Genomic DNA, 115,343 nt, shown 5'->3' on the forward strand with positions numbered 1-115,343 from the left:
ATTTTTTGCATTTATTTTTTATCTTCAGAATAAACACATTTAACTCACGGCTTACCCCCAAAGTTATCCACATTTAGCTGTTTTTTTCGTAGATTGACTTGTACTTTCATCTCATAAATTAGCTTTTGAGTACCTATGTATTACATGCCAAATACGAAAAAGGCGTATCGAATCGATACGCCTTTCTTTATTTAATGCTTTAAATCGCTATTTAGCTGATTTTACCATGGCATTGTTTGTACTTTTTACCTGATCCGCATGGGCAAGGATCATTACGACCCACTTTTTCACCTTCACGAACTGTTGGAGTATGTCCAGCTAGAGCTTCAACAGCTTCGTCACCACCTACTACTGATTCAGCTTCTGCATGTTGAAACTCACGATGAATACGTGCTTCATCTTCACGTCTACGCTGTTCCATTTCATCTACGTCAGATTGTGCTTGGACCTGAACTTTAGAAAGAATACTAATGACATCATATTTCAAGCTATCCAGCATTTGTTGAAACAGCTCAAAAGATTCACGCTTATATTCTTGCTTAGGATTCTTTTGTGCGTAACCACGCAAATGAATACCTTGACGCAAATGGTCCATAGCAGAAAGGTGTTCTTTCCATAGCTGATCTAGAGTTTGCAGCATTACTGATTTTTCAAATTGGCGTAAGACTTCTGCACCAACCATCTCTTCTTTAGCTACATATGCTTCACCCCATGTATTAACAATACGCTCACGTAATGTCTCTTCATGAAGATCTTCTTCTTTATCTAGCCATTCTTGTATCGGCAGTGGCATTGCAAATTCTTGTAGAAGACGAGTCTCAAGGCCTTCTATATCCCACATTTCTTCGATAGATTGTGGTGGAATGTACTGATCAATTAATCCGTTAAGCACGTCTTCTTTAATCATTGCGATGGTATCTTGAATGCTTTCTGCATCCATAAGATCATTACGTTGTGAGTACACTACCTGACGTTGGTCATTGGCTACGTCATCAAACTCGAGTAATTGCTTACGAATATCGAAGTTACGTGCTTCAACTTTTCTCTGGGCATTTTCAATCGCACGTGATACCCATGGATGCTCAATCGCTTCGCCTTCCTCCATGCCAAGCTTTTTCATCATGTTAGAAACACGATCTGATGCGAAGATACGCATTAAGCTATCTTCCATAGATAAGTAGAAACGTGACGAACCAGCATCACCTTGACGTCCTGAACGTCCACGTAACTGATTATCGATACGACGAGATTCGTGTCGCTCAGTACCTAAAATGTGTAAACCGCCTGCGGCAACGACTTCATCATGACGTACTTGCCAGTCGGCCTTAATTTTTGCAATTTGCTCGTCCGTTGGATTCTCAAGTGCTGCAATTTCTGCTGCCCAACTACCACCCAATACAATATCAGTACCACGGCCTGCCATGTTAGTAGCAACCGTCACTACGCCTGCATGACCTGCATCGGCAACAATGTCAGCTTCTTTTTCATGGAATTTTGCATTCAATACTGAATGTGGGATCTTTTCTTTCTTCATCATTTGCGAAAGAAGTTCAGATTGTTCAATCGAAACTGTACCCACCAATACTGGCTGTCCGCGTTCACGACAATCTCGAATATCATCAAGAATGGCGTTGTACTTTTCCATTGCTGTTAGGTAAACCAAATCAGCACGGTCGTCTCTGACCATTGGCTTATTGGTTGGTACAACAACAGTATCAAGTCCATAAATTTGCTGGAATTCGAATGCTTCAGTATCTGCAGTACCCGTCATACCCGCCAGTTTTTCATAGATACGGAAATAATTCTGGAAGGTAATCGACGCTAACGTTTGGTTTTCATTTTGTATGTTAGCACCTTCTTTCGCTTCTACAGCTTGGTGTAAACCTTCAGACCAACGGCGACCAGGCATAGTACGACCTGTATGCTCATCAACAATAATGACTTCGTCATCTTGTACGATATAATCAACGTCTTTTTCGAATAAAGTATGTGCACGAAGTGCTGCATTTACATGATGCAATAAAGAAATGTTTGCCGCTGAGTATAGTGAATCACCTTCAGGCAATAATCCTACTTGAATCAGTAGCTGTTCAATTTTCTCTTGACCGCGTTCGGTCATATGAACTTGTTTTGCTTTTTCGTCGATAGTGTAATCACCATCGCCAGTATATTCTTCAGTATCTTCTTTATCTTGCTTAACAAGATTAGGGATAAGCTTATCAACTTTGGTGTACATCTCAGAACTGTCTTCTGCTGCACCAGAAATGATCAGTGGCGTACGCGCTTCATCGATTAGAATTGAATCGACTTCATCGATAAGTGCGTAGTGAAGTGGTCGTTGTACACGTTCAGCTGGCGAGAATGCCATGTTGTCACGTAAGTAATCAAAACCAAATTCGTTGTTGGTTCCGTAAGTGATATCGCTTCCATAAGCTTCTTTCTTATCTTCTGGAGAAAGATTGGCAACGTTGACACCTACGCTTAATCCTAAGAACTCAAATAACGGACGGTTAAATTCTGCATCACGACTGGCAAGATAATCATTCACGGTAATGATATGAACGCCTTTACCAGTTAAACCGTTCAAATATGCAGGAAGTGTTGCTGTTAAGGTTTTACCTTCACCTGTTCTCATCTCTGCAATACGATTACTGTCGAGTACCATACCGCCTAACATTTGCACATCAAAATGACGCATATCGAAAACACGCTTTGACGCTTCACGAACTACAGCAAATGCTTCCGCCATGATATCTTGCAGTGTCTCACCTGCTTCTAAGCGTTTTCTAAACTCTTCTGTTTTTGCTGCTAATTCTTCATCCGAGAACTTTTCGTACTCAGCTTCCAACGCATTTATTTGATTAACGACTTTCCCTAAACCTTTAAGGGTGCGCTCGTTACGACTACCAAAAACTTTTGTCAGTAATTTTCCAAACATCTGAATCACTTATATTTAAAAGGCTAAAATTCAATTCTAATAAAGCCGAGGTTGCTCTTAGCCTGCCTTACGGTAGACGTATTTTTGCGGATCAATTTGCTTTCCATTTCGCAACACTTCGTAGTGAACATGAGGACCGGTCGAACGCCCAGTACTGCCCATATTCGCTATTCGTTGTCCTTTTGTCACAACATCACCAACATTGACCGTTAACGATTCATTGTGACCATAACGAGTTTTTAAGCCGTTACCATGGTCAATTTCCACTAAATTACCATAGCCAAACATACTGCCAGACCACGTCACGACACCTGCTGCGGTAGCGACCACTGCTTCGCCTTCACTGCCAGCAAAATCAATGCCTTTATGCATTGCTCTACGACCAGTAAATGGGTCATTACGCAAACCGTAAGGTGAAGAGAGCCAACCTTTTTTAATTGGTCGACCAGAAATGTAGCGTTCTTTATCTATATGGAGATTAGAAACGACAGTTTCAAGTACTGAAAGTTGAGTTTGATTATAATCAAGATGGTTGGCCAGCTTATCCATATCTGAAATCAATGAATCTAGCTCAATATTATCGCCCAATTCACTGACGCCACCAACTCCAACTTCTGATGAAAAATCAAATTGGTCATCAAGTTTGTTTTGCTTAGCTACTTGCTGACCAAGAGCTTCTAGACGGGTCATTTTTGCTTGTAAGCGTGCAACATGAGTAACAAGTAAAGATAGTTGTGACTCTGTAGCATGCTTTAATTCTAATACTTGCTGCTTTTGCACATTGCGTAATGCTTTAACTGAGTCCATGTTGGCTTGCTGATCTGCAAAGCGTTCATTACTATAATGGTAAAAGCTTGTGATGCCGACTAACATCAGCGCAGGCAGAAATAACCAGCGTTTGCCTAAATGCAAACGTTGAACGCCTTTCTTGCCTTGAATAAATACAGTTACACTCATTAACGATAAGCCAATATTTAAATTATGAAAAAGCTTCCTCAAGATCTCAGTCAACTTCTAAACCATTCAGGTCGTTTACCTGAGCTAAAAGAGAAAGCTGAATTATTACTACGTTTGGACCAAGTTGTTAAACAACAGTTAACGGGTCCTGTCGTCGAGCAAATAAAAGTCGCCAATTTCCGTCAAAATACGTTAATTGTAGAAGTTGCATCTTCTACATGGGCGGCTCGACTCAATTTTCAAAAAAGTAATTTATTACTTAAACTTCAAAGTGAAGCGTTACCAATGCTCACCGCAATTGACGTTAAAGTCAACCCAAGGATGCGATCTAGTGCTCCAAAGAGTGAGCCAAGTTACGCAAAGCTCAGTGTCACAGCTGCTTCACATATTGAGGCTTTGGCTGAACATACTGAGGGAAGTTTAGGGCTAAAACTAAAACGGCTGGCTGCTAGAGCCAGCCGTCAAAGGCATTCTGATTCAGATTAAGCGAAAACGCTTGAATTATCTGGAGCCATGAAGCTCACTGGAACATCCGACTCTTGTTCGTAACTTACGAGTTCCCATGATTCTTGCTGGGCTAACAACGCTCGAACAAGTTTATTATTCAGTGCGTGTCCTGTTTTATAAGCTGAAAACTCACCAACAATGGCGTGTCCTGCAACATAAAGATCGCCAAATGCATCTAAGATCTTATGCTTTAAAAATTCATCATCGTATCTTAAACCATCAGGGTTAAGTACTTTAAACTCATCAAGTACAACTGCATTTTCCATGCTGCCACCTAAAGCAAGATTGTTTGCTCTTAGGTATTCAATATCACGCATAAAACCAAAAGTACGTGCACGGCTAATGTCTTTAACAAAGCCGTCTGTTGAGAAATCCATTACCATGTGTTGCTGACTGCGTGCAATTTCAGGATGATCAAAGTCTATTTTGAAATCAACTCTGAAGCCTTGATGCGGAGTAAGCATCGCCCACTTATCGCCGTCTTCAACTTTAATTGGCTTCTTAACACGCAAATATTTCTTAGGCGCTGCTTGTTGAGCTATACCTGCTGATTGCAATAAGTACACGAATGGGCTTGCGCTACCATCCATAATTGGGATTTCAGGTGCGTCAACATCGATGATAGCATTATCGATACCTAGCCCCGCAAGTGCTGCGAATAGGTGCTCAATGGTTTGCACTTTTACACCTTTGTCGTTCATTAACACTGTACACAACATGGTTTCACGAACTTGTTCTGCCTTTGCAGGAAGAGCAACTGCAGGTTCAAGATCAGTTCGCATAAATACGATACCAGTGTTTACTGGAGCTGGGCGAATGGCAAGTGTTACCTTATTACCAGAGTGCAATCCTACTCCAGTTGTTTTTACCATTTTTTTAACTGTTCTTTGAAAAATCATTCAGTTACCCGTTTATCGTTGTACCGTTAATTGCGACAAAAATATCGACATCCCATCAACAGCCAAACCGCAGGCAGGTTTGGCTGGTCGGATATCCTAACACACTTTTGCAATGACACAAAAAATCACCACTTAAAATACAAATTTAAGTGATCTGCGTCACTGTCTAACACTGACTTTCGAGCTAGTGCTTATTTTTATTTAGTCTGCTTGTTTGCGTAAGAATGCTGGAATATCCAGATAGTCCAATTCACTCTTTTGAGCTTGAGCAGGTGCAGCTTGAGCTTGACTTACTCCCACTTGCACTACATTTCCTGTAGCCGTTGCAACACTTGATTCATCAACAGCAATTTTTTCAGCTGTCGCAACTGTGACTGGTTCAGCTGATGTCACAGGAATATCTCTCGGTGCGGGCTTGCTCACTAATGTGATATCTGGCTTCTTTTCAGCCCCAATACCTGTAGCCACTACCGTTACACGGAGTTCATCGCTCATTTCTGGGTCGATAACCGCACCAACAACCACGGTCGCATTATCAGAAGCATAAGCTTTCACGTGGTTACCCACAGTTTCAAACTCTTCGATGCTCATATCCATGCCTGCGGTGATGTTAACTAACACGCCACGAGCGCCAGCTAGATCGATATCTTCAAGCAATGGACTTGCAACTGCGGCTTCTGCGGCTTCTTCAGCACGGTCTTCACCACTTGCGATTCCTGTGCCCATCATGGCATTACCCATTTCAGACATCACGGTTTTTACGTCTGCAAAATCGACGTTAATTAAACCAGGGCGAGTGATCAGCTCAGCGATACCTTGTACGGCACCAAGTAATACATTGTTTGCAGCTGCAAAGGCATCTAATAAAGACGTCCCACGACCTAAAACCTTTAATAGTTTTTCGTTCGGGATCGTAATTAATGAATCCACTTGCTTACCAAGCTGTTCAATTCCCTGTTCAGCAAACGTCATGCGCTTTTTGCCTTCAAATGGGAATGGCTTAGTGACAACAGCAACAGTAAGAATGCCTTCTTCTTTTGCTATCTCTGCCACCACTGGCGCAGCACCGGTACCTGTGCCGCCGCCCATACCAGCTGCAATGAAAATCATGTCACAACCTTTAATTGCGGCACGAATGTTTTCTTTATCTTCTTCAGCCGCCATACGGCCGATCTCTGGATTCGCTCCTGCCCCTAATCCTTTAGTGACATCACGACCAAGCTGGATAGTTGAACCAGCAGAAGATTTACGTAATGCTTGCGCATCGGTATTGGTTGCTACAAACTCAACACCTTCGATGTTGTGTCTAACCATGTGTTCAACGGCGTTACCACCGCCACCACCGACGCCGATGACTTTAATCACCGCTTCGTCTGAGTGTGTGTCCATTATCTCAAACATATTATGAACTCCATATTTGCCTGCTTGTAAACTTAAAACTCACCTTTAAACCAGCTTTTTGCCCGGTTTAAAAAACTTGTTACGCCATTACGTTCTGGGCGCTCTAATTCTTTATCGATTAAACGTCTTGCACCATAGTGCAGTAAACCAATACCCGTTGCGTATATCGGCTGACTTACATATTCATATAGCCCTTTGACTTTCAAAGGTGCTGCAACTCTCACTGGCATACCAAATGTTGCTTCAGCAACATCGACTGAGCCATCAATCGATGAGGTACCACCAGTGATCACTATTCCCGCTGCGATCTGGTCTTCATAACCACTATCTCGAAGCTCTTGTAAAATCAGTTCAAACATCTCTTGATATCTTGGCTCTACAACTTCAGCCAATGTATGACGAGACATAGAACGAGATGGTCGTCCGCCTACAGACGGTACTTCAATATTTTCTTCCCGACTCACTGTCGAGCTTCTTGCATTCGCAAACTGCACTTTAATTTGTTCAGCATGTGATAACGGCGTTCTAAAAATCTTAGCAATATCACTGGTCACTTGATTACCAGCCACTGGTACAACGGCACAGTGACGCAGTGCGCCATTGGTATACACCGCAATGTCTGTGGTGCCACCGCCAATATCTACTAAACACACACCAAGATCTTTTTCATCGTTGGTTAAAGTAGAATCTGCTGATGCTATTCCAGAAAACACCAGATCATCCACTTTTAAGCCGCAACGCTCAACACTTTTCGTTATATTTTTTGCCATGTCGTTAGCACAAGTTACGATATGCACTTTGGCTTCCATTCTCATGCCCGACATGCCAATTGGGCTTTTGATGCTATCTTGCACATCAATGGCGTATTCTTGTGGTAAAACATGCAAAATTCGACGTTCAGTGGGGATCTTCACCGATCGCGCTGTATGTATCACATTATCAACGTCTTCTTGTGTCACTTCTTCATCATTGATGGACACCATGCCGTTTTCATTTTGGCAAGCAATGTGTTTACCTGAAATACTTAAGTAAACCGAAGTTACCTGACAATCTGCCATTAACTCCGCTTGATCCAACGCTCGTTGAACGCTGCGCACAATAGAATCTAAGTCGTTAACACCACCTTTATCCATACCTCTGGACGGATGGTTACCAACGCCAACAATCGTAATTTCACCATCAGGCATCACTTCACCAATAATGACGGCGACCTTAGCGGTTCCTATATCCAACCCAACGATTAGGTTTCTTTCTTGGTTCTTGGTCATTCGTTGTCGACTCTCGCTTTCCTATCTGCCCAGCCTACGGCTAAACCTGTGTCATAACGTAAATCTACGTTTTTTATTGGTTTACCTTGCTTTAAAATTTCAGGGTAAACATCAATAAAACGTTGAACTCGGCTCATTTTATCTTCACGCCCCAAGTTCAACTCAATGCCATCGTCTAACTGGATATGCCATGCATGTCTCGGCGTTAAACTCAGCTCTCTCATTTCAAAACCATTGATGGTCAGCAGTGCATTCATTTGCTTATAGCCCTGCAATACCTCTTTGGCCGAATCGTCCGGTCCGAACAATTGCGGCAATTTATTCGTTTGTGCATCAACCTGCGGCGCTTTAAACACATCACCATATTGATTGAGCCAGTCTTTACTATTCCAATGCGCAGCAGCATCTTGCTCTTTAATCAGCACTTTCAATTTAGCTGGCCATTCACGCTTTACTGAAGCACGGTATACCCATGGTAATGCTTCTAGCCGTTTTTGAACCCGCTCAACATCGGCATTAAAAAAGCTTGAACTGAGCAAACTCCTCAATGCCACTTGTATTTCATGTGCATTGGTATATTTCAGTTCCCCTTGAATCACCACAGCTTCAATCGGTAATTCATTAGCATCATTAACCATATGCTTAAGCTGGAGTGACACGGCGACGATCCCTGCAATCACGACGCCAAGAAAAGTGATGCCAAACACTAAATACCAATTTACTTGGTGTAATTTTTCACGCAAATTTTGGTATTTTGTTTTCCAACTCACCTTGTCTGCCTGCTCCACTTTTTCTTCTAATCAAGCACTGGCACTGTTTCCTATTAATAGAATGCCATATCTTATTTATAAAAACTTGCTTTAGTGTCGTTTTATCAACAATTAAAGCCTAATTCTGTCGTAACCAGCTCACGAGAGATCATACCGATATTTCCGGCGCCTTGTGTCAGCAATAAATCATTATCTTGTAATAATTCAGGCAACATCGTTTTTAACTGTGATTTTTCAGCAACAAAAATTGGCTCTACTCTACTTCTTTGCCTGATGGCACGACACAATGCACGACCATCCGCACCAGGAATAACATCTTCACCGGCGGCGTAAACTTCCAGCAATAATAAACAATCCACTTGCGACAATACTTCTGCAAAATCTTCAAACAAATCACGAGTACGAGAATAACGATGAGGCTGAAAAGCCATCACTAAACGCTTATCGGGATAAGCTTCTCGTGCCGCTTTTATGGTTACGGCAACTTCGCTAGGGTGATGGCCATAGTCATCCACTAATAACACATCGCCCTTTGGTGTGTTGAAATCACCCAGCTTTTGAAAACGACGGCCAATACCTTGAAACTCGAACAGTGATCGCTTAATAGGCGCGATATCAATTTCATCTTCAGTGGCGACAGCAATAGCGGCTAATGCGTTTAAAACATTGTGTTCACCTGGCATATTAAGTTCGATAGCCATTGGCTCGCCATTAACTTGCTCAACAGTAAACTGACTCACTGCGCCATTTTGCTTAAAGTTTATGGCTCGAACATCAGCATCTTCATTGAAACCATAAGTCACAACTTTACGGCCAATGCGAGGCAATAACTCTCTGATCACAGGATCATCAATACACACAACCGCTAAGCCATAAAAAGGTAAGTTATGGATAAAATCAATAAATGCCGTTTTTAATGTTTCAAAGTCACCGCCATATGTATCCATATGATCGGCTTCAATATTGGTAACTACTGCTACCATCGGTTGTAAATGTAAAAAACTCGCATCGCTTTCATCAGCTTCAGCTATTAAGTAACGACTTGTACCTAAGCGAGCATTAGTACCTGCGCTGTTTAACAGACCACCAATCACAAATGTCGGATCACGCTCTGCTTCAGCATATACTGATGCAATTAAACTGGTTGTTGTCGTTTTACCGTGTGTACCTGCTACAGCGACACCATGACGATAACGCATTAATTCTGCTAACATTTCAGCGCGTCGAACCACAGGAATACGTTGCTCTTTAGCCGCAATTATTTCTGGGTTAGTCTCTGAAATAGCCGTTGAGACTACGATAACATTTGCACCACTTACATTGCTTTCATGGTGACCAACAGTGACATTTGCCCCCAAAGCCACCAGACGGTCACTGACTCTATTATGAGTAATGTCAGAGCCGCTGATCTCATAACCTTCATTAAGTAGCACTTCAGCAATACCGCCCATACCAGCGCCACCAATTCCCACGAAATGAATTCGTCTGATTCGACGCATTTCTGGAATTTGCTCTCTAAGTTTTGCTTGCTTCTCTTTATTCGTCATTTTATTTTTTCACCGCTACACTGGAGCAGACATCGGCTACTTTTTCAGCCGCATCAAGGATCGCAACTTTTCGTGCCTGTTGCCCCATACGTGTTAATTCTTTTCTGTCCTGAGCTAACGTTGTTAGTTTCTCTACTAACAAATCTACTGTCGCAATAGGTTGCGGCAACAGTAATGCAGCTCCGGCTTCTACAAGTACTTGTGCATTCAGAGTTTGATGGTCGTCCACTGCATGTGGGTACGGTACTAACAAACTCGGTTTCCCCATCGCTGCAAGCTCTGACACCGTTAATGCTCCTGAACGACATAAAACCACGTCAGCCCAACGGTAGGCCGCTTGCATATCATCTATAAATTCGGCCACCTGAACGACATCTTGTTGGTTTTGTTTTGCATACGCTTGGTTTACGGTATCCAAATTATTACGTCCAACTTGATGCCAAACTGTTATCGCTTGATTCGCACTTAAATTTGCCACCACTATCGGCATCAAATCATTAAACACTTTTGCACCTAAACTGCCACCCACCACTAATACTTTGAGTGCATTGTTATCAGAACTTTGTTCATATTCTTCAATCAGTTCTTGGCGTATCGGATTGCCCACCACTTGTGCTTTAATTTGCTTGTTGAAGGTGCTTTCGAATGCGCACAATACTTTTGTTGCAATACGAGACAATAATTTATTAGTCATCCCTGGTATTGCGTTTTGTTCATGTAGCACTAATGGAATACCCGAAAGTTTTGCTGCTACGCCACCTGGGCCACTAGCAAAACCTCCCATGCCCAGCACTGCATCAGGCTTAAAACTGTCGATGATTGTTTTTGCCTGACTGATGGAGCGCATGATTTTGATCGGCGCCATCAATTTGCGAACAATACCGTTGCCACGAACACCTTGGATATCAATAAATTCAATTTTAAAGCCGTGCTTAGGCACGACTTGAGCTTCCATACGTTCTCGAGTACCGAGCCACAGAATCTCCCAACCTTTGCTGGATAATATTTTTGCGACGGCAAGCGCTGGGAATACATGACCACCAGTGCCACCAGCCATTACCAATAATCTTTTATTCTTAGAGCTTATTTCGCTCATGCGTTACCTCTTCGTTGGACAGCCTGTATCTGCTCCAACCGTCTTTCATAATCTATCCGTATCAGCAACATTGCAGCCGTCATCATGATCCATAAACTACTGCCACCATAACTGACAAAGGGTAGAGTCAAACCTTTGGTTGGTAACATACCAATACTGGCCCCAACATTTACAATGGTTTGAAAGCAAATCCAAATGCCAATGGCATACGCTAAGTATCCATCAAACGGCTTATTCTCTTGCAAGCAACGATTACCAAGCTGAATAGCACGCAATACCACAAACAAAATTATGCTGAGAATGATCACAATGCCCACAAAACCAAGCTCTTCGCCTATGACCGCAAAGATAAAGTCGGTATGTGCTTCTGGTAAATATTCCAACTTTTGAATGCTATTACCTAATCCCTGCCCAGCCCAATCACCACGACCATATGCCATGAGTGATTGAGTTAATTGATAACCGCTACCAAAAGGATCTTCCCACGGATTCAAAAATGACGTTACACGACGCATTCGGTATTCCGCTGTGACCACCAAAAAAACAAACAAAATAGTGCCAAACAGCAACATTAATGAGAAATCAATCAGCCTTGCACCTGCAAGCCACAACAAGCCAATAGTAATAACGAACAATACAACAACTGAACCTAAGTCCGGCTGCATCAATATCAGGCCTGCACATCCAATTAAAACCAAAATGGGTTTCAAGAAACCAAACATGCGTTCACGCACTTCTTGGTGTCGACGCACCAAATAGCCTGCTAAATAAACACAAAACGTAAACTTTGCAACCTCGGCAACCTGAATACGAATCGGGCCTAAGTTGAGCCAGCGAGTTGCACCATTAACGGTGTGTCCCACCAGCAATACGGCAATTAATCCCAAAAACACAGCGATAAGCATCCAAGGGCTCATCCTCTGCCACCAGCTAACCTCAATTCTTAGCGTGATTGCAGCAATAACGACACAACCACATAAATAAAAAATTTGGCGATTTACAAAATAAAATGGATTGCCTTTTAAATCTTCAGCCTCAGGCATTGAAGCCGACATCACCATTACAAATCCAATTGCTAATAAAGCAATAATGGCCAAAAGCAGTTTTCTGTCATAAAGCTGATTACCCGGCCTACGGTCTTCCGTTAACCAATTCGGTAACCGCCATTTAAATTCGGTACCAAAAAGGTTCAGCTGTTTGTCATTCGTTGCCATGCAGCCTCCCTACTTCTTGCCTAAAATCATTGCCACGCTCGGCAAAGTTTTTATACATATCTAGGGATGCACAAGCAGGTGATAGCAATACAATATCACCGGCATCAGCACACTCTGCGGCCTTGGTTACCGCTTCATTCATATTATTCACAATAAGCGTGTTATTGTTGAGCTTCGCTATGCTAGGGGCATCTTTACCAAATACAATTAACTGACTGACGAACGCGAGCCCTTGAGTCAATGACTGAAGATCAGCACCTTTAGCATCTCCGCCAGCAATTAAAATAATGTCGCCAAGCTCGTCTTTCAGACCATGCAACGCTGCGAGTGTCGCACCAACATTTGTAGCTTTTGAGTCATTGATGTATGTAATCCCATCAACCTCATCCACTTTTTCACAACGATGTGCTAGACCTTTAAAGTGATGTACTACTTCAATCATCGCCGCCCGTGAAATGTCTGCGGCTTCAGCAAGTGCCATAGCAGCAAGAATATTAGCTTGATTGTGACTGCCAACGGCAGCAGCATCTGTTATTGGCATGATTTCACTAATACCACGAACAAACTGACCATTAGCAATACCCCAGTCATCTGACTCTGGTACATCTAAACCAAAACTAATTACATTGGATGCTTCAATTGGCTTAGTCATTGAGTCTTGACGGTTTATGACACACAGCTTTGATTGTCGATACAATCGGTGTTTCGCATCTCGATAGGTATTAATCGAATCATATCTGTCCATATGATCCGCTGAAATATTCAAACATGTCGCCGCAATACAGTTTAACGTTGATGTGGTTTCCAATTGAAAACTGCTTAGCTCTAGGACGTACAAGTCAGCTTCTGACTTCAACAAATCCAACGCTGGCGTACCAATATTCCCACCAACAGCAACTGTTAATCCAGCTGCCTTTGCCATTTCACCAACCATCGTTGTAACGGTTGATTTCCCGTTCGAACCCGTAATCCCAATCACTTTGGGAGGCTGCTTTTTTAAAGCTCGAGCAAACAGTTCAATATCACCGATGACTTCAATGCCAACATCAATGGCAGCTTTCACCTCAGGAGTATCTATCGCAATTCCGGGACTGATGATGATTTGATTTGCTTGAATCAACAGGCGTACATCAAAGTTTCCTGTTTTCAGCGGTACGGTAGGAAATTCATCACGAAGTTTTGCAGCACCCGATGGATGTTCACGAGTATCCATCACCAAAGGTATGATACCTTGGCTACACAAATAGCGTACGACCGAAAGTCCAGTGACTCCCAGTCCAAGTACGATATGTGTATGAGTGCTTTTCATTTTTTTATCTCAACTTCAATGTAGCTAAACCTAGCATGACTAGGAACAAAGATATGATCCAAAAGCGCACGATCACCCGTGGTTCCGGCCAGCCTTTTAACTCGTAATGGTGGTGAATCGGCGCCATTCTAAAAATACGTTGGCCGCGTAACTTATATGAACCAACTTGGAGAATTACTGAAACCGTTTCCATTACAAACACGCCACCCATGATCACAAGTAGGATCTCTTGGCGAACCAATACTGCAATCACTCCTAAAGCTGCACCCAATGATAATGATCCCACATCGCCCATAAACACTTGAGCCGGATAGGTGTTAAACCATAAAAAGCCTAAACCGGCACCAATAATAGCGGTACAGACAATCACTAACTCTCCAGAACCTGGTAAATAGGGAATATGTAAATACTCAGCAAACTGAGCATGACCGGACAAGTAAGAAATTAATGCGAATGCACCAGCGACCATTACCGTCGGCATTATCGCTAAACCATCAAGCCCATCGGTTAAGTTAACAGCATTGCTTGAACCAACAATCGTGAAATACGCTAAAATCACAAAAAAGATACCCAGTTGTGGCATTACATCTTTAAAAAACGGTATCACTAATTGTGTCTCATCCGGACGTATTGAACTCGAATATAAGTAAAATGCTACCACGAGTGCAGCAAGACTTTGGAATATGTACTTCCATCTCGCAATCAATCCTTTAGGGTCTTTTCTGACCACCTTACGATAGTCGTCAATAAAGCCTATCAATCCAAAGCTGAATAGAGTAAACAGGACTACCCACACATAGCGGCTGGATAAATCTCCCCACAACAATACACTGGCAAAAATACCAAATAAAATCAGCAAGCCACCCATCGTAGGTGTGCCACGCTTACTAAAGTGAGATTCAGGTCCGTCATTACGAACCACTTGACCAATTTGCATCAGTTGCAAGCGTTCGATCAATTTTGGCCCTAACCATAAACTGAATAAAAGAGCGGTTAGCAGGCCTAAAATGGCTCTGAACGTCAAGTAAGAAAAAACGTTAAACCCTGAATAAAACTGGGTTAAATACTCCGCTAGGTATACCAGCATTAAATCAACTCCCCGCTGTTGTGTGCGATTAATACAGCTTCTACGACACGTTCCATTGCGGCGCTTCGCGATCCTTTTACTAACAAGTTAATTGCCCCTTGTTGGGTAAAAATATTTGTCATCAAGAACTTCTTTAACTCATTAATATTGTCAAAATGTTTTCCGTCACATCCATTTGAATGGCTTTCTTTTGAAAGTGCAGCTATCTCATTCCCTAACGTCAAAACATGAGTGAGCGAGGTTTTCTGTATATATTGTCCTAGCTCTTTCAGCATATGCTGTGCATCATTACCTACTTCAGCTAAATCTCCCAATATCAAAACCTTCACTCCATCACGCTCACCAAGCCAGTCAATAGCGGCCTTAACAGATGAAGGGTTGGCATTATAACTATCATCAACAAGGAGTAAACGCCCCAGTTGATGTGGTTGCATACGGCCTTTTACCACCTCTACTTTTTCAAGCCCCTCTTTAATCGTCGCTAAGTCGACGTTCAACGCTAATGCGATTGCCGTCGCAGCCAGCGCATTAAGCACTTGGTGATGGCCTGAGAGTTTGAGTTGAATACCTTGGTGTTCTTTGGCTGTTTTGAGCGTAAACCCAAATCGGCCATCGGCCGTACTTTGTACGTTTATAGCAGTAACATCGGCTTCATCGCTTAAACCAAACGTTTTTATCTTGTGCGCTCTAGCAACGCCTTTTAAATACGGTGCGAACTTATCATCTTGATTTATGACAGCCGTACCACCTGATTTCAGGTGGTAATAAATTTCAGATTTCGCTTCTGAGATACCCTCAATACTGCCAAAACCTTCAAGGTGAGCTGCACCAATATTATTCACTAAGGCAACATCTGGCTTAACGAGGTTCGAGGTGTAATCAATTTCACCTTTATGGTTGGCACCTAGTTCAAAAACACCTATTTGATGTTGTTGCTCTAATCGTAATAACGTCAGTGGTGCACCAATGTCATTGTTGAAATTGCCAGCAGTGTAGAGCACCGAGTATTGTTCAGAGAAAATACTTGCCACCATCTCTTTTACTGAGGTTTTGCCATTAGAGCCCGTAATTGCAATCGCTTTAATATCCAGTTGCTGGCGAACATATGCGCCGAGTAGCCCTAAAGCAACTCTAGTATCAGCAACCACCAAATGGGGAATGCCTACATCTAAACGTTTTGAAACTAATAATGCGGTTGCTTGTTGGCATAATCCATCGTTTATAAAATCATGGGCATCAAAACGATCGCCTTTGAGTGCAATAAACATTCCGCCTTCAGGAATTGAGCGACTGTCTGTACTGACGGCTTTAATTTGGCAATCTTCACCGACTAAATCGGCATTTAATGCTTTCGCTAACTCAGCAAGAGATAACAGAATCATCCACATGTCTCCATCAACCGTGCAATCAATGCCCGTTCATCGTAGTCATGCTTAACACCGTCAATTTCTTGATAAGTTTCATGGCCCTTACCGGCTACTAGAATAATATCGCCCTGCTTGGCTTGTTGAACGCTGCTCTTAATTGCTTCGACTCGATCAACACACACTGTAATACGCTCTGGCTCATTGAAACCTGTCAATACATCTTCAATGATCGACTCCGGTTTTTCACGGCGTGGGTTATCACTGGTGAGTACCACATTATCAGCATAGCTTTCAGCAGCAGCGGCCATGATTGGACGTTTACCTTTATCGCGATCGCCGCCACAGCCAAACACACACCATAAATCACCTTGGCAATGCTGCCTCAGTGTTTGAAGTGCTTTTTCAAGTGCATCTGGTGTATGAGCATAATCAACCACAACAGCAACATCGTCTTTTTGATATTGCTCCATCCGTCCCATAGCAGGCTTTAGATTTTTTGCGTGTTCTAACAACACGTTCATATCTGCGCCTTCCAAATACAAGGCTGCAATAGCTGCAACGAGATTGGACAGATTAAACATACCCAGTAACGGTGATTCAAGTTGTGCTCGGCCCTCTGGCCACACTAACTGCGCTTTGACGCCTGTATTGCTAAACTGTGCATCTTCAATGTAAAACTCAGCATTGATATCATCTTTTAAGCTAAAGCTTCTGGCAATTTGAGGTTTAAGATCGAAACGCCATGATTGCGCCGTTTCATCATCGAAATTCAATAAGCCATTATTGAGGCTGATAAATTTAAAGAGTGTCTGCTTAGCTTTAGAATACGACCGCATATCACCATGAAAATCAAGATGATCACGGCTTAAATTGGTCATAATTGCTGTTGAAAACGGTACCGCATCAACACGGTGCTGTACTAAACCGTGACTGGAAACTTCCATAGCACAGGTGCGAGCACCTAAACTTTGATATCGGTGTAATTCACGCATTACGGTAATGGCATCAGAAGTGGTATTGACCGTTTCTTCCAACTGCCCCCACAATCCGTTACCCGTCGTTCCCATAACTGCAGCAGTCTTGCCAATGCTTTCACTTAATTGGGCAATAAGTTGCGTCACTGTCGTTTTACCATTGGTGCCAGTTACACCAATCACCGTCATTTTAGTTGGGTCAACAGGGTATCGCTGCATCGCTAACGCTGATAACTGTGCGTTTAAACGGAAAAAATATATTAATAGACCTTGTTCCGAACGAGTCACCTTCCCGTGTTCTTCCGGCTCATCGGTATGAACTAATGCCGCATTTGCGCCCTTTTCGAAGGCTGATGAAATGAATTTTCGACCATCAACTTCGTAACCCGGTACAGCGACAAATACATCACCTAAAGTGATGCTTCGACTGTCCAGCTGTAATTCTTTTACGCTCTCTTCACCACTGTAATGAAACCATGGCGCAAGGAGATCCTTAATCAGCATTATTTTATCCCCCGAGAATAAGCCGCCATTCTAGACTGTTCAGTTGAGCTAATAGGCTCAACATTGAGCATTTGTAATGCGCCAGACATCACTTTTGCAAATACAGGTCCTGCAACATCACCACCGTAATAATGATCGCCCTTAGGCTCGTTGATCACTACGGTAATTGCGAGTCTTGGGTTATTGATTGGCGCTACACCAGCAAATAAACCCACATAATCATCACCATAACCACCTGCAACGGCTTTACGACTGGTTCCGGTTTTACCAGCAATTGGGTAACCTGCAATGTGTGCTTTAGTCGCCGTGCCGCCCTTTTCTGTCACACCAACCAACATTTTCATCACACTCTCAGCGACATGCGGTTCAAGTACTCTTTGTCCTTCAGGTTGTTTGGTTAATTTCAAAATGGATGTCGGATACAAAATCCCACCACTGCCTAACGTGGCGTACATACGAGCCAATTGCAGTGGTGTTGCAGTAAGTCCATAACCAAACGACAATGTTGCACGTTCAAAATCAGACCAACGCGGTCTATCGTGAATGATGCCGGCGCTCTCACCAATCAAATCAATGCCTGAATAATTTCCAAGTCCCATTGATTGATACGTTCCCAGTAGTTGTTCAACAGGCATAGATAACGCCACTTTACTGATCCCCACATTACTGGATTTAATCAGCACTTGAGATAAAGACATATCACCATGGTTACTGGAATCTCTTACTCTACGGCCACCGATACGCATCCATCCAGGAGACGTTGGAATAAGCTCATGTTCTTTGATTGTTCCGGCTTCTAAACCCGCAGCAACCACAAAGGGCTTAATTGTTGAACCAGGCTCATAAGAATCCGTTAAAGCTCGGTTTCTCATTCGATAACTTTGCAAACCTTCTCTCGAATTCGGGTTATATGAAGGCGTATTCGCCATCGCCAACACTTCGCCAGTGTGCACATCCAATACGACGATGCTGCCTGACGTTGCTTGAGTATATTCTGTTGCTCGCTTCAATTCCCTATAAGCTAGAGCTTGGATTCGCTGATCAAGGCTCAATACTAAATCATTGGAGTTTTCACCTTGCTGAACCACATCCAGTCTTTCAACGACTTTACCATCACGAGACTTACGTACTTGTTGCTTAGACGGTGTACCGGTTAGCCATTGATCATATGCACGCTCAATACCTTCGATGCCTTTATCATCAATGTTAGTAATACCGATAAGCTGTGCATCAATTTCACTAGTAGGGTAATAACGTCGTGATTCAGCTTTAAGATACACGCCCGGCAATTTCAACTGGCGAATATAATCTGCCACAGCAGGTGTGACTTGCCGTTTAAGATAGGTGAAACGTTTTTTGGGGTTGACCGTCACCCGTTGTAAGACTTTTTCAACAGGAAGCTGCAATACATCGGCTAATGCTTGCCAACGGCGACGTTCTCTTAAGCCGTTACGTTCATGTACCACTTTGGGATCCACCCATACAGCTCTTACGGGTACGCTCACAGCTAACATTTCGCCGTTACGATCCGTAATCAAACCACGATGCACTTCTGTACTCGTTGTCCTTAACGTACGCATGTCACTTTCTTTACGTAATCGCTCTGGTTCAACGAGCTGAATATAAGCCGCACGCACAACCAAGCTAACAAACATCAGGCACACAAAGCCCACTAGCACGTATAAACGAACTGGGATCAATTGAGGTTGTTGTTTCTTCTTTGCTTGTTTGCTCATGGTAATTTCACCACAATCTCTTCTTTTGGCAACGGCCGCTTCATATGAAGGTCTTTCGTTGCAATTCGAATAATTCTACTGTGCTCGGTTTGTGCTTGTTCTTCGAGCAACAAATTACGCCACTCAATATCTAAACTGTCTCGCTCTTGTAATTGGCGATCCCATTCGTTCGTTAACTCACGAGTTTCGTGACTGTAATACACGACGGCTAATGCACTGAAAATAACGAAAGACGACAAAAAAAGCAGGAGCTTATGATTCATTAAGTCCTGAAAGATGATCCTCGGTAGGCTCAACTGTCCTTTTGTCATCATGCTTCCTTAATATTCCCGTCGTTCTGCAACTCGCAAAACCGAACTTCTTGCTCTCGGATTCAATTCAAGTTCAGCGTCCGATGGTTTTTGCGCTTTGCCAATGGGTTTGAGCTTACGTTGCTTGTCGAGCTCTTCATTGCTGATTGGCATTCCAAACGGTACTTCAGGCGCTTGGCTATTACGGCGAATAAAGCGTTTTACCATTCTGTCTTCCAATGAATGGAAACTGATCACCGACAAGCGTCCCTTAGGTGCTAACACGTTTAATGCACCTTCTAGCGCTTGGTCAATCTGCTCTAATTCACTGTTGATATAAATACGAATAGCTTGAAACACTCGAGTTGCAGGGTGCTTATTTTTTTCTTTTTTCTTGGTAATACGAAAAATCAGATCCGCCAACTCTTTGGTTCTTAAAAATGGCGTTTTTTCTCTGTCTGCTGCAATGCAACGTGCAATATGGCGTGAATTTTTTTCTTCACCGTAGGTTTTGAATACCCAAGCCATATCTTCAATCTCTGCACGAGCAATCCACTCCGCAGCGGTTTGCCCTTGGCTATTATCCATGCGCATATCTAAAGGGCCATCACGCAAAAAACTGAACCCTCGCTCTGCATCATCAAGCTGAGGTGAAGACACGCCTAAATCCAACAATACGCCATCGACTTTCCCTGAAAGCCCTAGCTCATTGATATAACGTTCTAATTGCCCAAAACCACCATGAACGATCTGAAAACGCTCATCATCGGCAAAGCGTTTTGAGGCTTCAATCGCCTGTGGGTCACGATCAATCGCAATTAATCTACCGTTTGCGCCAAGTTGAGACAAAACGAGGTTTGAATGCCCCCCACGTCCAAAGGTTCCATCAATATAGATGCCATCTGGTTTAATGTTTAGTCCGTCTACCGTTTCTTGAAGCAGTACAGACACGTGGGCGAATTTTTCACTCATAAAGCTCTTCTTTTCAGTTTCACTACAACGAAAAATCAGCGAGACGTTCATTACTCGCTAAGTCTTCAGTGGCAATTTTTTGTTTACTTTCTTCTATGAGCTGCTGCCATAAATCAGCATCCCACAATTCAAATTTGTTCAGTTGACCCACCAGCATGGTATGCTTCTTTAAATTGGCATACTGCCTCAGTGGTAATGGCAAAAGGATGCGACCATTATTATCTAATTCGCATTCGTGGGCGTGACCAAGTAACAATCGCTTCAAAGCCCTTTCTGTGGGCTGAGTGTCAGATAATTGCATCAGCTTTGCTTCAATTTGGTGCCATTCGTATAGGGGGTAAAGCAATAAACAAGAAGATTGGATATCAACCGTGATTACCAGCTTGCCTTCAGATTCAACTCGCAATAGATCTCGGTATCGCACCGGAATGGCGAACCGACCTTTTGCATCTAAGTTGATACTGCTAGCACCTGAAAACACGTTATATCATCCTTGTTTAACAACTAAATAGCATGGTTTTTACTATGCACATCTAGAAAGTTTATCTATGCTTTTAGAATTAAGATCCACAAATACCCACAATTTCCCACCAAAGCTAAGTTTAGAGATAGTTGGCAAGAAAAGTCAAGATTTGTTCACTTGCTGAAATCCAGATGTAATGCGCTTTGGCGGCTATTTTTATGCCACAGCCCTTGTTGAATATAGGTTTCAATTTTTAGGTTAAAGTTGATCTAAATTATTTATTAATTCGTTAAAGGTTTAATTTGATCACAAACTTCCTTAAGCTTGATCTCAATTAGTTCATCCAATACAACAAAAATAACATTAGGGCATGTAATTTCTTATGTGGAAACGCTTCAGAAAATGGCATTGGATACTGTCGCTGATTGCCTTATTACAGTTTTGTGTTTGGGGATTATCAGGTAGTTACATGGTACTGACTGACATTAATTTCATTCGAGGCAATAACTTAATTAAAACGCCTGTGAACGTTCACTCCATATCAGCGTCTATTACTCAAGATTTTAATAAGATATACAATGCATATCCGACGGCACAACGTATTAAACTAGTCTTATCGACGCCCACTCCAGAAGTTCAATTCTACATAGACGATAAGTTATATCGTATCGATATGATAACAAAGCAGCCTGCATCAATGATCGATCGTGATTATATCAAACATCAAGTCCATCAATGGTACGCACACTCGTCCGCAATTAAAGACATTACGTTGTTGGCAGCACCGCCAACCGAAATTAGCTCACGCCATAAGTCAGTTTGGAAAGTTACATTTGAAAACTTGGCTAATGACACATTGTATTTCAGTTCTGATAGTGGCCATTTAGTAGGAAAGCGCCATAACTATTGGCGTGCTTTTGATTGGTTTTGGCGATTTCACATTATGGATTATTGGGAAGGTGAGGATATTCATAATCCTTTATTATCCTTTTTTAGCCTAATAACACTCTTAACCGCTTTGATCGGTTTTTCCCTTCTCACGCCATGGATTAAACACCATGTGAGAAAGAGGGAGCAATAATGTGGCGTAAATATCATCGTTATCTAACTTTAGTGCTTTCACTTCCATTATGCGCTTGGATTTTAAGTGGCGTAGCACTGAACTTGCTCCCCAGTGACTGGTTATCAAATCGCACGTATTTTAAAACGATCGAAACAAAGCCAACTCTTGCATATGAAGCGGTAGATCTTGCAAGATTAGAGAAACAATTCAATCAGATTCATGACGAAGTAATTTTAGAGCTTGAATTCATTTATCGACTTAATGAGCCTGTAATTAAAATTATTACAGGCGATAGCAGCTATTATTATTGGGCGAATCGGCTAGAGCCGATTCACTTATCAAGCGCTCAAATTTTAGCGCTTGCAAAACAAAGTTATTCTGGCACCGCCAACTTCTCTGAGCCTAAACTGCTTGATAATACCATCACACGCTTTCAACCAAACACATTGAGCCATCAGCAATACGTCATAAATGTCGATGATGACAAGCAAACCAACATAATTATTGATGCCAGTACGGCAACGGTGATCACACATCAGAATTCGTCCAGCAGACTGAAAGATTTATTAATGCAATTGCACTTCTTAGATGTAAATATTGATGACGGTTTGCAGTTCAATCATTGGTTGATAAGAATAGCTGCGTTATTTGTAATATTATTTTGTGTTTCTGGAATTATGTTGCAGATCCCAAAAATTAAAAAGTGGCTTCGTTAACGCCTACTTTTTTCACAGCTTCTAACCAACCAGAAAATAGCTCTTGCCTATGCTCATTTAACATATTAGGTTCAAAGCGTTTTTCTATACTGATGGACGCTTCAAGTTCTTCGACATCATTCCAATATCCTACGGCTAAACCGGCTAAAAAGGCGGCTCCTAAAGCTGTGGTTTCATTAGTGTGAGGACGCTCTACCACCACATCACCAATATCGGCTTGAAACTGCATTAAGAAATTGTTGATCACAGCGCCACCATCAACTTTTAAATTTGAAACTTCAAGATTTCCATCTTGCTCCATGGCACGTAGTAGCTCTTTACTCTGATACGCAATGGATTCTAATGCGGCTCTTATAATATGATTTTTGTTCGCACCGCGTGTTAACCCTATAATCGCACCTCGAGCATCTGGATCCCAATAAGGTGCTCCCAATCCTACAAATGCTGGCACCAAGTAAACACCGTTATTATCATCAACCTGTGCGGCATAATATTCTGTTTCACTCGCATGACGAATTAAACACATTTCATCTCTGAGCCATTGAACCGTTGCTCCTCCCATGAACACTGAGCCTTCTAATGCATAACACGGTCGTCCCTGATGATCGACAGCAACGGTCGTCAATAAACCATGTTTAGATTGAATGGCTTTCTGCCCCGTATTCATCAACAGAAAACAACCTGTACCATAAGTATTCTTCGCCGTCCCAGGGTGAACACATAATTGACCAAATAATGCCGCTTGTTGATCCCCTGCAATTCCTGCAATAGGTATATTTCCATCACGGGTCTGACCATAGATTTCGCTCGATGCTTCTACTTTCGGCAACATTTTTCTTGGAATACCAAACAAATTGAGTAACTCATCATCCCAGCTGTGGTTATGTATGTTGTACAACATGGTTCTTGAAGCGTTGGTGGGATCCGTTACATGTACTTTTCCATTGGTTAGCTTCCAGACTAACCATGTATCAACCGTACCAAAAAGTAATTCACCTGCTTCCGCTTGCGTTTGAGCGCCATCAACATTATCCAGTATCCACCGAACTTTACTCGCAGAGAAGTAAGGGTCGAGTACTAAGCCGGTCTTCTGCTTTATAAGGGGTTCAAGATCGTTTGCTTTGAGCTTTTCACAATATTCAGTGCTTCTTCGACATTGCCAAACAATGGCGTTGTATATTGGTTTACCTGTCTTTTTATTCCAGACAATGGTTGTTTCTCTTTGGTTTGTTATACCAATACCAGCAATACAGTCTTCTGATATCCCTACACGAGTTAATGCCTCTGTAAGTGCCGAGCTTTGTGATGACCATATTTCCATGGGATCATGTTCTACCCAACCAGCTTTTGGGTAGATCTGTTTAAATTCACGTTGAGCTTGGGCCACTATTTTTGCTTGTTGATCAAACACAATGGCACGTGAGCTTGTAGTGCCTTGATCTAGGGCAACGATATATTTTTTCACAACGCTTTCCTTACAAATGACATAAAAACTAGGTTACCAAAAAATTGCACTCATAAAAAAGCCCCGCTAATGCGAGGCTTACTAATTAATAACTCTGGTTTAGGCATGTGCAAGAAATTCAGCTCTTGAAGCATGGTCTGATTTAAAAATGCCGCCCAAGGCTGTAGTACTGGTTTTACTCGTAGCATCCATGACGCCACGAGCTTTTACGCAATAGTGTGTTGCATCCATTTTAACTGCAACATCATTCGTCTCAAGAATCGCTTGCAACGCAACCAAAACTTGTTGAGTCAAGCGTTCTTGTACTTGAGGACGTTGGGCAAAAAAGCGAACAATACGATTAATTTTAGATAAACCAATGATTTTTTTGCGTGGAATGTAAGCCACAGAGGCTACACCATCAATGGTCACCAGATGATGCTCACAAGTACTAGTAAGACTAATGTCTTGCACTTTAATCATCTCGTCCATGTTCATCTTATTTTCGATATTTGTGATTTTCGGAAAATTAGAATAATCCAACCCTGAAAAAATTTCATCGATGTACATTTTCGCAATACGCTTCGGTGTATCAGCTAAACTATCATCGGTTAAATCTAATGAAAGCAGATTTAAAATCTCTCTCATGTGCTGCTCAATTTGCTGTTTGCGCTGCCCTTTCGATAAATGGCACTCTACCATCGGCGTCTCAAGTCCGCTTTCAATTAAAGCATCACGAACTTTAATGGCTGCATCACTAAGCACAGGTGTTTCTATTTTTACGGCTAATTCAGTCATAGAGTTCTCACAAAAGCATTCAAATCAATTTCTCTCTCAAGTATAGAGGCTAATGGTTAATGCCAGATTAACAAAATCAAATAACCAACCAAAATACTCAGAAAAGCTGGCAAGGATACCTCAGAATATATACTCCGACAATCCAGTTTTGGTTTATTTGTGAGATTAAAAAAACATCAAAAAGACAAATGCACTGTACTCTATGAGAACAGTGCATTCTTTAGTGAGAAAGGGAGAGTTACAGTTTTAGGTTTTCTTTGACAAAGGAAAGCATTTTTTTGTAATACTTAGCTTGATTCTCTGGGTTGTAAAAACCATGTCCCTCTTTATCGAAAATCATTTTATCGTATGGGTAACCCGCTTTATCTAACGCTTCAGTCATCGATTCATACTGCTCAATAGGCGTTCTCTCATCTCTTTCACCATGAACCAAGAGAATACGAGCTTTCAATTTTTTAGCATTATATGCTGGTGACATTTGTTTCATCGTATTTATGTCACCTCCTAACACTTCAGCGAGGTAGGCTTCACCAAAATTAAATGAAGGAATATCCCCTTCCTCTTTCATCAGAGGTAAATCATAAACGCCCGCAACACCAATTGCACACTTAAACATATCAGGTTCAATCACTGCACTTTGCAATGCTGAATATGCGCCAAAGCTACCACCCTCAATGCAAACTTTGTCTTTATTTACCCAGCCCTGATCAATGACATACTTCACACCATCAATAATGTCATATTGGGTTTTTGTTCCCCAATTTAAATAACCAGCTTCCTTAAAGGCTAAACCATAGCCTGCTGAGCCTCTAAAGTTAACTTGCAGTGTAGCAATACCATTGGCAGCTAAAAGTTGTGCTTGTGGGTTATACTGCCAATAGTCACGAGCTATGGGGCCGCCATGTGGATTAACAACTAAAGGTAGATTTTTTTGTTCAACCCCATAAGGCATGGTAATATAACCATGAATCGTTAACCCATCTCGGCTTTTGAATTTGACAGGCTTAACATCCGCTAAGTCATTCGGATCTAGCCACGAACGATGTGATGCAATCTTAGCGATATTATTCTTTTTTGAGTCAAACAAATAATAATCGCCATCATTCCTATCATTGAAAGCTAAAATGATTTGTTTTGAATTATCTAATGTTTTGCTTACCAATCGTAATTGATGACCCGGTAAAGCCTCTAATAAAGCTTTCAGCGCCTTAGTATTAGGGTTTGCTTTATTAACAAAAACATATTCTGGATAACCATCTTCGAACTCTACAGCAAACAGTTCATTCGTTTCCGAATCTTGCCAATACTTCAAAGGATCAACATTTTCGTTAGAGGTTATTTTTTTACGTTCACCCGTTTTGATATTTACCTTGTAAAGTGCTTGGGTTTTCCCGTCTGCCAAACCTTCAGCATAAATATAATCCTTACTTTCAGCATAACCTAAGACCCTAAAATCATTCAGTGTCCCTTGAATGTGATCAATGCTGACCCATTCGTCATCACGATGCTGATAAATCTCTATTTTATTTTGTTCATTGGTGCCAACTACAAAAGCTGGCATTTTATCTTTATCTAAAATAAAACCTGCTGCAGGTATAGGTGAACCAACAACTTTCTTTCTTCGGCCATTGTATACATTAACTTTGTACAACAGAGGCTTATTTCTTGTCATAAACCCTGCAGAGCCATTACCAATTGGTGTCGCATGCACTAATACATGTTTATCGTCACCAGGTAAACCATGCTGAATCTGGCCTATCGCCCTGATTGCAGTATTTTTTTTAATTTGGCTCCCCGTCTGTTGGGTATTATTTAATTGCCCGAACAAATATAAAGGCCTTTTACCATTGGCATTGATGGTAAAAATTTCTCCATAGGAAACAGGTTCTTCTTGCCACCCTCTGTTATACACTTTTTCAATCGCTACACGTTTATCGTTAACCCACGTATAACTACCAATTTCTTCATCACCAGAAAAACGCACAACATACGTCGGTTTCATGGTTTTCGTATCTAAAAACAACAGACGCCTGATGTTATTCTCATTCATCACGATACTTAAATAAGTACCATTTGGAGAAATTTTTACATCAGAAAATTCGTAAGGTTTAGTGAAGAGTTCTATCTGCTTATCGATGTTCTTAGGGAGTTCAGCAAAGGTAAAAGAACTGAATAATGCTGAAGCGCACAGTGTGGTAATGAGTTTTTTCATCTCACATCCTTGTTATTAATATGTATATTTCAACCCACATCATTATACATATTATTAACAAGAATAAAAAATGGCTCACTAACTGTGAGCCAAATTGTTCGCTAAATTTAGCTATTAACTCTGCAACAATTGCTGTTGCACAAATTGCCATTGTTCTGTGAAGTGTTTTGTTGGCTTTTGTTTGAACTCACTGCGAACAAACTGAGCAATTCGACCTTCAGCTATCGCTAATAATAAATTGGCCAACGTTGCTTCATCAAGGTTAAACCCTTTGCCTTCACGCAAGGTTTTTTCACGCAAAATTTGCTTAAGCAAGGTTTCAATCTTAGAAAATAAGTTGTTAATACGACCGCGTAGGCGTTCATTTTCACCTAATAAGGCATCACCGCTTAATACCCGAGAAATACCAGGGTTTCGCTCAGCAAACATCAATAATAATTGCAACGCTAACTGGCAACGACGCATGGTATCTTTTTCTTCGTCCATGATTAAATTAATCCGAGTCAAAATCGACTCCTCAATAAATTCAATCAAACCTTCAAACATACGAGCTTTGCTGGGAAAGTGACGATAAAGTGCAGCTTCAGAAACGCCCACTTCAGCAGCTAACTTTGCTGTGGTAATACGCTGACCAGGATTGGTTTCTAGCATATGAGCTAAACATTGTAGAATGTGCTCTTTACGGCTTTTTTTCTTAGTGGCCGTCATAAGAAATTCCTTTATTTTTTTATTGTTCTTCTATTTCCGAGTTACTTGGTCCCTGAATGACCAAAACCACCTTCGCCTCGATCTGAACTATTAAATTCATCAACCAATTTAAATTCAGCTTGAACAACGGGAACAAACACCAATTGTGCTAAACGTTCACCAATGGTCATTGAAAATGGCTCTGCGCTACGGTTCCAACAAGACACCATTAACTGGCCTTGGTAATCAGAGTCAATTAATCCAACCAAATTACCCAGCACAATGCCTTTCTTATGCCCTAAACCTGAACGAGGCAAAATCACAGCAGCCAAACTTGGATCGGCAACATGTATGGCGATACCCGTTGGAATGAGACGAGTTTCGCCAGGTTCTATGGTGACATCAGTATCAAGCATGGCTCTTAAATCCATCCCCGCACTGCCAACAGTCGCGTATTCAGGCAAAGGAAATTCACTGCCAATTCGTGAATCTAATATTTTTAATTCGATAGGTGTTTTCATTATTGGTTCATTCTCTCGGCAATGAGCAGTAATAATTGTTTTGCCAATGTTTTCTTATTTGTTGTTGGTAAATGTTGAGAACCTTCAGACCAAAAAACGTGCAGCGCATTATCATCAGCATTAAATCCCTGACCTACAACAGAAACATCGTTTGCTGCAATCATATCAAGGTTCTTACGTTCTAATTTACTTCTGGCATACTCAACGAGATTATTGGTTTCCGCAGCAAACCCAACTGTAAAAGGTTTGTTATTGCGTTTGGCAACGGTGGCTAAGATATCAGGATTTCGAGTGAGCGCAAGCTGCATATTCTCATCGTTCTTCTTGATTTTTTCTTTAGCCATTTGCGCAATTTTGTAATCAGCAACGGCCGCACACCCAATAAATATATCTTGTGATTCAATCAAACCAAGAACACTGCTCAGCATTTCTTCTGCAGAAACGACATCAACTCGTTTCACACTTGTAGGCGTTGATAGGTTAACCGGGCCGCTAACCAATGTGACTTCTGCCCCCAGTTCTACTGCAGTTTCAGCTAAAGCAAAACCCATTTTCCCTGAACTATGATTAGTGATATATCTCACAGGGTCAATGGCTTCTCGTGTTGGTCCAGCCGTGAGCATTAGTTTTTTGCCTTTTAATGGCTTTTGCTCATCACCAGCAAGAAAATTTTGGGCTCTGGCCACAATGTCTAATGGTTCTAGCATTCTTCCTAGACCGACTTCGCCACAGGCTTGTGAACCAGAATCAGGCCCCCACATTTGATGACCTCGTTGTGCAAGAGCGGTAATGTTTTCTTGTGTTGCCGGATACTGATACATCTGCTGGTTCATCGCAGGACAAATAGCAATCGGTGATTCAGTCGCCACACAAAGGGTAGTGATCAATTCATCAGCCATTCCAGCACGTAGTCGAGCAATAAAATTGGCCGTCGCTGGTGCAATGATCACTAAATCTGCCCATCTCGCTAACTCAATATGCCCCATGGCGGCTTCAGCCGTTGGATCGAGCAAACTATCAGCAACGGGATAACCAGACAATGCTTGTAAGGTTAAAGGGGTAATAAACTCCTTTGCACTTTGGCTCATTACCACACGAACATCAGCACCTTGCTCTTTCAGTTTCCTCACTAAATCAGCACTTTTATAAGCTGCGATGCCACCACAAATGCCAAGTAAAATCTTCTTATTTGCCAGCGTCACTTTGTGTTTCACTCTTAATAATTAAAAATCTATTGTCTTAACCATACCATAAAGCCAGTTTAGAGGTTATTGCCTACCATCAAAATTTTGTTACAGTGGCCTTACTTATTTTGTTATTTCAAGGATGAAAATGGCAATCAGTGAATGGCCTGACGGAGAGGGCCCAAGAGAAAAACTCATTCAATACGGCGCAGAGCGGTTATCTGATGCCGAAGTTCTCGCCGTTTTACTCAGAAATGGCAGTAAGCAGCTCAATGCTGTCGACCTTGCAAGAGAGTTAATTAACACTTTTGGCAGTTTAAGAGCATTATTATCAGCATCTTCGAAACAGATCTGTCGACTTCCTGGGATTGGACCTGTAAAATATGCGCAGTTGCAAGCTGCAGCCGAACTTTCAAGACGGTTAGCCAAAGAAAACTTGCATCGAGGTCCTGTGCTGACCAATCCCGATATTACTCGTGATTATTTAACTCAGCAGTTAGCGGATCGGAATTACGAAGTGTTTGCGGTTTTGATGCTGGATTCTCAGCATCGAGTGATTCAATTTATTGAGTTATTCCGTGGCACAATAAATAGCGCATCGGTTTATCCAAGAGAGTTGGTTGAACTGGTGCTCAATAAAAACGCAGCAGCAGTGATTTTATGTCACAACCATCCCTCTGGCGTGGCAGAACCCAGTCAGGCGGATAAAAGCATTACATCGAGAATACAAAAAGCCTTAGAAACCATAGAGGTAAATGTACTTGACCACTTGGTTGTAGGCGATAGGGACATCGTATCTTTCGCAGAAAGAGGATGGATTAATTAAAGATTTTGCTTGATCTCACCCTATGAATCGTGTATAAAATGCGCCCTCTTTGTGCCTCGGGCGACGGCCATACGAGGTACATTAATGCTCGAGCGTTAAAAATTGTTTTGGAGAAGATTGACATGTCAAGAGTATGCCAAGTAACTGGCAAGCGTCCAATGGTTGGTAACAACCGTTCGCACGCAAAGAACGCGACCCGTCGTCGCTTTTTACCTAACCTACAAAGCCACCGCTTTTGGTTAGAATCAGAAAAGCGTTTTGTTAAGCTACGTGTTTCTACTAAAGGTATGCGTATCATCGATAAGAAGGGCATCGAAGTAGTTGTTACTGAAATGCGTGCCCGTGGTGAGAAGGTATAATAGAAAATGGCTAAATCTAAAGGTAATCGCGAAAAGATCAAGCTAGTATCTAGTGCTAAGACTGGTCACTTCTATACTACTGAGAAGAACAAGCGTAACATGCCAGAGAAAATGGAAATCAAGAAATTTGATCCTGTTGTTCGTAAGCATGTTATCTACAAAGAAGCTAAAATTAAGTAATTTTACTTTTTGTAGAATAAAAAGCTCCGCATGTCGGGGCTTTTTTTTTGCGCTAAATTAATTTGACATATTATGTCTCGAAAGCTAGGTTAGAGGAAAGCTTTCACAAAGGACTGTGAATATGGACGCCTTTCGTATCCCACTCTCAGACTTGCACACCACAGGTTTGTGGTGGTTCATTGCCATTCTTGCTCTATTGTTAATTGTACTTTCTAAGGGCCGTAATGCATTGGGTTGGTTTAAATATTTATGGTTAACCCTTCTTGCCGTGATCTTTGGTAGCTTGTGCTATGTTTTTATTCACAGCTTCAAAGCCGATATTGAAATCAGTGAAAGTAGCCTTGCATTCGATGTACCACTTTACAGCAAATCAATACCACTAAGAGCGTTAGATATTGGCAATGCTCAAATCGTCGACTTAACTCAAAACGACGATTTTAAGATTAAATTTCGCCAGAACGGAATTGGTTTACCGGGTTATCAACTTGGATACTTTCAATTAGAACAACCATACCACGGCACAACGAAGGCATTGCTTTCTGTTACCGATTCCACCAAGGTGATTGTATTGCCTACAAAGGAAAACCTCGTACTGATATTCAGCGTTGATCATCCGCAACAAGCATTATCCAAATTAAAGCAGATACCTTGAATGGATTGATATGACAAAAAAACTCATCAAGAAGATGAGTTTTTTATTGTTAAACGCCCGCGTCGTTGAATCCACATATCTGCCGTAAATACGATTAAGGCTGCCCAAATAAAGCCAAATGTAACGGCCTTCTCTAAGCCAAACGGTTCATTGAACATCATGGTCGCCAAAATAAACATCAAGCTTGGACCAATATATTGAAAGAAACCTAACATTGAAAGCGGAATACGAATAGCTGCACCAGCAAAGCATAATAAAGGTATTGAAGTGACAACCCCTGCCAGCAAAAGCAATAAGTTAATGTCTAATTCATAGGACATTAAATCATTCTGACCTGACTGCACCAAATACACCACATACAAAATGGCGACAGGAATAAGCAGTGCTGTTTCGACCAATAAGCCCGTTTGAGCATCTACTTTTGCTTTTTTACGCAATAAACCATAAATGCTAAACGAACCGGCTAGGGCTAAAGATACAATTGGGATAGAACCAAAAGAAATGAGCTGAACCACAACGCCACTGAACGCCAATGCAACAGCAAACCATTGCAATCGACTTAATCGTTCACTCAAAAAAACTAAGCCAAGTACGACATTAAATAGCGGATTAATGAAGTAGCCTAAACTGGCATCAAGCATATGTTCATTATTTACAGCCCAAATAAATAATAACCAATTAAAGGCAATTAATACTGAGGTGACACCCAATACGGCCAATTGTTTCTTTTTTTCAATTAATGCTTTTACCGAGCTAAAGCCACGAGTAAGGCCCAGTAAACCAATCATAAATACGAATGACCAAATAACTCGATGCAATAAAATTTCTGGCGCTGGTACTGGCTCAAGTAATTTAAAATAAAGCGGTGCTATGCCCCACATGGTATAGGCACAAATAGCAAGCATCACGCCCTTTTGGTGTTCGTTTTCTGGCATATTTTTGGTCTTTAAATGGTAAAGTGCGCAATTGTATTGATAAGCCGTATTTTGCACAATCATAATCACAAAAATACTGAATTAGATTTTTAAATATCAGATCATCGCTTTTCTAACATTTGTTGATGTACACCTTTAGCACTTCGTAGCGTTGTAATTAAGGTTAACACTCCGGTACTGCGACCTACAATGCGCCTCATATCGCATTTAATCTAAACACCTTAATTTTCAAGAAACTTATCACCAACACCTTACAATAGATTGCTTATCGTTAAGGCACAACATAAAATGATCGGCTTTCACTTCTGGCTACAAGGCAGTCGCTAATGCAGGCTTTCGATAACCAAACTCCACAAGATTCATTGCTCCAGTGCTTAGCTCAAGTTTTTGGTTATCGAGATTTTCGTCATGGTCAACGCGAGGTGATTGAACAATGCTTACAGGGTAGCGATACGCTATCTATTATGCCAACTGGGGGTGGTAAGAGTATTTGCTATCAACTTCCAGCCATGTTGTTGCCTGGTGTTACGATTGTTGTGTCTCCACTTATCTCGTTGATGAAAGACCAAGTAGATAGCTTAATCCAACAAGGTGTTGCTGCCGCTTATCTAAATTCATCACAATCAAGAGAGCAAAGCTCATCAATACTTCGTCAGTTATTTTTTGGTGAATTAAAGCTTCTTTATGTTTCACCAGAGCGCTTACTCTATGGTGATTTCATTGAGCGTCTGAAGGACACCAATATCAGCCTATTTGCTATTGATGAGGCTCACTGCATCAGTCAATGGGGACATGATTTTAGACCCGAATATGCACAACTAGGAAAACTCAAACAGCACTTTCCGAATATTCCAATGATGGCGCTGACAGCGACTGCAGACTACGCCACAAGAGAAAGTATTTGTGAGCGTCTAAACATCACACCGTTTAAATGGCTATCCAGCTTCGACAGACCAAACATTCGTTATACCGTTGTTGAAAAGCTTAATGCGGCTCAGCAGCTCAGAAAGTTTGTCAATGAGCAGCAAGGTCAAAGTGGCATCGTTTATTGCACAAGTCGTAAACGAGTTGATGAAGTCGCCGAGCGCTTAGTCATGCAAGGCATTAATGCCAAAGCTTATCATGCAGGGAAAACACAAGAAGAGCGCGCAAATGTTCAAGATGAGTTTTTAAAAGATCACATTGATGTTGTGGTTGCTACTGTGGCTTTTGGTATGGGTATCAATAAATCAAACGTTCGGTTCGTCGTGCATTATGATATTCCAAAAAGTGTCGAGTCTTATTATCAAGAAACTGGCCGAGCTGGACGTGATGGGTTAGAGGCAGAAGCACTGCTGTTATATGATCCAGCGGATATTGGCCGAGTAAGACATTTAATCGAACAGTCAGAATCAAATGAACAACAACGAGTTGAGTTACACAAACTTAATTCTATGGCGGCCTTCGCGGAAGCACAAACTTGTCGCCGTCAAGTATTACTCCACTACTTTGATGAACCAGCTAACGAACCTTGTGGTAACTGTGATATTTGTCTTGACCCACCTAAGCAGTATGATGGTCTAGAAGACGCACAGAAGGTCTTATCTTGCATATATCGCATAAAACAGAGTTATGGACTCAATTATTTAATCGACGTACTGAGAGGCTCTCAGAATAATTTGGTCGTAGAGCGTGGACATAATAAGTTATCAACGTGGGGCATTGGTAAAGATAAGTCCCATGAGCATTGGCTGAGTGTTTGTCGTCAATTAATACACCTGGGGCTTGCGACACAAGATGTCACTCGTGGTTCGTCAGTACGCCTAAACCCACAAGCTCGAACTGTGTTAATGGGTGAGCACCCATTGCAACTTGCAGTACCAAGAATGCAGTTAACGGTACCGACTCGTAAATCCAAAGGTAACTCACGAACCCCGCAACATTATGACCGACAATTATTTGCAAAATTGAAGTCATTAAGACGTAAGCTCGCAGATGAATTAGAAATACCGCCTTACTTAGTCTTCAGCGATGCAACGTTAGCTGAAATGGCTGCGCAAACCCCGACAGATAAACATGAATTCTTAGCCATTAACGGTGTTGGAGAGCGTAAGTTAGAACGCTTTGGTAATGAATTTATTGAAACGATTAATCAATACTTAATTGAAAACTGATGAATCATTTATTGGCTGCTTGAACGTCATCAAATTTTGACGTTCTGATCTCACGGTTTTTCAGTTGAGTTAAACGATCGAAGTTAGCCCTTTTTATCAATTGTTCAATTTGATCAAACTGCTGCATCGACGCCATACCAAAGATGTGATCTCGATGTGTCACCTGCTTAATGTGACGATACAAGTTAGCAACGACTTTTTGGGCGCCAGCATTGGTTGTATTAGGTAATATGACAACTAACTCAGAAGATGAATACTGGGTTACGATATCGGACTCTCTAACAACATCATCAATACCTTGTTGAAGTGTCTCAAACTGAGTTAAATCCAACTTCTCAATATTAACCAAGAGCAAAGATAATGGAGATGACTGTTTTTTTGCCGAAATTAACAGTTGATTAAGCTCTTGGTTAATCGGCAATTCCTGTTGCGCTAACGCTTTCTCACGTTTAGCTTGACGTTTCGTTTGAAAAATCACAAAAAAGATACAAATGCCCAGCATTCCAAACACAAAGAAAACTAATTTGAATGCTCGGTACATTTCTGGTTGAGGTTGTGCTTTAGTTGAAATAAGTTGTTTTTGTTGGCTATTGATTGAAGCCTGTCTATCTAAACGGGCTTTATATTGAATAAAACGAGCGCTATTGAGTTCTTTATTCGCTTGGTTACCCGCTTCATAAGCGAGTTTAAGGTTTTCGTACGCTTTTTGAGGATTGTCTTGAGATATATAGTATTTTTCTAAGTTCCCATACAGTATTTGTAAGTCTGATGGTTGTTTTAAATTTATTGCTTGTTCAATCGCTAATCTAGAGAGACTTATTGCCTCAGAATCTTTGCCCAATTTAAACTTAATGTTAGCTAAAACTTTATTAGCCCTCATTTCATGAGTAACTTTATAAAGTTTTGAGAAAATTCGAATAGAGTCTGAAATTAATGATTCAGCTTCTCTGATGTTTCCATTATCAAACTCTAAAGAACCTATAATTGCCTGACTTACAGCAAACATCTCTTCGGATTCAATATCAACTAAAGCTGTTTTCGCTTCCTCTAGAAAAGCTTTGCTTTGCTTCTTATTACCAGCATTAAAATTTAATCTTGCAGCACTCAACAAAGTAAAGTGCCTGACAATCCCTATAGCATCGTCCGCATCTAAAGCGGTATTTATATGTTTTATACTTAAATCAAGTTCGTTTGACGCAAAAAACATATTTGCCATTGTTGCGTAAATATAAGCTTGCGGCGCCCAAAACCAATTATGTTCTTGAGTAAATTGCTTTGGATAAATATCAACAGCTAGACGTAAATCTTCGATTGCCGAACTGAAGTCTTCAAACTCAGTGTCGTATTGAGCTCGAATTCTTAATGCATTGACCAATGCTTGTAACTGATTGAATTCCTTTGAATGAGAAATTGCATCATCAAGAAGAGTAAAAGTATGATTATATTGACCGACCAAAGAATAAGCGTCCGCCATACAAATGTAGAAATAAGAAAGTGCTTCTTCTAAATTATTTGATTTAGCCTGAGCGATCGCTAACTGGGCTAAATTCAGAGCGGCTTGACCATCCCCATTTTGATTGAGCAGCTCACAACGGATTAACTGCAAACGTAAAGTTTCACGAAAGGTATATTTAGATGTATTCAGCAACTCTATTTTTTTTGCTGCTTGAGCTGGGTATTGATAAACCAAAGGAACAAGCTCATCCATATCCTTCATGGGCGAAGCAAAAACATGGGGAATAAACAGCGAGAGTGCTAACAATAACCACCTAAAATCCATTTCTATTTTTACTCCATCTTTATTCAACTTGTTAGCAACTAAATCTATCGACGAAAATGTAAAAAAACACCTGACATCACGTTCAATCGGTCAACATTGTAACAATCACACCTGCCTAAGTGAATACTGAGATACGTCTTAACATCAAATAAAACCAACAATCAGAATGACATACGAATTACCTGGGTATTTTTAGAATAATAAACTTGAACAAAGTCACATTAACTATTGCAATGCGCATTTGGGTAAGTAAACTCCGCACTGCTAATTGAATGTTTACTCTATCTTGTCGTTGTAATTTCAGCTTTTGTTGAAATGTATTACACAGCAAGTAGTAGCAAAATAGAGAATAAAAAATGAAAAAACGTATTTTAAGCGCTGCTATTGCAGCTCTTTGTGCTTCAACAGCTCAAGTTCATGCAGCAGGTTTCCAACTTGCTGAATATTCTGCAACAGGAATGGGCCGCGCCTTCGCTGGTGAAGCTGCAATTGCAGACAATGCCTCAGCTCAAGGCCGTAACGCTGCACTTTTAACTGAATTAAAAGGTCGTCAAATTTCGACTGGTGTTATTTATGTAATGCCAAATGTTGACGTTCCTGGTAGCGTAACAATTGACTCAGCACTTCTTCCAGTTCCGATTACGCTTCCAGCGGGTGCGACTGACGTTGCTGATAACGCTGCGGTGCCTAACTTCTATTACTCAAATCAATTAAATGACCAATTGACTTGGGGTATTGCAGTTAACTCGAACTATGGTTTAGCAACTGAAGTTAGTGCTACTCATGCTGCAGCTCTATTCGGTCAACATACATCTGTTAAGACTGTAGAATTCAACCCGAATATCGCTTACAAAGTGAACGAAAGATTCTCTATTGGTGGCGGTGTACGCATTGTTTATGGTGAAGGCGAACTGAATGCTTCAATGCCAGGCTGGATTGAGCCAATTAAAGCTGGTCTGCCACAAGAAATTGCAGCACGCTTACCATCAGCAGGTACAAGCCTTAAAGCACTAGAAGGCGATGATGTAGCCTTCGGCTGGCAAATTGGTACAACTTATAAACTCAATGAAAGTACTCGTTTTGGTTTAGCTTATCACTCAGGTGTTAAGTTTGATCTTGAGGGTAAAGCTTCTGGTGCGTTGTATCGCAATGCTGAAGGTAAGCAAGCGTCATTCGACGGTGAACTACCATTAGAACTACCAGCATTTGCTGAATTTTCAACTTACCACCAATTAACAGACAAATTTGCACTGCACACTAGCATTAACTGGACAGAGTGGAGCAAATTTAAAGAGTTACGCGCTTTCTTCCCAAATGAAAAGCCTGTTGAACTTGTTGATGGTGTTCCAACACCAGTCAATAACCAGTTATTGAAAGAAGAAAACTTCAAAGATAACTGGCGTTACGCCATTGGTGGTACTTACCAAATTAATAACCAGTGGGTTGCTCGCGCAGGTGTTGCGTTAGATAAAACTGCAGTAAGCGATGAATATCGTACTACGACAATTCCAGACTCTGATCGTTTATGGTATTCAGTGGGTGCAGGTTATCAGGCAAGCTCAGATCTAACCTTAGATTTCAGTGCGACTTATATTAAGTCACACGGTGATGCGCCAATCAATGAAGAGCAAGATATTGCTGGTTTAGCTACCGTCCACTTCAACGGTGGAGCAAGCGGTGATGTATTGCTGTTAGGCGTACAAGCAAGCTACAAGTTCTAAAATCAAACGCAATGAAATCCGCTCTAATATCATTTAGAGCGGATTTTTAATTAATCAGATCCCATATTGTTCACGATAAGCTGACACGGCCGCAAGCTCGGTCTCCATCCCAGGCTTCTGTTCAAGATAAGCCAACAAATCACCTAAAGTGACAATAGAAATTACTCCACAACCAAAATCACGCTCTACTTCTTGAATTGCTGATAACTCGCCTTTCCCTTTTTCTTGGCGATCAAGAGCAATTAATACACCGGATAATTCGGCACCATTGGCTTTAATGATTTCCATCGATTCTCGAATCGCTGTACCAGCAGTAATGACATCATCCACCAGCATAACTTTGCCTTGTAGCTCACTGCCAACTAATGAACCACCCTCACCATGATCTTTCTTTTCTTTGCGATTAAAACAATATGGCGTATCAATATCATGATGTTCAGCCAGTGCTACCGTAGTTGTAGTAGCGATAGGAATACCTTTATAAGCTGGGCCGAAAACTAGATCATAATCAATCCCCGAATCCACGAGTGCCGCTGCATAAAATCGACCTAATTTAGCTAAATCACCGCCAGTATTAAACAAGCCAGCATTAAAGAAATAAGGGCTAGTTCGTCCAGACTTTAAGGTAAACTCACCAAAACGTAGCACATTACGTTCAAGCGCAAATTCAATAAATTCTTTTTGATAAGCTTTCATTTGTTATCCGTTTTTATTTTTTGGGTACAGAAAAAACGCCCACATTCTTTACAAAAATACCGCCTAAAGTAGACGGTATTTTAGGCTCAAGGATGCGAGCATTTTGATAATTAATTTAATGCTGCTTTCTGAGTATCGACAATTTCACGAATGCTGTTTTTCGCTAAGCTGAGCATTTCAAGCAACTCTTCATGGCTGAATGGCTCACCTTCTGCAGTACCTTGAACCTCGATCATCTTGCCAGTTTCTGTCATCACCACATTCATATCGGTTTCAGCTTCACTGTCTTCTAGATACTCAAGATCACTGATTGGCTCACCTTTATAAATACCCACACTTACAGCAGCAATTAAAAACTTAAGTGGATTAGTTTTGATGATCCCTTTGCTGCGAGCATGATTTAATGCGTCAACCAGTGCAACACAAGCACCTGTGATCGACGCTGTACGTGTACCGCCGTCTGCTTGAATCACATCGCAATCGATTACAATTGTATTCTCACCCAACGACTTCATATCCACACAGGCACGCAAGCTACGACCAATTAAGCGTTGAATTTCTTGGGTACGTCCTGACTGCTTACCGCGAGCAGCTTCACGATCCATTCTCGAATGAGTAGAACGAGGAAGCATGCCATATTCAGCAGTTACCCAACCTTGGCCTTGTCCTTTAAGAAAACGAGGGACACCTTCAGTAAAACTTGCAGTACACAGCACTTTTGTCTCACCAAATTCCACTAAAACGGAACCTTCAGCATGAGCCGTAAAGTTACGAGTGATTGTAATTGGACGGGTTTGAGCTGGAGTTCGATCGCTAGGACGCATAGCATCTTCCTTTTGAAAAGGCTTAAAAAATTGCGGCTATTATAATCTCAATACATAGCCGATGCTATGCCCGTCCATCTAAAAATCTTAGATACGCTTTTTTAGTTGGTCTAACTCACCATAGTGCCATCTTCATAAGCTAACACCCACTCTTCTTCACCCTCTTCATTCGTCACTTTTTTAGCATGAGTTCGGTAAGCTAATTCAAGCAAATGCGGAGATGTTGGCTTATTCACACCACGTACTATATTGTTGATGATCGAACTAACATAAGCATCCTTTCCATGAAAAGTCACTTCATATCCGGCCATATACTTATCTAAATAACTTTTACTTATCCCTTTCAGTTTCTCAATGTGTTGTTCACCCTTTGCAAACTCAGCTGGAGAGGTAACACCTTCATCAGACAACAGCTGTAAAAAACGGTATGGATGCGCTGCAACACCGGAATTTATTACCAGTGCGGCGAGTATAGGTGCAGGGATCACAGCCTTCCTAAACCATTGTGAGAAACGTTTATGATCAAAAATCATCGAGACCGACGACTCACGAATTGCCCAGTCTGCTGCTGCTTCCTTCAACGCTTTATTCACAAAATACTTTTGAGCTAATTTTTCGATAAAGTTCCAAATCGCAAAAAACACACTATTTAAAATACTGACGATTGTGCCAGCCATGCCGACAGCGTCCGCCGCCGCTTTTAATCCAACAACCGTCCCTTGAATGAGTGCGTCACGCGCACCGCTTGTGGCCGCTGCTAACGAATGGCGAGCAAGTGCATTTGCAATGACAGAAGGATGCCCATTGAGTAAATCAACATCATAGCCACTCCAAAGTTGAGAAATTAGGTTAAATGTCTCAACCACGGCTCTTCTGCCTGCCTCATAGATCATGCAGGCTGATTTCACATAGTGCCAACCCGGGATTTGACCAATTAACTGGCTGATAGATTGAGTGACAACTTGAGTGAGCACCGTAGGCGACAACGCTTTTAGTTTGTCGGCGACAGCGGAACTAAAACGACTAAAATACGACACTAACTTTTCAAGAACTTGAACACAAAAGTCGGATATCATGCGATCGATTTTATGCGCATATTCCATGGCATCAGCACAACCAGCAGTAAGTACCTGCCCTGCAGTCGTTGTGTTGACTACTTTGCCTGATACAGCGGCTAAATCTTCCAGCGCAGCCGTTTTACCAAACATACCTTGTAACGCAGAATTAATTACTGATGGAGGTTTTGGTGAATCCGCCATTTCCAAATTCGCCAAAAAATACAGTACGCCTTGTCTGGCATCAGCCATTTCGACTAGTTGCACTCGTCTCGCATCAGGGCTTATATCGCCAAAAAGCGCATTTTGAGTTTTATCAAACACATTTCCACGCATAACAACTCCCGTAATTCAAGTTATCTTAACTCGCCTCATTAAAGTTAATATCATTTTGAGGCTCAATACTTAAGACCAATAAAGCGACAATTTCAGTTCAATTTAGAACATCAAAAAACAAAATAATATTTGCTATACTGGCGCCATCGAAATGAACAAAAGGCTTTAACATGATCCAAAGTATGACGGCTTACGCTCGTATCGAGCATAAAGCAGATTGGGGCAACGCCTCATGGGAAATCCGCTCAGTCAACCAACGCTACCTTGAAACATACCTTCGTTTACCTGAGCAATTCCGTAGCTTAGAGCCAGTACTGAGAGATCGTCTTCGTAAACGTCTAAACCGAGGTAAGGTTGAGGTAAATTTACGTTATGATTTATCTGACTCATCGTCAAATGAATTGACCATTAATAATGAACTGGCCACTCAACTTATTGATACCGCTAACCAGCTCAAGCAACAAGCCGGTCAAGGTGAGTTGGATTTAGTTGAATTGATGAAATGGCCTGGACTACTAGCGACGAATGAACAAGATATGGATCTTGTCGGCAAAGAGTTACTTACAGCTTTTGATAGTGCCATTGAACAATTCATTGAAGCTCGTTCTCGCGAAGGTGAAGCCATTAAAGGCATGCTTGAAACTCGTTTAGTGGCCATAGAAGAGCAAGTCGCTATCGTCCGTGAGCACATGCCCCATGTTATGCAATGGCAACGTGAAAAATTACAAAATCGTTTAGATGAAATTCAAGGCGAACTTGACCCTGCACGCATAGAGCAAGAAATGGTGTTACTTGCCCAAAAACAAGATGTGGCCGAAGAAATGGACAGACTTGATGCCCACGTTGCTGAAACTCGCCGCATTCTGAAAAAAGGTGGTGCTCAAGGCCGTCGTTTAGACTTTATGATGCAGGAGTTTAATCGTGAATCGAATACGCTAGCGTCTAAATCTATCAGCTCAGAAGTTACGGCAGCTGCAGTAGAATTGAAAGTACTTATAGAGCAGATGCGTGAGCAGATCCAAAATGTGGAGTAGGTAACATATACCTCCATATTTAATAAAAAACCGCTGAATTTAAGCGGTTTTTTATTTTTTCAAATTTGTTGGATTCCAGTTAAATCTGCCAATTACCCACCACGAATGATGATGGCCTGACACAATCAAGAGCTATTTCTAAACGAATGAGCAGGCTTATGTGCATACAAGAACCTACCTCAATTAACCTCTTTCATTACCTTTCAAGATTCTGTAGCATTAAGTATGAATTTTGATAAGAGTCGATGAATCTGTTGCGAGTAATAACCTCAACATTGATTACAATAATCATGCTATTGCAATTGGCTATGGCAAATGTTGGCGCACACCAAATTCATGAAACAGAACATCAAATAGAAGGTGATACCCACGCACACTTGCAGCTACAGATCACTGAAACCGTTTTAGATGATCAATGCGGTATAGACGATTGGAAATCCCATTCTCTTCAAGAACAACATCAACATAGTAAACTTGTTGATTTGTGTTTAGATTGCCAATGTCATGCAACATATTTCACCTTATTTTCTCCTTTGCAAACAAACAGTCAAATGGCTAGAACTCAAAAGATTGCTCTAGCCAATATTAACTATTTCCCGCCTGATATAGCTCCTGCGTATCGCCCTCCAATTTTGCCTCACTTGGTTTAATTTACTGAGTTGATAACAGCTTTTCTTTACAAAGAAAATAATATTCGCTTCCCGACCTTTATCGAGCTGTTATTACAAAAAAACTAGACAGATCACATTTATTACTGTGCTCTATCGCTATTGTCATCGGCTATGCCGTGACGTGAGGCTATACCATGTTAAGACATTCAATTTATAAAAAATCGATTCTCACGCTTAGTATTTTGCTTAGTTTAGGAATGGGAAAAATCAGTTATGCTGGTGACGGCCATGCTCATGATACAAAGGAAGTACAAGCGCAACCCCATGAAGGGGAGGAAAGTCATGAAGACGCTATCAAGTTATCTGATGAACAAATATTGCTTGCAGATATTAAGTTAACTCCCATTACCAGTTCAATCCTCAGCTTAGATAACCTTGATGTACAACACGTTGCAACGGCAACATTATCGGTCAATCGAAACCTAACTGCTGTAATTGATCCACAGCTGGATGTGCTTGTACTAAAAAGACATATTGTTCCTGGACAAGAAGTAAAAAAAGGTCAAATACTGCTTGAATTAGGTGGTAAGGATGTGGCTCAAGCTCAAGCTGAATACATCAATGCTGCCAAAGAGTGGGACCGTGTAAAACGTTTAAGTAAAAGTGCAGTTAGTGATAGTCAACGTCAACAAACGCTTATTGATGCGCAGCTTAAAAAAGCGATTTTACGTTCAATCAGTATGACCGAATCCCAAATCACAACTCTAAAGCGTTCACCTGAAATGGTGGGCAGTTTTGAGTTACTTTCTCCACTTAATGGACGAGTTCAACAAGACACCAGTCGAGTTGGACAAATTAACCCAGCTGGCACGCCATTAATGCAGCTTACCGATGAATCGAGTTTATGGGTAGAAGCTGAATTAACGCCCCAACAAGCGAAAGATTTAACGACTGAACGGAAAGCCGTCGTAAAAATAGGTAATACGCTGCTAGCAGCTAAGTTGATTGGCCGTTCTCATGAATTAGATAACGAAACGCGTACCGAAAAAGTACTCTTTAGCATCAATAACCCATCCCATAAACTGCATGCGGGTGAATTTGTAGAACTGTTTTTCTCGGCTGGAGATAAAGTTGAACAAGGCATTGTTGTGCCTGATTCAGCACTGACACGAAGCACTGATGGTGACTGGCAATTATTTTTTAAAGACTCAGACGGGTTTAAATCAGTTGAAGTTGATGTTGTTGAGCGACAAGGTGGTCTTAACCGAGTCGTTAGCCCTGAGTTTAAGCATTTGATGTCAGAAAATGTAGATGTTGTATTAGAAGGTGCTTTTTTCCTTGCCTCTGAAAAAGCCAAGTCTGGTTTTGATATTCACAATCACTAAATGGCGAGGAATCAATTATGCTACAGAAGTTAATTGAAGTCGCTATTGAGAAGCGACTGTTGATTGTTTTGATGTTGTTGTTTGCTGTTGGTGGCAGTGTTGCTATGTTGCCTAAACTCAACTTAGATGCGTTTCCTGATGTCACCAATGTCCAAGTAACCGTCAACACTGAAGCCGAAGGACTGGCTGCAGAAGAAGTAGAAAAGCTGATCTCCTATCCGGTTGAATCTGCCATGTATGCGCTGCCAGCAGTAACCGAAGTACGTTCATTATCACGTACTGGGTTATCCATTGTTACCGTCGTATTCAAAGAAGGTACTGATATCTATTTTGCTCGCCAGCAAGTGTTTGAACAGTTGCAAGCGGCAAAAGAAGCGATTCCTGATGGTGTAGGTACACCAGAAATTGGTCCGAATACCTCTGGCTTAGGGCAAATTTATCAATACATTTTAAGGGCTGATCCTAGCTCTGGTATTTCAGCAGCAGAACTCAGAAGCCTCAATGATTATTTGATTAAGTTGATCTTGATGCCTGTGGGCGGTGTAACTGACGTTTTATCCTTTGGTGGTGAAGTTAGACAATATCAAGTACAAGTTGACCCAAACAAACTGCGTGCCTACGGTGTGAACTTATCGCAAGTGACTCAAGCTCTTGAAAATAATAACCGTAATGCTGGCGGTTGGTTTATGCCACAAGGACAAGAGCAACTTGTCGTCCGAGGTTATGGCTTTCTTCCCGCAGGAAAAGCGGGGTTAGATGCCATTGCGCAAATTCCCTTGATTGAACATAAAGGGACACCTGTAAAAGTATCTGATATTGGCAAGGTTACCTATGGCAGCGAAATTCGAGTAGGTGCTGTCACCATGACTCAAAGAGATGAGCAAGGTAATGCGAGAAACATGGGCGAAGTCGTCGCCGGTGTTGTGCTTAAACGACTGGGGGCCAATACCAAAGCAACCATTGATGACATCAATGCACGTATTCCACTGATAAAGCAAGCGCTTCCAAAGGGAGTGAGCTTTAAACCTTTTTATGATCAATCCGATCTCGTTGAAAAGGCCGTCACAACGGTAAAAGATGCACTGCTGCTTGCGTTTGTTTTTATTGTAGTGATTTTGGCGCTGTTTCTGGTCAATATTAGGGCAACCCTGCTGGTGTTACTGTCGATCCCTGTATCCATTGGTCTCGCATTAATGGTGATGTCTTATTATGGGTTATCTGCCAATTTGATGTCATTAGGTGGGCTTGCAGTTGCCATCGGAATGTTAGTCGATGGTTCAGTGGTGATGGTTGAAAACATTTTTAAACACTTAACGCAAACTAATAGCGAAGCAACTGAAGCAGAAAACCGTTCAAAATGGCAAACGACCAAACAAGTCTTGATAGCCGCAAAAGAAGTGTGTTCGCCAATTTTCTTTGCTACAGCGATTATCATAGTTGTCTTTGCACCTCTGTTCGCTTTAGAAGGTGTTGAGGGTAAGCTGTTTCAACCAATGGCTGTGAGCATTATATTAGCTATGGTTTCGGCTTTATTGGTTGCTTTGTTTGTGGTGCCTGCATTAGCGGTATATTTGTTTAAATCAAAGGTGACATTAAAGCAATCATTGGTGCTAAAACCAATTGACATCTTGTACCGAAAAATACTCGCTTGGGTAATGCATAAACCGAAAACAATTATGCTGTTAGCAGTAGCTGGCTTTGTTATTAGTATGAGTTTGTTACCTAAGCTAGGGACTGAGTTCGTGCCTGAGCTTGAAGAAGGTACGATTAACTTACGAGTGACCTTAGCGCCTACCGCTAGCCTCCAATCTTCCGTTGATTTAGCGCCAAAACTTGAGAAGTTGCTCTTAACTTTTCCTGAAGTTAATTATGCTCTGAGCCGAATCGGTGCTCCAGAATTGGGAGGCGACCCAGAGCCAGTGAGTAATATTGAAATATACATCGGGCTCAAACCAATAGAGCAGTGGACAAGCGCCCATAACCGCCTTGAATTACAGCGGTTAATGGAAAAGAAATTAAGTGCTTTCCCTGGCTTATTGTTTACCTTCTCTCAGCCAATTGCGACACGAGTTGATGAGCTACTTTCAGGTGTAAAGGCGCAACTTGCGATTAAATTGTTTGGCCCTAATTTGAACGTGCTTTCAAAAAAAGGTGAGGAATTAAGTCAGTTAGTCTCTAAAATTCCCGGTGCTGTTGATGTGTCACTGGAACAAGTAAGTGGTGAAGCACAATTAGTGGTTCGCCCTAATCGAGCCAAATTAGCACGTTACGGTATTAGTGTTGATGAGGTAATGTCTCTCGTTAGCCAAGGTATTGGTGGCGTAAGTGCTGGGCAAGTGATTGACGGTAACGCAAGGTATGACATTAATGTTCGCTTGGCAAAACGTTTTCGCTCTAGCCCAGATGCGATTCGTAATCTGATTTTGATTGGTGTTAGCGGTGCAACCGTACGTTTAGGCGAAGTCGCTGATGTGAATGTTGAGATGGCACCACCGAATATTCGTCGTGATGATGTTCAGCGCCGAGTAGTTGTACAGGCTAATGTTTCTGGCAGAGATATGGGCTCGGTTGTAAATGATATTTACGCAACGGTACCGAAAGCAAACCTACCCGCTGGATATACCGTCATTGTTGGTGGTCAATATGAAAATCAACAGCGAGCTCAGCAAAAACTGATGCTTGTGGTGCCCGTATCAATCGTATTAATTGCTATGCTGTTGTTTTTCTCATTTGGCAGCGTAAAACAAGTGCTATTAGTGATGGCCAATGTACCTTTAGCGCTTATCGGTGGGGTTATGGCGCTTTACTTTACGGGTACTTACTTATCTGTACCCAGTTCAATTGGATTTATTACCCTCTTTGGTGTAGCGGTACTTAATGGCGTAGTATTGGTCGATGCCATTAACCAGCGAAGAGCGGTTGGTGAGTCTTTGAGTGAAGCCGTTTATGAGGGAACCGTTGGCCGTTTACGTCCAGTACTCATGACAGCATTAACGTCAGGGCTTGGATTGATCCCAATATTATTATCCAATGGTATTGGCAGTGAAATTCAAAAGCCGTTAGCGGTTGTGATAATCGGAGGCTTATTCAGTTCGACAGCGTTAACTTTACTCGTATTACCAACGTTATATCGTTGGGTGTACAAGGAGTAACATCATACCTAGCTGTAATAATGTGATTGGTTATTTTATTGAGAAATAGCCAATCTTTTTAAAGTGTAGGTAAGACTGGTTTGATCTAATTTTTTTCAACTTTTTGATATAGGTATCTGGTACTAAAGCAAATACATTCTAAGAATATATTGGTAATTAAGGGCAAATGATGAATAAGGTTGCAATAATTGGCAATTCGTCAGTATTTAGTTCTCAATCTACAGCTTGGCAGAAAGAAATATCTCTTTTAAAACATAGCCTAATCGAGAAAGGGGTGCAGTTAGAAGAAGTCAACTGGAATGCAGATGCCGACATTAATTGGCATGAGTTTAAAGCTATTTATATTGGAGAAGTCGGTCATCCCGATAGTTACCCTCAATTTAGATTGTGGTGTGACAAAGTCAATGCATTGGGCGTTAAACTGTTTAATGGTTTAGAAACACTAAAGCTTTATACCAATAAGAAGAAATATTTAACCTTATTATCCTCTCGTGGAGTTCCGATCATTCCGACTTATTTTTTGAATACATCTGTCACCAATCAAAAAATGCTACAGCAAATTGCTGATCAATATAGTTTAGGTAATACGGTCGTAGTAAAGCCAGCATATGGAACATTTGGTGAATATAACTATTGTGTAGACCTGATGTCATCTGAATTCAATCCATTACTCACTGCTATAAAACCGGAAATCATCATCCAAAAATTCATGCCGAATATAAAAGCTGAAGGTGAATACAGTTTTATTATCTACGACAATAAAGTTTCTCATACGGTGTTAAAAAAACCGTCGATGATGGATCATCGAACTCATCAAATTCATGGTGGTACATCACAGTTAGTGACACCTTCTAAACATGATCTTACTGCAGTAACTAAAGTACTTGAAAGTATATTAACGTTAACAGGAGAAAAGGCGCATAAGTTTCGTATTGATATGATCCGCTGTGAACAAACACAACAATTACTGTTATTAGAATTAGAGTTAGGGGATCCAATACAGTACTTTTCACTGTTGAGTGATGAACAACAAGCACATGCAACAAATCACTTTATTCGATCAACAGGGTTATAGTGGGCTTTGAGTTAAGCGGCCAAAATACTATTTTAATAATCACATGCTCGAAAGTTGACTATAATATTTTGTTTCGAGGTGTTCAAATGCTTCAGAGGCATTCAGTGTCATCATATCAAGCATCACTTCACACATTTCAAGTTGTTGCTTTGATAATTGGATAGGTGTCTTGATTAAAAACTCATCAGATTCTTTAGTCACCCCTAGGGTTATCATTTTTTGCTGATAGAGTTGCACTTCTGACTGAGCTAGAGCGAGGTATTCTTTATGCTCTTTAAGTGAGCATCGCAGCTCTTGAGCATTATCAAACTGACCTATTTCTCTATCTTTTTCTAACAGTTTAATCGTACTAGTTTCAGGTTTATATCGTTCATCAAAAACATGTGTTACTTGTCGATAAATTAAATCAACCTCTTCTTCCTTGAGTTCGATTTGATTACATTTCTCTCTAAAACTGGTTGTGAGTTGTTCTTTATCTTCTACTACTTTTACGTTCATTGGTTGTAAAGAAAATTTATTTGCTTCCAACATTGAGGGATCATCGTTATGAAAGTGGCTTTCTTTTAAGGTGTTAGGGCTGGCTTCTGAATTCGGGTTTTGTGTGTATTCTTTATCTCCAACCAACACAACCTCTTTTAATTCATATGAATCTTTTTTCCCCGCAATCTCATATGACTTGGGGCTGAATCCAACTACGGAATCGTCAATTGCATTAGCCATAATGTACACTCTCAGAAATCACTTTAAGAGCACTTTATCTAATATCGGCCTAAGAGCAATATCTATGAAGCCGTTTTAATTTTCCGTTAAAGAATGCGTTCATCGTTTCAAAAATAACCTTAACGTCACTCAAAACGACCAGCTTTAATGCTGCCAATTATATCTTTCAATTTTACTGTTTATGCCATTCATCTCGCAGTAATTTAAGCTATATAGTGGAAAATCAGTGATATTTATACCGATTGCAACCACCAGTTGACAAAGTTCCAACATCAATAGATAGTTTGCAACTGACTGTTTATCTATGCTTTCCTCTCAATTATGGATAAAGGAATGAACACCATGATACTGGCGGAAAAAATTGTACGATTAAGAAAGCAACTGGGTTGGTCTCAAGAAGAATTGGCTCATAAAATGGATGTTTCAAGACAGTCCGTTTCAAAATGGGAAAGTGCACACAGTATTCCAGACTTGAATAAAATCCTCTCTTTGGCAGAGATCTTTAGTGTAACTACAGACTTTCTTCTGAAAGATAACAATGAATCTTTTGAAGTAAAAACTGACAATCCGTCCTCCGACACAACTCAGATCACCTTAGAACAAGCGCTGACATATGTTGAAAGTAAGTTAGCAGTATCAGTGTTAAATACTAAAGGTGCTGTGTTTTGCATTTGCTCAGCAATTCCCTTGTTCTTTTTCTTAGCAATGGCTGAAACTCATAAACTTGGCATTACGGACGATGTAGCTCCAGCAATGGGGATTGTCAGTGTATTATTAATTGTTGCTTTGAGCATCAGCTTTTTTGTCAAAACAAATCAGTATGATGACGACTTAGAAGTCATCGATAACCAAAAGTTTGAATTAGCTTATGGCGTACATAGTGCGATTAAAGAAAAGCTCCATCAGTATCGTCCGACTCATAATTTTAGAACGGTATTGGGTGTGTTCTTTTTTATTATCAGTTCAACGCCCCTATTGTTAGTCAGTATTCTTCTCGGCGACTCACAGCTAACTTTACTCATGTTAATTGTGTTACTTGGCATGATAGCAATTGGTGTCAGTATCGTTGCTCCCTCTTCCGCAAAATTTGATGCATACAATCACATTTTGACTGAAGGCGGAAGGAAATCCCCAAAAAGCAAACGAACTCAGCGAGCTGAAAAACTTGCCGCTTTTTATTGGCCACTTCTTACAGCAATATTCCTTGGTTGGAGTTTCTGGACAATGGATTGGGACATCACATGGGTTATTTGGCCTGTAGGTGCAGTTTTTTTCGCAGCCTTGGTTGGTTTAGCTGAATTGTTAGATAAATCAGAGCACTAAGCTTACCATAACGCTCTGGGATACAAGCTATTAAACAACGTTAAGACTGGCTTGTATCCTATTAATTTGGTTTGTCAACATCATACTTCTATCATATTCACTTTCGTTTTTACCGTTAACAAATATTCATTATTCAAATGCGTCATAATCCCATATTGTTTTCAAAATTGAATTGATTTGAATTTATGATGAAAGCAAGTAGTGCATGCAGTTTATTTTGTTTTTTACTTCTTAGTCTGGTCTCAGAAAGCTGTATGGCTCAACCTCATCATACTGTAGAAATCTATGCCCACAGAGGGTTTCGCGCTATCGCACCTGAGAATACCCTCCCAGCCTATGCGGCAGCACTGAAACTGGGCGTAGATGTGATTGATATGGACGTTAACATGTCAAAAGAAGGGACTTTAGTCGTTACTCATGATCTCACTATAAATCCACAAATCACTCAAACTTCAGACGGAAAATGGCTAACTAAAGAGACGCCCATTAAGGATTTGGCCCTCGAAGAGCTCAAACAGCTACAAGTCGGACGCATTAATTTACATTCTAACTTTCATCAAATGTACCCACATCATATTGCGATGTCAGGTGTGCGCATTCCGACACTTGAGCAGGTCATACGATTTGTCAAGCAGACAGAAACTTACCCCGTTCGTTTTCAAATTGAGATGAAAACCGACCCAACTCAACCTAACTTATCAGTAAAACCCCAAGTGATGGCTAAAGCATTAGCCATGGTTATTAGACAAACTCACATCCAAAATCGAGTAGAAGTTCAAGCTTTTGAATGGCAAGCGCTTGTTGATATTCAACTGCTCATTCCAGGGATAAAAACCGGATATTTAACTGAGCCGGATTATGATCCCGTTAATAGAGGGATGGAAGCAGAAATTGGCAATGGACAAATATGGACTTCACCGCTATTAGCCAAAAACTATGACTACGATTACCCTGAAATGGTTAAGAAAATGGGTGGTAGCTTCTGGGAGCCTTACGAACTCTGTGTCACGAAACAACAGATCGATCATGCCCATGCTTTAGGGTTAAAAGTGATACCTTGGGGATGGACTGAGCAAGAACACACCGATTTCAACTATCAAAAAGTGAGTCAACTGATTGATTGGGGTGTCGATGGCATTATTACCGACAGACCAGATATCTTGAAAGGGATTATAGCGGTAAAGGAGAGCTCCACATAAATCGGCTGGATGCTACCAACGAGCAAGCTAAAGAATACAACATAAAACAAGTGGCTTTTCAACGTGAAGCTAAAAGCTTACTCAATGAACTACATGCGGTTCATGAATGATCTTTTAGTCAAATATCGCTAAAAAGTCAGTAAATCCCCTAAGCTGAAATTTGGGTTTTATACTTGATTCAATATTTATAGAATTTGGATTAAACCAGCAAGTATCAAAACCCATTTGATTTCCACCTAGAATATCAGTATCGAGGTTATCGCCAACCATGAGCACTTTATTCGGTGCAGGATTACCCATTTTCTCAAGCGCATATTCAAAAATCCTACTCTCAGGTTTGGCAGCACCCACTTCTTCAGATATAACGAGTAAATCAATAAATTGATCAACGCCAGTATTGGCCAAGCGTTTTTTTTGTAACGCAGTAAATCCGTTGGTTACAATGCCAATGTTTGTTTTTGGGGATAATGTTTCCAATACTCCAAGCACACCTTCGATAGGCTGACTCACGAAAGCCATCGCATCTAAAAAGCCAGCATTAAGTAGACTTGCTTCAACATCCAGCCTGCCAGCCCAGTCATTAAAGCGAGTCAATTGTACCTGTTGTGCTGTTATGTCACCCGCTTGATATTGAAGCCATAATCCATGATTTACCTGCTGATAGTGTTGATAATCCGTTTCTGTAAACGTCACATCATGTTGCTTAAACAAATGCTTTAATCCAGCGTATGCATCAAAATGAAACAAGGTTTCATCGGCATCAAACAACACCCATTGATAAGGAAACAACGTAAACACTCCAAAACCAAATAAAGGATTATTTTAGTAGAAACACCACTTGTACTCTATCACTAAAGGTGATTTTTGAATTTTGATAGCCATTATCAGCTGTAGTGGCACTGCTGAACATCATTCTCTCTTTAAATGCAGGGCTATTACTCGGTTGTGAGTTTTGATATCGAATCTCCCACACTCTTGCAATCTTGGTATCAAACCCTTCTGCCAATGCCTTAGCCTTCGCTTGCGCATCTTTTACCGCTAAAGCTCTCACTTTTTCTAAATATTTACTTTTATTTTCAACACTAAAGCTTACGTTATTGACTTGATTTGCCCCAGACTTTATTGCTACATCCAGTATTTTGCTTACATCGTTTAAATTTGGAATTGATACCATAATGTCCCTCGATGCTTTAAAGCCCACAAGCTGACGCTCTTGCTTTGGAGGATAGCGGTATTCTGTATTCAGGCTTAAATTTGCACTTGAGATATCACTTTTATTTACACCGAACTTTTTTAGCTGCTTGATTAGACTTGATACCGCCATGTCTGCGGCACTTTTTGCTTCAATAGCTGTTGGCTTAACTAAACTCACTGTCATCGAAATTTTGGCAATATCTGGTTTCACTTCTATCTGACTGATGCCCGTTACTTCAATATGTGGCTTCTGAAGTTCAGCGGCTTGCGCTTCAGCCATTAAGAAGACATTAGAGACAAGCACCAGTGCAAATACACTGCGCCATGTTTTATGATTCATTATCTTTTTCATCGTTTCTCCTAATTTGTTTTAGGTCGCCAATTAACGTTACTTATTCGACTGACTTAGTCATGAAACAGTTCAATCGACTTTGATTTCAATGATTAAATATCGCACATTCATTCACTATGTTTGATCCCTATTAGAGAATTTAACAACATTTATCGAGGACTGTGAAAGGTATTTAGTTTCGAGTTAAACACTTAATGCGATTTAGAGATATTTGCTCAGATAAACCGGACACTCTTGAATAATGGAACTTATCGAGACGATTACAGTGGGCAACATTTTGCTACCCACTTATTTTTTATCATTAAATAAGATGAACTAAACTCTCAGTCTCTAAAAGCTCTGTTGCCATTTCAATATCCGGCCCAAAATAACGGTCACGATCATAGTGCGATACCTTTTCACGTAAGCTAATTTTAGCTTGGGCAACCAATTCACTTGGCTCAAGTGGTGCTCTGAAATCTAAACCTTGTGCAGCCGCTAACCATTCAATCGCTAAAATACCTCGTGTGTTCTCAGACATATCACGCAAACGGCGTGCTGCGAACGTAGCCATTGATACATGATCTTCTTGGTTTGCTGACGTAGGTAAACTGTCTACTGATGCCGGGTGCGCAAAGGTTTTATTTTCAGAAGCTAATGCCGCTGATGTGACTTGAGCAATCATAAACCCTGAGTTTACGCCGCCATTATCCACTAAAAACGGTGGCAGTTTTGATAGACTAGAATCAATCAGCAGTGCCATTCTTCGCTCAGACAATGAGCCAATTTCAGCAATCGCAATCGCTAAGTTATCGGCTGCCATCGCTACTGGCTCAGCATGGAAGTTGCCACCAGAGATAATGTCACCATTATCAAAGAAGACCAGTGGGTTATCAGTAACACCGTTGGCTTCTGTTCTGAGTGTTTCAGCTGAATTGCGAATTTGTGTTAAACATGCACCTAACACTTGTGGTTGGCATCGTAATGAATAGGGATCTTGTACCTTTTCGCAATTTTTATGGCTTTCAGAAATCTCAGAAGTATTGCCAAGTAAACTACGGAACATGGCTGCACTGTCAATTTGTCCTTGTTGACCGCGAACTTCATGAATTCGTGCATCAAATGGACTGCGGCTGCCCATCGCAGCTTCGACACTCATTGCACCAATAACGGTCGCTTGCGTGTGGAGATCTTCGGCGTTGAACAGCCCTTCTAACGCTAACGCCGTTGAGGCTTGAGTGCCGTTTAGTAACGCTAAACCTTCTTTTGCGGCAAGGTCAAGCGGTTTAATACCTACTAATTTCAAGCCTGCTGCTGTTGGCATAACTTTGCCTTTATAACGAACTTCGCCTTCGCCAATAATCGGTAAACACATGTGCGCCAGTGGCGCTAAATCACCCGATGCTCCTACTGAGCCTTTTTCTCGCACGCATGGATACATTTCAGCGTTTAACATTGCGATTAAAAATTCAATGACTTGCAAACGGATGCCAGAGTAACCACGACTCAACGAGTTAATTTTTAACAGCATCATTAAGCGCACCGTCTTATCATCCATAAAACGACCTGCGCCAGCAGCATGAGACAAAACAATAGAACGTTGCAATAACTCTAAGTCTTCAGCAGCAATTTTTGTGTTGGCTAATAAACCAAAGCCAGTATTGATACCATAAACGGTTCTGCCTTCATCCAAAACCGTTTGTACCATTTCTGCACTGCGATTGATGCCAGCAACTGCTTCTTTGGACAACTCAAGCTTAATCGGGTTACGACTCGCAAATCGCATTTGTTCAAGCGTTACTTGACCCGGTTGTAATAGTAATTGCTCCACGGCTTACACTCCTTCGCCATTATTATTTTTTTGTGTACTGTTGACCATTGGTAAATCCAGCCCTTGCTCATTTGCACAATTCTTAGCAATATCATAACCAGCATCCGCATGGCGCATCACGCCCGTCGCTGGGTCATTCCATAGTACTCGACCCACTCGTTTCGCCGCAGCATCAGTACCGTCACACACTATCACTACCCCTGAATGTTGGCTAAAGCCCATACCCACACCACCACCGTGATGCAGTGAAACCCAAGTTGCACCACTGGCGGTGTTCAGCAATGCGTTCAATAGTGGCCAATCTGAAACCGCATCCGAGCCGTCCATCATCGATTCTGTTTCTCGGTTCGGGCTTGCGACAGAACCAGAGTCTAAATGATCACGACCAATCACTACTGGTGCAGACAACTCCCCAGTTTTTACCATTTCATTAAAGGCTAACGCTAATCGTGCACGATCTTTTAACCCTACCCAGCAAATTCGCGCCGGTAAGCCTTGAAACGCAATGCGTTCACGTGCCATATCCAACCAATTGTGTAAGTGTGGATTATCAGGAATTAACTCTTTTACTTTGGCATCCGTTTTATAAATATCTTCAGGATCACCCGATAATGCAGCCCAGCGGAATGGTCCAATCCCCTCACAGAAAAGTGGACGAATATAAGCCGGTACAAAGCCAGGAAAATCAAACGCATTTTCTACGCCGACTTCAAACGCCATTTGACGAATGTTGTTGCCATAATCCAGTGTTGCTGCGCCACGAGCTTGTAAGTCAAGCATGGCTTTCACTTGCACCGCCATCGACGCTTTCGCCGCTTTAACCACAGCGGCTTCATCTTTTAAACGTTCATCTTTGGCTTGTTCTAATGTCCAACCTTGTGGCAAATATCCGTTTAGAGGGTCGTGTGCTGAAGTTTGATCGGTGACCACATCAGGCGTTATATCTCGTTCAACAAGCTCTGCAAATACATCAGCAGCATTAGCCAGCAGACCTACCGAAACAGGTTTGCCTTCTGCATTGGCGGTATTCATGATGTCGAGTGCTTCATCTAATGTTTTGGCTTTTTTATCAACATAGCGAGTTCGTAATCGGAAATCGATTCGAGTCTCATCAACTTCACACACCAACACAGAAAACCCAGCCATGGTGCCAGCCAGTGATTGCGCCCCCCCCATTCCACCTAAGCCGCCGGTTAAGATCCAGCGTCCTTTTGCTTCGCCATCAAAGTGTTTTTTGGCAACTGATACAAAGGTTTCATAAGTGCCTTGTACGATGCCTTGAGTGCCGATGTAAATCCAAGAGCCTGCGGTCATCTGGCCATACATCGCCAACCCTTGTTTATCTAACTCATTAAAATGTTCCCAATTTGCCCAGTGTGGTACTAAATTTGAGTTTGCAATCAGCACTCGTGGTGCATCTGCATGAGTTTGAAAAACACCAACGGGTTTTCCCGATTGCACTAAAAGTGTTTGGTCGTCTTCAAGACGTTGTAATGTTTCAATGATTTTGTCATAACTTTCCCAGTCACGTGCTGCTCGACCAATGCCGCCATACACCACTAAGTCTTCTGGTCGTTCAGCAACATCTGGATGTAAGTTATTCATTAACATCCGCATTGGCGCCTCGGTTAACCAGCTTTTACAACTTAATGTTGTCCCATGCGGTGCCATAATTTTACGGCTACTGTCATGTCTTTTGTCCATGTCGGGTACCTCTTTTAATCACGTAAGTTAGTATTTACTTATCAATTTATTTTCTGGTTTTATTATTTTTATTTCGAATATAAAACATTAGTTAGTGAATATTCACATCTTTAAAAAGTCAGGTGACCACCTAAGTAAAAGCGATTACCAGGGTGAATTAATTTTGCGAAACTGACTGCACCTTGGCTTGACCAAGTTCGTCTTAATATCACCAAACACGCTTCCATTGTCTTTAATTCTAATTTTTGTACTTGCTCAATTGTGGGTAATATCGCTTGAATTTTATGATGAGCTTGAGCAAGTGGTGCAACAGCTGAAAGGTACTCATGAGGTGTTTGTTGATTAAAATCCTGAGCTAAGTATTCAGGTACTAAAGTCGGATTTACATAGCGGATCTCTAATTGGAGTGGCACGCCCTGCTCGTAATGAACGACTTCAGAATAATAGACGGGTTTATTAATTTGTATCCCCAATGCGGCTGAAATCTCTGCATCTGCAATGGCCGTTCTTAATTGTAATTGTCGTGCTTGATAGCCATGACCTCGTGATTTGATTTCATCTGCAATATTATTAATGGCCAACATTGAAGATTGCGATTTCAAACCTGCCACGAAAGTTCCGATCCCCTGACTGCGTTCTAGTATTCCTGCATCCGTTAATTCAGATAACGCACGCCTTGCTGTCATTCGACTGCAATTAAAATCCTGAGAAAGTTGGTTTTCTGATGGCAGCTTTGTGCCTTCTTCCCACTCGCCCATTTCAATTTTTTTTACGATGTGTTGCTTAATCAATGCAAACTTTGCTCGTGTCACATTCGCTCCGTTTTTACTCGCAGTGGTGGTAAACTCAACAAAACTTGAATAAAATATATATTGTATATACAAGTAAAGACAAGACATTTTTTAATCTTTTTGAGGAGAATTCGCTCAATGGTGCAATGGGATCAGCTCTGGATTGACGTTAATATCGCTACAATGACACTTAACTCTGATGTGCCATATGGAGCCATTATAGAAGGTGCCATTGCGGTCAAAGATGGAAAAATTGCTTGGATTGGTGAGTATAAAGATTTACCCGAATTTGATGTTTTTAGCACGCCTGTCTACAAAGGAAAAAAGCGTTGGATTACACCCGGTTTAATTGATGCCCATACCCATTTAGTCTTTGCTGGTAATCGCGCCAAAGAATTTGAAATGCGCCTTAATGGTGCCAGTTACGAAGACATCGCTCGTGCTGGAGGTGGCATTTTGTCAACCGTTAAAGCGTGCCGTGAGGCCAGCGAAGCGGAGTTATTTGAACTCGGAAGAAAGAGATTGAATGCGCTGGTTCAAGAAGGCGTAACCACCGTCGAGATTAAATCAGGTTATGGACTTAACACGGAAACTGAAATAAAACTGCTGCGTGTTGCTAGAGAGCTTGGGCAACATCATCACATTGATGTCAGTACAACTTTTCTTGGCGCTCACGCAATTCCCACGGAATTTAAAGCTGCTGGTGCAGATGCATACATCGATTACGTAATTAATGAGATGCTCCCTGAAATCACAGCAGAAAACTTAGCTGATGCCGTCGATGTTTTTTGTGAAAACATTGCCTTTAATCTTGAGCAAACACAACGGGTATTAGCTGTTGCAAAATCATATGGGTTGAATATTAAACTTCATGCAGAACAACTCTCTAATCTAGGCGGTTCAGCACTGGCTGCAAAAATGGGGGCGTTATCCGTTGATCACATTGAGTACCTTGATGAAAATGGAATAAAAGCCTTGAGTGAATCTGACACCTGCGCAACCATATTGCCCGGTGCATTCTATTTTTTACGTGAAACTCAGCAGCCCCCGATTGAATTACTCAGACAATACAAGGTTCCAATGGTAGTTGCGAGCGACTTTAATCCTGGTTCGTCACCCATTTGTTCTACTCTGTTAATGTTAAATATGGCATGCACTTTGTTTAAACTAACCCCAGAAGAAGCGTTAAAAGGGACAACAATCCATGCCGCAAGTGCATTAGGTATGTCTGAATCTATTGGCAGCTTAGAAGTGGGTAAACAAGCGGATTTTTGTTTATGGGATATTGATACGCCAGCTGAACTTTCTTACCGATATGGTGTTAATCCTTGTCTACAAGTGGTTAAAAATGGGCACGTTTTGCCCATTCATAATCACTAATAATAGCCAGAGAGTAGTTTTCATATGAATTACTCTCTCTTTTTAAGCGCATCATAAAGTTGTTGTAACCTCGCATCAGGTTTTAATCCCGGTTTTAGAAACTTATTGAGTGGTAAGCCTGCAGCTTTAAAGAGCTGTTTCACTTCTTCTAGCTGGGCTGAAGTTGTTTTTTGTGCGTATTCGTCATCTTCAGCGGGTATTTCTATTGAACGTAGTAAACCAATCATCACTTCAATTTGACGTAACCGTGCGGCGTGTTTTGCTTCTGTAGACTTTTCATCACCTTTATAATCATGATATTGCTGTTTAACATTACGCACGGTGAATGCACCGATGTTAACGCCTGCTGTAGTGACACTGATGCCCAAACCAGCCCCAGCTCCAGCCCCAGACAATTCAGCTATGGCTGCTGCAATATTGGCAACATCTAAGGTCATTTTGAATGCTTCACGTTTTATCCGCTTTTCATTGACCTTTTTAAGGCCGCGAACTAAGTCATACCGCTTGGCTTCGTCAATAGTAGAGGTATCCACTTGATCATCATATTCAGATTCATACGCTAATCTTTTCAACTCTGCTTTATTAGTTTGATTAGTGTATTCATCAACGACGCCTGTTAACTCACTGTCATCTCTGAATGACTCTTTAAGCGTAGTTTTATACTCCGACATTTGCGCATAGGATCTGACGGCTTGAGTCAAACTTACTGCACGCTCTGCAATATCCAATACCGAAACAAAAATGCTGAGTCCTGGAACAGCTTGCCCTGCTGCAGTGCCTGTTTGACCTGTCAGAGTGAGTATTTCTCTTGATGCGCTGGCTAAGCTTCGACCTACAGATGCCAGCTCTTTAGTAAAATGCGTACTGTGCTTTAAAAAGTCGAGTGCATTATCCGCTAACTTAGCTTCTGCAGGTGCATTTTCATCGAACATTTTAGAGTCTTGCATTTCCTTAAATACACCAAGTAACCGAACTAACTCGTTCTTGATGGTCACTAGAGAGGTTTTAAATTGCTTTGCTGCAGTGATCCCTTTAGGTAATGTGTTAATGAGTGCCCCCATATCTTCATCACCAACCAAAGCCGATAGAGCGATTACGCCTGCTTCAGCTACATCCAGTGCTTCAGATGCCAATTTTGATAATGACTCTGCATTTTTAGTGAGTGTTTCATCGTCAAATTCTTTCATGGCTTTTACAAGTTCGATGACTTGCTCACCAACACTCAGACCATGTAAAAACAGTGTCGCTTCTATAGGCCCCTCACTCACAGTAGGATAAGCTCTAATTGCACCGGCCAAGCCACTGACGTGTATTCCAATGTCTGTGGCTTTAGATAGATTCCCTTCTTTTTTTTCATTAGCGACCACAGATGTAAGTTCGGCCTTTGCTGCCTCTATCTGCGTGAGGTATCGGTCTTCTTGCTCTTCAATTTGAGGATCTTCAGGCTTTGAAGCAATAGGCACTACAGCGCAACATTTACTGCTACCAGCTACGGGAATGGCGACTGAAGCACCGACTGTAAACAGCCCATTAGCGATGGTTTTCTCTTCATGTGCTCCCGTTGAGTTATTACGTTGCTTCACTCCTGGTTGTTCATGCTCCACTTCATGACCATAAGCAGGAGCAATCATAGTGCGGTTCATATTCATTAACGCTTTACTGATAGCACCATTTTTCCAATCACCCGTTAACGGATCTCGTTCTAATACGATTTCACCTTCAGAATCATCATTAACGGAAGATGTTAAGTTCCTGCTTGGATGACTCAATGCTGGTATATGCGCCTCTATTTCCTCAACATTGGTTTCTGATTGCTCCAACTCACGGATCATTGCTACATTTGGTTGAATACTAACTCTTCTTGATCTTGCCTTTTTGACTGGAGATTCAAACACCTCATCTTCGTATGACATTTCTCTTGAAAACGGTGTTAAACTTGCTGACGGTAAGCTGTTCAATGAGCTTTCAGGTGAAAAAGTCATACTGGCTTTAGGCAGTGAATGACTCATTTGTCTCGAAAGAGAACTGCGATCCAGTTGTCTTGTCGCACTGAGTGGTTGGCTAAAGTCACTATTCTGTGAAGTACTTCTGGAAAGCTTACTGTGTGATCTAGCTTTTTTATAATTATCAATAACTTCTTGTCGTCTTTGGTTCGCTTCACTACTGATCTCTTCTGATTTTATAGACGCACTTGAATGTGTGGACGCTCCTGAATGTGAACGTTCAATTTTTTCTTCTAACTTTTCTCGTCTTGTTTCGACTTCATTTGCGGGAGCGGAACATTCCTGAGAAATTTGGTCAATTTCTCCTTCTTCCATTTCACTCATTGAACGTTCAACATTAAATTGTTGCTCAATCAATATAGGCACAAATCCGTGTTGCCGACTTTCTACATCGATAGGCACAATTCTATCTACTGGATTTACAGCCCGATATTTAAGTAACCCTAAGGTATCTTCTTCTGGGCGATAGCTGGCATCAAGCCTCGCTCTGTATTGCAATGCCTTATCATGAATTTTATCTGGTATCGCTTTAAATGCTCGTACTAACTTGTGTCCAAAAGACTCTTTATTTGCCTTTAAAATAGCCTGTTCGTAGTCTTCAATACTCATTGAACGAGCCATTTTTGGATTCCCCACTTTCTCCTCCGAAGATTGGGCTTCCTCGATTTGTCCCATGGAATTCATTCGTTGGTAATGACCAAATTCAACGTCATCAGTTTGATCTTCCGAAATGGATTTTTCATGCTCTAACACTGCGTCATACAGTACCAGACGGTATTCTACATATTCTTCTGGAGAACATTTATTTGCCAAATCCTTAGCAAACTCAACTTCGTCAACATGATGAACATGTGATGCCGCACCGTGACGGCATACTAACGCCATCGCATCAGGAGAATACTCTTCAGCATGAAGAGCCATATAATTTAAAAAATGAATACCATCCACCTGTAGGTGGCTTAATGTTTCGGGAGTATTCGCTTCGAGTGTGGCTAAAACATTCTCACGACAATCACTTAAGGCATCATGCTCCCGATTTAACAGAAGCATTAATGGCGAAACACCTTCATTATCTTTTCTGAAAAATGCGCTTGAACCATTGTTCAGTAACTGGGTTATTAGCTTGGATTTAGCTTCATTAGACAAATTGCGATTTCTTAACACAAGATGTAATAAATTTTGATTTTTATCATCTGTTGAGTTGATATCAATAGCATCGATATTTGCTAATGCTTCTAGAAGCTCTGCCGCCAATTGATCATGGCCTGCATTTAATGCTTGGATATAAATGGGATCAGTATGTTGTGCTCCCGCAGAGACATGCTCTAACTTCAGCGCCTCAATAGCATCATCGAGCGTGAGTCCAAGTGCAGATAATGATGTGTCTCCTCCATTGTGCACTGCAAGTGTAAGCCACGCCAAATTATCTGCGGCTTTTTTTTGAGCGGAATTAAAACCGCTTAATTCATGATTTTGTGCGCTAAGAATATCAACACTCATAATAGCCTCTAAAACATTAAGTTGTGTTGATGTATTTATTACGCCTCTATTTGTTCATTAGCAATTTATGATATGTTAATTAGCATGATTTATTACTTTAAATGTAATAAGTAATTTATATACTTATTTAATACAAAAGTTTTCATCAAATAAACATTAGCAATAAGCATTAATAAAAATAAACCTAATAGATTTATCTAAAGCCTATTAATTTTATTATATAAACTTTGTTTTAATTAAAATGATATATGTTAAAAATTAATGTTTAGTTAATATTTATTTTTAACATAATTTATATTTATTTCGATATAAAAAGATAAATGTTTGATCACACTTTTTAAAAAATCGCTGCCAACATCAAACTTATTAGCATTCACTAATTTTAGTTATTTTATTTGATCTAACTCACTAAAATAATAGAAAAATAGACCTTATTTTTTTATAAAAAAGCGATTAAATCACCAATAAACACTTTGACGAACATCACAAAAAACCACGATGTACGATCTGATTCATGTCTTGTAGGTTTCGATTCTTTAATTCTTCAATATGTTTAAAGTAAACAAATAAAATTTGGAGTATAAAAAAGCAGGCTCATTAGCCTGCTTGTTTATCGTTATGCAACGTTCGCTAAAGATAATTTCTTTTCTTTAATGCGCTATCTAGTTTTTTAATTCTGTCCTCAACTGATAACTTAGGATCAGTAAACTCCTCAAGCTTCAATCCAGCAGTCTTAAACATCACCTTCATTTCATTTAATTGGGCACGAATCATTTCTTGTGGATTTTCTTCATTGATCATCCCCAACATACCCACAAGTGTTTTAATGTGTAAAGCTCTTTCCTCTGCTTTATGTGTTCTACTTTTATCATCTTCAAGGAAGTCATGTGTTTCCTGCTTTACTTTTCTCGTCACATAAGCCGCAAGATTTATGCTTTCTCCAGCGGCTTTTATACCAACAGCAGCTTCAGCTCCGACGCCAGTAGCACCAGAAATCGCACTTGCAAGACGCGCAAATTCAATAAAGGTTTTTATGCCTGCTCGATGCAGTCGTTTCTCACACACATTTTTTAGGTATCGAACCGCAAGATATCTTTTCGCTTCATCTTTCGCATCCTGACTGATACTAGAATCATTCTCTGACTCGTAAGCAATTCGTTTCGCTTCTGCGACATTCGTTTCAAAAGTATCACGATCAATAATGCTCTCTAGCTCTCCATCTCCAATAAATTGCTCTTTCAAACGAAGCTTAATCTCGGCCATTTTAGAGTAGTTTTGAATGTCTTTTGAAACATGCATTAATTGTTCAGCGATGGCAAGTGTGTGCACAGCAATACCAAGTCCCGGCACTACACCTGAAACGGCCTCTCCTCCGCTCACGTCTATTATTGCATTGGCGGCTTTAGCCACTTGTCTTGCAACTTTAGCGATGCTTTTACCGTACTTTAACCCCTCACTTAAGTACTCTTTTGCCTGATCAGCGCCACTGGTTTCTTTCGTAGCTTCGGCATCAGTAAGATCGGAATCTTTAATGTCTTTGAAGAGCTGATACAGCTCACTAAAGGCTCCTGTGATATCCGCTATCGCACCCGCTGCACTTCCTGCGACTTCCAATCCTTTTTTTAATGCACTTTCATTTTTAGTCAACTCTGAAAACAGACCCGCTGTCGTATCAATCGCACCTAATGCACCTTCAGCAAGTCCCAATCCGGCGTTGACGATATCATCTACTTTTACTGACCCCTTTTCTAACTCTTCAATTTCTTTAACCACACCGTGGAGATCTTTTACTTGCTGAAACAGTGAAGTTAAGCCAACAACTGTTCTTATCCCGGCAGGCGCTTCTTCCATAATGGGATCAAAAGCATCATTTACCCCATTTAGCTTGTCTAACGTCCCTCCTGTAAGTCCAGAATGGCTGTTATTGCCTGCTACACATTTTTCTACCGTCTTACTGACCTTTCCAGCAAAGCTTTTAATATCCTTTAATTGCTTTATATCGGCTTCTTCGAGCTCCTCGTATTGCTTTACTTCGTCTTCAACTAAAGTTGGAAGTAATAAGGTTTTCATTGCTTCTTCGTTCGTACTGCCAATACCTAAAGGAACGGCTGCGGTCAGTGCTATTGCTTCTGCAATATGGTTTACTTGAACCTCAGGAATTGCCTCATTATCTTCTTTAATCATTGGAAGGAGGGGGGTCTCATCATTATCCAACGTGCTGTCTTCTCTCATCAGCAGTGGCATACTGATATACGATGGTGTCGCTGATTCATAACTACTATTAAATAATGAACTTCTTCGCCTTGATTCCCAATTATATGATGGGGACATACCTTGGTGTATCGGCGATAGCAACTCTGAATTACTGTCACTTGCGGCTGATGTTGAGAATACATTTGATCCAGGAATGAAAGCCGCCACTATATGATTATCCAGTGAAGACTGCCTTCGCTTCTCTAACTCCTCTCTAAAACTCATTGTCGTTCCAGAGGTTGAAATAGATTGCGACTCGGCACGCATTTGAGTCACTAACCCCCGTTTTAAACTTTGTCTGCGCTTAAAATCATTTCTGTTTCTATCTGTTTCTGTGTCTTTCTTACAAAGCGTCTGCTTTGATGAAACTTGGGGTTTAAGGCTATTTGATTGATCGAGTGGTAGCTCCTCAAATACCTTTTCTTTTTGTCGTCGAGGAGTAGGCTGTTCAGCTACAAGCACAGGATTGAATTCGTGTTTCTGTGCGCCATCTCCCTGAGCATATGCTGGACGGTTCATGCCCATCGCTTGCTGATGCCTAATTAAGCCCTGTTGTTCTTCTTTAATGGGAACATGGAACCATTTGTAGCCTCTTCTTTGAAGAGAATCTGCCAGTTGATGTGCCTTTTGTTTAATGTAGTGTTTAGACCGAAATTTATCGGCGTCACTCCATTGCTCACCCGGTACCTCTACGATACTGCACTTACGTTCATTTGCATTACTTTCGATTCCATTTGGTTGTATCGGTTTTGCTTCATTCGAATGTGGTTGCTCCCGTGCTGCCAAGTTTGGCAAATGCGTTGTCACGACTGATGACTTTCTTATGTCTTTATCCATAGCGTGGTAAGACAGCCCACCAACCTGTCCAGCTCGGAATGCCGTTTTGCTCCGTTCACTTGATGCTCTAATCCCTTTTATATCGGCTTTCACCCTAGCTTGTTGGTACTCTCTTCTGTTTGCTAACGTAGGGAGTTGATCGAGTGCTTTAACAATGGCCAATGACAATAAATCGCTCTTCTTCCCAGCACGTGTTAGATCGGCAAAAGCTTCTGGTGAATAGTCACCAGAGTATTGTTCAGAGGTTACGTGCTCAAGAACAGGTGCTTTTCGATGTTGAAGTGAAAACAGATCGACACCTTGCTCTTCAAGTTGCTCAGCGACCTTGCTGAGCGCTAATGCTCTTGCTTCAGGAAACTGATCACAACACCTGTTCAATAAAAATAAAAATGGTAACTCATCATGACTATTTTTATCCAGTAACGGCACTCCTATATTAATTAATTCGACTAAAGCAGCATCAACTTCTTTCGCATTATCAATGTGAAAGAGAGAGCTCTTATCAATTGGATCGCCTGGTCCTGGACTGTTTGCGGCTAAATAATGTAAAAAACTGCTTTCATGGCTATCTTTTACCGTTACGTCTTTTGTTATATCTTGCGACGCTAGAAATAAAATCGCTTCTTTACTTTTTTTGCCCGCTGCTTGTAAAAAGACATTTTTTCCATCAACGGGTTCTGAAAAATCTACGCCAGAATGCTGCAGAAATAAAAAACCGATGCTATTTTCACTATCCGAGTTATCCTTACTGCTTGATCCAAGCTTATCTAATTCTGCAAGTATTGCTTTTCTTGGCTCTATTATTTCTGTGGCGCCACCTTGGCTTACGCGACTCACATCCGTTAGTTCAACCGACATATATCCCCCTTAAGAAAGAGCGTGAGATCTAACCTTTGATTTCCTATTCACAAAAATGCGTGGGAAGTTAGATAGCTAGAAATGAAGCGTACAATACAAATTTACTGCAGCACCTTAAGAACCATTTCCTACTGAAGGAAACAATGATTGGTAGTATTTAGGAGATCTGAATTAAGTAATAGCTTATATAAACAAGTTTTAATCTTGTGTTTCAAATAATAAGATGAATTAATTCTCGGCCATTTATTTTATATTCAGTTTTCTCCAAAGATAGCAAAATCTCGGGTTGGTAACTTACCGACTTTATTACTCTATTTTATTGTGGATAAATATTGGTTAGTATCAGAATTAGGATTTACGACAAGGATGAGTAATATAATGAAAATTTGTTTTAATCTTTTGATCATTTTCACTTTGCTTTTAGGCGGCTGCGCTCAACGAGCTCACATCGAACCGCTAATTAAAAAAAATAGCCCTCCACTTCATATTAACCATGCCTTGTTTTCACCTGCAACGAATGAGATTCCATCTGCTTTGTCATTATTCCAGCTCACTGACGAGCAAAAACAGCAATTCTTAGATTACTATCACCGTCAACTCGAGCAAGACGTAAAGCCCCATGAAGCCTTAGCCAATTTCATGCAATCTAAGTTCACAGACTTCACTTATTATGGTGAGACACTTGATGCTTCCACTGCGATATTAAAAGCTCAGGGCAATTGTATGAGCCTTGCGATGATCACTTCTGCCTATGCCAAATTAGTTAAACTTGATTACGATTATAAAAAGGTGAACAGTCAACCTATCTTTGATAAACAAAATGGCTATTTATTGGTTTCGTCCCACGTGCAAACCCGGTTATTTGATCCAACTTATGAAAAAGAAGAAGGATTTTTCAGTTTTTTAAAACCAATGATTGTTGTGGATTACTTTCCATCTGCCAAAAATTACCCTGGCAAACTGCTTGAGGAAAAAACCTTCATTGCAAAATATTACGTTAATCTGGCCGCTCAGAAAATCGTTGATGGGCATATGGATGATGCTTTTCATTATTCAATAAAAGCACTTAAATATGATGACCAATATTCCGGTGTTATCAATATCTTGGCCGTATTACACAAGCAAAAAGGCGATCATCAAACCGCTGAGTCGTTATACCAATACGGCCTATTCCACGATAAGAATAACGTACGTTTACTTTCAAACTATCTCATATTATTAAAGTCACAACATCGCTTAAACGACATCAATATCCAACAAGCAAAACTTGATAAACTTGACGACCCAAACCCTTACGCATGGCTCGAACAAGCTTACGTTGCCCAGCGTGACAACCAGCCCAAGAGAGCGGCACGTTACTACAAAAAAGCGTTAGATATTGCACCTTATTTGCAATCGGCATACTTAGGGCTATATCAAATCTATCTTGCAAATAATCGTAATAAAGATGCTAAAGCGGTCCTTAAACAAGCGCTAAACTGGACCCATCAGCCTGATGAAAAACAAAGATATAAATACAAGCTTTATCAATTGAGTAACCGACACTGATTTAAAACAAACTTTTGTTTATTTGACATTAATTTACTGGTCAAAGTTTGCGTTTCAATTTAGGATCACTTCATTGTTCGACCTTTTGTCTTATTGTGGAGTGAAGTTTTATGGGAATTCGAGCTATCGTCGTTGATACCGCAGGCACAACCACCGATTTATCATTTATTGAAGATGTACTCTTTCCATACTCTTCAGACAAATTAGCCGAGTTTTTAACGGCCAACCAAGACAATGTGCTTGTCGAGAATTGCATATCAGATGTAAAAGAGATGGCACTTGAGCCTGATGCCGATCTCGATCGAGTGGTTGAGATATTGAAACTCTGGATTTCAGAAGACCGAAAAGCAACGCCACTTAAAACACTGCAAGGCTTAATCTGGAAAGAAGGCTATGCAGACAATGCTTTTACTGGACATATTTACCCTGATTTCATTGATGCGGTAAGCCAATACAAACAAGCTGGGTTACGTATTTATAGCTTTTCTTCTGGCTCAGTGGACGCTCAAAAACTGTTATTCAGTCACAGCGACGGTGGTGATTTAACGCCATTATTCAGTGGCCATTTTGATACACGCACGGGCAATAAAACCTATAAGCAAGCATATTTGAATATTCTAAATACCATCAGTTTAAGCCCTAAACAGGTGCTGTTTGTATCTGATAGATTAGAAGAACTTAAGGCCGCAGATAATGCGGGCCTGAATGTGATTTATATGAAGCGTTTATCTGCTCAGGCTGAATCTAATTATAAAACGATTGCAAGCTTTAGTGAGCTTACACTCTAGAGCATCAACAACTATCGTTAATGCCGAGCAAAATTCTATTTAATTGCTCGGTGCTTCAGCTCGGTATTTGTGAAGTTAGTCGATTAAAGGCTTCAAGCTCTTCCAGTCTTTCAGGAGATTCACATAGAGTTCTTTTAGCCTCCTCAATATTCTCTCCAAACCCTGCTTCAACCTCTAGTGCCGCTAATATATGATGTTTCTCTTGTATCGCACCAACAATCGGTACCGTTCTACACTTCCTTTCTTTTGCTGCCATTGATTTTTCAAAGTCACCTAAGTTCCTTTTCTCATCATCGGCTAAACATGCACCAGAATATTGTCTTCCATTCGCAGCTTCTGCTTCCAAGAAGTTATCTGCCCTCTGCCCTTTCGTTAATAAAAGCTCACTTGTCCCTCTGGTCTTGATCGTAAACCAACCTTTACTGATATTAACTTGTCCTAGTTTGACATCTGTGCTTCTATCACCTGAATTAGTCAATAAAACAATCTTACCTTCAGGGTAACGCTGATAAAATTTATCAATCTTTTCTTTCAGTTCTGTAGCGTTTTTCATCTGCACTAATTTGTACTTCTTGTCAGACATAGGGTCGGCATTTGCAGAGATATCCTCAGTTAAAATCACTTCATCCATATCTAAAAATAAAATTGGCTTTTCACCTAAACCTAAAGATTCGAAGTTATCAAATACGTCTAAAGCACTTAACATTGGCTCAGTGTTTCGGGTTAGGTTAATACTCCCCTCAAGTGACGATAATGAACTTGCAGGTGAAACTGAAATTGGGCTAGTAATGCTAACTTCGGGAGAGGTTATTGGACTTCCTGTACCAAATTGTTCTCGCACTTGCTGAGCCTGCTGATAAATTGTGAGATTCTCAATGCTACTACTGTCTAACTTCTCATCAGAGAGATATAGTTCTGGGCTTTCTCTATCAGCTTGAGCCTGTTCAAGTATATTAGCGTGCTCTTGGCTATCACTAACTGAGCTCTCACCTGCTGCCTCACCAATAGAACTGAATGAATACAAGCTCCTAAAATTTGACAGTGATTGACCAGCCTTTACTGACATTAAACCAGCCCTCATATTTGCAGGTATTTGAGGGCTGCCTTCGACTTCCATTTTGGAAAATTTGAGATGCCTTATATCTGGATCCGCTATATCAGGTGTTACGTTTTCAGTCGATACCGTAGCATGCTGTTCAGGCTTGATTTCATGACCATCTTTATTAAATTTTTGTTCATTGATGAAGTCATTCATTATTCCAGCAAACTTAAGTAATCGTTGCTCTAGCTTCTCTCGATTTTTTGTATCAAAACCTTTATCTTCAGCAGCATTTTTAAAAGTTCCTCGCTCAGCATGTTGCTGAAGATCTTGTAATCTATATTCTGCTCCAGTAAATTTATAATCATGGCTACCAACAGCATCATTGAGTGTTCGCTCTAAATGAAATTTTGCATGTCCTCCAGCAATTTCACTTCCTTCACTACACTTAAAAATGACTTTAACCGCTAAGTCTTTTCCAGGTGTCTTACATAACATTTCAACTGACTGTGCAAAATTTCCAAGAGGATTAAGTTCTCCTTTTGGATCTTGCATAAAAGCGAAACTTGCAACGGTATCTCCAGGTCTTATTGTTTCTTTTACGACATTAACCCCAAGCGTTATTGTTCCAGTCATTCCACTAGCCATATTCAATCACTATTCAGAAATATAATATATGACTCAAGATTAGCTTAGGCGTTGTAAACACAAGATTAATATAAGATTATTTTTTATTTAATATACACTGATAAAGCGCTTCTGATAGCTTCAGGTAAAGCCACACTCTTTGCTGCTTCATAATCAAAATGCACCATCGTCGTCTTCCCTTCTGCAGTGAGCTTGCCATCTTGAATGCAACGTTGCTGAACCTCAAAGCTGGCACTGCCAATACGGCTGATATTAGTGAGAATGGTAACGGGCTTACCATAATAGGTAGGCGCTGAAAAAGTAACATTGAACCCTGCAAGGATTAGGTTCCAATCCGTCATCTTCATGCTCGGAACAAAAATCTCAAAGATGGGATCTCTGGCGGCTTCAAACCAAATTGGAATAACAGTGTTACTGATGTGCCCCATGCCATCGGTTTCACTAAAACGCGGTGAAAACGTCATTTCAAAAGTTTTCGACATATGAATGATTTCCTTTCCCAAAAAATAAGCCCTGCAATTGCAGGGCTTATCGTAACAAGGAATTACCTTTCATACATCATGCGAATTTCATCCGCATACTTGTTATAAATAACTTTGCGGCGTAATTTTAAGGTTGGCGTGATAAGCCCAGCTTCCATTGAAAACTCATCGGGCAACAGGGTGAACTTCTTAATTTGCTCGAAGGTAGCCAATTCAGACTGTAATTCAACTAGGCGCTCTTCGAAGTGGTGAATCACTTGGCTATGACGAAGTAGCTCCATGGTATTGCTGTATTTCAATCCTTGCTCTTTCGCCCACTCTTCGAGTGTTTCAAATGCAGGGACAATCAACGCAGTAACATAATTTTTGGCTTCTGCTATCACAGCCACCTGTTCGATAAATGGACTGCAACCTACCTTACCTTCAACTCGTTGTGGTGCAATATATTTACCGTTAGAGGTTTTCATTAACTCTTTGATACGGTCGGTGATAAAAAGGTTGCCGTCTTCATCAAACTCACCAGCGTCACCGGTTTTAAACCAACCTTCATCATCAAACACTTTGGCATTTTCTTCTGGTCGTTTGTAGTAGCCACGCATCACACTGCCACCACGTACGAGAATTTCACTATTCTCACCAATCTTAACTTCTGTTTCTGGTAATGGTTGGCCATTTGAACCCGGCATACGTGAATCAACAGTGTTACAGGTTACAGTTGCAGTTGTTTCTGTCATGCCGTAACCGCACAGTACTGGAACATTCACGGCTTGAAAGAAGCGCTCTACATTCGCATCCAGCGCAGCACCACCACAGGGCATAAAGACTAAGTTGCCACCTAATGCCGTCGTCAGTTTTTCAAAGACTAACTTATTGGCTATTTGCCACTTCAGTGATAACCAAGGGTTTCCCTTTTGTCGCCCTTGTTTCGCTTCAAACTGTTGATAACCAACAGCCACTGCCCAGTTGAAAATACGTTTTTTATTGCGAGAAGATTTAATGACTTTATCTTGAATGGCACTATAGACCTTCTCTAAAAATCGAGGAACAACACAAAGGGTATGAGGTTTTATCTCAGCAATCGCCTCTTTTGCCTTATGCGTATCGGTAAGGTACACATTTCGCATACCACGATATAAAGCGTAAAAAGACCAAGCTCGTTCAAAAATATGACTAAGAGGTAAAAAAGCTATCGAGGTATCACCTGGGCTTACATTAAATTTCTTGTCGTGTTGTGCGATTGTCGACGCAACATTTCTGTAATCCAACATGACGCCTTTAGGTTCACCCGTTGTCCCTGAGGTATAAATCAGCGTGAGTAAGTCATCAAGATTACTGCTTTGCAGACGGGCTTTAAGCTCACCATTTTGGTTCACATCAGTAATCGACTGGCACAATACATCGAAATGGCAGTCTTGTTCTGATTCCAACACAGCGTTGGTGTCAAAGACCACGATGCGTTTTAGAGTAGGACACGAAGCTTTTAATTCGAGCGCCATTTGATAACTCTGTGCATCTTCAACAAATAACACATTGGCTTCGGCATCATTAATAATGAAAGCAGCTTGTTGAGCAGTACTGGTAGGATAAAGCGGTACGACTACGCCACGGGCTTTTAAGATGCCTACATCGGCGCAGGTCCATTGCGGACAATTTCTCGACATAATGGCACATCTGTCTTGTGTTTGAATACCGTGATCAATCAGCCAACTGGCAATTTGATTAGTGACATCTTCAAATCGTTGCCAAGTAACGGTCTTCCAATTGGCAACGCAATCGTAGCCTTCAAGGGCGACTTCATTGCTTCGTGTTCGGGATTGCTTACGAAGTAAAGAAATTAAATGGTACTGCTCTAGTGACATATATTTAGCTTACAAGTGTTCCGCTTTTTTATATTGTACCGCAGCGTGGCAAAAACGCCCAAGAGCTTTTACTCTAATCGTTCGTTCCACATTTTGTTTGCTGATATTTTAAATATCACTTCTGCAACAAGAATAAAAATCAGGTTTATCATAAGCGGTAGCATCGTTGCGGGTTCATCGATAATTTTTTCTTGCCCTATCACAATCCAAACGCCCGTCATCATTACAGGTAACATGGCTAGAGTGAATTGCCACATTCTCGTTGCAAGTCCAGATAATCCCATCATTAAGATGGTTGCAGCGTAGCAGGCCATCAATATATGCAAGCCATTATTTAAGTTCATATCAGTTCGAATATAACTACTCACAAGCGCCAAAATGAAAATATAGCCACAAATAATATAGGCCACTCTCCGTTGTGCAGAAGCAAAGCGTTTTCTTAAATCACTGATGCCATTATGAATGGGTAATGTAATGAGCAATTCAAATGCTTGTGGTCTTTGTAAACGTCCCCAGTGAATCATCGAACCGATAATGACTGAAACCTGAAGCATCACCACAAATATTGGAAACTCCCAATTGAAATACAGGCTCGCCCCCTCCGCAACCAAACACATTGTAGGGATAAGCACAATCATGCTACTCAAGGTTGGGCCGATAAAATAGTTCGCTGGAAAGATAAAACGCTCAAAAACAGTTAACCATTTAAACGAAAGTTTGGGTGTCATCACCCAACCAGCGTGTAAGCCACAACTGAATACATTGATGGCATTTGCTGTCCAATTCAAACGGCGATGAGTGACAACTACCGCCAGTGTGGTGATCACCATCAAGGTATAAATAAGCCAGTCTGGTATTAATTCTGCCGCCGTTTGTGAGGCTAGATTTAATAAATAAAAAACGGCTGAAGCATGAAAAAAATTGGGTTTATATCGACAGATGACTAAAAAAACATTACCAAAAATACCGGCTACAGACAGTACAGCTAACGTTTGCGAATTTAAAAAGATCCCGGCATAGCCAAAACCAAATACCATAACCAATGTATAAATGATAAATGCTTGCAACTGAATGTGTTTATCAAAACCCGGAAGCAGTACTTGCCACTCAGTACTTCTTAACCTAATCACTTGCCATGTAATGGCAATGCACACAGAAACAATCGTGAGGCCATACATTAATGAAAATAGTAAGTCATCTTTATCGGAAAGCATTGGAAACACTACTGCCATGATTGCCATGACCAGTCCGGTGCCTAAAAAGTTAGCAGAGCCAACATCAAATAACCAAGTTCGGATCATTCCCTGAAATGGGTTGCGCTTCATTGATGCAACTCCACAAATAAGTTTTCAAGGTTCAGCGATGACTCAGACAATACTCCCTGAGTGGTTTGCTCTTTCTCCGACTTTTTTACCACAAGTTGATTCGCTTTTTTAGCCAGTACACAAATATGATCTGGGGCTATGAAATCAGGTTCGACCTTCCAAACTTTAATTTGCTCGCGAAGGTTATCCATTTCATCGAACAGCACTAACTGGCCTTCTTTTATCAAGGCTACATGGCTTGCGACCCGCTCTAAATCCGAAGTAATGTGCGACGAAAATAGCACTGCACTTCCTGACTCTAATGCTAATTCAAAAATATCACCCATAAACTGTCTGCGGGCGATAGGATCCAGACTTGCAACAGGTTCATCCAACACTAACAGTTTTGGTCGATAGGCCATCGCCATGATAAGTGAAAGTGATTGCCTTTGACCTACAGACAGCTTTTGTACCGACTGTTTTTCATCAAGCTGAAAACGGTCTAACCAATATTGCTCAAGTTCTTTATCCCAATTTGGGTAAAAACTTGAATGTAAATCCAAGGCATTCCTTACCGTAAAGCCTTCATAACCGAATTGCTGTTGCGGAACATACCCAATACTTAACTTTGTGTCTGCTGACAGCTGAGTTGCAGGTTCGCCTAATACACTAATTGTGCCATCAGTAGGTGCCATGATACCCAGTGCGCAACGTATTAAGGTCGATTTCCCCGCCCCATTCTTACCCAGCAAACCAACCACCATCCCTGGATGCAATTGAAGCGATAACTTATCGAGTGCAAGCACAGAGCCTGTATCTTGCTTAAAGTATTTAACTACGTTATCAAAACATAAAATCGCTTGTTCTTGTTCCATCGTTCATTATCCCTGCCATTTGTCTTTTAAGGCTCGTTGTAAGTCTTCCTGCGGTACGCCAAGTTGCTTAGCTTGCTCTACTAATTCTGTAATTGTTTTTTGCAACAATTCGATCCCTGAATGAGAGTGATTAGGCTGAGTTGCGGCAACCCGAGTGGGCTGGCCACGTTGTCGAACAATCCAACCTTGTTCAACTAATTGCTGAATCGCACGAGATACCGTCATCGGATTCACAGATAAAAATTCTGCTGTTTGCCTCACAGAAGGAAGGACTTGATCGGGTTGTAACTGACCGCCCACAATTAAACGCACGATTTGCTCGTGTAATTGACGATAGATTGGTTCCCCACTACTGGGGTTGACATGAATGAGTTCTAGCATTAGCCTATTGCTACTGTATTAATCAATTAATACACTGATACACCAATACAGTGAGAATAGCATAGCTCATTAAGAAAACGTAGCTGGATTGGAAATTTAGTGAACAAAAGGGCACGGAAATGGAATTTTTAAATGAAATCTTTACTAGTGAAAACTATGGCTTGATTGCTGCTGTGGCTATCGTGACCATTTTTTTATGGTTTCTACCCGCTTTACTTGCACTCTTTTTTAACCGTAAGCACTTCAAACTCATTTTGATTGCTTGTATACCTGCTGGACTGTCATTCATCGCATGGAGCGCACTCATGCTGTGGGCCACGACAGGAAAAGTTGCCAGTAAATATACTTCTAGATTTAAAGCACCAAAAATTTAAAGCTTCAAGATAAACCGATAAAAAGGGAATCAACATGAAATCATGGAACCTTGCTTGTTCAGCATCCAAACACCGAATGACGGCTGTGGTTGTGGCAATAGCAACAATGCTATATGTCAGTCATTCTGATGCCGAACAAACTCAGAATACGCCTAAAACTAAGAGCTGTTATTTAAAAGGCATTTCTGATCGCTTGCAGTGTGGCAAGTTATCTATGCCGGAAAACCCTGATAAAGCTCAAGGTAAAAAAATTGATGTGCATTTTGCCATTTTACCTGCAGTTAAAAGTACACATCCTCAAGAAGCAATCCTTGCCATTGCGGGTGGCCCTGGTCAGTCAGCCATCGATAATGCTGCATTATTTGACAAAGTATTAAGTGAGGTTCGTGAGAACCGTGACGTGCTACTGATTGATCAACGAGGCACAGGTCGCTCTAATTTATTGAGCTGTAACGAACAGAATTTAAATGCACTTTCCTATAACGATGATGACATCGATATGGTTGCTGAAACTCAAAAATGCCTTAATGGTATTCATGGGGAAAGTGATATCACACAATATACTAGTGACATAGCACTAAAAGACTTTGATGCAATTCGTGCACATTTGGGTTATCAAAAGTTGCATGTTTATGGCGTTTCTTACGGAACACGTATGGCTCAATTATACATGCGCCATTACCCGCAAAATTTAGCTACCGTGACCTTAGATGGCGTGGTACCGATGCAGCACAGCGTATTATCCATTGGGGAAGTCATTGACCGCGCCGTTAAGCTCCTCATGAAAGATTGCCAAGAATCACAGAATTGCCACCAAGCATTCCCTATCCTTGAGCAAGATCTGCAACGTGTCTCTCAACGTTTAAAAGACACACCTTTCGTTGGAAAAGTTTCCGATCCGTACACGGGTGAACAAACAGATTTACTCTTAACCCAAAGTAAATTTTTAGGCAGCGTTCGTCTGGCGTTATATAGCACCAGCACTAGGGCTTTATTGCCATATGCCATTCATCAAGCCACTAAAGAAAATTATCAGCCAATTTTGGGACTTTATTCGCTGACTGTCGGCGGCCTAGATCTAGCATTAGGCATGCACTCATCAATTGTGTGCGCAGAAGATTTGCCTAGAGTAACAACAGCAATGCGTGATAAAGCAAACACCAGTTACTTTGGCTCGACCATGCTCGATTCAATAAAGCAAACCTGTAGTGTATGGAAAATGCCAGCTGTAGATGCTGATTTTTCTGCCCCAATCATGAGTGATATCCCGACTCTACTACTCTCTGGTGAAATAGATCCCGCCACGCCACCAGCCTGGGGAGACTTAGCAGCAGAGAAACTGACCAATTATCAGCATTTTGTTGCACCTTATGCGACCCACGGTGTCGCAGCACAATCTTGTGGTCATCAATTGATAGCCGACTTAGTGAAGTCTGGTTCAGTAAAAGAGCTTGACGGAAAGTGCCTTGATAAGGATGTACGTCGCAGTTTCTATCTTAATGCCAGCAGTGTTGAAGTATTCACAAACAAAGGTGAGAAATAAATCATGATTAACGTTTCTAACTTAAAAAAGAAAATTGGTGATGTTCAAGCACTTGATGATTTAAGTTTTACTGCCGAAAACGGTCAAATCACAGGCTTGTTAGGCCCTAACGGTGCAGGTAAAACAACCTGTCTACGCACGTTATTTGGCTTATTGAAAGCGGATGAAGGCTTTGCGGAAATTGAAAACATTAACGTTGATAAAAACCCTATTGCTGCTAAGCAGCAGCTCGGTTTGTTCCCTGATCCTTTCGGTCTTTATGAACGCTTAACTCCAAGAGAATACATTCAGTATTACGCTGAGCTCAGTGGTTTATCGTCATCTGAAGCCAAAGTCGCCACTGCCGACGTGATCACACAGTTAAGCCTTGAAGATATTGCAGATCGCCGTTGTAAAGGCTTTTCACAAGGTCAACGTATGAAGACGGCGTTGGCACAAGCCATTGTTCATAAACCAAGTAACATCATTCTCGACGAGCCGACTCGTGGTCTCGACGTAATGAGTACACGTCAATTGCGTGATTGTTTACAAGCATTAAAAGCACAAGGTCACTGTGTATTATTTTCAAGCCATGTGATGCAAGAAGTCGCCGCACTGTGTGACAAAGTCATTGTCATGGCAAAAGGAAAAGTGGTCGCCGAAGGCAGTCCGCAAGAGCTTTGCCAAATGACAGGAAAAGAATCACTCGAAGATGCGTTTATTGCGCTCATCGGAACGGATGAAGGGATTGCAGCCTAATGAACATTTTAAACACATTAATCAAAAAAGAACTGATCGATGCCATTCGAGATAAGCGTTCCGTCATGGCTGGTTTGTATTATGCCCTCGGCTCACCACTGCTTATGGCAGGATTGTTTGTCGTGATCATTGGTCAAATGTCCAGCCCAGAAGATCTCAATATCAACATCAAAAATCCAGAGGGTGCTCCCGATCTTGTTCGCTTTTTAGATAACGCCGGAATCACCCACTCTGAAGATGAAAAACGTAAAGACATCACGCTCGTGATCAGTGATAAATATGCAAAAAGCATGTCGCAAGGTCAACCAGCTGAGGTCATTATCATTGCAGATACTTCAGAACAGAAATTGCAGTCATCGATTCGTAGGTTGAAAAGAAATTTGCAAGTTTATAGCGGCGAAATGGGCAGTTTGCGATTGATTGCCCGTGGTATTAATCCAAGCATTGTCCAGCCATTAAGTGTTCAAGTTGAAGATCAATCGACCTCTGATTCTAAAGGCAGTTTTATTCTTCGAATGGCCATATTTATGATGCTTTACGCTGTCTTTATTTCGGGAATGAATCTTGCCATTGATACCAGCGCGGGCGAACGTGAACGTAACTCTCTTGCTTTATTGTTGAGTCATCCGCTTACGACAGGTCAAATCGTCATGTCAAAAATTGCTGCAGTCTCGATTTTTGCATTGGGTGGTTTATTGCTGACACTGATTGTCTCAAAATTTGCATACCCGCTAGTGCCTTGGGAAGAAATGGGGTTCAGCATTAATTTCAGTTTTGAATTCATGGCACTCATGCTAATTGTTTCTATCCCAGTAGCTTTAATGGCGGCAACATTACAATTGTTCGTATCATTCTTGTCAAAAACGTTTAAAGAAGCTCAGTCATACTTGTCATTAGTCCTTATTGCACCCGCCATGGTATCAATGGCTGCGGCGTACAATATTGCACCAGAAGTCTTCCAGTGGTTGCCACTATCAGGACAACAACAAGCCATGACATCATTTATTAGAGGAAATGGTTTGCCGATTCAACAATTGATGGCTTCAACTGGGGCCACGCTCGCCATTGCTGCAGCACTCTGGTTCGGCATGAAACAATCGCTCAAGAGCGAAAAAATTGTATTTGGGTTGTAGTTATATGTTGTGCCATTCAGCTTGAGTGGCACACGAAAATGGAGAAGGTTAATTATGGATGAGAACACGACACTGGTACTTATTTTTGCCGTTATCTTTGGGTGTGATGCCTTAACTCGGCATTTAAGAACCAAACAAACAACGATGAAACAGAATAAGAACAACCTAGCTTTAGAAGCCGAGATAAAGCAGCTTAATGCGAATCAAACTCAACTGATTGAACGCATTCAGACCTTGGAGGCCATCGTCACGGATGATGGTTATCAATTAAAGCAGGAAGTGAAAAAGTTAGCCTGAGAATAAAGAGCTAAGCAACAAGATTGCTTAGCTCTTTATTAAACGAAAGAATTATTGTTTTACTTTTTTTTCTAATACAGCAACATCTTTTTGATCTAATGCGTGCCTTGGGTGATATTTACCTACTGGCATCGTATGAATCATTTGACCATTAACTATTCTGGCTACTGGCACATAATCTTGCACTGCTGTTTGAATAGCTGTGGCAATTAAATCCGCTAACAATCCACCACCAGTATTACCTGAAGTGTTATAGACTATCGTTGAATCATAAGCCCAAATAGCTTCTTCAGTATGCGTTGAATAAAGGTCAACTTTTGCTGAAACGGTAACATTTCCAGCTAACACATTATAATTGGTGTCCCACTGCTTTAACGTCACAAAAAGGACCGTATCTACACCAAACAGCTCTTTATACTTACTGAGGGGAACTTGAGCTGCTTGCGCACCATCAGAAATCCCTTCTCTGGCTAGAAACTTCTGTGTATAAGGTACAGATAACACGTAATAACCAGCCTCAGCTAATGGATACGCTACAGTCGTAGAATACAAATTAATGGCATCAGCAGCAGTGGTGTTATTAATAGCAGGAACAACAAGCACTGATGCAGGCTTTTCGTTATACACTTTTGGAAAGGCTTCTTCTTTTGTAATGTATTTTGGTGCCTGACAACCCGTCAGAAATAACGCCATGACCAAGAATAAAATCCGTTTCATTGTTATAAGCTCCCAATTTCTTTCATTGCTAATTTAACGGCAGTCTTTGATTCAGGAAAAAGCTCGGTCTCTTTAGCCAAGTGCGCTTTAGCAACATCCAAATTACCTGCTTCAGCTTCCATCATCGCCAACTCGTAATGAATGCCAGGTGCGACTTTTTTATTTTTCTCTTCTGCCGTAGCGATAATACTTTTTAACTCATCCATGTGAGCTTTTTTAGTTTCATCCGTAGGCTCTTTTGTATAATTATAAAGCGTATGATTATAGTCACCCCAGTGGTATAAGGTATTGGTCGCCTTACAACCAACAAGCCCAACAGCTAAAATCATGAATGCGATTGTTTTTAATTTCATGGTACTTTCACCTCAAAAACATTTGAATTAGAAACATAAATCTTACGATTTACAATTACAGCTCCATCTCTTGAAACCTTGATAGAATGTGTGCCAGTCTCAATAGGGAATCGCACAACTTCTTTATTATCAATTTCGAATGCTTCTATCGTGTTTTCTGAAATCAATACAGGTGCCTGATTATCAACGCTAACCGTCGTTCCCCAAAAATTCCCTGAGAATTGGATGAAGGCGCCTTCAGCCGTTTGTGTAGAAGCCTTATAGCTCGAACCGCACCCAACGACTAAAAGCATTAAAATAGCTGAACAGAAGTACTTAAGTGTTTTCATTCTTTACTCCTTTTCCCTTACGATATAATCCATTAATTTGTCTTTATTCACTGTTCCTGAAATCACCGTTGCCATACTTAATTCATTATCGCCTTTTCCTGAAAAAGCAATCACTTGAACTTCAGCAACTTTTTTACCCGGTAATTCAACTAGCATGCCTGTCTGCGGGTTCTTGATTTGTTTACCCTTTACGAGAACATCAAACTTATCGTTTTTCTGTATCCCTTGGCTTTTTCCGCCAGACATAAAGTATGTTCCACTGTCTTCAGCTAATAGGTAAGACTGCCAAGGTGAATCGAGTAGGTTTTCCATTACATTGGAAACAAGCTTAGAAATAGCTGCAGATAAAGCATTGTCGTCAAGTTGTGCATCATAACCAGCGGTTTTACCCACACCTAATGTGCGACTTGCCTCAGATGTTGCTTCACCAGAAGCTTCTTGAGAAAAGACAACCTGTTTAGTTTTCGTATTAACCAGGCGTATATTGACGGTAACATTGGCTTTTTGAATCTTATTTCGAGAAAAAACACCAACATCACTGGTTGTGGCTCTACCGTATTCAGATACCGAACCAATAATTAAATAATCCGCTCTTGGTGACATGCTTTCAGTCTTATTGACCGATTTTTGACTACCAAAAACTGTGGTTTTTTTACCATCCTTCTCAGTTGTTTCAATTACAGCGTTTGATAACTCTGGCTGCATTTCTTGATCAACAAGGGCGGCATCTGTTCTCTCAAGAACAATGAATTTTCCAGAATCAGTTAAGCGCGCACTTAAAATATCACTCGCTTGTTTGCCAATTCGGTTGTTATTTCGGTCCAGTAAAAAACTATTTCCACGCTTAGTTTCATCCGAAAATCGAGCGATAGCTACGACGCGTTTTAGCCCTTTCTGATCCGGCTGAACTAATGTTTTACTGACTTGAGGTTGGTTACTGAGAGGCTTATTGACTTTAGGTTTGGTGGAGCTAACACAACCGACAGTAATAAGTAGAGGAATAGCGCATATTATATATTTAAGTTTCATTCATCACGTCTCCTTCGTAATTTCGAGTCAAATTGTACCATCGACACTTTAAATAGAACAGAGGTCTATATAACAGATAATTAATAATTTATTAACTAAACAAGAATACCAGCTTGACTTTAAACTCAAATATATTGCATAAAAAATCTTTCAATGCTACATTCCCCAACCTGAATAAATACTTACTATTTTTAATTTTTTATGAGGCAAAAATGAAGTTTCAAAATCGTCCTTCTTCTGTGGCAGTTGTAATCTCTGGTATTCTTGGTTCAGCGAGTTTATCTTCTCCAGTAATGGCTGAAGAATTCGCTGGTATTGAGCGCATTCAGGTTACAGCTTCTCGACGATTGACTTCAGTAGAAGACTTGCCTTACAACATCAGTGTTGCAGATAGTGACAGTCTTGCAAAAGCGGGAATCACGGATCAAGCTGAGCTCGGTTTGACTATCCCAGGGTTAACTGTAGTTGATACTGGAGCGCGTAATGATTCACCTATGATGATCCGTGGTTTATCGGTTGATGAGCTGTCAGCGAATGATGGCGGTGGCAACGGCGGCACAGTGTCGGTTTATATCAATGACACACCGATGCTGGTTGATCTAAGCTTGCTCGATATTAATCGGGTCGAAGTATTGAGAGGCCCACAAGGTACGCTTTATGGTGCAGGTTCTTTGGGTGGTACTCTTAAATACATTTTAAATAAGCCGGAGTTGGACGAAAACTCGCTATCGGTTTCAAGCAAATTATCACATATTGATCAAAGTATCGGCCTAAGCCAAGAGTATCAGGCCATTGGAAATCTCGCTGTTATCGAAGATAAATTGGCCATAAGACTCGCTTATAACTGGACTGAAGATCAGGGGTTCATTGACTACACAGAGGTGCTTTCCGATCCGCAGCAAGATGTAAATAAAGAAAACACTAAAAATATGAAAGTAGCGTTAGCTTATTCATTGAATGATGAAACCCTAGTCACCTTGACTCATATTCAGCAACAACAGAAAGTTGGAGGACGCCAAGCTGTTAACCCTGACTTTACTGGCAGCAAGTTTGCTAATGCCGCACGGTTTGTAGAACCAGCTGATAAGGATGTAACCATAGATACTTTGGAAGTCAGTTGGCAAGGTGATGCATATCGTATCGTTTCATCAAGCAGCTACAGCCAGTTAAAAGATCTTGGACAACGAGATCAAACTGACTTACTGACGACCTCAATTTGGCCCGGTTACGGTGACTATGAAGATTTTAGAGCTTATACCCGTGATACAACAGATAACAGTAACTTTGTACAAGAGCTCAGGTTGCAATATGACGACTCGGATCTGATCAACTGGACAGTAGGTTTATACTATGCAAATGAAAATAATAATGGTCAATCAATTGAATTTACTCCAGGTTACCCAGAATATCTCGGTTTAGAACGCCCTGACAATATCGAATATTATTCCGATTTTTCAGAGAAGGTCATTGAAAAAGCCCTATTTGGCGAATTAACGTGGTTTGTGACTCACAGCTGGAATTTGACGTTCGGTGCCAGGTTTTTCGACCTTGAACAGTCTTCCCATCAATGTCTGGACTTCCCAATTGATGAAGGTATGGCGGGTGACGAATTCAGTTTTGAATGCAGTACTGGCGAAGGCAGTAACCAAGACTCTATTTTTAAGTTCAGCTCATTTTATGAAGTGACTGATGACTTGAACTTTTATCTTACGATGTCTGAAGGTTTTAGACGTGGCGGTTCAAATGGCGTTCCCGAAGGCGGTCAAGTTGACTTCACTGAAGATGAAAAAGGCTTTGATCCTGACTCGGTAACAAATTATGAGCTTGGTTGGCATGCCACCATGTTTGATAATAGCTTAGCCATCAATGGTAGTCTTTATCATATCGATTGGACAGATCTTCAACTCTCAGGAAAGACTTCTGAAGGTGCAATTCCAATTACCGTTAATGGTGGTAGTGCTACGTCACAAGGATTGGAGCTGGAAAGTGTTTGGGCACCAATATCAGGGCTGCAAATTACAGCCGGTTATGCTTATACCCGAACCAAGTTATCAGAAAACGCCCCATCACTTGATGGCTTTAAAGGCGATCATGTTCCCGGCGTTCCCACCCATGAAGGAAGCATTACTGCAAGCTTTGAACATAGCTTGGGCCACGACTGGAATGCGCAATGGTTTGCTGGATTGTTCATGAAAAGTTCTGTGAATACGAGGGTAAACAACCTCGCATTCACTAAGAATGAAGATAACCAAACCTTAGCAGGGTTTGGGATTGTTAATTCATCGGTTAAATTCACTAAAAGTCAATGGGGTTTGAGACTTTTTGCTAACAATCTACTGAATAAATATGCCATTGTTGGTGCAAGAGGCGAGCGTGATTATGGCGAACAAGGACAACTGTTATTTATCAACAAACCAAGAACATTGGGGATTGAGCTAAGCTACCAATTCTAAATCCATACACTGAACAGATGCTCCCAATCTATTAGATAGTATCTGTTCAGCAAACTATATAATTTCATCTACGCTTATAGCTACCAACTCTGTCGGATTTATTTAATTAAAACGTTTGTCGAAGGAGTGACAGCATGAGCGTAAAACCCTACCTAGCTTGTATTTCGTTAGTATTATTATCGGCCTGCGGAGGTGATGATAAGACGTCAAAGAATGTCATTCCTGAGATTCCAGTCACTTATACGCTGACAGGTAAAGTCATTGATGGTTACTTAAAAAATGCCAAAGTCTGCTTAGACGGTAACGATAACTTGATTTGTGACCCAAATGAACCGAGTGCACTAACAGATGAAACAGGTGTTTTTATCCTACAAACGCCTGATGAAAGTTTGTTGAACGCATCTCGACTAGTGGCTGAAGCGAATTCAGAAACAGTGTTCATCCATTCAGGAAAGCAAGTTAAACGTCCTTTTACCTACGTTGCAAGACCTAAAGCGACAGTTGTCAGCCCTTTTACTTCAATGATTGAAGATTTAATCAATAAAGGCCATGACTATGACTCTGCAAAACATGAAATCGAAACATGGCTCAACTTGAATGTCGACGTTGACGCTGACTACATTGCTAAAGCATCAGACAACAACTTATCTGCTGAACAAAGAACACATTATGAAAGGTTACACTTTGTCGCCACACTCAGCACCGTCGCCATTGCTCACAACTTAGACAAACTGCTTACCAACACTGAACATACCAAAAAAGAAGTGTTACAGGCGATTTACCACAAATTAGTTAAAAATTTGAGCACGACCTCGCTCGAAGCGACATTTTTTCATCGTAATACTGGCTTCATTCCGGCTCACGAGTTTCTCTCAAAACGCTTTTTAAATGCGTTAATCATCAAGCCAGAATCTCTGTCCTCATTAATTAATATCACTCAAGCGCATGAGAGGAGTGTTACAGCAAATCTAAGCCAGCCAGTCACTGACACCGGTATTCACAGCCTTAATAACTTTTTTACCGACGAATTACCGATATTGTGGTACGAATCATGGCTGTATAACGACTCCACAGAGGTCACAGACTTTAGTCAAGAGATATGGAGCCAGTTCGGTTTTAGTCCGTTAACACAACCAGAACCATTCCCTTACTTAGTGTTAGATAATGGCAGCTTTACTCCTGTTGCCAATGATCTCTTTGTACAACAACTCAATGGAGATGGCAGTTTGCGTTTTAGCGTTAAAAATAATGTTGCTCTTTATGCCACAATGACGCCCCAAAAATTGGACAGCAATGGCTTATCAATTCACTCCGTACTTTCCGATCACCCTGATTTGAGAGGTTGGAAGTTGCTTGATAACCCTAAAGCTCGATTTTCTGATGCTGCGGAGGTATATAGCCTAACGTTTACCAAGGATTATGATTATTTCATCATGCCTCAACGTTCCGGTTGCAGTGGTAATAATGAATATTTACATCATATTTGTAACACTGCAAAAGCCCTATTACCTGATGAAGATGAGCTTGTTCATGCGACTTCGTTTGAACAGTTGATCTCGCAAACACCTTCCAATGGTGATCTAGCCCAATTAAAAGGCGTTGTTACTAAGACATTTGGAACAGTAAAAATCGTAGCCGAACTGCTCCCTGAAAATAGAATGGATTTATATGTCATCGAGTGGCACGCCAAGGAAAATGGCCAGCTGGAACAGATAAGTAACTTTTTCGGCAAAGGGGTTTGGAAACAAGAAACGGTTGATGGCTTAGATATTTTGTCGATGAAGCTACCTAAACATGCTTTTAATGATCTTTACCCTCACTTTAATCGTGGTCAAGATCAGTACAATAACTTCTTAGTGCTTCAAAGTGAAAAATTACGCTGGGGTATGCGCTTTAAAGCCAATCGCCCTTTCAGACCTAACCAGTACGTTTTTAATAAAGCGGGTCGAGATGAGATTTTTGAGCAAACTGATTTTGAAAAACTTACATCTGGGGAATCAATTTTACCAAAATCAGAGCCCTTTACAGCATGCCGCATTGGGGATAATTTTGCCCACAGTGCCGAGCTCAGCACCCAAGGTAGATTGCAAAGTACTCAGGATTTCGATGCTAGCGTTCGAAACTGTAAAACCACAAACTTTACTTTTACGGCATCGAATTTACTCGGTCTCACATTAAATCAGTATGACTACGAACAGAACTTAAAATATCAACTGAGATTCATCGTAGAAGATGGAAATAATTATAGTTACTTTATTGATTATTCTACGCCAGCCCCACAACAGTTTAAGTTGAATTGGCAAATCGATGCTGACGGTAAAGTCATATTAAGAAGTGAACCAAACGCCAGTGTGCAATTGTATTATGAGCTTATTGCTGTAAACCAAGCTAAGGGATACGTTTCAACCAAACTTTTTTATGAAAATGAAACATATTCTCCAGCGATGGATGGCAGTAAAGGTCGAATACAGGGGCATGTTTGGGAAATGATCATACCTGAATAAATGTTATCAAAGGAAGTATAAAGGAGAGCCTAAGCTCTCCTTCTTCGTCTTATTTGTCAGTGTAATACTTACTGTTAATAAGACCTTTTAATATTTCATCAAACTTATCAGTTGGAACCGATTCAGGCCGTTGAACTTGTGGGACAAAACCATCATTAATATTATCCAGCCACTCATTTTTGATCTCGATTGAAGCATTAAGATCATCATCAACATTAATATCCAACACATGCCAATAACCCTTAACACCATCAGCTGGCGGTTGCATGATCATCAACTCATTATTAAAAATAATTTCAGTACGAGTCGATGCAGGATCCATCAGTGGGCTGCCTGAATAGTTATAAATGATGTATTCATACCTTCCTGCAACAGGAAATTGAGGGATTGATATCACCTCTGGTCCATAGCTTGTTACGTCATCAACATCTAAATGAATAACCGTATCTTGGATAACCACACTGGTGTTGGCAAAGTATACGTGTTCAAAAGCATTTTCACCGTAGTGGATCAATAGGTGTGAATCCAGGTCAGTCGGGGTTTCGCCCCACGTTAACGTCATCTTAGTCAATGCGTCAGACAGAACAATACACGACTCTAGGGTAATATCCTCACGCGCAGTACTTTGAATGAAGGTCCGACTTTGACTGCCACTTATTGCCGAAATCAATACCGATGAATCGATTCTCACTGGCAGAGTAAAGTTACCTTCAGCATCGGTAAAGCTATCAGAGGTACCAAGATAATTACGCCCTTCTGACGTCAGGCGAGCGCCTTCGATTCGAGTTCCGTCTGCATCTACCACACAACCTCTGATGTAAATGGTTTCATAAATGATATCGGCATTCCAAGTCGTGAAGTGGCTCACCGTTCCTTGGTAATACTGAGCATCACCATTGGCCATTAGAGTAGCTTCACCTTCTTCTATCCAAACTCCTTTGATTGAATCATAGTAATAGAGCGGTATCGTCTCCGGTCTTAACAATGCATTACCTGTTGCTGGAATTCTAATGGTTGCAGGTTCACTGCCATTAAATTCAACATTATTGCCTTGTTCATCATTAAACGTCACCGTGATAGCACCAAAGGACTCTATCGGTTGTTGCTCACCGTTTTCATCTACTGTCACCATGTCTCCAGGCATAAGATCAATATCTAATTCTGGGTTAATAATGGTAATTTGTGCTTCAACGGCTGACGTAATAGCATCACCATTTTGATCAACAAAACTATTCTGCGGTATCGAGGCAACACTAAAGTCTTCAACCATCAATTCGGTTTCAATTGTTGGATCAAATGATTGACTGGCATGAACGGGTTGCAACAGCAAATTATGAAAAACACTGAACTCTTGTGGACTGATCGTTTGCGCTGTCTCTGCATATCCCATCTTTTTAGCTGACAATGTTATACGCTCAGCTTCATCTAAATGAATATCTTGAATTTTAAATGAAAATTGTCCCGTTTCATCGGAAGCTACTTCTGCAAGAGTCTCAATACCATCTGATGCCGTTAATGTTGTATCCGCAAGTTGCTCACCATTAAAATAGTTACGGGCCTGACCATTGATTCGCACAAAAACTTGTTCTTCGATTTCAATGGATACATCAACGGGTTCAACACCATCTTCACCGCCATCACTGACACGCACGGTAAATGTATAAGTAAAGGTGCTTTGTGCTGAAGCCGTGATGGTGAGTAAACCGGTGTCACTAATTTCAAGCCCACTTGGTGCCGTGATCAATTCAAAATTAATGTCTTGCTCAATGTTGGTGTCATCCACATCTGTCACATCAAGCTGGTAACGCCATTGCTGTCCCGTCTCAATAAACTGTTTTTCAACCATAGCAACCACAGGAGCGTCATTCACTGGCGTGACCGTTATTTCAAGTGCTTGAGTCGTGACGCTAACTCCATCTTCTCCACCATCTCGAACTTCGACTGTCACGGCACCCGATGAAAGTATGCCTTCTGTCGCTGTCCATGTGATTAAGCCAGTCTCTGACACCTGCATTCCATCAGGGGCATCGACTAAAGCAAAAAGAATATCAGTGCCATTGTTTTCATCGTCAGAATCTGACACCGCTATCTGCTGTTGATAAAGGATATCTTCTGTCGCTGCAGTAGAAAATTCAGCTGTGATTTGCGGAGCGTCATTCACTGGAGTAACCGCTACTGTGAAGCTTTCTGTTGCCGCTAATGCACCATCTTCACCACCGTCAGCTACGCTTACGATCACTTCTCCAGAAGTTAATATGCCTTCTACTGGTGTCCACGAAATGACACCAGTATCCGAAATATCCATCCCATCCGGCGCATTATTCAAAGTGAAGGTTAAACCACTCAGATCATCATCGGGATCAGTAACGGCCAGCGTATAGCTGTACTCAATATCTTCAGTGGCTGTAGTGGGTGCTTGGGAAGTAATCGTTGGTGCTGCGTTCGTTATGATAGGAACGGGTAATGGTACTGGTGGTTCCGGTTTTTTATCATCACTACCACCACAAGCTGCAAGTGTTAATGATATTAATGAAGCGCACGTTAATTGTTGCCATCGAAACTTAAATTCCATTTAAGTATTCTCCGTTATTATTTTGCTTTTTGCCCAATCCGTTAATTTTAATCGTTACTAACTTACATCTCTTATTACAGATTGCACTGTGTGTCGTCACCTACAACGTATAATAGGTACTTACCATCATATTCAAGCAAATACTCTAAAACAATCCTATGTAACAATAACTTAATACTTCATTTCCGAGGGAAAGCAGCTAGAACCCATTAATCCTCACTTAGTTCTAGCATTAACTGTGGCTTATTACAGGTGAGATATAATCTTTTCGGCTACTCTAAAAGCATTAGCATAAATGGTCATTGTGGGGGTGATACTGCCGCCATTTGGCATAAAGCTTCCGTCTGTGACATATACATTGTCACAATCATGCACTTGGCAATTGGCATTTAACACCGATGTTTTGGGATCATCACCAAATCGACAGCCCCCAGCCACGAGATTAGAGGTTGGTTGGGTAAATACATTGCCATAAGCTTCATCAGCACCCATCGCTTTCATCACTTCGACACCTTTATCTACGAGATACTGTGCGACTTTAATGTCATGTGGATGGAATCCGGCTCGAATTCTTGCCACTGGAACGCCCCACGCATCTTTTTCAGTATCATCTAAGCTCACAAAGCAATCGTCATGAGTCAACCAATCACAAAATACTTCAAATTTGAAATCTTTTGATTGCGTGAAATGTGCTTTGATTTTTTGTTTTAGTGGCGTCCCCCAAACTAGCTCACCGTTTGATTGCCATTTCAAATCACCTATCTCTGCAGTGGGTGACGGTGGATCAAACACAAAATCCAACGTCCCACCTTTTAAAGGTTTGTCACTCAGGGATTTATCTTCAATTTCATACCAGTCCTGTAAGAAACGATTGAAGAACGGCCCTCGAACCTTGAGTGCGTTAGCTTTATTGCTCGGTAACTTTGTTAAATCAAAAATACCGTGGCCAGTTCCACCAGCACAACAATGCAAATTCTTTCCAACTTGATTATGGCTGTTTCCTATGCCTCGAGGGTGTTTATTGCCAACACTGGTCAACAACAATCGAGCACTCTCAATTGAATAACAGGCAACAACAAATTTCTTTGCGGTTAATGATTGAGATTTTGTTTCTGAAACAAAGTAGTCGACTGTGGTTGCCTGACCATCGTCATCCGTCTGAATGCGATAGGCTTTAGCACCAGTAAGCATGGTAAAATTGGGTTTATGCTTTATTCTATCGATGAGTGAAGCTCTTGAGCTGGCTTTAGCGCCTGAGTGGCACCCATAGCTGCCACAATATCCAGAGTATTCACAGCTAAGTCGCTCTCCCTTAGGTTGCGATAAAATACCTCTGGCCATTGGCAGTGGTGTAAAACCAAGTTCTTTACATGCAGTGTCGAAGTACTTTGATACTGGGTGTTCAGCGGTGGGTGGCATCGGATAATTAGGTTGGCTTCTTGGCTCTAAAAACTTGTGCGGTTGCACCTTGCCTGAAACACCAATGACACGCTCGACTTTATCGTAATAAGGCTCTAGATCTTCATAGCTTATCGGCCAATCCGCAATATTGGCGCCTTTAATGGCACCGTAAGACGATAACAATTTAAAATCGTTTGGTTTTAAGCGATGAAAATACGCACTCATAAAATTACTGGCGCCACCGACAACATTCCCCCCCCAGAATTGACTGGTAGTATCTCGACTCCAACCGCCTTCACCATCCGGCTCCTCTAGAACGTGTCGTTCTTTATCGTGTTGAGACTTGAATATTCTGTGGCGACCTAATTGCTCATCTTTTTTGAAGTGTTGTTCGTCGTACCACTTGCCTTTTTCCAACATGCAAACCTTGAACCCAGCATTCACCAGTTCATAAGCAACTGGGCCTGCACCGGCACCACTACCAATGATACACACATCAAAATCAGGTTCCGCTCGCATTGCTTTTTTTATTGTCTCTCTCACGCTTACGCTTCCTCAAATACTCGATAGTGGGTTTGCGAATTAGGTCTAGGGAATCCAGCTTGATGCTCCAGCCACTTCCAACCTTCGCCCTCCGTATTGCCTCCATAGAGTGGATCTAACGTTACGGCCTCAAGGAGGTAATACAAAAGCAGTGATAACCAATTCTCGCCGGATTGACTGCCATTGACTCTGTGGAGTAACTTGGCTTGTTCAGCAAAACTCATTTCTAGAAATGGTTTACTAAAGTGTTTACTCGCAGACTCATCTAACCAAACTGTCCCTTTGATTAAAAACGCTCTGTCACCGTCAGCTTGGTTATCTGGGTCAGTGAGCGCCCATTGCAAATAGCCGAATGCATTCAGATCATCCGCAGATGGACCATCACCATCATCGGGGAATAAATGAAGTTGTACCTGCTTAATCAGTTTTGTTTGCAAAGGATTAAATTTAGCGGCTTGAGGTAAAAAAGCGGATGATAATGGCTCAGCCACATCGCCTTCAAACGATTGCACAGCGCTCAATGCGGGTCTAGCTAAACCAGCCCCTGCGAGGACGGCTAACGCTGTAGTCCCTTTTAAAAATGCTCGTCGAGAAAGCCCTTTTACGAATCTAGGAGCACTTTGTGATTGATACATAGATTTTGTCATCAGCATACTTCCTGTACGCATGACTTTGTCCAAGCATTTAATGTCTTAGCAGATATCGGCGGTATTTTGTCTCTGTGCTGAACCCTGCCATTGATGTCGATGATGAACTCTGTCGGCGAACCCCAGACATCAAATAAGTCGGTAACCGTTGCATTATTGTCAAAAGCCATAGGGTAATCTGTCTGATGCTGCTGCTGGAAGGCACTTATTAGCTCTTTGTCGTCACTCCAAGAGGTATTGATGGCTAATATTTCTAGCTCTTGTCCGTACTTTTTTGCAAGCTCATTTATCGTTGGAACTTTCTTAATACAGTAACCGCACCAGGTATTCCAAAAAATCAAATACACTGGTTTTATACCTTGATACTCTGCAAGATGAAACTGAGTGCCATTAAGCCGAGTAATAGTGAAGTTTGGAGCTTTGTCTCCAACACTTAAATTCTGTTCAGCCGTTGCTAACATGGGCGTTAACATTAAACACAGAGATAGGATAACTTTTAGCATACCTTTGCCTTATCTTTGATGACTACTTAAGCTTAGTGAGTTAGAAAGGGAGTCTCCATAAATATATTCAAAGATTTTTTTCCGATTAACGGAAACATGATCTAAAACAAAAAAGCCAATGCGTATGGCATTGGCTTGACATGAGCTTAAACGGAAGTTATCCCACGCTGAAACCAGCTAACCCCAAGAAATTATGAGCGCCAGCTTTGCCAACATCACTCTTAGTTTCTTTGTAAACATGTTGATCGATATACGACAGTGTTCCATCATCTTTGATGTTAAATCGATTTAACGTAAAGGTTTGGAAGGCGCCTAATACATACAGATATTTATTATCTGGCGTAATATACATATCTTTAGTATCCCCAGCTGGTGTGCCCTCACTTCGTGAAGCATAGCTCAAGGTCTTAGCAACGGTTCCATTATCATTTAACGTAAATGGTGTAATCACGTTAGTACCAAAACTCGATACATAAAGTCGTTTTCCATCAGGGCTGAGCACGGTCCAGCATGCTTCATCTCTACTGCTTTCTGCACCAGTATTATAATGTGCAGTCAAAGATACGCCAGTATTCCCCTCGCTAATATTTCCATCGTCATTTAACACCGTCAATCCATGACCGATTAACTCATTGGTCAAATTGAAGTTACTGGCATGCAGGGTAGTATTACTGTTTAGTGCCCAATTGATTCCAATTGTGCCTGCGATGCCTGATTTTTCAAAATAATCTGGAAGCTGAGAATTAATATTTCCGTTAGACAGATCAAAGTCATAGACATAAACACGACTAGGATGTTGCTCATCAGTACTAGGAGTATCCGTATTGAAATGTGCAATACCCCATGTTGAAACGGCTAACTTAGTACCGTCAGCACTGAATGTTACCGTTGTTGGGCCACCGTTTGCTCTGTCATAAGTAGCTAAAGGCGTGGCTCCGGCAGAGACTAAACTGCCATTGGAGCTATCGAAGTTAAACAAACTGATATTACGATGTGCATCCGATGGATCTGAAGCCGTTAAGTCAACTTTGTCTCCATTCGAATCAATAAAGAAGTCATTACTTGGATAGCGCTCTATATTAGCACCATCTTTTTGTACATTCGGATTGTTCCACTGGTTACCGACCACAACCCAATATTGGTCATCCGTGTTCGGTTTCTTAGTATATGTAATACTGACAGGACGTTCACCACCTGAATCAATGTTTTCCATCCAGGTTAAATCACCATTAGCTTTATCGATTTTGAATACCGAAATATAATGATCGCTCCCTGCATCTACGTTTAGTAAATAATCCCCAATAATTTGAATGGCACCCTGACTATCAAAGTCACCATGAGCATCACCACCTGTAGATACATCAGCAGCACCCTTTGCCTTAGTATCATAGACAACTTCATTGCCTACCGTACCATCAGCATAACGAGTTAGCCGCATCACTTTATTCATGCCGTTGCCATTTTCATCACCGTTACCATTAGTTGTGGTGTAGAGGTAACCAGAAATAAGTGGCATCGGTTGATTTGACTTGTGTTTATGGCTTGAGCCGCATGCAGTTAACGCCGAAGCAACGGCAACTGCACATATTAGCTGGCTGAATGTAATCAGTTTTCTTTTATGTTGATTCATAATTCTCTCGCATAACAAGTTATGGATGAATCACAAATGTCCCTATCGAAGTGACCCTTTGATTTACAAGCTTTACTTGTAAGAATTGTAGATGTAACGAGAGACAATGTACGCCCATGATGGGCGTACATCAATGACAGTTAGTAATTAATAATACCTTTTGTTTTAAAGGCATATCCGACCCGAGCAATTAAAGAAAATCCAGCTAAACACATTACGATAGAGGCACCGCTAGGGTAATCCATAGTCACGGAAACCATTAACCCAGCCACATAGCCCAAAAGACCAATGCTCAGCGCAATGACGACGCCTTTTTTTCCTTTAAAAGGTTGCGATGCTAAAGCCGGCATAATCAGCGTACTAAACACTAAGTACACGCCAACGAGTTCTACCGAAAAAGTAATGACAATCGCAAAAACAAAATAAAATGCTCGCCCACTGAGTAAACTTGGCGTGAACACCAATAGCATGAGCAGCATGATATAGATGATTGCGGGCCCAATAAGTTGAGACCAATCAACCCATAAGATTTGACCTGACATAATCTGTTTTAAAAGCTCAGCGCCATGCGGATCATTGGCCAGCAGCAATAATGCCGCCACCGCAGATACTACATATAGACAACCAATTAATGCTTCTAACTCTTTAGGTGCCTTTTTAGAGAGCCATGCAATTAATGCCGCACCCAAAAGTGCAAACACGGCAGGCATGATAAATTGCATGAGCGGCAATGCGTCAAAATCATGGTGTGTTTTTGCCACAATCGCACCCAGCGCCGCAATTTGCGCAATCGCTAAATCAATAAAAATGATCCCACGTTTCAGCACTTGGCGGCCAAGCACTACATGCGTAGATAGCACCAATAACCCTGCCACGAAGGCAGGTAGAATAATGTCGAGAAGGTCAAACATTAATGCATCACCTTTAACAACTTAGTGATAACCGAGTCATAGAGTGAGAACAAGTCCTTACTGTGTTTATCACCGCCAATGGACATAGGCAAAATAGCAACAGGAATGCCTGCCTTGTTGCCTAGCCATTCACCGCCTCTTGGATCTTGGTATGAAGATACGATAATGGCAGCAACATGCTCTTGTTTTGTCACCTTAAGTAAATGAGCTAAATGACTCGTGGTTGGTGGTAAACCCGGCTTAGGCTCTAAATCCCCCACCTGCTTAATACCTAACCAATCAAATAGATAACTAAAGCTACTGTGATAGGCGATCACGCTTTTACCATTTAACGGTAGCGCCCGTTTTTTCCACTTAATTTCGGCTTGCTGCCATTTGATTTTAAATGCATCAAAATTCGCTTGGTACTGAGCGGCATGATCAGCATCTAACTTAATTAAACGCGCTGTTAAGCCATCAGCAATCTCTAACATACGCTGAGGAGAAAAATGTAAATGTGGATTACCTAAAGCATGAACATCACCCATGCTGCGATCTACTTTATCTAATTTTCCCAACGTATTGGTATGCTCAGCCGCAAAAAACAACCCTGTTTGATGATCGCGAACTTTTGGATTGGCCGCTTTCAATTGCAACATTGGCAACCAACCGATCTCCAAGTCAGCCCCAGCACAAACCACAAGGTCTGTGCGGCGCATTTTGGCGATCAGGCTTGGTCTAGCCTGAACCATATGTGGATCTTGCATTGCCGTCGTTGCTTGATACACATTTGCCTCTGGTGCAATCTCTTTAACCAAAGCAGCGTATTCTGGCTCACATGCAAACACGTTCAGTGCTGCATGAGCCATTTGACTCAGCCCAAATAGGGCTGTAGCCAAGAGTATTTTAGAACTGGTGCGCACTGTGAGCTCCTAGTGTCATGATGAATTGCAAGGTAATGCTATTTTCATCCGTAGGTAAGAACATTTCAGTGCCATCTTGATGCGTGTATTGCAGACGAATCACAGAGAAATGACTGTGGTGATATGAAAGTTGCAATTCAGTTTCTTTCAAGCTTGCACTTTCTAACTCTTCTTCATGAAGGTTATAAGTATCAAGACGGCCATAGCGCATACCTGTCGACCATTTAGGTGAGAACTGGTAAACACCACTGACATACCAACCTTGATGGTCTTTATTAAACTCAGGTTGATGTTCTATTTCATCCGCTAAGAAGGTGTCTGTTAAACGGAAATATTCACCACTCAATGTTAGGTGTTGGTATTTGTAATTACCTTGTGGTGCCCATTTATACACAAAATCTGCACCAAATAAATTTTTACCTGTAAACGATGCGCCATGATTATGCCCGCCATCGCCATGACCATGTTCGTCATGCACATCTGCATGCCCATCATCGTGCTCATGCTCATCATGGTCGCCTTCATCTTCATGATGATGCTCAGCAACAAAAGTTTGGCCGTTTTCATTGCGTAAATAGCTTAAACCAAGCTGCCAAGAACTACTTTCACCAATATCACCACCAAATTTTGAATAAAGCGTGTAAGCACCAACGGATTTTGCATCGCTATTCAACTCTTCGGCTTGTAACTTTTGCCCTTTAAATGCTTCAACGCCCATCGCCCAATAAATGTCTGTTGGTGCAACATAATCAAGACGAATACCATCATCGAAATAGTGACTACCTAAGAACGCACGGTAAACTGCAGGACGATCAACAAATGCGTCAGTATGCAGATGTTGATTATTCAGGTAACCGATATCAGACATAAAGCGACCGGCTCTTACAGAGAGACCATACGGAAGAGAAAGCGTTTGTAGAAATGCTTCTTCAAGCTCGTAATTCGTTTCACCATCTGCCGATTCAATCACACTGGTGAGCTTGCCATAAAATGCATCATCAATCGCACCACTGAACGCCAATTCCGTTTCCCCCAAACCAAAGCCTTTGGCTTTTTCTGAAAGAGCCTTATCTGCACTCTGATAGTAACCATTCAAAACTGCACTGACATTTAAATTTGACGTATCTTGAGCTTGAGCGTGTCCAGTCAGTGAAGCAATAACCATAGCAAGTGTTGTAGGAACCAATTTTTTCATTTTCATTCTCCAAAGTCTCGACGGCGCTATCCTCAGGGAAGGCGTTGCCATCGAGTAATTTTTATTTTTAGCTTTTTGGAGATATCAGATGTTCACGGACTCAGCTTTCTCTGTTTGCGCACATAAGAAAGGGAAGCCAAACTTTACATGATTAATCATTTAACCACGTAAAATCAAAACAATCACATCAATACACGAGCGCCGTAAACATAAACGGACTCTGATATCTCAACGTTAATAAATGATGATTAGGACAATGAAAACTGAGGAGGAGCACGGCTACGATAAAATGCCGTAAAGGGGGCTTCACAAACTGCGATAACAAATTCACTGATAATGACACTTTGAATTTGAATCGGCAGTTTCGGGGTTGAATTAGCAAGACCACTAGCAAATTGATGCTGGTGAAACGCGAGTGTACAGTGCTCAGTTAATCCATGATTAATATGTTCAACACTATGAGCTGATGCAGCAACAGACAATAGTAAAACTAAGGCACTGAGCCCCATAGCTAACCATTTCTGTAATTGATTGAGTTGCACTCGTTTCAACTGCTGCATCATTTTTATCATTTATTACCCAGAACGATGTCCAACGGATAATAAAAGTACTCGCTCTTTGACTTTAACAAGCCGAGTTTAACTTAATGGTTTCGGTTAATTCAATGACAATTTTGTAACTTTCAATGTGTCAGCGCCTGCTCGTGCCACGTTACCAACCAATTCATAATCTTTATTGAGTCAACGAGTGTTGCTTGAGGATGAGCTAATGAAGGCTGATTTTGTTCAACAGCGTCAATTACTTGCTTAACCTGGTGATAGAATGCATCGCCCTTAGCTTCCACATTCACGACCGTTTCCAGTCCTTCATACTCTGCATAATGAAAAGAATTTTGCTCTTGCGGTAACCAAGGATTACTGTCGAACGTTAAATAGCCTTTCTCACCGAGTATTTGTAAACTTGACTTCATACCGTAATCTTCAGCGCAATGGAGCTGAACTTGAATCGAATCATCAAAATTCAGGCTTGCTGATGTTTCACAAATATTTCCATCTGTGCCTTTCCGGCCTACAGCTTTAAGTTCGTAATCACTTGCCGAATGAGGCGTTGCAGCCTCAATGCAACGATAAGCGATCGAAGCAGGGTAACACCCAAGGTTGTAGATGGCGCCTCCACCCTGTGGATTAACAAACTCGCTAATTGCGGCGCAATAGCTCGCATTAACTTGCTTAATGTTTCCAATCACGCCTTGTTTGAGCAATTCAAGTAGCTTCTTGATCACTGGGTGATGCAAATACATCAAGCCTTCTGCAAAAAATACTGGATTCTGAGCCAGTGCTTTTTCAACTACTTTGGTTTGTTCAAGAGTCACCGTCAATGATTTTTCACATAAAATGGCTTTACCGGCCTTGGCTGCCTTTTCCACATAGATATGATGAAGGTGGTTTGGTAATGCTATGTACACGATGTCGACATCTGGGTCATTGATTAACGCATCGAAGTCGGTGTATGACTTTTCGATTTGGTGCTGCTGTGCAAAAGCCATTAAGCGCGCTTCGTTTCGCCCAGCGGCGGCGATGATTTTGCTACGCCCCTCTTTAGCAACAGCTGTCGCCATTTCGCTGGAAATAAAACTTGTTCCTAAAAAACCCCAACTCAATGATTTCATACTGCACCTCCTACTAAATGACTTTGGTAACCTTTAATAAAGGACGTTTGCTTACTTTTAATAAAGGCTTGAGTGTGCGGCATATTGAAATGTGCTTCAATCGCATCCTCGTCCTGATAGATTTCCCATAATATGACCTGTCTTGGATTCTCTGAATTTTGGCTTGCTTGCGCAAATAGGCACCCATCTTCGGACTCCATTTGTTGACAAAAACGTTGGATCGTATTGAGAACAGATTGAATATCCTGATCGGCATTAATCTCGATGACGGCAGTGACTCGAACACCTTGTTGAGGCAGCATGTAATGAACCTTGCTTCGCAAAACCTCAGTCTATTACTAACAAAACCGTCGATAAACAAGTTATGATTATCTACTTTATTAACCCACAGTTTATAATTACTGATGGATAAGCTAAAAAGCCTACAAATCTTCATCGATATCGTTGAGCAAAACAGTATCACTCATGCTGCACAGAGCAATCAAATCAGCGCTACGATGGCTGGTAAGCACTTAAAAGCATTAGAAGCCGAGTTAAAGCAAACGTTACTCACCAGAACAACTCGCAAGCTGTCTTTGACTGAGGCAGGCAAGCTTTACTATCAGAGCGCAAAGCACATTCAACAAACCTTGTTGAATACCGAAAACCAACTGCAGCAGATGCAACATAACCCGAGCGGAAATATTAAACTGAATGCACCCGTGACCTTCAGTGAGATTGTATTAGCGCCATTGATCCCACAATTTCTAGAGCGTTACCCAGACATTAATATCGAACTCATGTGTGAAAACCGGATTACCGATCCGATGCAAGACAGCTCAGATTTTCTGATCAGAATCGGTGAACTTGAAGATTCAAGCCTCTATGCGCAAAAACTTGGTGAATACCAAATGGTTTTTGCGGCATCGCCAAGTTATATCAATCGGCATGATGTCCCAATATCGATTAATGATCTTAATCTTCATCAATGCTTAGGCTTCATTCCAAACCGCACGGGAATTCAGCAAATGACGACAAACTCAATGCCACTACAAACGAACTCAGGGCGAGTACTATTAAGTGCAGCGCTCGCAGGAAGTGGCATCATACTGCAGCCGAAAATATTAATCGAAAATGCGTTACTTGAAGGTGCGCTGATTCAGATCCTTAACGATGAACAACCCAAGGCTAAACCCATTCATATCATCTACAAAAACAAGCCACTATCACTGAAATGCAAAGCGTTTATTAAATTCCTTAAAGCGAATTATAAATAGCCGTACATTGATATTTAGGGCCTTGATTGGTTAAACAAGAATGATACAACCCAAACTCAGTGACTTGTGTTTGTGCTTGCAATGAACGAAGTTGTTGATGAACCTCTGCTAATTCCGATTCTGTGAAAGTGACATTTCTCGTTAAGCTAATATGAGGTACAAAAGTCTGTTGGTCATTAAATTCTGTTACTTGCTTTATGCATAAGGTGACCTGTTGCCTTAACGCCATAAGTAAACTCGAACGGTTCACACCCGCCCACAAAATCGGCTTTCTTTGTACACAAAAATGACCACTTGCAGCAATGCATAACGTAAACATTGGAAATTTAATTCGTTGCAGTAATCCATCTAAATGTTCGATTTGGCTCTGGTTTAAATTGCCAATAAAAGCCAATGTAATGTGCGGCTGGTTCAACACGTTATCGATGCCTATTTTATACAAGCAGGATTTCCATGGAACCATTATTTCTTCTGGAATAGGTATACCAATAAATGTTCTCAAGCTTGAGGCCAATGTCTTACCTTATCGTCTGTGATTTATACATTGAAAGTCTAACATTAATTCTAAAGTGTAAAATTTGCACAATCATAAGACCCTTTCTACGCTTAATCAGCGAGTTTACTTAATCAGTAATACGTTTGTACGTTTTATAAGTCAGAAGGAGCGACTTAATGAAAGTTCAACACTTCCTGTTAACAGGCATAGCTGTTGCCGTTTTATCCGCATGTGGAAGCGATAACAACAGCAAAACTGTTCCAGCTGAAAAGATCGAACCAGCCAAAACCATTACCAAAGCCGCAAATATCATTGATCCAATGCATCGTAAAGGCGCTATGTGTTATGTGGATGCTAATGATAACTATAAAGCAGATCCGAGTGAGCAAATTGTTTCCGTTGATGAAGCAACGGGTAACTGTTCTATGCAAGTGCCAGAAGCTGTTTCTAGCAAACCTGTAAGAGCAAGCGTTCTTACGCCTGCTGGCAGAGTTATTCCACTATCATCAATTGATCAAGATACAGATGTCATTCGATTTTCTGGTGTTACAACAATGGTTGATCACAAGATGTGGATGAACTATAAAGGCGAATTATCAGAGGCCGAATTTGCAGTAGCAAAGCCAAAAGTTATTGCCGCTGCAAGAGAAACGTTAAACCTCCCAGAGAACGTTGATGTCGACCTTCCTTTTGCAGAGATCATGGCATCTCCTGAAGAACCAGCCGAAAGCAAAGCGATAGCAAAGAAAGTGAAACTTGCTAGCCAATCTATATTGACTTTGGCTGGAAAAATTATTGATTCTGTTCCTGAATCAGATTTAGACGATTTAGAATATGTTGTTCAAGGTGCACTTCATACAATCATGTCTGAAAAAGGCATTGTCTTAATGGAAGACATGAAAGCCCTATATGCTCCATATGCTGACACTATGAACATGAAGCCTAGTGCTGTTCTAGATATGATGCACGGCCGTATGGCATTGAAGCCTGAAGAGAAGATTGATCTTATACCACTTACTAAAGCGATGGATGCAGCAGTAAAAAGTAATACTGCTGAATATTTCGCGAGCAGTGGCTTAACTACTCTAGGTGTAGGTAATCCAGAAGGTGAAGATCATGCGCCATCTTATGGCGTGACCCATTATGACTCAGAAGATGAAGATACTCACGGAGCTAACTACTACTTAGAGTTTGATCATGATGATTACTCAGGTTATTTGCGTAGTACAGATGAGGCAGAGCTTGAAAATCATTTTGTTTTTGACACAACAGAGCGTGAATTTAAGAAGTCTTATCACGCATGGGAAGTCACTGAAGCAAACTTTGAAACTGGGGCTATAACGTTAGTTAATCCTTGGAACCGTTTTGTAAGCCGTTCACCAACATCAAAAGCTTATGATGTTTCAGGTGTTTCTATCGATGCATTTTTAAGCCAGAATCCGGATTTGAAGAAATCGTGGGGCTACCTTGTCGCTAAGGATGCTAAATTTATCGAAGGCTCTAAAGTTCACAAGTTAACTGTCGTTAACGATAAACAAGTTTTCCTTTTACCTGAAGCGAATGAGTGTAAGGCAGCCGATGGTGACATAAAACGTGCCATTGTTAGTGATGAAAACGGTGACACAAAACTGTGTAACTTCTTGAGAAAAAGCACCGATGGTGTGGTATCACAAGCGTTAAACTTTGACGAAATTTTTGTCGAAGAGTTTGTTTCTGAAGATAGTCCTCGAAATGAAGATGTAACAAGTGTCATCGTTGCTGTAGATGGCAATAGTTGTATCAGAGCACAACTGAAAGATGCTACTGGTGACAGTGAACGCGGTAATGTGAAATACTTCGAAGGTGACTGTGATGCTGCACCTGAAGATCGATTGAGCTTATTCCGAACTGAAGTGCCAAGTACATGGGAATCTCAATCTTTCGGTACTGGCAATGGCGCTGTAGATATTTGCCGTATTACGTTACCAAAAGAAGTTGCAAGTTATGGCCGCGAACACAAAATGCATAAACATGCATTTATCGTTGAGCTAGGTGAAGGTGAAAATCGTGCACTGCGTCATGGTAAAGTACTTGCTGCTGGTATGACATTGCCTAAAATGCCAAAAGGTCTAAACAAGATTGCTATTGATAGTATTGTTGATCAAATAGATCTACAGAGATACAAGCACCATGAACATAAAGAGTTCCATCTTGATCACGTTTGTCATAAAGGAAATTCTTTAATGAAAGATGCGGCTAATAAAGTAGCCTACTCTGAAACACTCAAAACTCGTGACCAATACCACGAAGTTGCGAAAAAGTGTAAAACACACGGTGAAACGGTTTCAACAATTGCTGATTTCTCTGGTAAAGAGTTTACTTTAAGTAAGTACGACAGTGATCCATATCGCAAAATTAAGTTTGATACTGCTGATGGAAACTCAGGAACTGCAATGGTATTTAAGTATACTAACTCAGAAGTTCCTTATGAGTACCCAGCAACTTACACTTTCCATCCTGATAATTCGTCGGTAAAAATTACTTTTACCAACCCTGAGACAGGAAAAATACATCACATTTACTATACGTTGCTTAAGCGTATTGAAAATGAAAATGGTGAAGTACATAAGTGTCACTTCAAGGTGCTTCACGTTCTTGACCTTGAAACAAAAGGTGTCGTATCAAACCCTATCTTGTTTGTTAAAGACATCGTTGAAGATTAATAACTTCTCTTCTAACGCTAAGAGCTCGTGAATACGGGCTCTTTTTTTAGCTGTTTTATACGGCATGACAAAAAGGTAATGGCTCTTGGCGTATTGAAAATAATACCTTAATCGTTGAGTTTACCACCTTAAATGATGGTATCGAGCATCGCTTTAACCTTACACTAATCGACGAAAGAGAAGGCATGCTTTCCTTCAAAGGCTGTTATTCAAACAGCATGTTTGACCGTATTGCGCCCAATACAGTACCTGTAAATAGTTTACTGATGAAAGTGACTGAAAATTAGGAGTAAGAAGGGACTGTAAATCAATCCCTTCATTATTTTAAGTAATAGACTAAGCGGTTTGTAACTCTTCCTCAGGTTCTTTGTTATGTTCAGCGGCAATGTAAGAATAAAGCACTGGTAATACAAACAAGGTGAAGAAGGTACCAATAATCATCCCTGCAACCAGAATCAAACCAATACTGTTACGCGCTGCTGCACCAGCACCCGTGACTAATACCAGTGGGAAGTGACCCAGAACGGTTGCGGCAGTGGTCATCAATACAGGGCGAAGTCGAGTGCTTGCAGCTTGAATAACTGCGTCACTTCGATTCAAACCTTCTAATTGCAGATGTCTTGCAAATTCCACAATTAAAATACCGTTTTTCGCTACAAGGCCAACCAAGGTGATCAAACCAATTTGCGAATAAATATTGATGGTCGTAAAGTTCATAAACGACAACAATAGCGCCCCTGATAAGGCTAATGGCACAGAACCCAGCAATACAACAAGCGGATCTCTGAAGCTATTGAACTGAATCGCAAGCACAAAGAAAACAAATACTAATGCCACACCAAGCACGCCTACCAGCGTGTTCCCTTCTTGACGTAATTGACGCGACTCACCAACATAGTCAATTGAGTAACTCGCAGGCAAAATTTGTGCAGCGGCTTGCTCTAGTGATGCCAGCGCTTCTTCTTTGGTACTGCCGCCGTTAATGCCGCCAAATACACGGAACGAATTACGCTGTCCGAATTTGGTGAGCTTTCTTGGAGCGGCTTTCGATTGCACAGTCGCAATACTTGATAGAGGTATTAATTTTCCAGCAGGCGTCGATAACTGCAGCTCAAGAATCGCTTGTTGATCATTACGGAAGCGATCTTCAACCTGAGCAATCACCTTGTAAGCTTTACCATCTAAATTAAAACGGTTGATGTAGTTATCTGACAACAAAAACGAAAGCTGTTCATTAACATCACTGATAGTCATGCCTAAATCAGCAATTTTCGCTTTATCAAACGCAAAGCTTATCTGCGGTAAATCGACTTTTAAGTCAGTATCAGCAAACATGAATTTGCCGCTACCAAATGCTGCATAAACCAATTGTTGAGCATAGGCTGCCATTTCTGTTTGTGGTACTGATGACGTCACTACCATTTCGACATCAAACTGACCCGAAGTCGGTAATGCTGCTGGCAAATTAGGAAATGCCGTAACTTGAGGATATTGCGATAGCACGCCGTACACTTGCCCAAGCAACTCTTGCGTACTCTGCTCACGTTGATCAGTTGGCTCAAATACCAAACCACCAAACCCAAACGTTGGAAACGAAATATGCCACATACCTGCACTATCCGGTGTTTGGATTGCACCTTTAACCACGCTCATCATTTGTGCACTTGTATGATCAAGTGTCGACTCAGGCGGCGTTTCAATATACATCTGAATCATCGACTGATCTTCAGTCGGTGCCAGTTCAGATTTTGAAAATAGGTATAACGGCACAATCATCATTGCAATGAATATTGCAACAACAACAACTTGAGGTCGATAATTAAAGGCTCCTGTTAGAAAACCTTTATAGAGTTCTTCAAGACGAGCAAAACGACCATTGATATACTGAGTAAATCGGCCTTCTTTACCACCTTCTGGCGATACTTTAGCACTCATGATCGGTGATAACGTTAAGGCCACCAGCCCCGACATTAATACCGCAATCGCTAGTGTGAATACGAACTCTTTAAATAAAACACCTGTTAAACCAGATAAGAAGCCTATCGGTGCATAAACAGCAGCCAACGTGATTGTCATACCAATAATTGGCGTAAATAATTGACGCGAACTCAACAAGGCAGCTTTAGGCCCACTCATACCGCTGCGCATATGACGCGCGACATTTTCAACCACAACAATGGCGTCATCAACCACCAAGCCAACAGACAAAACAATCGCCAGCAAGGTCAGTAAGTTAAGTGAAAAGCCCATCAAAGTCATAGCCGCCACAGCGCCTAAAATCGAAATTGGGATCGTGATCAATGGTACTAAAGCAGTGCGGAACGACCCCATCATTAATAGAATAACAATGCCCACTAATAATACAGTTTCGAGTAGAGTGGTGAATACTTCCTTAATCGAATCACGCATGTATTTGGTCGCATCGTAAGCAATATTCAGCTTAAGATCTTTTGGTAACGACTGATTGAGCGTTTCTAATCGCTGATAAAGTGCATCACCAATTGCAATTTCATTCGCACCTGGCTGAGTGAACACCGATACATATACTGAGTTACGGTCACGGAAACCCGCTTCAGCCGTCGCTTCTTCTGCACTTAAATCAATGGTCGCCACATCACCCAGTTTTATACTGCGACCATCAACTTCTTTAATGGTAATTTGTTCAAATGCGGGAGTATCTTCAAGCAAGGTATTTGCAACAAGATCGATACTTTGTACTGAGTTTTTAGTATTACCAATCGTCGCTGCCACATTATTGCGTAATAGTGCTTGTTGAATATCGCTGCTACTGACATTCAACATCGCCATTTCACTTGGATTTAACCAAATACGCATAGCGGGTGAGCGACCACCTTCTACACCAACCCTTTGTACACCGGGAAGCGCATTTAACAATGGATTCACTTGACGTACAAGATAGTCGCTCAATTCAGCGCGGCTGAACTCTTTGGTATCGGCCCATAGATAAAAAGACGCATAAGGTCTATCGGCACGAGTAACCGTAATACTTGGATCTTGCGATTGTTGTGGCAATTCATAACGAATTTGACTTAACCGAGTATTCAACTCAGCTAATGCCTTAGTACTGTCGGCATTCAATACCAACTGCACTGTAACTTTACTGGCACCAGCTGATGATTCTGAATTGACATAATCAACACCAGAAATAGTGGCAGCTGCTTTTTCTATTGGATCGGTAACAAACCCTTGAATTTCATCAGCCGAAGCGCCCACGTATATAGTATCAATCACCAGCTGTGAACTTTCGATCTGTGGGTATTGCAACACTGGCAATTTCATCGCTGAAATACTGCCAATCAGCACCAAGACCAAGGATAAAATTACTGCCAAAATAGGACGAGTAACAAACACATCAGTAATGCGTTTTGGATAACTTTGTTCTGACATGCTGCTTCCTTACTGCGCAGCGCCAGCCGGTGCTGGTTGCTGCTGATCGGTAACGAGTTTATTGGGGTACATCTTAAATGCGCCTGTAGTAACCACTTTCTCACCTTGTTTCAAACCGCCAGTGATATAACTGTATTGACCGTCTTCTTGGAATAGTGTGATATCGCGGCGTTGTGCGCGGTAAGTGCCAGGGTCTGCTGGTACCATGACGTACACATAACGCGTAGCTTGTTGACGCAATACCGCTTGCTTAGGTAATCGAATTGTTGGTTGAGCGCTGCCTTGCTTGATCAACACTTCGACAAACGCGCCTGGAGTAAAGTTTTTCGCCTCTGCTTTTGGCAGTAACGCACGATGCTTAAGGCTGCGCGCTGTCGTTTCAATTAGCGGTGACTTTGCAACAACCTGTGCAACTGTGGGTAAAACCTGTCCATCAACAACTAAGGTAAAGCTCTCATCTGACAGCAATCTTGCTTGTGTTTGTGATAAATTGACATCGACCCAAAGGTGACCTTGGTTTGACACTACATTGGTAATTGCGCTGTTGGCAGGCAGGTATTCACCAACAGAGTATTCGTGTAGCCCTAAAGTACCATCGAATGGTGCTAAGACCGTCTTTTTGGCAATGATTGCCTGAATACGTTCTACTTCTGCTTGATTAATTTTCAGATCGGCTACGGCATTATCAAGAGCATCTTCTGCTGCCAATTTTTTCTTATATAAAGCTTTGATTCTTTTTAAATCAGATTTTGCTAGCTCAGCGCGGGCCTTTGCTGTTTTTAATGTGGCTTTTTCTTCGCTGATGTCTAACTGCAGTAACATTTGCCCTTTTTTAACTGAAGCGCCATCTTTCAAATTCAGTTTTACAATTTTCCCTGAAAGCTCATTGGTTAACAGTACTGAATCAGGTGCAATAATTTCCGCTGGTACACGCACGAGCTCTTTATAATCGACTAAACTCGCATTTTCTGCGCCCACTAATTCAGGATACTCTGGCATCGTTTGTGCAGCCTGCGCTGAAATTTGTGATGATTTGTATGAGTAAAGCCCTACGCCCATTGTTGCTACAGCAATAAGGGTTAAGCTCCAGACTTTTAGCTGCTTTCCAGCTGACATAATGTGTTTCCTTGTTATCTTTACTGAATCGTTCAGTAAGTAAAAATTCTCAATTGTTGTTCTAGTACCTAGGTTTAACGTAACCCTAAACTCATTAAATTCTTCTTAGCTCTTTCAATACCATCGTCAGTTAAAGCTGCTTTCCACGGATATGCGTTGATATAGCGCTTCATCGCTTTAATTGCCATTTCGCCTGCAAAGCACACGTCTTCGTTAGACTGACAGTGCTTTTCTTTAATTTTCATGTGGCTACGTACTTGACGCATGCCTACTGTCATCGCCCAATTTCCCATCGAAATTTCCATGACTTCTTCGAGTTCGCCTAAATACTCTCCAGATTCAAAGCAATCTTTGGTTTTTTGCTCGCACATAGAGTCCATATCGTCTTCAAGTTCGAGCATTTTGGCTTTCCACATCGGCGAGCATCGGCGCAGTACGGGATCACTGGTAGCTAATATTTCTAAATCCATATCAAAGCTAAATCGATTGGCTTTTTCTGGTGCCAATAACATGAACGACATTAATTTTTCTGGCATAGATAAGTGAGCAGATGAATAGATTTGATCTGCAACATCACAAAAACGGATAAACATTTCGCAGGCGAGCGCAATGATCACATCTTCTTTAGTCTGTACATATTTGTACAGCGAACCTACTGACAAACCTGCTTCTTTAGCTATCGCAGTCATTTTGAAATCCAGTAATGAGGAGTCTTCTATGACTTTCTCTGCAGCATGTCGGATCATTTCCGCCTGCTGCTCGATACTGTATTTGGGTGCTGGGCACATAAATAAAATCTCATTCGAATGATGTTCGAATGAGATTTTCGCTTTAGTTCAAACATTATTCAAGTGTTTTTATTAATTATTTACTCAGAACTCTGTCGGTGATAGGTTGTCTGGCGAAAGTCGGACGTACTCAAGGCATTACCAATGAAACTAAATCGAAGTTTGAAGCTGTTTTTCATTTCTCTATTTTTCGCTGTCATAAGCGGTTGCAGTAGTTACACTAAACCTCAACCACTTAAGCATGGTTATTTAGCTGACTACCAAAGACTTACAGAAATAAAAGACGCTCAGGGCTTCATTCAAGATCGCTGGGTTAGCCCTAAACTCATGCAAGAAAACGGTCCAATTGAACCCATTTCATTTTATATTAAACCTGTTATTTACTACCCTGGATTTGATGAGCAAAATCAATTTATGCGAAGTAATGCAGATAAAATACTAAGCTACCTTACTATTAAAACCCGTCAAATCGTTGCTAAATACTTTCCAATCACCACAAGACCAACACATGGAACCTTTATCATTGAACCCGCAATTACGCAGGTAAAAATTTCTCAAGAAAACCTAAAGCCAACTGAGTTACTCCCTGTTGGTGCTGCCATAGCTATTGGTAAACACTTACTTGGTACTCGAGATAGAGATATTGAAATTCGTTTAGAAAATAAAGTGATTCTGGCTGATACTAACGAACTTTTGGCTACAACGGTACTCAGAGGTAATGGTGAACAACTTGAAAACGATAGAGAACAACTCAGCCTAAAACACTTAAAACCAATTTTAGATGCTTGGGTTGCTCAGTGGGAACAAGAAATTGCAAACTACAAACGCATCATCGACAAGCGCCATGATTCGATTGCAAACACAGGTACTGCGGCTTCCAATTAACCCTGTCAGGATAAATTTTGCGACCTAACATTTCGACCCAAATAGGCTCAATTCGAATCAACATATAATCTTTTGGGAAATCAGGCCAAAGCTTTTTTCTTAGCTTTGGCTCAAAAAAATCATGTTGATGGGTCATTTCAAGTTTAGAATGCAAACTTGCTTTACCGATGATGCTTAAGTAACTCTTATAGTCATCAGCAATAATGTGAAACTGAACTTTGGGGTTTGAATTGATTTCAGAAACTTTTCGAGTATTTGGTTTAGTCGCAATCCAAATCACAAAATCATCATTTGGCTGGCTGAACTTAACGGTTCTAGACTTCGGGTAGCCATATTTATCAATACTCACTAGACTCCCATATTCACTGTCTCTGATAATACTCTGTGCTACCGTTTTAAACTTTTGTGAATGCGTGTTTTGTGTTTCAGCTGAAACGGAAAATATGGCAATGAGTAACAGCGGAGACATTAACTTTCTTACACTCAACATAATTCAACTTCCATTCTGAAATCATCTCAATGAGTGTAGTTCAAAACGCTTAGGTCAATATTTTTAGGTAGTTGAAGGTATCGAAAAACATGAAGTCCGCAGGATGAACCTTAGATTAATCATTTTATATATTGTTGAATTTAAGGAATTTAAATAGTAATAAATTATTACCTAAATAAAGTTCTTTGGAGTAGCAAATGGCTACAGCTCTCACTCGAAGCGAAGGTTCGCCAGTACCTACTCCAAACCAAATCAGTGCTTCTAACTCTTCTTCACCAAATAAAGTAAAGTTTGAGGAGATAGAGTGGACTTTTTATAATCAAAAGGAGCTCATTCACGAATGCCCGATATGTCTTGTAAAACCTGCTATTAAGAATTTTTGTGGTAAAAACAAAGAAGGCCATAATGCATGCGAACCTTGCTTCAAAGAGTATCGGGATAGTTATGGAAACAAAACATGCCCAAGCTGTAGAGCAGAGCTTGCAAGCTACACAGTTAGATCGAAAGTTGATACCAAGTTAGATAAGGCTTTACGAGATTTAGTCGTAGAATGTTCTTGTTGCCAAGTTAAAGCCAGCTATTCTCTAAGACATTACCATAAAGATTGTACGGTTTTAAAACCTAAGGCATTACCAAAACAGGAATCGTCTGAAACAAATGCTACTGAATCTGATTCGACATTAGACAACACATCGGTACAAAACAAAGCATCAGTAATACCTGAACAAGAAACTCAAGAACAGCAGTCGACAGGTGAAATGACCGAACAAGATCTTATCGATATACTCGGCGAAAATGAATATAGATCAGCAAAAGCACTAGAAACAAACCGCACCTCACAAAGACAACAAGTGATAGCGGCTCTCAGTGAAGAGGAATACTTAGAAGCTTTAGCTGCTGAAAGCGCCAGAAATGGATATGCAATTAATTAAATACTTCCAACGATGATATTACAGCAAAGAACTCTGGGAATATGACGTTTTATTATAGCCTAACTATTTTAATAGTATCGCTATTAGCGATACTTTCTCAACTCTTCTGAAACATCTTCTTCTGGTGGCCGTTCAACGGTAAATAAATGATCCATGAAGTGACTGATCATCAAACCAATACCTGCAAAGATACTCAAAATGATCCCAGCAACTTTCAATTCGGGCATAAAATACGCAACTGCAGCAAAAACAACTAATGCATAAAAGCTGAACATTTTTAGCTTAGCGATTTTAACGCTTTTGCCTAGCCAAGCATCACAATGATAACAGCGGATCTGAGCCGATAAACCTTGACCTCGCTGCTCAGCAATTTTAGTGACACTGATATTTTTACTGCAATGGGAACACACTAAACTCATGTTAATACAAATCCTTATCCTGCAGCACTTCGCTGTTTATTATTGCTTTTAAACGGCTTACTTTTGCCAAACGGTGCTTTACGACCTGAACTTTTAGGCTTATTGCGGCTTTGGCCATTACTTTTTGAATCACTCGTTGCACCATTGCTGCGCTTTTTCGACTGACCTTTGTTAAACTGGTTGTCACTAAAACGCGTTAACCCTTTCTCACCGGGCTTCGCTTTCTGCCCTTTTTGCTTGGCAATGGCATTACGCTCATGACGTCCTTCAGCTGGGACTAATTGGTGTGGGCTGTTACCAATCAAGTCTTCGCGCTTCATGTCTCGCAGAGCTTCACGTATGAGTGGCCAGCCAGCTGGATCATGATAACGCAACAAGGCTTTATGTAATTTACGTTGACGGCCTTTTTTCGGTACCGTTACCACTTCACTGTCTTTCTTAACGTTTTTCAGTGAGTTTAATTCGGTATGATAAATCGTAGTCGCATTGGCCATTGGCGACGGATAAAAGTTTTGCACCTGATCTAATTTAAACTTGCGTTCTTTCAACCATAAGGCCAAATTCAGCATATCTTCATCTTTCGTGCCCGGATGCGCTGAGATAAAGTACGGGATCAAATACTGCTCTTTACCCGCTTCTTTGGAATATTTATCAAACAGTTCTTTAAATTTATCGTAAGTACCCATGCCCGGCTTCATCATTTTATTCAGCGGGCCTTCTTCCGTATGCTCAGGCGCAATTTTTAAATAGCCGCCGACATGGTGCTGCACTAATTCTTTAACGTATCTTGGGTCTTCAGTCGCCAAGTCATAACGCACACCCGATGCAATCATCACCTTCTTGATGCCCGGCACATCACGCGCCGCTCGGTACAAATCAATAGTGTGCTTATGGTCGGTATTTAAATGGCCACAAATACTTGGGAACACACACGACAAACGACGACAGGTGGTTTCGGCTTTCTCACTCGAACATCCCAAACGATACATGTTGGCTGTTGGGCCACCTAAATCAGAAATCACACCAGTAAAGCCCGGTACCTTGTCTTGAATGTCTTTAATTTCTTTGATGATCGACTCTTGCGAGCGACTCTGAATGATCCGGCCTTCATGCTCTGTAATCGAGCAAAATGAACAACCACCAAAACAGCCACGCATGATATTGATGGAGGTTTTGATCATGTCATAGGCAGGTATTTTCGCCTTTCCGTAAGACGGATGTGGCACACGTTTGTAAGCTAAATCAAATACTGCATCCATTTCATCGGTATTCAGTGGCCATGCAGGTGGGTTTACCCACACGCCACGGGCGCCATGCATTTGAAAAAGCGCGCGTCCACAGCCAGGATTTTGCTCTTGATGTAAAATACGTGATGCATGAGCGTACTTGAATTTATCAACTTTTACTTTTTCAAAATCAGGTAATAAAACGTAGGTTTTTTCCCACGGTTTTGGACGAGAAGGCTGAACAGATATCGGCTTTGGTGCGTCGTTATCAAAAATTTTCTTATCCGTCGGACCAGATAACTTTTCACAACCCACATCGTCAGCACCGTAAGGATTTGGGATCGGATCAATTTTATGCAGTTGGTCGATTTCTTTTGAATCCACCCCTTTCCATTCAGGTACAGCTTCCTTACGAATGACTGCTGTTCCACGAATGTCTTGCATTTGATCTATGCTTTGCCCTGCTGCAAAACGATGTGCGACTTCAGCAAGTGGTCTTTCAGCATTACCGTAAATCAAAATGTCGGCTTTAGCGTTAAAAATAACGCTTTGTCGCACGGTATCAGACCAGTAATCATAATGGGCAATACGGCGTAAACTGGCTTCAATGCCGCCAATTACCACGGGAATGTGTTTAAACGCTTCTTTACATCGTTGAGTATAAACCGTCACCGCTCTATCAGGGCGTTTACCACCTTCATCATTAGGCGTGTACGCATCATCGGTTCGAATGCGTCGATCCGCAGTGTATCGGTTGATCATCGAATCCATATTACCGGCAGTCACACCAAAAAATAAGTTCGGTTTGCCCAGCTGCATAAAGGCGTCTTTACTCTTCCAATCAGGTTGAGCAATGATACCCACACGAAAACCTTGCGCCTCAAGCATACGACCAATGACTGCCATCCCAAAACTCGGATGATCGACATAAGCGTCACCAGAAACGATGATGATGTCGCAACTGTCCCAGCCAAGCTTATCCATTTCCTTTTTGGACATCGGTAAAAACGGAGCTGGCTCGAAGTTCTTAGCTCTGTATTTTTTATAGGAAAATAAAGTGGATTCAACTTGCATGGGTTACCTGTAGTCGCTGAAAGCAGCCATAAAAAGTGCGCCGCAATGATAAAAAAGCAGCGCATTATACCAGAAACAAAGTAGGACTTATATTAAGCATGTCGTTCATCATTATTAACACGCCTATAACAATAGTATGAGATATACCTTAAAGACAAAGTACACCAGAGAAACAATTTAGTTAATTAATGTTAATCCAAAATCCATCATTAATTAACTTATTGAATGATAATGTAAAATTTTCATTGCAATATATTTGATTATGACAAGCTTAAAAGTAGATTCTCAATATTCGGACAGTACATTGAACCCCGCTAGCTTTAATCAAATTCCCCTTGACCAACAGGAAATGAAATCTAACTCTTCAACTTCTATAACTACATCGCAGTCAAACGAATTATCAACCTTTATAAAAGCTAACTTATCAGACCTGAAACTATCGCATGATCAAGGTGAATCGATTGTTGCTACAATTGAATTAGCGGCCTTTCCTTATAAACATCGATTACTTGAACGTCTAATTGCTCTTTTACCTAAAAGCAATGAGGAAGTTAGCCTATCAGAATATGCTGCAAAGCTTGAAGCATTAGAACAATTGACTCAATCTGTTGTTGAAAACAAAGAGCTTGAACCCAACAAATTATCTTACTGTGTACTAATGATGAGTATTTGTGAAAATCCAAAACTCAACAAATGTGTACATACCATAATCCGAGAGATTGTAATTTCATTTGCTTATGACTTTCTTCGTTCTCATCGACTCCTTCATTTGAATGGAATTCAACTTCTTAAATATTGTCAGAAAGAATTTCTTATTGATGATGTTCCTAACTCAGTCATTAACATCAGCATTGAACAAAGTGTAAAAGAGCAGCTCGAAGAGTTTCGACAGCAATTAGAGACTTTATTGTTGCCGTCTGCATTAGTTTGCCATTGTACTAAATCGATGCTTAAAAAAATGGACAAATTAGATGCCAGTAAAAATAAAACTGAAGACACAAAAACACTTGAAGAAGGTTTATCGGAACTTACAGGGCAACCGATTACATTAAACGAGAAAAGCTGTTCAACTCCAGAACAAAAAAGCAAAATTTATAAGGACTGGCATACAAAAATTGCTTGCAACTTTAATCACTTAACATTAGGAGATGAAGGAATTGAAGTTGAGACAGCTTTAGTTCCTTCTTCTGAGCAATTACCTTTTAGCATCACTTGCCAAGGGCCGTTCTCTCTTTTTATAAAACAAAATGGTGAAGTAGGTTGTCCAAGTGTTGAGGCACAACACTTATTCAATAACGTAGATCTGATTGATTTACCCACGTCTTATGCATTTACTATTTTGTTAGGTTTTGCACACCAAGTCCATGATATAAAATCTTTTACTCTTTGTGCAGGGAAGTTAGCTAAATCTGGGCTACAAGCATCAGCTTCAGATATTTATGATGATGTTTTACATTTTCCCTTGCAAGCAACATTTGATGAGCTTTGGGCTTTGCCATCTAAGCAAGAGCAAATCAAATCGATAATGTCGGGATCAAAATCAAGCCAACAAAGAAAACTGT

94 protein-coding genes and 1 pseudogene (1 of these 95 running past the window's edge) are annotated in these 115,343 nt (G+C 41.1%); 31 read left to right on the top strand and 64 right to left on the bottom strand.

Going from position 1 to position 115,343, the window contains the following annotated elements; genetic code table 11:
* Positions 1 to 211: 211 nt before the first annotated feature.
* Positions 212 to 2,938, bottom strand: coding sequence for a preprotein translocase subunit SecA (gene secA / locus AC1EU2_RS11375; RefSeq protein WP_480298399.1), 2,727 nt, complete (start codon positions 2,936 to 2,938; stop codon positions 212 to 214).
* Positions 2,939 to 2,995: 57 nt separating this feature from the next.
* Positions 2,996 to 3,895, bottom strand: coding sequence for a peptidoglycan DD-metalloendopeptidase family protein (locus tag AC1EU2_RS11380; RefSeq protein WP_480298400.1), 900 nt, complete (start codon positions 3,893 to 3,895; stop codon positions 2,996 to 2,998).
* 24 nt (positions 3,896 to 3,919) lie between these two features.
* Here AC1EU2_RS11380 and AC1EU2_RS11385 point away from each other — a divergent pair, with 24 nt between their 5' ends.
* Positions 3,920 to 4,381 carry a DUF721 domain-containing protein gene (locus tag AC1EU2_RS11385; RefSeq protein ID WP_480298401.1) on the top strand — a complete coding sequence of 154 codons (462 nt, stop codon included), beginning with the start codon at positions 3,920 to 3,922 and terminating at the stop codon, positions 4,379 to 4,381.
* Here AC1EU2_RS11385 and lpxC read toward each other — a convergent pair.
* The 15 genes and pseudogenes from lpxC to mraZ form a co-directional block, all read right to left on the bottom strand.
* Entirely contained in the window at positions 4,378 to 5,301 is a 924-nt protein-coding gene (lpxC, locus tag AC1EU2_RS11390) for a UDP-3-O-acyl-N-acetylglucosamine deacetylase (RefSeq protein WP_480298402.1), read from the bottom strand. The two genes, AC1EU2_RS11385 and lpxC, sit on opposite strands and share 4 nt — an antisense overlap.
* A 201-nt stretch (positions 5,302 to 5,502) precedes the next feature.
* Positions 5,503 to 6,702: a cell division protein FtsZ gene (gene ftsZ, locus AC1EU2_RS11395; RefSeq protein ID WP_480298403.1), complete on the bottom strand. Its 1,200-nt coding sequence runs from the start codon at positions 6,700 to 6,702 to the stop codon at positions 5,503 to 5,505.
* A gap of 32 nt (positions 6,703 to 6,734) precedes the next feature.
* Positions 6,735 to 7,970 carry a cell division protein FtsA gene (gene ftsA, locus AC1EU2_RS11400; protein WP_129945152.1) on the bottom strand — a complete coding sequence of 412 codons (1,236 nt, stop codon included), beginning with the start codon at positions 7,968 to 7,970 and terminating at the stop codon, positions 6,735 to 6,737.
* Positions 7,915 to 8,740 (bottom strand): annotated as a pseudogene (locus AC1EU2_RS11405) (cell division protein FtsQ/DivIB). The gene ftsA and the pseudogene AC1EU2_RS11405 overlap by 56 nt, the downstream one beginning before the upstream one ends.
* Positions 8,741 to 8,844: 104 nt before the next feature.
* Entirely contained in the window at positions 8,845 to 10,287 is a 1,443-nt protein-coding gene (murC, locus tag AC1EU2_RS11410; RefSeq protein ID WP_480298404.1) for a UDP-N-acetylmuramate--L-alanine ligase, read from the bottom strand.
* Between the two features lies 1 nt (position 10,288).
* On the bottom strand, positions 10,289 to 11,383 hold the full coding sequence (murG, locus tag AC1EU2_RS11415; protein ID WP_480298405.1) for an undecaprenyldiphospho-muramoylpentapeptide beta-N-acetylglucosaminyltransferase: 1,095 nt from the start codon (positions 11,381 to 11,383) through the stop codon (positions 10,289 to 10,291).
* Complete coding sequence (gene ftsW / locus AC1EU2_RS11420) at positions 11,380 to 12,597, bottom strand: cell division protein FtsW (RefSeq protein ID WP_480298406.1); 1,218 nt, start codon at positions 12,595 to 12,597, stop codon at positions 11,380 to 11,382. Before ftsW ends, murG begins: the two co-directional genes overlap by 4 nt.
* On the bottom strand, positions 12,584 to 13,906 hold the full coding sequence (gene murD / locus AC1EU2_RS11425; RefSeq protein ID WP_480298407.1) for a UDP-N-acetylmuramoyl-L-alanine--D-glutamate ligase: 1,323 nt from the start codon (positions 13,904 to 13,906) through the stop codon (positions 12,584 to 12,586). Before murD ends, ftsW begins: the two co-directional genes overlap by 14 nt.
* A 4-nt stretch (positions 13,907 to 13,910) precedes the next feature.
* Positions 13,911 to 14,993 carry a phospho-N-acetylmuramoyl-pentapeptide-transferase gene (gene mraY / locus AC1EU2_RS11430; protein ID WP_480298408.1) on the bottom strand — a complete coding sequence of 361 codons (1,083 nt, stop codon included), beginning with the start codon at positions 14,991 to 14,993 and terminating at the stop codon, positions 13,911 to 13,913.
* Positions 14,993 to 16,375, bottom strand: coding sequence for a UDP-N-acetylmuramoyl-tripeptide--D-alanyl-D-alanine ligase (locus tag AC1EU2_RS11435; protein ID WP_480298409.1), 1,383 nt, complete (start codon positions 16,373 to 16,375; stop codon positions 14,993 to 14,995). The genes mraY and AC1EU2_RS11435 overlap by 1 nt, the downstream gene beginning before the upstream one ends.
* On the bottom strand, positions 16,372 to 17,841 hold the full coding sequence (murE, locus tag AC1EU2_RS11440; RefSeq protein ID WP_480298570.1) for a UDP-N-acetylmuramoyl-L-alanyl-D-glutamate--2,6-diaminopimelate ligase: 1,470 nt from the start codon (positions 17,839 to 17,841) through the stop codon (positions 16,372 to 16,374). Before murE ends, AC1EU2_RS11435 begins: the two co-directional genes overlap by 4 nt.
* Complete coding sequence (locus AC1EU2_RS11445; RefSeq protein ID WP_480298410.1) at positions 17,838 to 19,574, bottom strand: peptidoglycan D,D-transpeptidase FtsI family protein; 1,737 nt, start codon at positions 19,572 to 19,574, stop codon at positions 17,838 to 17,840. The genes murE and AC1EU2_RS11445 overlap by 4 nt, the downstream gene beginning before the upstream one ends.
* Positions 19,571 to 19,885, bottom strand: a complete 315-nt coding sequence (ftsL, locus tag AC1EU2_RS11450) for a cell division protein FtsL (protein ID WP_480298411.1) — start codon at positions 19,883 to 19,885, stop codon at positions 19,571 to 19,573. Before ftsL ends, AC1EU2_RS11445 begins: the two co-directional genes overlap by 4 nt.
* Before the next feature lie 9 nt (positions 19,886 to 19,894).
* The gene (rsmH, locus tag AC1EU2_RS11455) at positions 19,895 to 20,836 is read right to left on the bottom strand and encodes a 16S rRNA (cytosine(1402)-N(4))-methyltransferase RsmH (RefSeq protein ID WP_480298412.1); all 942 of its coding nucleotides are present in this window, start codon (positions 20,834 to 20,836) and stop codon (positions 19,895 to 19,897) included.
* A gap of 22 nt (positions 20,837 to 20,858) precedes the next feature.
* A complete protein-coding gene (gene mraZ / locus AC1EU2_RS11460) occupies positions 20,859 to 21,317 on the bottom strand; it encodes a division/cell wall cluster transcriptional repressor MraZ (protein WP_480298413.1) in 459 nt (152 codons plus the stop codon).
* Between the two features lie 364 nt (positions 21,318 to 21,681).
* On the opposite strand from mraZ, the gene AC1EU2_RS11465 reads away from it, so the two are divergent.
* Together AC1EU2_RS11465 and AC1EU2_RS11470 are read left to right on the top strand one after the other, a co-directional pair.
* Positions 21,682 to 22,380 (top strand): hypothetical protein, encoded by a 699-nt coding sequence (locus AC1EU2_RS11465; RefSeq protein ID WP_480298414.1) that lies wholly within the window; start codon positions 21,682 to 21,684, stop codon positions 22,378 to 22,380.
* Positions 22,380 to 23,078: a PepSY domain-containing protein gene (locus AC1EU2_RS11470; protein WP_480298415.1), complete on the top strand. Its 699-nt coding sequence runs from the start codon at positions 22,380 to 22,382 to the stop codon at positions 23,076 to 23,078. Before AC1EU2_RS11465 ends, AC1EU2_RS11470 begins: the two co-directional genes overlap by 1 nt.
* On the opposite strand, the gene glpK is transcribed toward AC1EU2_RS11470, so the two are convergent.
* The 6 genes from glpK to coaBC form a co-directional block, all read right to left on the bottom strand.
* Positions 23,059 to 24,543, bottom strand: a complete 1,485-nt coding sequence (gene glpK / locus AC1EU2_RS11475; protein ID WP_480298416.1) for a glycerol kinase GlpK — start codon at positions 24,541 to 24,543, stop codon at positions 23,059 to 23,061. The two genes, AC1EU2_RS11470 and glpK, sit on opposite strands and share 20 nt — an antisense overlap.
* Before the next feature lie 99 nt (positions 24,544 to 24,642).
* Positions 24,643 to 25,320: a GTP cyclohydrolase I FolE gene (folE, locus tag AC1EU2_RS11480; RefSeq protein WP_129945136.1), complete on the bottom strand. Its 678-nt coding sequence runs from the start codon at positions 25,318 to 25,320 to the stop codon at positions 24,643 to 24,645.
* A gap of 238 nt (positions 25,321 to 25,558) precedes the next feature.
* Positions 25,559 to 27,532, bottom strand: a complete 1,974-nt coding sequence (locus AC1EU2_RS11485; RefSeq protein WP_480298417.1) for an alpha/beta hydrolase family protein — start codon at positions 27,530 to 27,532, stop codon at positions 25,559 to 25,561.
* A gap of 114 nt (positions 27,533 to 27,646) precedes the next feature.
* Positions 27,647 to 28,240 carry a nucleoid occlusion factor SlmA gene (slmA, locus tag AC1EU2_RS11490; protein WP_480298418.1) on the bottom strand — a complete coding sequence of 198 codons (594 nt, stop codon included), beginning with the start codon at positions 28,238 to 28,240 and terminating at the stop codon, positions 27,647 to 27,649.
* A 41-nt stretch (positions 28,241 to 28,281) separates the two neighbouring features.
* Positions 28,282 to 28,740, bottom strand: a complete 459-nt coding sequence (dut, locus tag AC1EU2_RS11495; protein ID WP_480298419.1) for a dUTP diphosphatase — start codon at positions 28,738 to 28,740, stop codon at positions 28,282 to 28,284.
* Positions 28,740 to 29,942, bottom strand: coding sequence for a bifunctional phosphopantothenoylcysteine decarboxylase/phosphopantothenate--cysteine ligase CoaBC (gene coaBC, locus AC1EU2_RS11500; protein ID WP_480298420.1), 1,203 nt, complete (start codon positions 29,940 to 29,942; stop codon positions 28,740 to 28,742). The genes dut and coaBC overlap by 1 nt, the downstream gene beginning before the upstream one ends.
* Positions 29,943 to 30,072: 130 nt before the next feature.
* Between coaBC and radC the strand changes: the two genes are divergently transcribed.
* The 4 genes from radC to AC1EU2_RS11520 all read left to right on the top strand — a co-directional run bounded on the left by radC (position 30,073) and on the right by AC1EU2_RS11520 (position 31,941).
* The gene (gene radC / locus AC1EU2_RS11505) at positions 30,073 to 30,750 is read left to right on the top strand and encodes a RadC family protein (RefSeq protein WP_480298421.1); all 678 of its coding nucleotides are present in this window, start codon (positions 30,073 to 30,075) and stop codon (positions 30,748 to 30,750) included.
* A gap of 122 nt (positions 30,751 to 30,872) precedes the next feature.
* Positions 30,873 to 31,109, top strand: coding sequence for a 50S ribosomal protein L28 (gene rpmB, locus AC1EU2_RS11510; RefSeq protein ID WP_129945130.1), 237 nt, complete (start codon positions 30,873 to 30,875; stop codon positions 31,107 to 31,109).
* A gap of 6 nt (positions 31,110 to 31,115) precedes the next feature.
* Positions 31,116 to 31,289, top strand: a complete 174-nt coding sequence (rpmG, locus tag AC1EU2_RS11515) for a 50S ribosomal protein L33 (RefSeq protein ID WP_129945129.1) — start codon at positions 31,116 to 31,118, stop codon at positions 31,287 to 31,289.
* A gap of 121 nt (positions 31,290 to 31,410) precedes the next feature.
* On the top strand, positions 31,411 to 31,941 hold the full coding sequence (locus AC1EU2_RS11520) for a PH domain-containing protein (protein ID WP_480298422.1): 531 nt from the start codon (positions 31,411 to 31,413) through the stop codon (positions 31,939 to 31,941).
* A 26-nt stretch (positions 31,942 to 31,967) separates the two neighbouring features.
* Here AC1EU2_RS11520 and rarD read toward each other — a convergent pair whose 3' ends face one another.
* Positions 31,968 to 32,876, bottom strand: a complete 909-nt coding sequence (gene rarD, locus AC1EU2_RS11525) for an EamA family transporter RarD (protein ID WP_480298423.1) — start codon at positions 32,874 to 32,876, stop codon at positions 31,968 to 31,970.
* 326 nt (positions 32,877 to 33,202) lie between these two features.
* Here rarD and recQ point away from each other — a divergent pair, with 326 nt between their 5' ends.
* The gene (recQ, locus tag AC1EU2_RS11530; RefSeq protein ID WP_480298424.1) at positions 33,203 to 35,029 is read left to right on the top strand and encodes a DNA helicase RecQ; all 1,827 of its coding nucleotides are present in this window, start codon (positions 33,203 to 33,205) and stop codon (positions 35,027 to 35,029) included.
* A 4-nt stretch (positions 35,030 to 35,033) separates the two neighbouring features.
* Here recQ and AC1EU2_RS11535 read toward each other — a convergent pair whose 3' ends face one another.
* Positions 35,034 to 36,809: a diguanylate cyclase domain-containing protein gene (locus tag AC1EU2_RS11535; RefSeq protein ID WP_480298425.1), complete on the bottom strand. Its 1,776-nt coding sequence runs from the start codon at positions 36,807 to 36,809 to the stop codon at positions 35,034 to 35,036.
* A gap of 356 nt (positions 36,810 to 37,165) precedes the next feature.
* On the opposite strand from AC1EU2_RS11535, the gene AC1EU2_RS11540 reads away from it, so the two are divergent.
* Positions 37,166 to 38,530, top strand: coding sequence for an outer membrane protein transport protein (locus AC1EU2_RS11540; protein ID WP_480298426.1), 1,365 nt, complete (start codon positions 37,166 to 37,168; stop codon positions 38,528 to 38,530).
* A 54-nt stretch (positions 38,531 to 38,584) separates the two neighbouring features.
* Here the strand turns inward: AC1EU2_RS11540 and pyrE are convergent, their stop codons facing one another.
* From pyrE to AC1EU2_RS11555, 3 genes are all read right to left on the bottom strand, one after another.
* A complete protein-coding gene (gene pyrE / locus AC1EU2_RS11545) occupies positions 38,585 to 39,226 on the bottom strand; it encodes an orotate phosphoribosyltransferase (RefSeq protein ID WP_480298427.1) in 642 nt (213 codons plus the stop codon).
* Positions 39,227 to 39,336: 110 nt separating this feature from the next.
* Entirely contained in the window at positions 39,337 to 40,050 is a 714-nt protein-coding gene (rph, locus tag AC1EU2_RS11550) for a ribonuclease PH (protein ID WP_480298428.1), read from the bottom strand.
* 110 nt (positions 40,051 to 40,160) lie between these two features.
* Positions 40,161 to 41,441, bottom strand: coding sequence for a hypothetical protein (locus tag AC1EU2_RS11555; protein WP_480298429.1), 1,281 nt, complete (start codon positions 41,439 to 41,441; stop codon positions 40,161 to 40,163).
* 170 nt (positions 41,442 to 41,611) lie between these two features.
* On the opposite strand from AC1EU2_RS11555, the gene AC1EU2_RS11560 reads away from it, so the two are divergent.
* From AC1EU2_RS11560 to AC1EU2_RS11580, 5 genes are all read left to right on the top strand, one after another.
* Complete coding sequence (locus tag AC1EU2_RS11560) at positions 41,612 to 42,475, top strand: YicC/YloC family endoribonuclease (RefSeq protein ID WP_480298430.1); 864 nt, start codon at positions 41,612 to 41,614, stop codon at positions 42,473 to 42,475.
* A 308-nt stretch (positions 42,476 to 42,783) separates the two neighbouring features.
* Entirely contained in the window at positions 42,784 to 43,125 is a 342-nt protein-coding gene (locus AC1EU2_RS11565) for a hypothetical protein (RefSeq protein WP_480298431.1), read from the top strand.
* 155 nt (positions 43,126 to 43,280) lie between these two features.
* Positions 43,281 to 44,471 carry an efflux RND transporter periplasmic adaptor subunit gene (locus tag AC1EU2_RS11570; RefSeq protein WP_480298432.1) on the top strand — a complete coding sequence of 397 codons (1,191 nt, stop codon included), beginning with the start codon at positions 43,281 to 43,283 and terminating at the stop codon, positions 44,469 to 44,471.
* 17 nt (positions 44,472 to 44,488) lie between these two features.
* The gene (locus AC1EU2_RS11575) at positions 44,489 to 47,623 is read left to right on the top strand and encodes an efflux RND transporter permease subunit (protein ID WP_480298433.1); all 3,135 of its coding nucleotides are present in this window, start codon (positions 44,489 to 44,491) and stop codon (positions 47,621 to 47,623) included.
* 169 nt (positions 47,624 to 47,792) lie between these two features.
* The gene (locus AC1EU2_RS11580; RefSeq protein WP_480298434.1) at positions 47,793 to 48,698 is read left to right on the top strand and encodes an ATP-grasp domain-containing protein; all 906 of its coding nucleotides are present in this window, start codon (positions 47,793 to 47,795) and stop codon (positions 48,696 to 48,698) included.
* Positions 48,699 to 48,737: 39 nt separating this feature from the next.
* Here the strand turns inward: AC1EU2_RS11580 and AC1EU2_RS11585 are convergent, their stop codons facing one another.
* Complete coding sequence (locus tag AC1EU2_RS11585; protein ID WP_480298435.1) at positions 48,738 to 49,418, bottom strand: hypothetical protein; 681 nt, start codon at positions 49,416 to 49,418, stop codon at positions 48,738 to 48,740.
* Positions 49,419 to 49,751: 333 nt separating this feature from the next.
* On the opposite strand from AC1EU2_RS11585, the gene AC1EU2_RS11590 reads away from it, so the two are divergent.
* Positions 49,752 to 50,741: a helix-turn-helix domain-containing protein gene (locus tag AC1EU2_RS11590; protein WP_480298436.1), complete on the top strand. Its 990-nt coding sequence runs from the start codon at positions 49,752 to 49,754 to the stop codon at positions 50,739 to 50,741.
* Positions 50,742 to 50,995: 254 nt separating this feature from the next.
* Positions 50,996 to 51,940 (top strand): glycerophosphodiester phosphodiesterase, encoded by a 945-nt coding sequence (locus AC1EU2_RS11595; RefSeq protein ID WP_480298437.1) that lies wholly within the window; start codon positions 50,996 to 50,998, stop codon positions 51,938 to 51,940.
* A gap of 114 nt (positions 51,941 to 52,054) precedes the next feature.
* Here AC1EU2_RS11595 and yjjG read toward each other — a convergent pair whose 3' ends face one another.
* The 5 genes from yjjG to hutC all read right to left on the bottom strand — a co-directional run bounded on the left by yjjG (position 52,055) and on the right by hutC (position 57,812).
* On the bottom strand, positions 52,055 to 52,738 hold the full coding sequence (gene yjjG / locus AC1EU2_RS11600) for a pyrimidine 5'-nucleotidase (RefSeq protein WP_480298438.1): 684 nt from the start codon (positions 52,736 to 52,738) through the stop codon (positions 52,055 to 52,057).
* Positions 52,739 to 52,757: 19 nt separating this feature from the next.
* On the bottom strand, positions 52,758 to 53,486 hold the full coding sequence (locus AC1EU2_RS11605; RefSeq protein WP_480298439.1) for an SIMPL domain-containing protein: 729 nt from the start codon (positions 53,484 to 53,486) through the stop codon (positions 52,758 to 52,760).
* Positions 53,487 to 53,787: 301 nt separating this feature from the next.
* Entirely contained in the window at positions 53,788 to 55,296 is a 1,509-nt protein-coding gene (gene hutH / locus AC1EU2_RS11610) for a histidine ammonia-lyase (RefSeq protein WP_480298440.1), read from the bottom strand.
* 3 nt (positions 55,297 to 55,299) lie between these two features.
* Positions 55,300 to 57,000: a urocanate hydratase gene (gene hutU, locus AC1EU2_RS11615; RefSeq protein WP_480298441.1), complete on the bottom strand. Its 1,701-nt coding sequence runs from the start codon at positions 56,998 to 57,000 to the stop codon at positions 55,300 to 55,302.
* 110 nt (positions 57,001 to 57,110) lie between these two features.
* Positions 57,111 to 57,812, bottom strand: a complete 702-nt coding sequence (gene hutC, locus AC1EU2_RS11620; RefSeq protein ID WP_480298442.1) for a histidine utilization repressor — start codon at positions 57,810 to 57,812, stop codon at positions 57,111 to 57,113.
* Between the two features lie 120 nt (positions 57,813 to 57,932).
* Between hutC and hutI the strand changes: the two genes are divergently transcribed.
* Complete coding sequence (hutI, locus tag AC1EU2_RS11625) at positions 57,933 to 59,171, top strand: imidazolonepropionase (protein WP_480298571.1); 1,239 nt, start codon at positions 57,933 to 57,935, stop codon at positions 59,169 to 59,171.
* Between the two features lie 29 nt (positions 59,172 to 59,200).
* Here the strand turns inward: hutI and AC1EU2_RS11630 are convergent, their stop codons facing one another.
* Together AC1EU2_RS11630 and AC1EU2_RS11635 are read right to left on the bottom strand one after the other, a co-directional pair.
* Positions 59,201 to 62,674, bottom strand: coding sequence for a hypothetical protein (locus tag AC1EU2_RS11630; RefSeq protein ID WP_480298443.1), 3,474 nt, complete (start codon positions 62,672 to 62,674; stop codon positions 59,201 to 59,203).
* A gap of 630 nt (positions 62,675 to 63,304) precedes the next feature.
* Positions 63,305 to 66,622, bottom strand: a complete 3,318-nt coding sequence (locus AC1EU2_RS11635) for a hypothetical protein (RefSeq protein ID WP_480298444.1) — start codon at positions 66,620 to 66,622, stop codon at positions 63,305 to 63,307.
* Positions 66,623 to 67,000: 378 nt separating this feature from the next.
* On the opposite strand from AC1EU2_RS11635, the gene AC1EU2_RS11640 reads away from it, so the two are divergent.
* Positions 67,001 to 68,170 carry a tetratricopeptide repeat protein gene (locus AC1EU2_RS11640; protein WP_480298445.1) on the top strand — a complete coding sequence of 390 codons (1,170 nt, stop codon included), beginning with the start codon at positions 67,001 to 67,003 and terminating at the stop codon, positions 68,168 to 68,170.
* Positions 68,171 to 68,280: 110 nt separating this feature from the next.
* Positions 68,281 to 68,958 (top strand): acireductone synthase, encoded by a 678-nt coding sequence (mtnC, locus tag AC1EU2_RS11645; RefSeq protein WP_480298446.1) that lies wholly within the window; start codon positions 68,281 to 68,283, stop codon positions 68,956 to 68,958.
* A 55-nt stretch (positions 68,959 to 69,013) separates the two neighbouring features.
* Here mtnC and AC1EU2_RS11650 read toward each other — a convergent pair whose 3' ends face one another.
* The 6 genes from AC1EU2_RS11650 to AC1EU2_RS11675 form a co-directional block, all read right to left on the bottom strand.
* Positions 69,014 to 70,633: a hypothetical protein gene (locus AC1EU2_RS11650; RefSeq protein ID WP_480298447.1), complete on the bottom strand. Its 1,620-nt coding sequence runs from the start codon at positions 70,631 to 70,633 to the stop codon at positions 69,014 to 69,016.
* A 95-nt stretch (positions 70,634 to 70,728) separates the two neighbouring features.
* Positions 70,729 to 71,127, bottom strand: a complete 399-nt coding sequence (locus AC1EU2_RS11655; RefSeq protein ID WP_480298448.1) for an acyl-CoA thioesterase — start codon at positions 71,125 to 71,127, stop codon at positions 70,729 to 70,731.
* Positions 71,128 to 71,189: 62 nt separating this feature from the next.
* Entirely contained in the window at positions 71,190 to 72,986 is a 1,797-nt protein-coding gene (locus tag AC1EU2_RS11660) for an AMP-dependent synthetase/ligase (protein ID WP_480298449.1), read from the bottom strand.
* A gap of 68 nt (positions 72,987 to 73,054) precedes the next feature.
* On the bottom strand, positions 73,055 to 74,311 hold the full coding sequence (locus AC1EU2_RS11665) for a hypothetical protein (RefSeq protein WP_480298450.1): 1,257 nt from the start codon (positions 74,309 to 74,311) through the stop codon (positions 73,055 to 73,057).
* Entirely contained in the window at positions 74,308 to 75,165 is an 858-nt protein-coding gene (locus AC1EU2_RS11670; protein WP_480298451.1) for an ABC transporter ATP-binding protein, read from the bottom strand. Before AC1EU2_RS11670 ends, AC1EU2_RS11665 begins: the two co-directional genes overlap by 4 nt.
* Before the next feature lie 6 nt (positions 75,166 to 75,171).
* On the bottom strand, positions 75,172 to 75,546 hold the full coding sequence (locus AC1EU2_RS11675; protein ID WP_480298452.1) for a GntR family transcriptional regulator: 375 nt from the start codon (positions 75,544 to 75,546) through the stop codon (positions 75,172 to 75,174).
* 119 nt (positions 75,547 to 75,665) lie between these two features.
* On the opposite strand from AC1EU2_RS11675, the gene AC1EU2_RS11680 reads away from it, so the two are divergent.
* The 5 genes from AC1EU2_RS11680 to AC1EU2_RS11700 are packed head-to-tail and all read left to right on the top strand — an operon-like array spanning position 75,666 to position 79,631.
* Entirely contained in the window at positions 75,666 to 75,920 is a 255-nt protein-coding gene (locus AC1EU2_RS11680; RefSeq protein WP_480298453.1) for a superinfection immunity protein, read from the top strand.
* Positions 75,921 to 75,954: 34 nt separating this feature from the next.
* Positions 75,955 to 77,463: an alpha/beta hydrolase gene (locus AC1EU2_RS11685; protein WP_480298454.1), complete on the top strand. Its 1,509-nt coding sequence runs from the start codon at positions 75,955 to 75,957 to the stop codon at positions 77,461 to 77,463.
* A gap of 3 nt (positions 77,464 to 77,466) precedes the next feature.
* Positions 77,467 to 78,201 (top strand): ABC transporter ATP-binding protein, encoded by a 735-nt coding sequence (locus tag AC1EU2_RS11690; protein ID WP_480298455.1) that lies wholly within the window; start codon positions 77,467 to 77,469, stop codon positions 78,199 to 78,201.
* Positions 78,201 to 79,334 carry an ABC transporter permease gene (locus AC1EU2_RS11695; protein ID WP_480298456.1) on the top strand — a complete coding sequence of 378 codons (1,134 nt, stop codon included), beginning with the start codon at positions 78,201 to 78,203 and terminating at the stop codon, positions 79,332 to 79,334. Before AC1EU2_RS11690 ends, AC1EU2_RS11695 begins: the two co-directional genes overlap by 1 nt.
* 54 nt (positions 79,335 to 79,388) lie before the next feature.
* Positions 79,389 to 79,631 carry a hypothetical protein gene (locus tag AC1EU2_RS11700; RefSeq protein ID WP_480298457.1) on the top strand — a complete coding sequence of 81 codons (243 nt, stop codon included), beginning with the start codon at positions 79,389 to 79,391 and terminating at the stop codon, positions 79,629 to 79,631.
* Positions 79,632 to 79,682: 51 nt separating this feature from the next.
* Here the strand turns inward: AC1EU2_RS11700 and AC1EU2_RS11705 are convergent, their stop codons facing one another.
* Genes AC1EU2_RS11705 through AC1EU2_RS11720 form a run of 4 tightly spaced genes read right to left on the bottom strand, consistent with a single transcriptional unit; the run spans position 79,683 to position 82,059 of the window.
* Entirely contained in the window at positions 79,683 to 80,348 is a 666-nt protein-coding gene (locus AC1EU2_RS11705) for a GNA1162 family protein (protein WP_480298458.1), read from the bottom strand.
* Between the two features lie 2 nt (positions 80,349 to 80,350).
* Positions 80,351 to 80,701, bottom strand: coding sequence for a DUF4810 domain-containing protein (locus AC1EU2_RS11710; protein WP_480298459.1), 351 nt, complete (start codon positions 80,699 to 80,701; stop codon positions 80,351 to 80,353).
* Positions 80,698 to 81,030, bottom strand: a complete 333-nt coding sequence (locus AC1EU2_RS11715) for a hypothetical protein (RefSeq protein ID WP_480298460.1) — start codon at positions 81,028 to 81,030, stop codon at positions 80,698 to 80,700. The genes AC1EU2_RS11710 and AC1EU2_RS11715 overlap by 4 nt, the downstream gene beginning before the upstream one ends.
* Positions 81,031 to 81,033: 3 nt before the next feature.
* Positions 81,034 to 82,059: a CsgG/HfaB family protein gene (locus AC1EU2_RS11720; RefSeq protein WP_480298461.1), complete on the bottom strand. Its 1,026-nt coding sequence runs from the start codon at positions 82,057 to 82,059 to the stop codon at positions 81,034 to 81,036.
* A gap of 212 nt (positions 82,060 to 82,271) precedes the next feature.
* Between AC1EU2_RS11720 and AC1EU2_RS11725 the strand changes: the two genes are divergently transcribed.
* Both AC1EU2_RS11725 and AC1EU2_RS11730 read left to right on the top strand, forming a co-directional pair.
* A complete protein-coding gene (locus AC1EU2_RS11725) occupies positions 82,272 to 84,512 on the top strand; it encodes a TonB-dependent receptor (RefSeq protein WP_480298462.1) in 2,241 nt (746 codons plus the stop codon).
* Positions 84,513 to 84,646: 134 nt separating this feature from the next.
* The gene (locus tag AC1EU2_RS11730) at positions 84,647 to 87,016 is read left to right on the top strand and encodes a hypothetical protein (RefSeq protein WP_480298463.1); all 2,370 of its coding nucleotides are present in this window, start codon (positions 84,647 to 84,649) and stop codon (positions 87,014 to 87,016) included.
* A gap of 49 nt (positions 87,017 to 87,065) precedes the next feature.
* On the opposite strand, the gene AC1EU2_RS11735 is transcribed toward AC1EU2_RS11730, so the two are convergent.
* From AC1EU2_RS11735 to AC1EU2_RS11785, 11 genes are all read right to left on the bottom strand, one after another.
* On the bottom strand, positions 87,066 to 89,588 hold the full coding sequence (locus AC1EU2_RS11735) for a putative Ig domain-containing protein (RefSeq protein ID WP_480298464.1): 2,523 nt from the start codon (positions 89,586 to 89,588) through the stop codon (positions 87,066 to 87,068).
* 246 nt (positions 89,589 to 89,834) lie between these two features.
* Positions 89,835 to 91,532 carry a GMC family oxidoreductase gene (locus AC1EU2_RS11740; protein WP_480298465.1) on the bottom strand — a complete coding sequence of 566 codons (1,698 nt, stop codon included), beginning with the start codon at positions 91,530 to 91,532 and terminating at the stop codon, positions 89,835 to 89,837.
* A gap of 2 nt (positions 91,533 to 91,534) precedes the next feature.
* Positions 91,535 to 92,179, bottom strand: a complete 645-nt coding sequence (locus tag AC1EU2_RS11745; protein ID WP_480298466.1) for a gluconate 2-dehydrogenase subunit 3 family protein — start codon at positions 92,177 to 92,179, stop codon at positions 91,535 to 91,537.
* The gene (locus AC1EU2_RS11750) at positions 92,179 to 92,682 is read right to left on the bottom strand and encodes a TlpA family protein disulfide reductase (protein WP_480298467.1); all 504 of its coding nucleotides are present in this window, start codon (positions 92,680 to 92,682) and stop codon (positions 92,179 to 92,181) included. Before AC1EU2_RS11750 ends, AC1EU2_RS11745 begins: the two co-directional genes overlap by 1 nt.
* Before the next feature lie 157 nt (positions 92,683 to 92,839).
* A complete protein-coding gene (locus AC1EU2_RS11755) occupies positions 92,840 to 94,312 on the bottom strand; it encodes a lactonase family protein (protein ID WP_480298468.1) in 1,473 nt (490 codons plus the stop codon).
* A gap of 140 nt (positions 94,313 to 94,452) precedes the next feature.
* Positions 94,453 to 95,223 carry a metal ABC transporter permease gene (locus AC1EU2_RS11760; protein ID WP_480298469.1) on the bottom strand — a complete coding sequence of 257 codons (771 nt, stop codon included), beginning with the start codon at positions 95,221 to 95,223 and terminating at the stop codon, positions 94,453 to 94,455.
* Positions 95,223 to 96,071, bottom strand: a complete 849-nt coding sequence (locus tag AC1EU2_RS11765; protein ID WP_480298572.1) for a metal ABC transporter solute-binding protein, Zn/Mn family — start codon at positions 96,069 to 96,071, stop codon at positions 95,223 to 95,225. The genes AC1EU2_RS11760 and AC1EU2_RS11765 overlap by 1 nt, the downstream gene beginning before the upstream one ends.
* A gap of 37 nt (positions 96,072 to 96,108) precedes the next feature.
* Positions 96,109 to 97,326, bottom strand: a complete 1,218-nt coding sequence (locus AC1EU2_RS11770; protein ID WP_480298470.1) for a hypothetical protein — start codon at positions 97,324 to 97,326, stop codon at positions 96,109 to 96,111.
* Between the two features lie 242 nt (positions 97,327 to 97,568).
* On the bottom strand, positions 97,569 to 97,892 hold the full coding sequence (locus AC1EU2_RS11775; protein ID WP_480298471.1) for an ABC-type zinc uptake system zinc chaperone: 324 nt from the start codon (positions 97,890 to 97,892) through the stop codon (positions 97,569 to 97,571).
* Positions 97,893 to 98,002: 110 nt separating this feature from the next.
* A complete protein-coding gene (locus AC1EU2_RS11780) occupies positions 98,003 to 98,989 on the bottom strand; it encodes a Gfo/Idh/MocA family protein (RefSeq protein WP_480298472.1) in 987 nt (328 codons plus the stop codon).
* Complete coding sequence (locus tag AC1EU2_RS11785; protein ID WP_480298473.1) at positions 98,986 to 99,291, bottom strand: putative quinol monooxygenase; 306 nt, start codon at positions 99,289 to 99,291, stop codon at positions 98,986 to 98,988. The genes AC1EU2_RS11780 and AC1EU2_RS11785 overlap by 4 nt, the downstream gene beginning before the upstream one ends.
* A 102-nt stretch (positions 99,292 to 99,393) precedes the next feature.
* On the opposite strand from AC1EU2_RS11785, the gene AC1EU2_RS11790 reads away from it, so the two are divergent.
* Positions 99,394 to 100,245: a LysR family transcriptional regulator gene (locus AC1EU2_RS11790; RefSeq protein ID WP_480298474.1), complete on the top strand. Its 852-nt coding sequence runs from the start codon at positions 99,394 to 99,396 to the stop codon at positions 100,243 to 100,245.
* Here the strand turns inward: AC1EU2_RS11790 and thpR are convergent.
* Complete coding sequence (thpR, locus tag AC1EU2_RS11795; protein ID WP_480298475.1) at positions 100,226 to 100,759, bottom strand: RNA 2',3'-cyclic phosphodiesterase; 534 nt, start codon at positions 100,757 to 100,759, stop codon at positions 100,226 to 100,228. The two genes, AC1EU2_RS11790 and thpR, sit on opposite strands and share 20 nt — an antisense overlap.
* A gap of 158 nt (positions 100,760 to 100,917) precedes the next feature.
* On the opposite strand from thpR, the gene AC1EU2_RS11800 reads away from it, so the two are divergent.
* Entirely contained in the window at positions 100,918 to 103,443 is a 2,526-nt protein-coding gene (locus AC1EU2_RS11800) for a hypothetical protein (RefSeq protein ID WP_480298476.1), read from the top strand.
* 336 nt (positions 103,444 to 103,779) lie between these two features.
* Here the strand turns inward: AC1EU2_RS11800 and AC1EU2_RS11805 are convergent, their stop codons facing one another.
* The 3 genes from AC1EU2_RS11805 to AC1EU2_RS11815 form a co-directional block, all read right to left on the bottom strand.
* Entirely contained in the window at positions 103,780 to 106,851 is a 3,072-nt protein-coding gene (locus AC1EU2_RS11805; protein WP_480298477.1) for an efflux RND transporter permease subunit, read from the bottom strand.
* A gap of 9 nt (positions 106,852 to 106,860) precedes the next feature.
* On the bottom strand, positions 106,861 to 107,967 hold the full coding sequence (locus AC1EU2_RS11810) for an efflux RND transporter periplasmic adaptor subunit (protein ID WP_480298478.1): 1,107 nt from the start codon (positions 107,965 to 107,967) through the stop codon (positions 106,861 to 106,863).
* Positions 107,968 to 108,041: 74 nt separating this feature from the next.
* Complete coding sequence (locus AC1EU2_RS11815; protein ID WP_480298479.1) at positions 108,042 to 108,755, bottom strand: TetR/AcrR family transcriptional regulator; 714 nt, start codon at positions 108,753 to 108,755, stop codon at positions 108,042 to 108,044.
* 144 nt (positions 108,756 to 108,899) lie between these two features.
* Here AC1EU2_RS11815 and AC1EU2_RS11820 point away from each other — a divergent pair, with 144 nt between their 5' ends.
* Positions 108,900 to 109,640, top strand: coding sequence for a DUF3313 domain-containing protein (locus AC1EU2_RS11820; RefSeq protein ID WP_480298480.1), 741 nt, complete (start codon positions 108,900 to 108,902; stop codon positions 109,638 to 109,640).
* Here the strand turns inward: AC1EU2_RS11820 and AC1EU2_RS11825 are convergent.
* On the bottom strand, positions 109,585 to 110,130 hold the full coding sequence (locus AC1EU2_RS11825; RefSeq protein ID WP_480298481.1) for a pyridoxamine 5'-phosphate oxidase family protein: 546 nt from the start codon (positions 110,128 to 110,130) through the stop codon (positions 109,585 to 109,587). The genes AC1EU2_RS11820 and AC1EU2_RS11825 overlap by 56 nt on opposite strands.
* Positions 110,131 to 110,327: 197 nt before the next feature.
* Between AC1EU2_RS11825 and AC1EU2_RS11830 the strand changes: the two genes are divergently transcribed.
* The gene (locus AC1EU2_RS11830; RefSeq protein WP_480298482.1) at positions 110,328 to 111,062 is read left to right on the top strand and encodes an RING finger protein; all 735 of its coding nucleotides are present in this window, start codon (positions 110,328 to 110,330) and stop codon (positions 111,060 to 111,062) included.
* Between the two features lie 83 nt (positions 111,063 to 111,145).
* Here AC1EU2_RS11830 and AC1EU2_RS11835 read toward each other — a convergent pair whose 3' ends face one another.
* Together AC1EU2_RS11835 and AC1EU2_RS11840 are read right to left on the bottom strand one after the other, a co-directional pair.
* Entirely contained in the window at positions 111,146 to 111,481 is a 336-nt protein-coding gene (locus tag AC1EU2_RS11835) for a hypothetical protein (protein WP_480298483.1), read from the bottom strand.
* A gap of 14 nt (positions 111,482 to 111,495) precedes the next feature.
* Positions 111,496 to 113,781, bottom strand: a complete 2,286-nt coding sequence (locus tag AC1EU2_RS11840; RefSeq protein ID WP_480298484.1) for a YgiQ family radical SAM protein — start codon at positions 113,779 to 113,781, stop codon at positions 111,496 to 111,498.
* Positions 113,782 to 114,043: 262 nt separating this feature from the next.
* Between AC1EU2_RS11840 and AC1EU2_RS11845 the strand changes: the two genes are divergently transcribed.
* Positions 114,044 to 115,343, top strand: the 5' portion of a protein-coding gene (locus tag AC1EU2_RS11845; protein WP_480298485.1) for an ankyrin repeat domain-containing protein. 941 nt of this gene lie beyond the right edge of the window; the window shows 1,300 of its 2,241 coding nt (coding positions 1–1,300); its start codon is at positions 114,044 to 114,046; its stop codon lies off the right edge, out of view.

It is taken from the genome of Parashewanella sp. 2304DJ23-3 (genome assembly GCF_056591695.1).

Bases quoted from the DNA above. Each gene is read 5' to 3' on its own strand.
- AC1EU2_RS11755 (WP_480298468.1), bottom strand. From the start codon at position 94,312: ATGAATCAACATAAAAGAAAACTGATTACATTCAGCCAGCTAATATGT.
- AC1EU2_RS11715 (WP_480298460.1), bottom strand. From the start codon at position 81,030: ATGAAAACACTTAAGTACTTCTGTTCAGCTATTTTAATGCTTTTAGTC.
- AC1EU2_RS11575 (WP_480298433.1), top strand. From the start codon at position 44,489: ATGCTACAGAAGTTAATTGAAGTCGCTATTGAGAAGCGACTGTTGATT.
- AC1EU2_RS11445 (WP_480298410.1), bottom strand. From the start codon at position 19,574: ATGAGCAAACAAGCAAAGAAGAAACAACAACCTCAATTGATCCCAGTT.
- AC1EU2_RS11520 (WP_480298422.1), top strand. From the start codon at position 31,411: ATGGACGCCTTTCGTATCCCACTCTCAGACTTGCACACCACAGGTTTG.
- AC1EU2_RS11535 (WP_480298425.1), bottom strand. From the start codon at position 36,809: ATGGATTTTAGGTGGTTATTGTTAGCACTCTCGCTGTTTATTCCCCAT.
- AC1EU2_RS11805 (WP_480298477.1), bottom strand. From the start codon at position 106,851: ATGTCAGAACAAAGTTATCCAAAACGCATTACTGATGTGTTTGTTACT.
- AC1EU2_RS11660 (WP_480298449.1), bottom strand. From the start codon at position 72,986: ATGTCACTAGAGCAGTACCATTTAATTTCTTTACTTCGTAAGCAATCC.
- AC1EU2_RS11765 (WP_480298572.1), bottom strand. From the start codon at position 96,071: ATGGCTCATGCAGCACTGAACGTGTTTGCATGTGAGCCAGAATACGCT.
- AC1EU2_RS11770 (WP_480298470.1), bottom strand. From the start codon at position 97,326: ATGAAAATGAAAAAATTGGTTCCTACAACACTTGCTATGGTTATTGCT.
- AC1EU2_RS11710 (WP_480298459.1), bottom strand. From the start codon at position 80,701: ATGAAATTAAAAACAATCGCATTCATGATTTTAGCTGTTGGGCTTGTT.
- AC1EU2_RS11605 (WP_480298439.1), bottom strand. From the start codon at position 53,486: ATGAAAAAGATAATGAATCATAAAACATGGCGCAGTGTATTTGCACTG.
- AC1EU2_RS11570 (WP_480298432.1), top strand. From the start codon at position 43,281: ATGTTAAGACATTCAATTTATAAAAAATCGATTCTCACGCTTAGTATT.
- rarD (WP_480298423.1), bottom strand. From the start codon at position 32,876: ATGCCAGAAAACGAACACCAAAAGGGCGTGATGCTTGCTATTTGTGCC.
- AC1EU2_RS11635 (WP_480298444.1), bottom strand. From the start codon at position 66,622: ATGTCGGTTGAACTAACGGATGTGAGTCGCGTAAGCCAAGGTGGCGCC.
- AC1EU2_RS11555 (WP_480298429.1), bottom strand. From the start codon at position 41,441: ATGCGTGGAAATGTGTTTGATAAAACTCAAAATGCGCTTTTTGGCGAT.
- AC1EU2_RS11590 (WP_480298436.1), top strand. From the start codon at position 49,752: ATGAACACCATGATACTGGCGGAAAAAATTGTACGATTAAGAAAGCAA.
- AC1EU2_RS11640 (WP_480298445.1), top strand. From the start codon at position 67,001: ATGAAAATTTGTTTTAATCTTTTGATCATTTTCACTTTGCTTTTAGGC.
- murG (WP_480298405.1), bottom strand. From the start codon at position 11,383: ATGAGCGAAATAAGCTCTAAGAATAAAAGATTATTGGTAATGGCTGGT.
- AC1EU2_RS11820 (WP_480298480.1), top strand. From the start codon at position 108,900: ATGAAACTAAATCGAAGTTTGAAGCTGTTTTTCATTTCTCTATTTTTC.
- AC1EU2_RS11825 (WP_480298481.1), bottom strand. From the start codon at position 110,130: ATGTTGAGTGTAAGAAAGTTAATGTCTCCGCTGTTACTCATTGCCATA.
- AC1EU2_RS11580 (WP_480298434.1), top strand. From the start codon at position 47,793: ATGAATAAGGTTGCAATAATTGGCAATTCGTCAGTATTTAGTTCTCAA.
- radC (WP_480298421.1), top strand. From the start codon at position 30,073: ATGGCAATCAGTGAATGGCCTGACGGAGAGGGCCCAAGAGAAAAACTC.
- rpmB (WP_129945130.1), top strand. From the start codon at position 30,873: ATGTCAAGAGTATGCCAAGTAACTGGCAAGCGTCCAATGGTTGGTAAC.
- ftsA (WP_129945152.1), bottom strand. From the start codon at position 7,970: ATGACCAAGAACCAAGAAAGAAACCTAATCGTTGGGTTGGATATAGGA.
- AC1EU2_RS11750 (WP_480298467.1), bottom strand. From the start codon at position 92,682: ATGCTAAAAGTTATCCTATCTCTGTGTTTAATGTTAACGCCCATGTTA.
- AC1EU2_RS11630 (WP_480298443.1), bottom strand. From the start codon at position 62,674: ATGAGTGTTGATATTCTTAGCGCACAAAATCATGAATTAAGCGGTTTT.
- pyrE (WP_480298427.1), bottom strand. From the start codon at position 39,226: ATGAAAGCTTATCAAAAAGAATTTATTGAATTTGCGCTTGAACGTAAT.
- AC1EU2_RS11680 (WP_480298453.1), top strand. From the start codon at position 75,666: ATGGAATTTTTAAATGAAATCTTTACTAGTGAAAACTATGGCTTGATT.
- AC1EU2_RS11655 (WP_480298448.1), bottom strand. From the start codon at position 71,127: ATGTCGAAAACTTTTGAAATGACGTTTTCACCGCGTTTTAGTGAAACC.
- AC1EU2_RS11485 (WP_480298417.1), bottom strand. From the start codon at position 27,532: ATGAAAAAACTCATTACCACACTGTGCGCTTCAGCATTATTCAGTTCT.
- AC1EU2_RS11810 (WP_480298478.1), bottom strand. From the start codon at position 107,967: ATGTCAGCTGGAAAGCAGCTAAAAGTCTGGAGCTTAACCCTTATTGCT.
- mraY (WP_480298408.1), bottom strand. From the start codon at position 14,993: ATGCTGGTATACCTAGCGGAGTATTTAACCCAGTTTTATTCAGGGTTT.
- ftsZ (WP_480298403.1), bottom strand. From the start codon at position 6,702: ATGTTTGAGATAATGGACACACACTCAGACGAAGCGGTGATTAAAGTC.
- AC1EU2_RS11435 (WP_480298409.1), bottom strand. From the start codon at position 16,375: ATGATTCTGTTATCTCTTGCTGAGTTAGCGAAAGCATTAAATGCCGAT.
- ftsL (WP_480298411.1), bottom strand. From the start codon at position 19,885: ATGACAAAAGGACAGTTGAGCCTACCGAGGATCATCTTTCAGGACTTA.
- AC1EU2_RS11840 (WP_480298484.1), bottom strand. From the start codon at position 113,781: ATGCAAGTTGAATCCACTTTATTTTCCTATAAAAAATACAGAGCTAAG.
- AC1EU2_RS11745 (WP_480298466.1), bottom strand. From the start codon at position 92,179: ATGACAAAATCTATGTATCAATCACAAAGTGCTCCTAGATTCGTAAAA.
- AC1EU2_RS11705 (WP_480298458.1), bottom strand. From the start codon at position 80,348: ATGAAACGGATTTTATTCTTGGTCATGGCGTTATTTCTGACGGGTTGT.
- AC1EU2_RS11565 (WP_480298431.1), top strand. From the start codon at position 42,784: ATGGCAAATGTTGGCGCACACCAAATTCATGAAACAGAACATCAAATA.
- rph (WP_480298428.1), bottom strand. From the start codon at position 40,050: ATGCGTCCTAGCGATCGAACTCCAGCTCAAACCCGTCCAATTACAATC.
- AC1EU2_RS11835 (WP_480298483.1), bottom strand. From the start codon at position 111,481: ATGAGTTTAGTGTGTTCCCATTGCAGTAAAAATATCAGTGTCACTAAA.
- AC1EU2_RS11385 (WP_480298401.1), top strand. From the start codon at position 3,920: ATGAAAAAGCTTCCTCAAGATCTCAGTCAACTTCTAAACCATTCAGGT.
- lpxC (WP_480298402.1), bottom strand. From the start codon at position 5,301: ATGATTTTTCAAAGAACAGTTAAAAAAATGGTAAAAACAACTGGAGTA.
- rpmG (WP_129945129.1), top strand. From the start codon at position 31,116: ATGGCTAAATCTAAAGGTAATCGCGAAAAGATCAAGCTAGTATCTAGT.
- AC1EU2_RS11595 (WP_480298437.1), top strand. From the start codon at position 50,996: ATGGCTCAACCTCATCATACTGTAGAAATCTATGCCCACAGAGGGTTT.
- AC1EU2_RS11700 (WP_480298457.1), top strand. From the start codon at position 79,389: ATGGATGAGAACACGACACTGGTACTTATTTTTGCCGTTATCTTTGGG.
- AC1EU2_RS11790 (WP_480298474.1), top strand. From the start codon at position 99,394: ATGGATAAGCTAAAAAGCCTACAAATCTTCATCGATATCGTTGAGCAA.
- AC1EU2_RS11775 (WP_480298471.1), bottom strand. From the start codon at position 97,892: ATGATAAAAATGATGCAGCAGTTGAAACGAGTGCAACTCAATCAATTA.
- hutU (WP_480298441.1), bottom strand. From the start codon at position 57,000: ATGGACAAAAGACATGACAGTAGCCGTAAAATTATGGCACCGCATGGG.
- AC1EU2_RS11470 (WP_480298415.1), top strand. From the start codon at position 22,380: ATGTGGCGTAAATATCATCGTTATCTAACTTTAGTGCTTTCACTTCCA.
- secA (WP_480298399.1), bottom strand. From the start codon at position 2,938: ATGTTTGGAAAATTACTGACAAAAGTTTTTGGTAGTCGTAACGAGCGC.
- AC1EU2_RS11650 (WP_480298447.1), bottom strand. From the start codon at position 70,633: ATGACTGGAACAATAACGCTTGGGGTTAATGTCGTAAAAGAAACAATA.
- AC1EU2_RS11465 (WP_480298414.1), top strand. From the start codon at position 21,682: ATGTGGAAACGCTTCAGAAAATGGCATTGGATACTGTCGCTGATTGCC.
- dut (WP_480298419.1), bottom strand. From the start codon at position 28,740: ATGAAAACACCTATCGAATTAAAAATATTAGATTCACGAATTGGCAGT.
- folE (WP_129945136.1), bottom strand. From the start codon at position 25,320: ATGACTGAATTAGCCGTAAAAATAGAAACACCTGTGCTTAGTGATGCA.
- AC1EU2_RS11540 (WP_480298426.1), top strand. From the start codon at position 37,166: ATGAAAAAACGTATTTTAAGCGCTGCTATTGCAGCTCTTTGTGCTTCA.
- mtnC (WP_480298446.1), top strand. From the start codon at position 68,281: ATGGGAATTCGAGCTATCGTCGTTGATACCGCAGGCACAACCACCGAT.
- AC1EU2_RS11720 (WP_480298461.1), bottom strand. From the start codon at position 82,059: ATGAAACTTAAATATATAATATGCGCTATTCCTCTACTTATTACTGTC.
- AC1EU2_RS11670 (WP_480298451.1), bottom strand. From the start codon at position 75,165: ATGGAACAAGAACAAGCGATTTTATGTTTTGATAACGTAGTTAAATAC.
- murC (WP_480298404.1), bottom strand. From the start codon at position 10,287: ATGACGAATAAAGAGAAGCAAGCAAAACTTAGAGAGCAAATTCCAGAA.
- AC1EU2_RS11380 (WP_480298400.1), bottom strand. From the start codon at position 3,895: ATGAGTGTAACTGTATTTATTCAAGGCAAGAAAGGCGTTCAACGTTTG.
- AC1EU2_RS11815 (WP_480298479.1), bottom strand. From the start codon at position 108,755: ATGTGCCCAGCACCCAAATACAGTATCGAGCAGCAGGCGGAAATGATC.
- rsmH (WP_480298412.1), bottom strand. From the start codon at position 20,836: ATGAGTGAAAAATTCGCCCACGTGTCTGTACTGCTTCAAGAAACGGTA.
- murD (WP_480298407.1), bottom strand. From the start codon at position 13,906: ATGAAAAGCACTCATACACATATCGTACTTGGACTGGGAGTCACTGGA.
- AC1EU2_RS11830 (WP_480298482.1), top strand. From the start codon at position 110,328: ATGGCTACAGCTCTCACTCGAAGCGAAGGTTCGCCAGTACCTACTCCA.
- AC1EU2_RS11735 (WP_480298464.1), bottom strand. From the start codon at position 89,588: ATGGAATTTAAGTTTCGATGGCAACAATTAACGTGCGCTTCATTAATA.
- slmA (WP_480298418.1), bottom strand. From the start codon at position 28,240: ATGACGGCCACTAAGAAAAAAAGCCGTAAAGAGCACATTCTACAATGT.
- AC1EU2_RS11665 (WP_480298450.1), bottom strand. From the start codon at position 74,311: ATGAAGCGCAACCCATTTCAGGGAATGATCCGAACTTGGTTATTTGAT.
- AC1EU2_RS11560 (WP_480298430.1), top strand. From the start codon at position 41,612: ATGATCCAAAGTATGACGGCTTACGCTCGTATCGAGCATAAAGCAGAT.
- AC1EU2_RS11730 (WP_480298463.1), top strand. From the start codon at position 84,647: ATGAGCGTAAAACCCTACCTAGCTTGTATTTCGTTAGTATTATTATCG.
- recQ (WP_480298424.1), top strand. From the start codon at position 33,203: ATGCAGGCTTTCGATAACCAAACTCCACAAGATTCATTGCTCCAGTGC.
- AC1EU2_RS11585 (WP_480298435.1), bottom strand. From the start codon at position 49,418: ATGGCTAATGCAATTGACGATTCCGTAGTTGGATTCAGCCCCAAGTCA.
- AC1EU2_RS11685 (WP_480298454.1), top strand. From the start codon at position 75,955: ATGAAATCATGGAACCTTGCTTGTTCAGCATCCAAACACCGAATGACG.
- AC1EU2_RS11780 (WP_480298472.1), bottom strand. From the start codon at position 98,989: ATGAAATCATTGAGTTGGGGTTTTTTAGGAACAAGTTTTATTTCCAGC.
- ftsW (WP_480298406.1), bottom strand. From the start codon at position 12,597: ATGGCAACGAATGACAAACAGCTGAACCTTTTTGGTACCGAATTTAAA.
- AC1EU2_RS11695 (WP_480298456.1), top strand. From the start codon at position 78,201: ATGAACATTTTAAACACATTAATCAAAAAAGAACTGATCGATGCCATT.
- AC1EU2_RS11675 (WP_480298452.1), bottom strand. From the start codon at position 75,546: ATGCTAGAACTCATTCATGTCAACCCCAGTAGTGGGGAACCAATCTAT.
- AC1EU2_RS11760 (WP_480298469.1), bottom strand. From the start codon at position 95,223: ATGTTTGACCTTCTCGACATTATTCTACCTGCCTTCGTGGCAGGGTTA.
- AC1EU2_RS11800 (WP_480298476.1), top strand. From the start codon at position 100,918: ATGAAAGTTCAACACTTCCTGTTAACAGGCATAGCTGTTGCCGTTTTA.
- AC1EU2_RS11785 (WP_480298473.1), bottom strand. From the start codon at position 99,291: ATGCTGCCTCAACAAGGTGTTCGAGTCACTGCCGTCATCGAGATTAAT.
- AC1EU2_RS11690 (WP_480298455.1), top strand. From the start codon at position 77,467: ATGATTAACGTTTCTAACTTAAAAAAGAAAATTGGTGATGTTCAAGCA.
- AC1EU2_RS11725 (WP_480298462.1), top strand. From the start codon at position 82,272: ATGAAGTTTCAAAATCGTCCTTCTTCTGTGGCAGTTGTAATCTCTGGT.